Annotated in this window: 110 protein-coding genes (1 of these 110 only partly in view); 63 read left to right on the top strand and 47 right to left on the bottom strand. The window is 71.5% G+C overall.

Going from position 1 to position 111,228, the window contains the following annotated elements; translation table 11 throughout:
• The 5 genes in view from C2865_RS33395 to C2865_RS33375 are tightly spaced (at most 46 nt apart) and all read left to right on the top strand, a layout consistent with a single transcriptional unit that may run on beyond the window.
• On the top strand, positions 1 to 295 hold the end of the coding sequence (locus C2865_RS33395) for a thiolase C-terminal domain-containing protein (RefSeq protein ID WP_106402639.1). 1,379 nt of this gene lie to the left of the window's left edge; 295 of the gene's 1,674 nt are visible here — the last part of the coding sequence; its start codon lies beyond the left edge, outside the window; it ends in the stop codon at positions 293 to 295.
• 46 nt (positions 296 to 341) lie between these two features.
• Positions 342 to 1,823, top strand: coding sequence for an NAD-dependent succinate-semialdehyde dehydrogenase (locus C2865_RS33390; RefSeq protein ID WP_198653781.1), 1,482 nt, complete (start codon positions 342 to 344; stop codon positions 1,821 to 1,823).
• 28 nt (positions 1,824 to 1,851) lie between these two features.
• Positions 1,852 to 2,154 carry a hypothetical protein gene (locus tag C2865_RS33385; protein WP_106402637.1) on the top strand — a complete coding sequence of 101 codons (303 nt, stop codon included), beginning with the start codon at positions 1,852 to 1,854 and terminating at the stop codon, positions 2,152 to 2,154.
• Between the two features lie 2 nt (positions 2,155 to 2,156).
• A complete protein-coding gene (locus C2865_RS33380; RefSeq protein ID WP_106402636.1) occupies positions 2,157 to 3,359 on the top strand; it encodes an NAD(P)/FAD-dependent oxidoreductase in 1,203 nt (400 codons plus the stop codon).
• A gap of 7 nt (positions 3,360 to 3,366) precedes the next feature.
• Entirely contained in the window at positions 3,367 to 3,879 is a 513-nt protein-coding gene (locus C2865_RS33375; RefSeq protein ID WP_106402635.1) for a DoxX family protein, read from the top strand.
• Between the two features lie 87 nt (positions 3,880 to 3,966).
• Here the strand turns inward: C2865_RS33375 and C2865_RS33370 are convergent, their stop codons facing one another.
• The 4 genes from C2865_RS33370 to C2865_RS33355 are packed head-to-tail and all read right to left on the bottom strand — an operon-like array spanning position 3,967 to position 9,384.
• A complete protein-coding gene (locus tag C2865_RS33370) occupies positions 3,967 to 6,318 on the bottom strand; it encodes a beta-xylosidase/alpha-l-arabinosidase (protein WP_106402634.1) in 2,352 nt (783 codons plus the stop codon).
• A gap of 8 nt (positions 6,319 to 6,326) precedes the next feature.
• The gene (locus tag C2865_RS33365) at positions 6,327 to 7,145 is read right to left on the bottom strand and encodes a carbohydrate ABC transporter permease (protein ID WP_198653780.1); all 819 of its coding nucleotides are present in this window, start codon (positions 7,143 to 7,145) and stop codon (positions 6,327 to 6,329) included.
• Positions 7,145 to 8,074, bottom strand: coding sequence for a carbohydrate ABC transporter permease (locus C2865_RS33360; protein WP_106402632.1), 930 nt, complete (start codon positions 8,072 to 8,074; stop codon positions 7,145 to 7,147). The genes C2865_RS33365 and C2865_RS33360 overlap by 1 nt, the downstream gene beginning before the upstream one ends.
• Positions 8,075 to 8,085: 11 nt before the next feature.
• Positions 8,086 to 9,384 (bottom strand): extracellular solute-binding protein, encoded by a 1,299-nt coding sequence (locus C2865_RS33355; RefSeq protein WP_106402631.1) that lies wholly within the window; start codon positions 9,382 to 9,384, stop codon positions 8,086 to 8,088.
• Positions 9,385 to 9,527: 143 nt separating this feature from the next.
• Between C2865_RS33355 and C2865_RS33350 the strand changes: the two genes are divergently transcribed.
• On the top strand, positions 9,528 to 10,550 hold the full coding sequence (locus tag C2865_RS33350; RefSeq protein WP_198653779.1) for a LacI family DNA-binding transcriptional regulator: 1,023 nt from the start codon (positions 9,528 to 9,530) through the stop codon (positions 10,548 to 10,550).
• Between the two features lie 60 nt (positions 10,551 to 10,610).
• On the opposite strand, the gene C2865_RS33345 is transcribed toward C2865_RS33350, so the two are convergent.
• From C2865_RS33345 to C2865_RS33325, 5 genes are read right to left on the bottom strand one after another with little or no spacing between them, the layout of a single operon-like run.
• Positions 10,611 to 12,299 (bottom strand): carbon-nitrogen hydrolase family protein, encoded by a 1,689-nt coding sequence (locus C2865_RS33345; protein WP_106402629.1) that lies wholly within the window; start codon positions 12,297 to 12,299, stop codon positions 10,611 to 10,613.
• Positions 12,300 to 12,312: 13 nt separating this feature from the next.
• Complete coding sequence (locus C2865_RS33340) at positions 12,313 to 13,056, bottom strand: maleate cis-trans isomerase family protein (RefSeq protein WP_106402628.1); 744 nt, start codon at positions 13,054 to 13,056, stop codon at positions 12,313 to 12,315.
• Positions 13,053 to 13,940 carry an isocitrate lyase/PEP mutase family protein gene (locus tag C2865_RS33335; RefSeq protein ID WP_157964008.1) on the bottom strand — a complete coding sequence of 296 codons (888 nt, stop codon included), beginning with the start codon at positions 13,938 to 13,940 and terminating at the stop codon, positions 13,053 to 13,055. Before C2865_RS33335 ends, C2865_RS33340 begins: the two co-directional genes overlap by 4 nt.
• Entirely contained in the window at positions 13,937 to 14,593 is a 657-nt protein-coding gene (locus C2865_RS33330) for an isochorismatase family protein (protein ID WP_106402626.1), read from the bottom strand. The genes C2865_RS33335 and C2865_RS33330 overlap by 4 nt, the downstream gene beginning before the upstream one ends.
• The gene (locus C2865_RS33325; protein WP_106402625.1) at positions 14,586 to 14,879 is read right to left on the bottom strand and encodes a Dabb family protein; all 294 of its coding nucleotides are present in this window, start codon (positions 14,877 to 14,879) and stop codon (positions 14,586 to 14,588) included. Before C2865_RS33325 ends, C2865_RS33330 begins: the two co-directional genes overlap by 8 nt.
• A 137-nt stretch (positions 14,880 to 15,016) precedes the next feature.
• Between C2865_RS33325 and C2865_RS33320 the strand changes: the two genes are divergently transcribed.
• From C2865_RS33320 to C2865_RS33270, 11 genes are all read left to right on the top strand, one after another.
• Positions 15,017 to 15,829, top strand: coding sequence for an IclR family transcriptional regulator (locus C2865_RS33320; protein WP_106402624.1), 813 nt, complete (start codon positions 15,017 to 15,019; stop codon positions 15,827 to 15,829).
• 221 nt (positions 15,830 to 16,050) lie between these two features.
• Entirely contained in the window at positions 16,051 to 17,301 is a 1,251-nt protein-coding gene (locus tag C2865_RS33315) for an FAD-dependent oxidoreductase (RefSeq protein WP_106402623.1), read from the top strand.
• Positions 17,302 to 17,336: 35 nt separating this feature from the next.
• Positions 17,337 to 18,395, top strand: coding sequence for a class I SAM-dependent methyltransferase (locus tag C2865_RS33310; RefSeq protein ID WP_106402622.1), 1,059 nt, complete (start codon positions 17,337 to 17,339; stop codon positions 18,393 to 18,395).
• Positions 18,392 to 18,679: a hypothetical protein gene (locus C2865_RS33305; RefSeq protein WP_106402621.1), complete on the top strand. Its 288-nt coding sequence runs from the start codon at positions 18,392 to 18,394 to the stop codon at positions 18,677 to 18,679. The genes C2865_RS33310 and C2865_RS33305 overlap by 4 nt, the downstream gene beginning before the upstream one ends.
• A gap of 9 nt (positions 18,680 to 18,688) precedes the next feature.
• The gene (locus tag C2865_RS33300) at positions 18,689 to 20,242 is read left to right on the top strand and encodes an ABC transporter substrate-binding protein (RefSeq protein WP_106402620.1); all 1,554 of its coding nucleotides are present in this window, start codon (positions 18,689 to 18,691) and stop codon (positions 20,240 to 20,242) included.
• A gap of 3 nt (positions 20,243 to 20,245) precedes the next feature.
• Positions 20,246 to 21,349: a class I SAM-dependent methyltransferase gene (locus C2865_RS33295; RefSeq protein WP_106402619.1), complete on the top strand. Its 1,104-nt coding sequence runs from the start codon at positions 20,246 to 20,248 to the stop codon at positions 21,347 to 21,349.
• Positions 21,346 to 22,395 carry an ABC transporter ATP-binding protein gene (locus C2865_RS33290; RefSeq protein WP_106402618.1) on the top strand — a complete coding sequence of 350 codons (1,050 nt, stop codon included), beginning with the start codon at positions 21,346 to 21,348 and terminating at the stop codon, positions 22,393 to 22,395. Before C2865_RS33295 ends, C2865_RS33290 begins: the two co-directional genes overlap by 4 nt.
• Entirely contained in the window at positions 22,388 to 23,428 is a 1,041-nt protein-coding gene (locus C2865_RS33285; RefSeq protein ID WP_106402617.1) for an ABC transporter ATP-binding protein, read from the top strand. The genes C2865_RS33290 and C2865_RS33285 overlap by 8 nt, the downstream gene beginning before the upstream one ends.
• Positions 23,425 to 23,709: a hypothetical protein gene (locus C2865_RS33280; RefSeq protein WP_106402616.1), complete on the top strand. Its 285-nt coding sequence runs from the start codon at positions 23,425 to 23,427 to the stop codon at positions 23,707 to 23,709. Before C2865_RS33285 ends, C2865_RS33280 begins: the two co-directional genes overlap by 4 nt.
• On the top strand, positions 23,706 to 24,632 hold the full coding sequence (locus tag C2865_RS33275; protein ID WP_106402615.1) for an ABC transporter permease: 927 nt from the start codon (positions 23,706 to 23,708) through the stop codon (positions 24,630 to 24,632). The genes C2865_RS33280 and C2865_RS33275 overlap by 4 nt, the downstream gene beginning before the upstream one ends.
• A 25-nt stretch (positions 24,633 to 24,657) precedes the next feature.
• Positions 24,658 to 25,584 (top strand): ABC transporter permease, encoded by a 927-nt coding sequence (locus C2865_RS33270; RefSeq protein ID WP_106402614.1) that lies wholly within the window; start codon positions 24,658 to 24,660, stop codon positions 25,582 to 25,584.
• Between the two features lie 59 nt (positions 25,585 to 25,643).
• Here C2865_RS33270 and C2865_RS33265 read toward each other — a convergent pair whose 3' ends face one another.
• The 3 genes from C2865_RS33265 to C2865_RS33255 form a co-directional block, all read right to left on the bottom strand.
• Entirely contained in the window at positions 25,644 to 26,474 is an 831-nt protein-coding gene (locus C2865_RS33265) for an IclR family transcriptional regulator (RefSeq protein ID WP_198653778.1), read from the bottom strand.
• Positions 26,475 to 26,557: 83 nt separating this feature from the next.
• The gene (locus C2865_RS33260; protein ID WP_106402613.1) at positions 26,558 to 28,024 is read right to left on the bottom strand and encodes a dihydroorotase; all 1,467 of its coding nucleotides are present in this window, start codon (positions 28,022 to 28,024) and stop codon (positions 26,558 to 26,560) included.
• A 48-nt stretch (positions 28,025 to 28,072) separates the two neighbouring features.
• Positions 28,073 to 29,455 (bottom strand): FAD-dependent oxidoreductase, encoded by a 1,383-nt coding sequence (locus C2865_RS33255; protein ID WP_106402612.1) that lies wholly within the window; start codon positions 29,453 to 29,455, stop codon positions 28,073 to 28,075.
• Between the two features lie 229 nt (positions 29,456 to 29,684).
• Here C2865_RS33255 and C2865_RS33250 point away from each other — a divergent pair, with 229 nt between their 5' ends.
• The 4 genes from C2865_RS33250 to C2865_RS33235 are packed head-to-tail and all read left to right on the top strand — an operon-like array spanning position 29,685 to position 33,956.
• Positions 29,685 to 30,872 carry a CaiB/BaiF CoA transferase family protein gene (locus C2865_RS33250; protein ID WP_106402611.1) on the top strand — a complete coding sequence of 396 codons (1,188 nt, stop codon included), beginning with the start codon at positions 29,685 to 29,687 and terminating at the stop codon, positions 30,870 to 30,872.
• On the top strand, positions 30,869 to 31,717 hold the full coding sequence (locus tag C2865_RS33245; protein WP_232835937.1) for an HpcH/HpaI aldolase/citrate lyase family protein: 849 nt from the start codon (positions 30,869 to 30,871) through the stop codon (positions 31,715 to 31,717). Before C2865_RS33250 ends, C2865_RS33245 begins: the two co-directional genes overlap by 4 nt.
• Complete coding sequence (locus C2865_RS33240; protein ID WP_106402610.1) at positions 31,714 to 32,541, top strand: cyclase family protein; 828 nt, start codon at positions 31,714 to 31,716, stop codon at positions 32,539 to 32,541. The genes C2865_RS33245 and C2865_RS33240 overlap by 4 nt, the downstream gene beginning before the upstream one ends.
• Entirely contained in the window at positions 32,538 to 33,956 is a 1,419-nt protein-coding gene (locus C2865_RS33235) for an MmgE/PrpD family protein (RefSeq protein ID WP_106402609.1), read from the top strand. Before C2865_RS33240 ends, C2865_RS33235 begins: the two co-directional genes overlap by 4 nt.
• A 100-nt stretch (positions 33,957 to 34,056) precedes the next feature.
• Here the strand turns inward: C2865_RS33235 and C2865_RS33230 are convergent, their stop codons facing one another.
• A complete protein-coding gene (locus C2865_RS33230) occupies positions 34,057 to 34,887 on the bottom strand; it encodes an SAM-dependent methyltransferase (protein ID WP_106402608.1) in 831 nt (276 codons plus the stop codon).
• Between the two features lie 123 nt (positions 34,888 to 35,010).
• On the bottom strand, positions 35,011 to 36,087 hold the full coding sequence (locus C2865_RS33225; protein ID WP_106402607.1) for a Scr1 family TA system antitoxin-like transcriptional regulator: 1,077 nt from the start codon (positions 36,085 to 36,087) through the stop codon (positions 35,011 to 35,013).
• Between the two features lie 237 nt (positions 36,088 to 36,324).
• Here C2865_RS33225 and C2865_RS41630 point away from each other — a divergent pair, with 237 nt between their 5' ends.
• Positions 36,325 to 36,459 (top strand): hypothetical protein, encoded by a 135-nt coding sequence (locus C2865_RS41630; RefSeq protein ID WP_269802762.1) that lies wholly within the window; start codon positions 36,325 to 36,327, stop codon positions 36,457 to 36,459.
• A 12-nt stretch (positions 36,460 to 36,471) separates the two neighbouring features.
• Here the strand turns inward: C2865_RS41630 and C2865_RS33220 are convergent, their stop codons facing one another.
• The 10 genes from C2865_RS33220 to C2865_RS33175 form a co-directional block, all read right to left on the bottom strand.
• Positions 36,472 to 37,869: an amidohydrolase family protein gene (locus tag C2865_RS33220; protein WP_106402606.1), complete on the bottom strand. Its 1,398-nt coding sequence runs from the start codon at positions 37,867 to 37,869 to the stop codon at positions 36,472 to 36,474.
• Between the two features lie 146 nt (positions 37,870 to 38,015).
• Positions 38,016 to 39,053, bottom strand: a complete 1,038-nt coding sequence (locus tag C2865_RS33215) for an NAD(P)H-dependent amine dehydrogenase family protein (RefSeq protein ID WP_106402605.1) — start codon at positions 39,051 to 39,053, stop codon at positions 38,016 to 38,018.
• Between the two features lie 28 nt (positions 39,054 to 39,081).
• Complete coding sequence (locus C2865_RS33210) at positions 39,082 to 39,900, bottom strand: NAD(P)-dependent oxidoreductase (protein WP_106402604.1); 819 nt, start codon at positions 39,898 to 39,900, stop codon at positions 39,082 to 39,084.
• Positions 39,900 to 40,409, bottom strand: coding sequence for a DoxX family protein (locus C2865_RS33205; protein WP_106402603.1), 510 nt, complete (start codon positions 40,407 to 40,409; stop codon positions 39,900 to 39,902). The genes C2865_RS33210 and C2865_RS33205 overlap by 1 nt, the downstream gene beginning before the upstream one ends.
• Entirely contained in the window at positions 40,409 to 41,281 is an 873-nt protein-coding gene (locus C2865_RS33200) for an alpha/beta hydrolase (RefSeq protein ID WP_106402602.1), read from the bottom strand. The genes C2865_RS33205 and C2865_RS33200 overlap by 1 nt, the downstream gene beginning before the upstream one ends.
• Complete coding sequence (locus C2865_RS33195; protein ID WP_106402601.1) at positions 41,278 to 42,945, bottom strand: thiolase C-terminal domain-containing protein; 1,668 nt, start codon at positions 42,943 to 42,945, stop codon at positions 41,278 to 41,280. The genes C2865_RS33200 and C2865_RS33195 overlap by 4 nt, the downstream gene beginning before the upstream one ends.
• Positions 42,946 to 43,029: 84 nt before the next feature.
• Positions 43,030 to 44,403, bottom strand: coding sequence for a cytochrome P450 (locus tag C2865_RS33190; protein ID WP_106402600.1), 1,374 nt, complete (start codon positions 44,401 to 44,403; stop codon positions 43,030 to 43,032).
• A complete protein-coding gene (locus tag C2865_RS33185) occupies positions 44,400 to 44,600 on the bottom strand; it encodes a ferredoxin (protein ID WP_106402599.1) in 201 nt (66 codons plus the stop codon). Before C2865_RS33185 ends, C2865_RS33190 begins: the two co-directional genes overlap by 4 nt.
• 33 nt (positions 44,601 to 44,633) lie before the next feature.
• The gene (locus C2865_RS33180) at positions 44,634 to 45,494 is read right to left on the bottom strand and encodes a mycofactocin-coupled SDR family oxidoreductase (RefSeq protein WP_106402598.1); all 861 of its coding nucleotides are present in this window, start codon (positions 45,492 to 45,494) and stop codon (positions 44,634 to 44,636) included.
• Between the two features lie 41 nt (positions 45,495 to 45,535).
• The gene (locus tag C2865_RS33175) at positions 45,536 to 46,240 is read right to left on the bottom strand and encodes an SDR family NAD(P)-dependent oxidoreductase (protein WP_106402597.1); all 705 of its coding nucleotides are present in this window, start codon (positions 46,238 to 46,240) and stop codon (positions 45,536 to 45,538) included.
• Positions 46,241 to 46,440: 200 nt separating this feature from the next.
• On the opposite strand from C2865_RS33175, the gene C2865_RS33170 reads away from it, so the two are divergent.
• Both C2865_RS33170 and C2865_RS33165 read left to right on the top strand, forming a co-directional pair.
• Entirely contained in the window at positions 46,441 to 47,907 is a 1,467-nt protein-coding gene (locus tag C2865_RS33170; RefSeq protein ID WP_106402596.1) for an aldehyde dehydrogenase family protein, read from the top strand.
• On the top strand, positions 47,904 to 49,109 hold the full coding sequence (locus C2865_RS33165) for a CaiB/BaiF CoA transferase family protein (protein WP_106402595.1): 1,206 nt from the start codon (positions 47,904 to 47,906) through the stop codon (positions 49,107 to 49,109). The genes C2865_RS33170 and C2865_RS33165 overlap by 4 nt, the downstream gene beginning before the upstream one ends.
• A 217-nt stretch (positions 49,110 to 49,326) precedes the next feature.
• Here C2865_RS33165 and C2865_RS33160 read toward each other — a convergent pair whose 3' ends face one another.
• The gene (locus C2865_RS33160) at positions 49,327 to 50,511 is read right to left on the bottom strand and encodes an oxygenase MpaB family protein (RefSeq protein WP_232835936.1); all 1,185 of its coding nucleotides are present in this window, start codon (positions 50,509 to 50,511) and stop codon (positions 49,327 to 49,329) included.
• Between the two features lie 291 nt (positions 50,512 to 50,802).
• The gene (locus tag C2865_RS33155; protein ID WP_106402593.1) at positions 50,803 to 51,486 is read right to left on the bottom strand and encodes a TetR/AcrR family transcriptional regulator; all 684 of its coding nucleotides are present in this window, start codon (positions 51,484 to 51,486) and stop codon (positions 50,803 to 50,805) included.
• Positions 51,487 to 51,690: 204 nt separating this feature from the next.
• Here C2865_RS33155 and C2865_RS33150 point away from each other — a divergent pair, with 204 nt between their 5' ends.
• The 3 genes from C2865_RS33150 to C2865_RS33140 all read left to right on the top strand — a co-directional run bounded on the left by C2865_RS33150 (position 51,691) and on the right by C2865_RS33140 (position 55,231).
• Entirely contained in the window at positions 51,691 to 53,652 is a 1,962-nt protein-coding gene (locus C2865_RS33150; protein WP_106402592.1) for a GMC family oxidoreductase N-terminal domain-containing protein, read from the top strand.
• Positions 53,653 to 53,747: 95 nt separating this feature from the next.
• On the top strand, positions 53,748 to 54,908 hold the full coding sequence (locus tag C2865_RS41625; protein ID WP_106402591.1) for a TetR/AcrR family transcriptional regulator: 1,161 nt from the start codon (positions 53,748 to 53,750) through the stop codon (positions 54,906 to 54,908).
• Between the two features lie 74 nt (positions 54,909 to 54,982).
• The gene (locus C2865_RS33140) at positions 54,983 to 55,231 is read left to right on the top strand and encodes a hypothetical protein (protein WP_106402590.1); all 249 of its coding nucleotides are present in this window, start codon (positions 54,983 to 54,985) and stop codon (positions 55,229 to 55,231) included.
• Between the two features lie 65 nt (positions 55,232 to 55,296).
• Here the strand turns inward: C2865_RS33140 and C2865_RS41620 are convergent, their stop codons facing one another.
• Complete coding sequence (locus tag C2865_RS41620; protein ID WP_269802761.1) at positions 55,297 to 55,428, bottom strand: hypothetical protein; 132 nt, start codon at positions 55,426 to 55,428, stop codon at positions 55,297 to 55,299.
• Between the two features lie 270 nt (positions 55,429 to 55,698).
• Positions 55,699 to 56,661 carry an alpha/beta hydrolase gene (locus C2865_RS33135; RefSeq protein WP_198653777.1) on the bottom strand — a complete coding sequence of 321 codons (963 nt, stop codon included), beginning with the start codon at positions 56,659 to 56,661 and terminating at the stop codon, positions 55,699 to 55,701.
• A 253-nt stretch (positions 56,662 to 56,914) separates the two neighbouring features.
• On the opposite strand from C2865_RS33135, the gene C2865_RS33130 reads away from it, so the two are divergent.
• Entirely contained in the window at positions 56,915 to 57,859 is a 945-nt protein-coding gene (locus C2865_RS33130) for a hypothetical protein (RefSeq protein ID WP_157964007.1), read from the top strand.
• Positions 57,860 to 57,924: 65 nt separating this feature from the next.
• On the opposite strand, the gene C2865_RS33125 is transcribed toward C2865_RS33130, so the two are convergent.
• Positions 57,925 to 58,122, bottom strand: a complete 198-nt coding sequence (locus tag C2865_RS33125) for a DUF397 domain-containing protein (protein ID WP_106402588.1) — start codon at positions 58,120 to 58,122, stop codon at positions 57,925 to 57,927.
• On the bottom strand, positions 58,119 to 58,922 hold the full coding sequence (locus C2865_RS33120; protein ID WP_106402587.1) for a helix-turn-helix domain-containing protein: 804 nt from the start codon (positions 58,920 to 58,922) through the stop codon (positions 58,119 to 58,121). The genes C2865_RS33125 and C2865_RS33120 overlap by 4 nt, the downstream gene beginning before the upstream one ends.
• A gap of 248 nt (positions 58,923 to 59,170) precedes the next feature.
• Between C2865_RS33120 and C2865_RS39700 the strand changes: the two genes are divergently transcribed.
• Positions 59,171 to 59,452 (top strand): hypothetical protein, encoded by a 282-nt coding sequence (locus C2865_RS39700; protein ID WP_157964006.1) that lies wholly within the window; start codon positions 59,171 to 59,173, stop codon positions 59,450 to 59,452.
• Complete coding sequence (locus tag C2865_RS39695; protein WP_157964005.1) at positions 59,449 to 59,835, top strand: ATP-binding protein; 387 nt, start codon at positions 59,449 to 59,451, stop codon at positions 59,833 to 59,835. The genes C2865_RS39700 and C2865_RS39695 overlap by 4 nt, the downstream gene beginning before the upstream one ends.
• Here the strand turns inward: C2865_RS39695 and C2865_RS33110 are convergent.
• On the bottom strand, positions 59,829 to 60,530 hold the full coding sequence (locus C2865_RS33110; protein ID WP_106402585.1) for a RibD family protein: 702 nt from the start codon (positions 60,528 to 60,530) through the stop codon (positions 59,829 to 59,831). The two genes, C2865_RS39695 and C2865_RS33110, sit on opposite strands and share 7 nt — an antisense overlap.
• On the bottom strand, positions 60,523 to 61,416 hold the full coding sequence (locus C2865_RS33105) for a helix-turn-helix domain-containing protein (protein WP_157964004.1): 894 nt from the start codon (positions 61,414 to 61,416) through the stop codon (positions 60,523 to 60,525). The genes C2865_RS33110 and C2865_RS33105 overlap by 8 nt, the downstream gene beginning before the upstream one ends.
• A gap of 206 nt (positions 61,417 to 61,622) precedes the next feature.
• On the opposite strand from C2865_RS33105, the gene C2865_RS41615 reads away from it, so the two are divergent.
• The 4 genes from C2865_RS41615 to C2865_RS33090 are packed head-to-tail and all read left to right on the top strand — an operon-like array spanning position 61,623 to position 64,739.
• Positions 61,623 to 61,745 carry a hypothetical protein gene (locus C2865_RS41615; protein WP_269802760.1) on the top strand — a complete coding sequence of 41 codons (123 nt, stop codon included), beginning with the start codon at positions 61,623 to 61,625 and terminating at the stop codon, positions 61,743 to 61,745.
• A 9-nt stretch (positions 61,746 to 61,754) separates the two neighbouring features.
• On the top strand, positions 61,755 to 62,942 hold the full coding sequence (locus tag C2865_RS33100; protein ID WP_106402583.1) for a cupin domain-containing protein: 1,188 nt from the start codon (positions 61,755 to 61,757) through the stop codon (positions 62,940 to 62,942).
• Entirely contained in the window at positions 62,939 to 63,844 is a 906-nt protein-coding gene (locus tag C2865_RS33095; protein ID WP_106402582.1) for an aldo/keto reductase, read from the top strand. The genes C2865_RS33100 and C2865_RS33095 overlap by 4 nt, the downstream gene beginning before the upstream one ends.
• Entirely contained in the window at positions 63,828 to 64,739 is a 912-nt protein-coding gene (locus tag C2865_RS33090; protein ID WP_198653776.1) for a phosphotransferase, read from the top strand. The genes C2865_RS33095 and C2865_RS33090 overlap by 17 nt, the downstream gene beginning before the upstream one ends.
• A 115-nt stretch (positions 64,740 to 64,854) precedes the next feature.
• On the opposite strand, the gene C2865_RS33085 is transcribed toward C2865_RS33090, so the two are convergent.
• The 4 genes from C2865_RS33085 to C2865_RS33070 all read right to left on the bottom strand — a co-directional run bounded on the left by C2865_RS33085 (position 64,855) and on the right by C2865_RS33070 (position 69,408).
• The gene (locus C2865_RS33085) at positions 64,855 to 66,249 is read right to left on the bottom strand and encodes a pentapeptide repeat-containing protein (protein ID WP_157964003.1); all 1,395 of its coding nucleotides are present in this window, start codon (positions 66,247 to 66,249) and stop codon (positions 64,855 to 64,857) included.
• Between the two features lie 704 nt (positions 66,250 to 66,953).
• A complete protein-coding gene (locus C2865_RS33080; protein WP_198653775.1) occupies positions 66,954 to 67,682 on the bottom strand; it encodes an alpha/beta hydrolase fold domain-containing protein in 729 nt (242 codons plus the stop codon).
• A complete protein-coding gene (locus C2865_RS33075; RefSeq protein ID WP_106402580.1) occupies positions 67,672 to 68,394 on the bottom strand; it encodes an enoyl-CoA hydratase/isomerase family protein in 723 nt (240 codons plus the stop codon). Before C2865_RS33075 ends, C2865_RS33080 begins: the two co-directional genes overlap by 11 nt.
• Before the next feature lie 27 nt (positions 68,395 to 68,421).
• Positions 68,422 to 69,408: a ferredoxin--NADP reductase gene (locus C2865_RS33070; protein ID WP_106402579.1), complete on the bottom strand. Its 987-nt coding sequence runs from the start codon at positions 69,406 to 69,408 to the stop codon at positions 68,422 to 68,424.
• A 65-nt stretch (positions 69,409 to 69,473) separates the two neighbouring features.
• Here C2865_RS33070 and C2865_RS33065 point away from each other — a divergent pair, with 65 nt between their 5' ends.
• The 17 genes from C2865_RS33065 to C2865_RS32985 all read left to right on the top strand — a co-directional run bounded on the left by C2865_RS33065 (position 69,474) and on the right by C2865_RS32985 (position 88,479).
• Complete coding sequence (locus tag C2865_RS33065; protein WP_106402578.1) at positions 69,474 to 71,021, top strand: AMP-binding protein; 1,548 nt, start codon at positions 69,474 to 69,476, stop codon at positions 71,019 to 71,021.
• A gap of 36 nt (positions 71,022 to 71,057) precedes the next feature.
• Positions 71,058 to 72,236 (top strand): amidohydrolase family protein, encoded by a 1,179-nt coding sequence (locus C2865_RS33060; protein WP_106402577.1) that lies wholly within the window; start codon positions 71,058 to 71,060, stop codon positions 72,234 to 72,236.
• Positions 72,233 to 73,678: a FadD3 family acyl-CoA ligase gene (locus C2865_RS33055; RefSeq protein WP_106402576.1), complete on the top strand. Its 1,446-nt coding sequence runs from the start codon at positions 72,233 to 72,235 to the stop codon at positions 73,676 to 73,678. Before C2865_RS33060 ends, C2865_RS33055 begins: the two co-directional genes overlap by 4 nt.
• Positions 73,675 to 76,098, top strand: coding sequence for a sensor histidine kinase (locus C2865_RS41610; RefSeq protein ID WP_106402575.1), 2,424 nt, complete (start codon positions 73,675 to 73,677; stop codon positions 76,096 to 76,098). Before C2865_RS33055 ends, C2865_RS41610 begins: the two co-directional genes overlap by 4 nt.
• Positions 76,095 to 76,496 carry a roadblock/LC7 domain-containing protein gene (locus C2865_RS33045; RefSeq protein WP_106402574.1) on the top strand — a complete coding sequence of 134 codons (402 nt, stop codon included), beginning with the start codon at positions 76,095 to 76,097 and terminating at the stop codon, positions 76,494 to 76,496. The genes C2865_RS41610 and C2865_RS33045 overlap by 4 nt, the downstream gene beginning before the upstream one ends.
• A gap of 30 nt (positions 76,497 to 76,526) precedes the next feature.
• Positions 76,527 to 77,369, top strand: a complete 843-nt coding sequence (locus C2865_RS33040) for an NAD(P)-dependent oxidoreductase (protein ID WP_106402573.1) — start codon at positions 76,527 to 76,529, stop codon at positions 77,367 to 77,369.
• 28 nt (positions 77,370 to 77,397) lie between these two features.
• Positions 77,398 to 78,975: a methylmalonyl-CoA mutase family protein gene (locus C2865_RS33035; protein WP_106402572.1), complete on the top strand. Its 1,578-nt coding sequence runs from the start codon at positions 77,398 to 77,400 to the stop codon at positions 78,973 to 78,975.
• Positions 78,975 to 79,376, top strand: coding sequence for a cobalamin B12-binding domain-containing protein (locus C2865_RS33030; protein ID WP_106402571.1), 402 nt, complete (start codon positions 78,975 to 78,977; stop codon positions 79,374 to 79,376). The genes C2865_RS33035 and C2865_RS33030 overlap by 1 nt, the downstream gene beginning before the upstream one ends.
• A 30-nt stretch (positions 79,377 to 79,406) precedes the next feature.
• Positions 79,407 to 80,363, top strand: a complete 957-nt coding sequence (locus C2865_RS33025) for an LLM class F420-dependent oxidoreductase (RefSeq protein WP_106402570.1) — start codon at positions 79,407 to 79,409, stop codon at positions 80,361 to 80,363.
• Complete coding sequence (locus tag C2865_RS33020) at positions 80,360 to 81,421, top strand: CaiB/BaiF CoA transferase family protein (protein ID WP_106402569.1); 1,062 nt, start codon at positions 80,360 to 80,362, stop codon at positions 81,419 to 81,421. Before C2865_RS33025 ends, C2865_RS33020 begins: the two co-directional genes overlap by 4 nt.
• Positions 81,418 to 82,830 (top strand): class I adenylate-forming enzyme family protein, encoded by a 1,413-nt coding sequence (locus tag C2865_RS33015; RefSeq protein WP_106402568.1) that lies wholly within the window; start codon positions 81,418 to 81,420, stop codon positions 82,828 to 82,830. Before C2865_RS33020 ends, C2865_RS33015 begins: the two co-directional genes overlap by 4 nt.
• Positions 82,808 to 83,713: an acyl-CoA dehydrogenase family protein gene (locus C2865_RS33010; RefSeq protein ID WP_106402567.1), complete on the top strand. Its 906-nt coding sequence runs from the start codon at positions 82,808 to 82,810 to the stop codon at positions 83,711 to 83,713. Before C2865_RS33015 ends, C2865_RS33010 begins: the two co-directional genes overlap by 23 nt.
• Positions 83,700 to 84,791, top strand: coding sequence for an acyl-CoA dehydrogenase family protein (locus C2865_RS33005; protein WP_106402566.1), 1,092 nt, complete (start codon positions 83,700 to 83,702; stop codon positions 84,789 to 84,791). Before C2865_RS33010 ends, C2865_RS33005 begins: the two co-directional genes overlap by 14 nt.
• Position 84,792: 1 nt before the next feature.
• Positions 84,793 to 85,560 (top strand): enoyl-CoA hydratase/isomerase family protein, encoded by a 768-nt coding sequence (locus tag C2865_RS33000; protein WP_106402565.1) that lies wholly within the window; start codon positions 84,793 to 84,795, stop codon positions 85,558 to 85,560.
• Between the two features lie 4 nt (positions 85,561 to 85,564).
• The gene (locus C2865_RS32995; protein WP_198653774.1) at positions 85,565 to 85,945 is read left to right on the top strand and encodes a carboxymuconolactone decarboxylase family protein; all 381 of its coding nucleotides are present in this window, start codon (positions 85,565 to 85,567) and stop codon (positions 85,943 to 85,945) included.
• Positions 85,942 to 86,799, top strand: a complete 858-nt coding sequence (locus C2865_RS32990; RefSeq protein WP_106402564.1) for an NAD(P)-dependent oxidoreductase — start codon at positions 85,942 to 85,944, stop codon at positions 86,797 to 86,799. The genes C2865_RS32995 and C2865_RS32990 overlap by 4 nt, the downstream gene beginning before the upstream one ends.
• A gap of 129 nt (positions 86,800 to 86,928) precedes the next feature.
• A complete protein-coding gene (locus C2865_RS32985; RefSeq protein WP_106402563.1) occupies positions 86,929 to 88,479 on the top strand; it encodes an ATP-binding protein in 1,551 nt (516 codons plus the stop codon).
• 7 nt (positions 88,480 to 88,486) lie between these two features.
• On the opposite strand, the gene C2865_RS32980 is transcribed toward C2865_RS32985, so the two are convergent.
• The gene (locus tag C2865_RS32980; RefSeq protein ID WP_106402562.1) at positions 88,487 to 89,899 is read right to left on the bottom strand and encodes a serine hydrolase domain-containing protein; all 1,413 of its coding nucleotides are present in this window, start codon (positions 89,897 to 89,899) and stop codon (positions 88,487 to 88,489) included.
• Between the two features lie 111 nt (positions 89,900 to 90,010).
• Here C2865_RS32980 and C2865_RS32975 point away from each other — a divergent pair, with 111 nt between their 5' ends.
• Positions 90,011 to 91,156, top strand: coding sequence for a sensor histidine kinase (locus tag C2865_RS32975; protein ID WP_232835934.1), 1,146 nt, complete (start codon positions 90,011 to 90,013; stop codon positions 91,154 to 91,156).
• Entirely contained in the window at positions 91,147 to 91,791 is a 645-nt protein-coding gene (locus C2865_RS32970) for a response regulator (RefSeq protein WP_106402560.1), read from the top strand. Before C2865_RS32975 ends, C2865_RS32970 begins: the two co-directional genes overlap by 10 nt.
• Here C2865_RS32970 and C2865_RS32965 read toward each other — a convergent pair.
• A complete protein-coding gene (locus C2865_RS32965; protein ID WP_106402559.1) occupies positions 91,776 to 92,738 on the bottom strand; it encodes a GlxA family transcriptional regulator in 963 nt (320 codons plus the stop codon). The genes C2865_RS32970 and C2865_RS32965 overlap by 16 nt on opposite strands.
• Positions 92,739 to 92,838: 100 nt before the next feature.
• Between C2865_RS32965 and C2865_RS32960 the strand changes: the two genes are divergently transcribed.
• The gene (locus C2865_RS32960; protein ID WP_198653773.1) at positions 92,839 to 93,429 is read left to right on the top strand and encodes a DJ-1/PfpI family protein; all 591 of its coding nucleotides are present in this window, start codon (positions 92,839 to 92,841) and stop codon (positions 93,427 to 93,429) included.
• 52 nt (positions 93,430 to 93,481) lie between these two features.
• Here C2865_RS32960 and C2865_RS32955 read toward each other — a convergent pair whose 3' ends face one another.
• A complete protein-coding gene (locus C2865_RS32955; RefSeq protein ID WP_106402557.1) occupies positions 93,482 to 94,246 on the bottom strand; it encodes an SDR family NAD(P)-dependent oxidoreductase in 765 nt (254 codons plus the stop codon).
• Between the two features lie 54 nt (positions 94,247 to 94,300).
• On the opposite strand from C2865_RS32955, the gene C2865_RS32950 reads away from it, so the two are divergent.
• From C2865_RS32950 to meaB, 3 genes are all read left to right on the top strand, one after another.
• Positions 94,301 to 95,737, top strand: coding sequence for a class I adenylate-forming enzyme family protein (locus C2865_RS32950; RefSeq protein WP_106402556.1), 1,437 nt, complete (start codon positions 94,301 to 94,303; stop codon positions 95,735 to 95,737).
• A complete protein-coding gene (locus C2865_RS32945; protein WP_106402555.1) occupies positions 95,730 to 96,872 on the top strand; it encodes a thiolase family protein in 1,143 nt (380 codons plus the stop codon). The genes C2865_RS32950 and C2865_RS32945 overlap by 8 nt, the downstream gene beginning before the upstream one ends.
• A 73-nt stretch (positions 96,873 to 96,945) precedes the next feature.
• A complete protein-coding gene (gene meaB, locus C2865_RS32940; protein WP_106402554.1) occupies positions 96,946 to 97,824 on the top strand; it encodes a methylmalonyl Co-A mutase-associated GTPase MeaB in 879 nt (292 codons plus the stop codon).
• 8 nt (positions 97,825 to 97,832) lie between these two features.
• Here meaB and C2865_RS32935 read toward each other — a convergent pair whose 3' ends face one another.
• The gene (locus tag C2865_RS32935) at positions 97,833 to 98,600 is read right to left on the bottom strand and encodes an ABC transporter permease (protein WP_106402553.1); all 768 of its coding nucleotides are present in this window, start codon (positions 98,598 to 98,600) and stop codon (positions 97,833 to 97,835) included.
• A complete protein-coding gene (locus tag C2865_RS32930) occupies positions 98,597 to 99,334 on the bottom strand; it encodes an ABC transporter ATP-binding protein (protein ID WP_106402552.1) in 738 nt (245 codons plus the stop codon). Before C2865_RS32930 ends, C2865_RS32935 begins: the two co-directional genes overlap by 4 nt.
• Positions 99,335 to 99,444: 110 nt before the next feature.
• On the opposite strand from C2865_RS32930, the gene C2865_RS32925 reads away from it, so the two are divergent.
• Positions 99,445 to 100,539, top strand: a complete 1,095-nt coding sequence (locus C2865_RS32925; protein ID WP_106402551.1) for a histidine kinase — start codon at positions 99,445 to 99,447, stop codon at positions 100,537 to 100,539.
• Complete coding sequence (locus tag C2865_RS32920; protein WP_106402550.1) at positions 100,536 to 101,180, top strand: response regulator; 645 nt, start codon at positions 100,536 to 100,538, stop codon at positions 101,178 to 101,180. The genes C2865_RS32925 and C2865_RS32920 overlap by 4 nt, the downstream gene beginning before the upstream one ends.
• An 82-nt stretch (positions 101,181 to 101,262) precedes the next feature.
• Here C2865_RS32920 and C2865_RS32915 read toward each other — a convergent pair whose 3' ends face one another.
• Positions 101,263 to 102,393 (bottom strand): GlxA family transcriptional regulator, encoded by a 1,131-nt coding sequence (locus C2865_RS32915; RefSeq protein ID WP_232835933.1) that lies wholly within the window; start codon positions 102,391 to 102,393, stop codon positions 101,263 to 101,265.
• Positions 102,394 to 102,428: 35 nt separating this feature from the next.
• Between C2865_RS32915 and C2865_RS32910 the strand changes: the two genes are divergently transcribed.
• Positions 102,429 to 103,253 (top strand): dienelactone hydrolase family protein, encoded by an 825-nt coding sequence (locus C2865_RS32910; RefSeq protein WP_106402791.1) that lies wholly within the window; start codon positions 102,429 to 102,431, stop codon positions 103,251 to 103,253.
• A 173-nt stretch (positions 103,254 to 103,426) separates the two neighbouring features.
• Here the strand turns inward: C2865_RS32910 and C2865_RS32905 are convergent, their stop codons facing one another.
• From C2865_RS32905 to C2865_RS32880, 5 genes are all read right to left on the bottom strand, one after another.
• Complete coding sequence (locus tag C2865_RS32905) at positions 103,427 to 104,362, bottom strand: sigma-70 family RNA polymerase sigma factor (protein ID WP_106402549.1); 936 nt, start codon at positions 104,360 to 104,362, stop codon at positions 103,427 to 103,429.
• 10 nt (positions 104,363 to 104,372) lie between these two features.
• Positions 104,373 to 105,551 carry an NAD(P)/FAD-dependent oxidoreductase gene (locus tag C2865_RS32900; protein WP_106402548.1) on the bottom strand — a complete coding sequence of 393 codons (1,179 nt, stop codon included), beginning with the start codon at positions 105,549 to 105,551 and terminating at the stop codon, positions 104,373 to 104,375.
• A 122-nt stretch (positions 105,552 to 105,673) separates the two neighbouring features.
• Positions 105,674 to 106,330, bottom strand: coding sequence for a hypothetical protein (locus C2865_RS32895; RefSeq protein ID WP_106402547.1), 657 nt, complete (start codon positions 106,328 to 106,330; stop codon positions 105,674 to 105,676).
• 682 nt (positions 106,331 to 107,012) lie between these two features.
• Entirely contained in the window at positions 107,013 to 107,831 is an 819-nt protein-coding gene (locus C2865_RS32885; RefSeq protein WP_106402546.1) for an acyl-CoA thioesterase, read from the bottom strand.
• A 56-nt stretch (positions 107,832 to 107,887) separates the two neighbouring features.
• On the bottom strand, positions 107,888 to 108,541 hold the full coding sequence (locus C2865_RS32880; protein WP_232835932.1) for a TetR/AcrR family transcriptional regulator: 654 nt from the start codon (positions 108,539 to 108,541) through the stop codon (positions 107,888 to 107,890).
• Between the two features lie 168 nt (positions 108,542 to 108,709).
• Here C2865_RS32880 and C2865_RS32875 point away from each other — a divergent pair, with 168 nt between their 5' ends.
• From C2865_RS32875 to C2865_RS32865, 3 genes are all read left to right on the top strand, one after another.
• Complete coding sequence (locus C2865_RS32875) at positions 108,710 to 109,699, top strand: acyl-CoA dehydrogenase family protein (protein ID WP_106402544.1); 990 nt, start codon at positions 108,710 to 108,712, stop codon at positions 109,697 to 109,699.
• The gene (locus tag C2865_RS32870) at positions 109,696 to 110,871 is read left to right on the top strand and encodes an acyl-CoA dehydrogenase family protein (RefSeq protein ID WP_106402543.1); all 1,176 of its coding nucleotides are present in this window, start codon (positions 109,696 to 109,698) and stop codon (positions 110,869 to 110,871) included. The genes C2865_RS32875 and C2865_RS32870 overlap by 4 nt, the downstream gene beginning before the upstream one ends.
• A 10-nt stretch (positions 110,872 to 110,881) precedes the next feature.
• The coding region (locus C2865_RS32865) for an enoyl-CoA hydratase-related protein (protein ID WP_198653772.1) at positions 110,882 to 111,228 on the top strand (347 nt) is incomplete at its 3' end.

Below are 111,228 nucleotides of genomic sequence, written 5' to 3'. Positions count from 1 at the left end.
TTTCACCTTCAACTGCCTGTCGTGGATCGAGGCCCTGGGCTTCTGCGGCATCGGTGAGGCCAAGGACTTCCTGGACGGCGGAAAGAACATCGCCCGCGACGGCGTCCTGCCGCTGAACACCCACGGCGGGCAGCTCTCCCACGGCCGCACCCACGGCATGGGCCTCCTGTACGAGGCGATCGAGCAGCTGCGCGGCGACGCGGGGGAGCGGCAGGTGGCGGGCGCGCGGGTGGCCGCGGTGAGCAGCGGCGGCCTCACGCCGAGCGGAGTGATGCTGCTGAGGACGGACTCGTGAGCGGCCGGGATTCCCTCGTCCGGAACTCTCAGGGATCATTGACGCTATGACGGATGTAGAAATGTCGATCGGAGGGCGCGTGCGGACCGGAGAGACCCTGTTCATCGACGGGAAGTGGCTGGCGGCCGACGACGGGCGGGTCTTCGAGGTCACCGACCCCGCCACCGGCCGGGTGATCGGCACCGCCGCGGACGCGGGGGCGGCCGAGACCGACCGCGCGATCGCCGCGGCGGCAGGGGCCTTCGCCTCCTGGAGCCGGGAGACCGCCTACCGGCGCGCCGAGGTGCTGTGGAAGGCCCACGCGCTGATGTCCGAGCGCGCCGAGGAACTGGCGGCGCTGATGACCCTGGAGCAGGGCAAGCCGCTGAAGGCGGCCCGCAACGAGGTCCGCTACGCCCTCGGTTTCCTGTCATGGTTCGCCGAGGAGGCCAAGCGCGTCTACGGGAGCTCGATCCCGTCCGCCAGAGCCGACCAGCGCCTCACCGTGCTGCGCCAGCCCGTCGGGGTGGTCGCCGCGATCACCCCGTGGAACTACCCGGTCTCGATGATCACGCGGAAGGTCGGCCCCGCGCTGGCCGCCGGCTGCACCGTCGTGCTGAAGCCCGCGGAGCAGACGCCGCTGTGCGCCGTCGCGGTGTTCGAGATCCTCGCCGAGGCCGGGCTGCCCGCCGGAGCCGTCAACCTGGTGACCACCGGCACTCCCGAAGCGGTCGGCGACCGGCTGCTCGACGCGCCCGAGGTGCGCAAGCTGACGTTCACCGGCTCCACTGAGGTCGGCAAGCTGCTGGCCGCGCGCGCCGCGGCGACGATGAAGCGGGTGTCGATGGAGCTCGGCGGGCACGCGCCGATGCTGGTGTTCCCCGACGCCGACCCGGTGCACGCCGCCAAGGGCGCCGCGCTGGTGAAGTTCCTCAACACCGGGCAGGCCTGCATCAGCCCGAACCGCATCTTCGTCCACCGCTCCGTTCTCGAGCCGTTCACGGCCGAGCTCGTCGCGCGGGTCGGCAGGCTCGTCGCCGGACCGGGGGACCGCCCCGGCGTGGCGGTCGGCCCGCTCGTGGACGACGCCGCGGTCGCCAAGGTGTCCGCGCAGGTCGAGGACGCCGTCGCCAAGGGCGCGCGGCTGCTCGCCGGAGGCCGCCGCCTCACCGGGGACGGCCTGGACTCCGGGCGCTTCTACGCGCCCACCGTTCTCGCCGACGTGGACGAGTCGATGCGGATCTACCGGGAGGAGACCTTCGGCCCGGTGGCGGCGGTCATCGCCTTCGACGACGAGGACGAGGCGATCCGGCGCGCCAACGACACCGGCTACGGACTGGCCTCCTACGTCTACACCAACGACCTCGGCCGGGCCCAGCGCGTCTCGGAGGCGCTGCGGTTCGGCATCGTCGGTGTCAACGACATCGACCCGACCGGAGCCGCCGCCCCGTTCGGCGGCGTGGGCGACAGCGGCCTCGGCCGCGAGGGCGGCGCCCAGGGCATCGACGAGTACCTCGACGTGAAGCTCGTCGGCACCGTCACCCGCTGAACCCCCTGTAACGAGTAAGGAGCACCTGATGAAGCTGCGCGCGGGACAAACCCTCCGGAGCACCGTGGACGCGACCGCGCTGGTCGTCGTCCGCGCCCCCCAAGACGACCTCGCCGTCACCTGCGGCGGCCTCGAGATGGCCGAGGAGCAGGTGGCCGAGAAGGTCCCGGCGCAGACCGAGGCGGGCGCGGGCGTCCTGCTGGGCAAGCGCTACACCGTCGAAGGCGTCGACGTGGAGCTGCTGTGCGTGCAGGGCGGCGAGTACGCCGTCGCCGTCGACGGCACCGATGTCGAGCAGAAGTCCGCCAAGCCGCTACCGGCCTCGGACTGACGATGACGGAGAAGTTCGAGCCCGGACACGTGGTCGTCGTCGGGGCGGGCCTGGGCGGTGTCAGGACGATCGAGCGGCTGCGCGCGGAGGGGTACTCCGGGCGGATCACGCTGGTCGGAGCCGAGCCGCACCCGCCCTACGACCGGCCGCCCCTGTCCAAGCAGATCCTCAAGGGCCAGTGGGAGCCCGAGCGCGCCGTGTTGCGCGACGGCCCGGCACTGGCCGAACTGGACGTCGCGGTGCGGCTGGGCGCGCGGGCCGTCGCGCTGCGCGGCACGACCGTCGAGCTGGCCGGCGGCGGCTCCGTCAGCGGGGACGCCGTGGTCATCGCGACCGGCGTCGTCGCGCGGAAACTGCCCGGCCAGCCCGACGGCGTGTACACGCTGCGGACCCTCGACGACGCGCTCGCGCTGCGCGGCGTGCTCGACTCGGCGCGTTCGCTCCTCGTCGTCGGAGCCGGGTTCATCGGCGCCGAGGTCGCCTGCGCCGCCGCCGAACGCGGTGTCGCGGTGACCGCCCTGGAAGCGGGCGCGGTGCCGTGCGAACGCGCGCTCGGCGCGAAGGCGGGAGCCCTCGCGGCACGCCTGTTCACCGAGGCGGGCGTGGAGCTGGTCTGCGGTGCCGCGCTGTCGCGGTTCGCCGACGCGCGCACGGTGGAGCTGTCCGACGGGTCCCGGCGCACGGCCGACGCCGTCCTGGTGAGCGTCGGAGCCACCCCCGACCTGACCTGGCTGGAGGACGCCGGGCTGAACACCGGTGACGGCCTCGCCTGCGACGCGCGGGGCAGGGCCGTGGGCGCCGAACGGGTCTGGGCCGTGGGCGACGCGGCGGCCTGGTGGGACGCGTCCCGCGGAGCCCACCGCCGCGACGAGCACTGGACCGCCGTGATCGAGCAGGCGGCGACCGTCGCCCGCGACATCGTCGGCGCGGACACGCCCGCCGCCCCGCCCGCCTACGTGTGGTCCGACCAGTTCGGCATGAAGGTGCAGACGGTCGGCCGGACGGGAGAGGCTGACGAGGTGCTCACCCTGCACGGCGAAGGGCTCGACGGCGGCCCGGTGAAGGGCACGGTCGTCGGCTACTTCACCGGCGGCGCGCTGACCGGCGTCGCCTCCTTCGGCGCGCCCGCCCTGTTCGTCCGCTATCGCGCGCTGGTCGCCTCCGGCGCGGACCGCGCTTCGGTGCTCGCACAGGCCGGAAAGTGAGAGATCGATGATCGAGATCGACATCGCGGCCGCCGTGCTGCGGTTCTCCCTGGGCATCACGATGATCGCCCACGGCTGGAACCACGCCTTCGGCGGCGGAAAGCTTCCCGGCACCGCCCGCTGGTTCGAGTCCATCGGCATCCGGCCCGGCCGCCTCCACGCCCTGCTGGCCACGCTCACCGAACTGGGCGCGGGCGTCCTGCTCCTGGCCGGCCTGCTCAATGCCCTGGCCGCGGCGGCCGTCGTGGGGACCATGGTGGTGGCGCTCGTCGCCAACCACCTGAAGAACGGCTTCTTCATCTTCCGCCCCGGCGAGGGCTACGAGTACGTCCTCATGATCATCCTGGCCGCGTGCGCCCTCGCCGCCCTCGGTCCCGGCCGCTGGTCGGCCGACCACCCGGCGGGCATCACCCTGGACGGCCTGCCCGGCCTCGGCGTCGCCCTGCTCGGCGGCGTGGGCGGCCTTCTCCTCCTGGCCGTCTTCTGGCGGCCGAAGCGCGAGGCGAAGGAGAACGCCTGACCTCACCGGAGGACCTGTGCCCCGGCCCGGAGAACGGGCTGGGGCACAGGCGGTTCGCAAGGAGGCCGCGCCCGCCGCGGTCGCGTTTCACCCGGCGGGCGTGAACACCGGGTGCAGGCGGCGGGTGTGGTCGAGCCGCCGCACGGGGCCGGTGAGCGTCACCGCGGCGGTCAGTCGCGGGTCGGTGCAGGAGGCGCTCAACCGCAGCTCCAGCTCGCCCGGCTCGACCCGGCGCGTGCCGTCGCGGCCGGTGAAGGACGCCAGGTCGGCGGGCACCGTGACGGCGACGCGACGGGCCTGGCCCGCCGCGAGCGGCAGCCGGTGGTAGCCGATCAGCCGCTGCACCGGCTGCACCACCGACGCCACGGGGTCGTGCAGGTAGAGCTGGACGACCTCGGCCCCGTCCCGGCCGCCGGTGTTGCGGACGGTGAACTCCAGCCGGAACTCCCCGTCCGTGCCGGTCTCGCCCTGGACGACGGCCAGGTCCGACCATTCGAAGTTCGTGTAGGACAGCCCGTGCCCGAATCCGAAAGCGGGCGTCGGGTCCGTGTTCGACACGTCGGTGGCATGCCCGAGCCGCGCCGCCAGGTACGTCGACGGCTGGACGTTCGGCCGCCGCGGCACGCTCACCGGCAGTCGCCCGGACGGGTTGACGCGCCCGCTCAGCACTCCCGCGATCGCCCCGGTGCCCTCCTCGCCGGGGAAGAACGACTGGACGATCGCCGCCGACTCGCCGACCGCCCGGCCGAGCGTGTAGGGCCGCCCCGCCAGCAGGACGACCACGACAGGCGTCCCGGTGTCCAGCAGGGCGTCCAGCAGTTCCTGCTGCACCCCGGGAAGGACGAGCGACTCCGCGTCGCACCCTTCGCCGCTGGTGCCGCGCCCGAACAGCCCGGCCCGGTCGCCGAGCGCCAGGACCACCACGTCGGCGTCCCGGGCGGTGGCGAGCGCGTCGGCGAAACCCTCCATCTCGGGCCCGTCCACGGAGCAGCCGGGGGAGTGGACCAGCTCGCTCCCCGGGAACTCCGCGGCGAGCGCTTCCCGCAGGGTCGGCAGCCCGATGCCCACCGGGATCTCCGGGTGGTGGACCCCCACATGCCGGGGGAACGAGTAGCACCCCAGCACGGCCGTGGATTCGTCGGCGTTCGGCCCGATCAGGGCGATCCGCCGGGGCTTCGAGAGCGGCAGCACACCGTCGTTGCGCAGCAGCACCACGGCCCGCTCCGCGAGCTCCCGCGCGAGCGCCCGGTTCTCCGGGCCGTCGAGTTCGACCGTTCCACGCAGCGATTCCGGATCGTCCAGGTCGGCTCCGGCGAGCACCGGCGGAACGGGATCCCAGTCCGGGTCCAGCAGCCCCAGCTCGGCCTTCTGGGTGAGGACGCGCAGCGCGGCCCGGTCGATCAGCTCCTCCGGGACGCGCCCGGCGGCCACCTCCTCCAGCAGCGGCCCGCCGAAGGTCTTCACCGTGGGCAGCTCGACGTCGACGCCCGCCGCCAGCGCGGCACCCGCCGCCTCGCCCCAGCTCCCGGCGATCCCGTGCAGCGTCCTGAGGAACGCGATGCCGAAGTAGTCCGAGACGACGGTGCCGGAGAACCCCCAGGTGTCGCGCAGCAGCCCGGTGAGCAGCTCCGCGTCGGCCGCGGACGGCACCCCGTCGAGGTCGGTGTAGGAGTGCATGACCGATCGGACGCCGCTCTCGCGGACGGCCATCTCGAACGGCGGCAGGATCACGTCCGCCAGCTCGCGCGCTCCCATGCCGACGGGCGCGAGGTTGCGGCCGGCCCGCGACGCCGAATATCCCGCGAGGTGCTTCAGCGTGGCGACGACCCCGGCGTCCTCCAGTCCCCGCACGTACGCGGTGCCGACGGTCCCCACGAGGTAGGGGTCCTCGCCGACGGTCTCCTCCACCCGCCCCCAGCGCCCGTCGCGGGTGACGTCCAGGACCGGGGCGAGCCCCTGGTGGACGCCGACCGAGCGCAGGTCGCGGCCGATCCGCCCGGCCATCCGCCGCACCAGATCCGGGTCGAACGAGGCTCCCCACGACAGCGGCACCGGGTAGGCGGTGGCCCGCCAGGCCGCGAACCCGGCGAGGCACTCCTCGTGCGCCATGGCGGGGACGCCGAACCGGCCGGCCGCCGTGATCCGGCGCTGGGTGCGCAGCAGGGACAGCGCGCCGAGCGCCGGGTCGACGGGCGCGGTCCCGAACGGGCGGGTCAGCTGCCCGAGCCCGTCCGGGAGCAGCTCCGCCAGGTCGGGGGGCTCCTCCATCTCGTGCTGGTAGGGGGCCACCTCGCCGCCCTCGTCGGACGCCCCGACCCAGACGCCGAACAGCTGGGCGACCTTCTCGGGGAGGGTGAGCTCGGCGAGCAGCGCGGCGGCGCGCTCGCTCGGGGGCAGCGCGGTGTCCCGCCAGACGGGGACGGCCACTTCGGTTTCCATACGTGGGTCTACTTCCCCCCGACGCCCATGAGGCCCTGGATGAGGGCCCGCCGGGCGAACAGGTAGACGATGAGGATGGGCAGCATGGACAGCACGACCGCGGCGAGCAGGCCGGGGACGTTGACGCCGTGCTGGGTCCGGAAGTCGTAGAGGCCGAGGGTGATCAGCTTGCTCTCGGCCGACTGGGTGAGGACCAGCGGGAACAGGAACCCGTTCCACGCCTGGAGGGCGGAGAAGACCGTGATGGTCGACAGGCCGCCCTTGGACAGCGGCAGCACCAGCCGGAAGAACATGCGCCCGGCCGAGGCGCCGTCGATCGCCATCGCCTCGTACAGCTCGCCGTGGATCTCCCGCATGACGCCGGTGAGGACCAGCGTGCACACCGGCAGCGAGAACGCCGCCGTCGGCAGGATCACGCCGATGAGGTCGTCGTACAGGCCGACCTCGCTGATGACGTAGAACATCGGCACGATGACGGCCTGCGCAGGGACGGCCAGCCCCAGCAGGAAGATCCGGAAGACCGCCGTCGTGGCGCGGCCCCGGCTGCGGACGATCGCGTACGCCAGGGGCGGCACGACCAGCAGCACGATGGCGACGACGGCGACGGTGACGATGGCGGTGTTGAGGAAGTACCGGCCGAACCCGCCGCTGAACATGTCGAGGTAGTTCTGCGGCGTCAGCCGGTCCGGGATGCTGAGCGGCCCGCCGGACGCGTAGTCCGTGCGGCTCTGCAGCGACGCCGCGAGCATCACGTACAGCGGCAGCCCGACGATGGCGAGCCAGACGAGCGAGCCGAATCCGGCGAGGAGGTTGGGGCGTCCGCGCATCACAGGCCCTCCGTGCTTCCGCGCATCCGGTCGTAGCCGGACAGCCGTACGACCAGGAGGGAGATGAGCGTGGCGGTCACGACGAGCACCAGCGAGACGGCCGAGGCGGCGCCGAACTGGAAGCCCTTGAACGCCTTGTCGTACATGTAGTAGGCGGTGATCGTGGTGTCGGTGCCCGGCCCGCCCTGGGTGAGGATGAGCACGATGTCGAAGGTCGTCAGCCCGCCGACGACCATGAGGATCACCGAGGTGACGATGGCGTTGCGCAGCTGCGGCAGGGTGATGTGCAGGAACCTGCGCACCCGCCCCGCCCCGTCGATCTCCGCCGCCTGGTAGAGCACCTGCGGGATGGCGCGCGCCGCCCCCTGGTAGATCAGCGTGTGGAACGGCGTGAACTGCCAGACCCCGACGAAGACGAGGACGGCGAGCGCCCCGCTCTGCGAGCCGAAGAGGTTGCCGTCACCGAACAGCCACTCGGCCTCGGCGGGGACGCCGAAGTTCGGGTCGAGCAGCGACCGCCACAACACCGAGATGGCGGTGGCCGACAGCAGCAGCGGGATGAAGTAGATCGCCGAAAGCACGGCGCGGTTGCGCTGCTTCCCCGCGGCCCACACGCCCAGCAGGATGCTGAACGGCGTCTGGAACGCGACGCCGAGCGCGGTGAGCAGCAGGCTCAGCCACACGCTCTTGAGCATGACGGGGTCGTCCAGCAGCGCCGACCAGTTGTCCATGCCGACGAAGACCGGATCGCCCAGGCCGTTCCACTCGGTGAAGGACAGGACGGCGACGAGGACGAGCGGGACGAGGGCGAACAGGGCGAAGAAGACGGTGGCGGGCAGCGCCCAGAGGAACCCCGGGCGGGAGGAGGCGGCTCCGGGCCGCCGAGCGGCCCGGAGCCTGCCCGCGGAGGCCGCGGTGAGAGAGGTCATGGACGGTCCCGTCAGGGCTTGGGCAGGGCCTGCATGGCCTTGATGAACCCGTCGGCGTCGATGCTCCCGTTGAAGAACCCCTGGACGGCCCGGTGCAGCGGGGTCGTCGCCGCGGGCGGGTACGCCTGGTCCCAGGAGAGCTGGAAGGCGGGGGCCTTCTCCACCAGGCCGAACTGGAACTTCGCGTACTCGGGGCTGGCCGAGGTGTCGAGGAACTGCGGCGTGTTCGTGGTGGTGGGGAGGTTGCCGATGGCCAGGTGCTCCTTGACGAACTCGTCGGAGTACTGGAGCTTCAGGAACTCCGCGACGGCCTCGGGGTGCTTCGTGGCCTTCAGCACCGAGTAGAAGTTGTTGGTGTTGCCGACGATGTTGGCCGGGTCGCCCTTGCCGCCGGGGATGGCGGGGAAGGCGCTGTAGCCGAGGTCCTTCTCGGCGAACTCGGGGTCGAGGCTCTGGTGGGTGGAGTAGGCCCAGGAGCCCATCAGCTCGAAGCCGGCCTTGCTCCGCGCGAGGAGGGCGGGGGAGCCGTCGTCGGTGAACTTCACCGAGTCGAAGTTGGTGCCGAAGGCCCCGGCGTCGATCAGCTGCCGCAGCGTCTCGAGGGCCTTGCGGCTGTCGGGCTCCTCCCACGCGGCGGTGTCGCCGCCGACCGCCCGCTTGAACAGGTCGGGTCCGGCGACGCGGTCGTAGACGTACTGGAACCACATCTGGGTGGGCCACTTGTCGCCGCCGCCGAGTGCGATGGGCGTGATCCCCTTCGCCTTGAGCTTCGCGACCGCGTCGAGCAGTTCGTCCCAGGTCGTCGGCGCGGAGACGCCCGCGTCGGCGAGGACCTTCTTGTTGTGGAACAGCAGGACGGGCTGGGTGCCGCGCATCGGGACGCCGTACGGCTTGCCGTCGACGACCGCGGTGTCGAACACCGAGGGCAGGAAGCTGGACTTCAGCGCGGGGTCCTTGGCGATGAGGTCGTCGAGCGGCATGAGCAGGTCCGCCTTCACGAACGGCTGGATGCTGCCGCCGCCCCAGTTGAAGAAGACGTCGGGCGCCTGCTTGGAGCTGATCACCGTCTGGAGCTTCGCCTGGTAGTCCGCGCCCGGGATGGTGTCGAGGACCGCCTTGACGTCGGACGTCCTGTTGAACGTCTCGACGAGCTTGGTCTCGACCTTGTTGGCGGTGTCCCCGTACACCAGGATGCGGATCTCCCCACCCTCCTCGCCGCCGGAGTCGCCGCCGCAGGCGGTGAGGGCCAGGCTCAGGGCGAGGGCGGTGCCACCGGCGACGGCCCGGGTGAGCCAGGTGCGTCTCTTCATTGCAGACCTTTCGAAAAGTTTCGGAAGCTCCCCCGAAACATCCTTGTGACCCGGGACACTAGAACGCGTTCCCTCCACGGTCAACCCCGCGCCATGGCCGAAGAGAGACGCTGGACGGCGCGGGGTGGCCTATGCTGCTGCCCATGCGTGCGGAGGATGAAACGGCCCGGGTCACCCTGGCCCAGGTGGCGGACGAAGCCGGAGTCTCTGTTTCGACAGTTTCGAAAGTTCTCAACGGCCGCCAGGACGTGGCACGGCCGACACGGGCCAGGGTCGAGCGCCTCCTGGAGCTCCACGGCTACCGCAGGACACCCGGATCGGCGGGTGAGGCGCCGCTGATCGAGCTCGTCTTCCACGAGCTCGACAGCCTCTGGGCGATGGAGCTGATCCGGGGCGTGGAGGGCGTCGCCAAGGCCCACGCCGCCGGCGTGGTGCTCACCGAGAGCGGCACCCGGCACGCGCCCGGACCCGAATGGCTCGACGGGGTGCTGCGCCGCCGCCCCCTCGGTGTCGTCCTGGTCTTCTCCAGCCTCCCGCCGGAGTTCAAGCACCAGCTGCGCTCGCGGTCCATCCCGTTCGTCATCATCGACCCGGCGGGCGACCCCGAGCCGGACGTGCCGTCGGTCGGGTCGGCCAACTGGTCGGGCGGGGTCGCCGCGACCCGCCACCTCATCGAGTGCGGCCACCGGCGGATCGCGATCATCACCGGACCCGACGACATGTTGTGCTCGCTGGCCAGGCTCGACGGGTTCCGGTCCGCGATGGGCATGGCGGGCCTGGCGGTGGACCCTGGCCTGGTGGCCTACGGGGACTTCCACGTCGAGGGCGGCTACCGGCACGCGCTGGAGATGCTCGGCCGCCCCGACCGCCCGACGGCGATCTTCGCGGGCAGCGACCTGCAGGCCCTCGGCGTCCTGGAGGCGGCGCGCGTGCACGGCCTGCGCGTTCCGCACGACCTGTCGGTCGTCGGCTACGACGACGTGGCGGTGGCGCCCTGGGCCAGCCCCGCCCTCACCACCGTCCACCAGCCGCTGCGCGAGATGGCCGAGGCCGCCGCCCAGATGCTGCTGAGCCTGCGCGACGGCGAGAGGCCGCCCACCCGGCTGGAGCTGTCCACCAGCCTCGTCGTCCGCAAGAGCACGGCCCCGCCGCCCGAAGGGGTGTGATGACGTGTTCGCCCCGCCCCGAAAGAGGGAGCGGGGCGAACACGTTGTCGGGCCTCGCGGTCAGGTCGCGGTGAAGGAGCCGTAGAGCCGCGGCGCCCGGGTGGCCAGGGGGTCGAGGTGGTACCCCATCATCTTGTCGTTGGACTCGCGCAGGTCGAGGTCGAGCAGGAGCTGCTCCTCGAAGCCGGGACGGGTCCAGTAGCCGGTGGGGTAGCGCATCACGGCGATGGGCTGGCCGGGCTGGAAGTCGTCGGCGCGGACGATCTGGCTGCCCAGGCCGGCGGGGCAGTCCAGGCGGGTCACCGAGACCAGGTGGACGCGGTTCTCCTCGGTGCGCTCGGTGGCCGCGACGTGCATGGCCTCGGGCGTCGTCCAGGACGTCGGGTGGACGATCAGCTCGGCGCCCTCGACGGCCAGGACCCGCGCGACCTCCGGCACCCAGACCTCCTCGCCGACCATGAAGCCGATGCGGCCGATCGGGGTGTCGGCGACCGACAGGTCCGAGCCGGGCGTCGCCCAGGCGCGGTCCTCGTCGGTCAGGTGGGTCTTGCGGTAGCGGTGCACGACGGTGCCGGTGTCGTCCAGCAGGTAGACGGTCGAGTAGTACTTCCCGTCCTCGGCCTCCACCAGGTTGGCGGCCAGCCACAACTTCGCCTCCGCGCAGGAGGCGGAGAGCCGCTGCAGGACGTCGCGCGACAGGCCCGCAGCACGTTCGGGGTCCTGCGCGGCCTCGCCCGGCCGCAGGCAGAACAGCTCGGGCAGCACGCCGAGCCGCGCCCCGCGCCTGCCCGCGAACGTGACCTGGCCGATCGCGCGCAGCACCGTCCACTCGGTGTTGCGGGACCAGCTGACCTGCAGCAGCGCGACGGGCAGCGGGCGCGGCGGCATGTCCGCGGGGGCGGGCCCGTACATGGCCGCGGCCGGGACCTCCTCGAGCGGGCGGGTGAGCACGCCGTACAGGTCGGGACGCCGCCAGGCGAACACGTCGCCCACACCCGCCATGTGCTTGTCGTCCGCCAGCTCCGGCTCGATGTCGGCGATCGCCAGGCCCGGCTCCTCCTCACCGGCGTCGGCGAGGCGGGTGCCGTCGGGGGCGACGATCTGGCTGCCGCCCATCCACGGCCACTCGTGCTCGGGGCCGCCGACGGTGTTGGCCGCGACGTGCCACACGCGGTTCTCCATCGAGCGCAGCGGCACGTGCACGCGGTACTCGTCGGGGCCGCGGGAGTTGAGGGAGTTGCACAGGATCTGCGCGCCGAGCAGGCCGAGCGCGCGCGGGGTGTCGGGGACGATCCCGTCGGCGCACAGCAGCAGCCCGATCCGGCCGAGCTCGGTGTCGTACACCCGGTAGGGCTCGTCGCCGGGCGTGAAGAGCGTGTACTCGTAGTCCCACAGGACGTGCTTGTGGTGGACGCCGACGACACGGCCGTCGGGCCCGAGCAGGACGGACCCGATGTACACGGTCGGCGAGCTCTCGCCGCGCAGGTCGACGCCCGCCGCGATGTACACGCCGAGCTCCGCGGCGAGCCCGGCGAGGCCCGTCACGAACGGGCCGTCGAGGTCCTCGGAGTGCTCCCAGCACTCCTCGCGGGAGGAGAAGTCGCGCACCCGGTTGGCGTTCTCGGGCAGGACGACCAGCCTGGCCCCCTGCGCCGCCGCGTCGCGGACGTATCCGGCGGCCAGCTCCAGGTTGGCCAGCGGGTCCGGCCCGGAGAAGAACTGGGCCGCTGCGACCCGTACCTTCGCCATCTCTTCTTCCTTTCTAGAGCGTCGCGAGCAGCCGGCCGGCGCCCGGGATGCGGTCCTTGATGCCGTGGGTCCGGTAGGCGTGCCAGAGGGACGCGGCGTTGATCGGGACGACCGGCTTGCCGATCTCCTCCTCCACCGCGGCGGCCACGCCGATGACCGGCAGGTTGGTGCCCGCCTGGACGAGCGCCTCCACACCGGGCCCGTCGACCTTCGCGAACGCGGCGCGGATCTCCTCCGGCGGCACCTCGGCGATCGAGGTCGCCGAGCCGCACTTCAGGCCGTGCACGGCGTGCACCTCGTAGCCGAGCTCGGTGAAGTAGGCGCGCACCTGCTCGTCGGCGACGGGCTGGTAGGGGGTGATCACGCCGATCCTGCGCACGCCGAACCGCTGCAGCGCCGCGTGGGTCGCGGACGCGCCGGTGACGACGTCCAGGCCGGACATCTCGCCGATCCAGCGTTCGAACTCGGCGTTGCCCTCGGCGCCGCCCCAGAACGTCTCGGCGCTCATCCCCATGATGAGGGAGTCGGGCCTGCAGGTCAGGACGGACTCCACCGCGGCGCCGATCTCGCCGCGCAGGTCCTCCAGGAAGTTCTCCATGTCCTCGTCGGAGTCGAGGACGGCGTTGCGGATGAGGATGCGTCCGGCGTGGAAGGACACGCCGGGTGCGCGGAACCGGTAGTACTCGTCCTCCACCGCGGTGTTGGTGGAGGGAATGATCACGCCGAAGGCGTGGCGGTCGGCCAGGACGGTGGTCACGGGGTCTCCCCGGGGTCGGCGGCGGGACGCCAGCGCTCCTCTTGCTCGGCGAGGGCGGGCAGTCCCAGGACGGTGGTGAAGTCCCCCCAGCTGAGCGGGGGCTCGGGGGCGCGGCGGACGGTGAGGATCTCGCGGTAGGCCGCGCTCATCGCGGCGGCCCCGGCGAGCGCGGCGGCCACCGGGAAGAGCGCGATGCGGGCTCCGGCCGCGGCCAGGTCGTCGATCGGCTCGGGCGAGTGCCCGGCCGCGGAGAAGTTCACGACGACCGGCAGCCCGCCGGAGGCCTCGTGCGCCCGGCGGACGGTGGCGGCGTCCCGGGCGCCCTCGACGAAGACCGCGTCGGCGCCGGCCGCGGCGAACGCCTCGACCCGGCGCAGCGCCTCGTCCTCGCCCTCGGCGTTCAGGGCGTCCGTGCGGGCGATGAGCACCAGCCGCTCCCGCGCGTCGGCCGCGGCGCGCAGCCGGGCCACGGTCTCGGCCAGGCCCGCCAGCCGCACGCCCGCCATGTGGCCGCAGCGCTTGGGCATGACCTGGTCCTCCAGGTGGAGGGCCGCGGCCCCGCCCCGCTCGTAGCGGCGGACGGTCTCGGCCACCTGGAGCGGGTCGCCGTAGCCGGTGTCGGCGTCGGCGATGACCGGCAGGTCGGTGCCCGCGGAGACCCGGCGCAGCGCGTCGACCATGTCGCTCGCGCCGACGTAGCCCAGGTCGGGCAGGCCGAAGGTGACGGCGCTGACCAGCGCGCCCGACAGGTGGATCGCCTCGAATCCGGCCTGCGTGGCGAGCCGGGCGGAGAGCGCGTCGTGGCAGCCGGCGGCCAGGAGCGGGGTTCCGGCGGCGAGCCGGGCGCGCAGCCGGTCGGCGGGGTGGACGTTCAGAGGGGTCATGTCGTTTCCTTCCATGACTCCAGTACCTTGGCAGCCTCCTGGACGTCGGCGTACTTGGCGGCCAGGTCGAACAGCGCCGCCTCGTGCGGCCGGGGGTCGCGGTCGGCGACGGCGTCGGACACCACGACCGGCCGGAACCCGTGGCACAGCGCGTCGAGCGCGGTGGCGCGGACGCAGCCGCTGGTGCTCGTCCCGGTGACGACCACCGAGTCGACGCCCAGCGCGGTCAGCGTGGAGGCCAGGCCGGTGCCGAAGAACGCCGACGGGTACTTCTTGACGACCACCAGGTCGCCGGGGCCGGGCACCAGCTCCTCGGGCGGCTCCCCCCAGGGCGATCCGCGCTCGAACAGCCGGAGCGCGGGCACCTTGCGGTAGAAGAGGCCGCCGTCGGCGCCGCCGGGCGCGTACTCCACATAGGTGAAGACGACCGGGTGCCCGAGCGCGCGGGCGTGGCGGACCAGCAGCGCGGACTGCTCCACGGCCCGCTCGGCCCCGGCGTACAGCGGCGACTCCGGATCGACGTAGGCGCGGACGAGGTCGACGACGACCAGCGCGGGCCGCCTGCCCGGATCGAGGCTTCCGCCGAATCCCGCCCGCCGGTAGTCGTCGGCGAGCTCGTCGAGGGCGGGGGCCTGTCCGGCCCGGTCAGGCATCGAACTGGATGACGGAGCGGCCGGCGAGGATCGGCTTCAGGTGGTCGGCGACCAGCGCCTTGTGCGCCTCGTGCTCCTGGTAGGCGCGCCAGCCTTCGACGTCCGCGAAGGTGAGCACGGCGGCGAAGTCGTGCGCGCCGCCGGTGAGCCCGAGGTCGGCCCCGCAAAAAATGTCCAGGATCTCAGGAATCCTGGCTGCCAAGTTGTGGAAAGCTGTCTCCGCCTCTCGCTTCTGCTGATCGGTGGCCGTCTCGGTCCACTGCAACAGGACGATGTGCCGCATCATGGCGGTTCCTCCGGGACTCGGGTCGCAATAAGGTGCCCAGTTCCCGCAGTGTGAGAGAGTGTTTATTGTTATGTGAGACAAGCTAGATCCCGACCCCGGCCAAGGTCAAGCGGGGTCGCCGGACCGAAGGAGGCGGTGTGTCCGAGGAAGCCGTCGCGGACGCATCCCCCGCAGTGCCGGGGCAGGGCCGCTCCTCCCGGCGCAGCGGCGCGGAGAGCTCGCGCAAGGTGCTGCACCTGCTGCTGGCCTTCAGCCCGCAGCGGCACACCCGCTCCGCCGCCGAGCTGGCCGCCGAGCTGGACATGCCGATCAGCTCGGTCTACCGCTACCTGTCGGTCCTGCGCGAGGAGGGCCTGGTCGAGGAGGCCAGGCCGGGGGAGTACCGGCTGAGCTGGCGGTTCGTCAGCCTGGCCGGCGCCGCGCGGGAGGCCGGCGACTCCCTGGAGGTATTGGCCCAGCCGGTGCTGCGCGCGGTGGCCGAGGCCGGCGGTGAGACCACCCTCCTGATCAAGCGGGTGGGCTGGAGCGCCATCTGCGTGGACCGCGTCGAGTCCTCGCACCCGGTGCGGCTGCAGTTCGACAAGGGCCAGCCGATGATCCTGCACCAGGGCTCGGCCTCCCGGGTGCTGCTGGCCTCCATGAAGGCGGCCGAGCGCGAGCGCTACCTGGCGGCGATGACCCAGATCGCCCAGCCTGAGCGCGAGCAGATCAGGGCCGACGTGGACACCGTGGCCAGGCTGGGCTGGCTGGAGAGCTTCGGCGAGGTGGACGAGGGCATCTGGGGCGCCTCGGCCGTGATCAGGGACGGCGCCGAGGTGGTCGGCGCGCTCGGGGTGGCCGGCCCCCTCTTCCGGCTGCAGCACGCCGACCGCGCCCGGATCATCGACCTGGTGGTCTCCGGCGCGGCGGACATCTCCAAGCTCCTCGTGGACCGCGCGCACCGCGGCTGAGCCGCTTCCCCCGCGCGTTTCCGCGCGGCGGAACCTCCGTTTCCCCGCACCGGCGCCGTGTTGCGCCGGTGTTTCGGCTGCTCTCCGCCGACCTCCTTGTGTTATCGGCAGGTTAATCCTTGTCCGGAAAGCATTGACTTGCCGTCTTCTGCTAGCTAGCGTTCCCGCATCTCGAGTGCATGGTTACCGCAGTGTGAGAGCTGTCAGTAGATGGAGGTTCCGTGCTTCTCGGTTTCCACGTTTCCCGGCCGCCGGAGGACTGCGACGTCGTCGTCGTGGGTCTCGGTCCCGTGGGCGCCACCGCGGCGCTCAAGCTCGCCCTCGGCGGGCTCCGGGTCGCCGTCTTCGAGGCGGGCCTGGCCGGGGACGGCGTCCTGGGCGAGTCGCGGGCCTCGACGTTCCACCCGCCGACCCTGGAGATCCTGGACGGTCTGGGCGTCTCCGCCCCGCTGCACGAGGTCGGCCTGGTGTCGGACACCTACCAGTACCGGGACCGCGCCGAGGGGCTGATCGCCCACTTCGACCTGGCCGAGATCGCCGGCGACACCCCCTTCCCGTACCGGTTGCAGAGCGAGCAGCAGAACCTGGTCCGCATCATCCGCGACCGGCTCGCCGAAATGCCGAACGTCCTGCTGTTCGAGAACGCCCACGTCCGCTCGGCCGAGACCGACGGCGAGGAGGCCGTCGTCCGGGTCGCCGGGTCGGCCGACCCCGACGCCCCGGCGGTCGGGTACCGGGCCCGCTGGGTGATCGCCGCCGACGGCGCGCACAGCCCGATCCGGCACGCGCTGGACATCGGCTTCCCCGGCATCACCTACCCCGAGCAGTTCCTCGTGGTCTCCACCAACGTCGACTTCGCCGAGCTCATCCCCGGTCTCGCCTCGGTCAACTACATCTCCGACCCGCGCGAGTGGCTGGTGCTGCTGCGCACCCCGCTGCACTGGCGGGCGCTCTTCCCGATCCCGCCGGGCGAGCAGGACGCCGCCGACGCGCTCGATGTCGGAACGATCCAACAGCGCCTCCAGGCCATCGCCCCCTGCCCCGAGGGCTACGACGTGGTGCACTCCCGCATCTACCGGGTGCACCAGCGGGTCGCCGAGCGGTTCCGCGTGGGCAGGGTGCTGCTGGCGGGCGACGCCGCCCACCTCAACAACCCGCTCGGCGGCATGGGCATGAACAGCGGGATCCACGACGCCGCCATGGCGGCCGAGGCGATCCTGGTCGCGGAGGCCGGGGACACCGCGCCGCTCGACGCCTACGAAGAGGCGCGCAGGTCCGTCGCGCACGACTACGTGCGGGTCGTCACCCACGAGAACCGGGACATGCTCCGCGAGGAGGACCCCGCCGAGCGGCGGCGCCGGAACGAGCACATGCGCCGTACGGCGGCGGACCCGGAACTGGCGCGGGCGCACCTGCTGCGCTCCTCGATGCTCGCCTCCCGTGTCTCCCGGGACACCCACATTCCTGCTTGATTCCTTTATTTCCACATTGTGAGAAGGAGGTTCCCTTGGACGTCCCCGTGAAGCAGAGGTCCCGTGCGGGACTCGATTTCCTCGGCGCGCTCCAGGGCTACGCCGGGGGAGTGCTCCAGGCCGCCGCCGCCGAGCGGTACGCGCAGCTGGAGACCGAGCCCCCCGCGGAACTGGCCGACCGGCGCCGCTCGGTGAACGAGAGGCTGGGCGACCACGGCCCCTGGCTCTTCGACCGCCTCTTCACCCGCTACGTGGCCGAGGAGATCTACGTCCGCGCCATCCCGGCGGCCGAGGAGTCCCGCGCGGCGATCGAGGAGTGGCTGGACGTCCCCGAGGACGCCCCCGGCTCGCTGACCTTGAATCCCGCCGCCGACGTGCCCGCCTACTTCCACGCCGGGTTCCACCTGACGACCGGCGGCTGGGACGGCCACGACCTGATGGGCGTGGTCATCCACGACCTGGGCTACCGCTACGTGCTCATGCCCGGCGGCGTCGGCGCGGTCCGCACCGGCGAGAACCTCATGGACCAGCGCACCCAGGTGGCGATGGAGGCGCCGCGCCGTGACTACCGCACCGTCCTGGAGGTCGGCTGCGGCAACGGGCGCATGCTGACCGCGCTGTCCGCGGTGTTCCCCGGCAGCGAGACCATCGGGATCGAACTGTCGGAGACCCAGCTGCGCTACGCCCGCGCCCGCGCGGTGCACGAAGGGTACGACTGGACGCTCCTGCAGGCGCCGGCCGAGCGGACCGGCCTGCCGGACGCCTCGGTCGGCCTGGTGTCGATCTTCACTCTCTTCCACGAGACTCCGCCGACGGCGACGAAGGAGATCCTCCGGGAGATGTTCCGGGTGCTGGAGCCCGGGGGCGACCTGGTGATGGGCGACATCGCGCCCTTCGAGCGCAACGGCGCCTTCCGGTCGGTGGTCCTGGACTGGGAGACCGAGCACCGGGGCGAGCCGTTCATGCGCTCCTACCTGCAGCTCGACCTGCCGTCCCTGATGGAGGAGGCGGGCTTCACCGACGTCAAGGCCTACGGCCTGAACAGGGGCGACTACCCGTGGATCGTCCGCGGACGCAAGGAGGGGAACCTGTGAGCGACCAGACCTACCTCGGTTCGGCCCGGCTGGACGACCTGGCCCGCATGGTCGCCGAGCTGACCTCCGAGCTGTGGATCCTCAAGGACCGCACGCTGGTGCTGGAGCACCTGCTGGCCGAACGGGGCTGCCTCGACCCCGCCGCCGTGGACGAACTGCGGCCGTCCGAAGAACTGCTGGCCCGACTGCGCCGGGAGCGCGAGGCCCTCGTGGGCCGCGTGTTCGGGGCGGTCCTCGACTCCGACACCCGGGTGAAGGCCGCAGTCGCGGCCCTCGACGCATAAGGAACGAACGTGAGCAAGAGTTTCCTCTCCGGCCAGGGCCGGGCGATCGACCGCCGGAACTTCCTGCGCGGCGGCCTGGCGCTGGGCGGCCTGATCGCGGCCGGCGGCGCGCTGAGCGCGTGCGGCGGTCCGGGCGCCTCCAGCGAGGGCGGCTCCAAGGCCTCCCTGCTGACCATCGGCACGGTCATCGTGGACGACACGCTGAACCCGATGAACGAGCAGTACACCACCTTCCAGTTCAACGCCTTCGACACGCTGGTGCGCCGGCTGCGCGGCGCCTCCGAGGCCGCGCCGCGCCTGGCCGAGGAGTGGACGCGCACCAGCGACACCGTCTGGACGTTCAAGCTGCGCCAGGGCGTCACGTTCCACGACGGCTCGCCGGTCACCATCGACGACGTCGTCTTCAGCCTCACCGAGGTCACGGCCAAGCAGTACGCCGGCACCATGTTCCTCACCAGCGTGAAGGACGTGCGCAAGGTCGACGCCACCACGCTGCGGATCGAGACCAACGCGCCCGACCCGCTGCTGCTGGCCCGGCTCGGCCAGGTCTTCGTGGTGCCCGAGGCGCACTGGAAGAAGGTCGGCGAGGACGGCTTCAACGCCGCCCCCATCGGCTCCGGCCAGTTCAAGATCAACAGCTTCGGGGTGGACCGGGGCATCGAGTTCGCCGCGTTCGACGGCTTCTACGGTGGCAAGCCGAAGACGTCCGAGATCTTCCTGCGGTACTTCACCGACCCCGGCGCGCTCGCCTCGGCGCTGGAGGCGGGGGAGATCGACGCCGCGCAGAACCTCAGCGCCGAGAGCCTGAAGACGCTGGAGGGCGTGGGCGGCCTCACGGTCGCCGCCGACTTCAGCGGCAACCAGAACATGTTCCAGCTGAACACCACCAAGGCCCCCTTCGACGACGTGCGGGTGCGCCGGGCCGCGGTCAAGGCGATCGACGCCCCGGCCCTGATGCAGGCGCTGACCTACGGCGCCGGCCTGCTGGAGGACGGCCAGGTCGCGGTGGAGGGCGTCTTCGGGTACACCCCGTCGATCACCCGCCCGGCCTACGACCTCGAGGGCGCCAAGAGCCTCCTCAAGGAGGCGGGGGCCGAGGGCGCCGAGATCGAGATCTTCGGCATGAACCTCTACAAGAAGCTGTTCGAGGCGGTCGGGGCGCAGCTCCAGGAGGCCGGCTTCAAGCCGAAGATCACCTCGGTGGAGGTCCCGGTCTGGGTGCAGTCGTTCCGCAACGGCTCCGACGCCCACGTCTTCTACCGGGGCGGCTCCTACACCGGCATCTTCGACGCGGACCGCATGTACGGGCACGTCTCCTCGTCCAAGAAGCCGTTCGTCGAGGACGCGAAGTGGGACGCGCTGCTGAAGGCCGAGCGCACCGAGATGGACCCCGCGAAGCGCGAGAAGAAGCTCATCGAGTGCGCCCGGTACCTCAACGACCAGGCCTACGTCCTCTACACCTACGGCGGCCCCACCGTCGGCGGCTACCGGGACGGCGTGACCGGGTTCGACAACAGCAACGGCCTGATGCTCCTGCTCGACTCCGTGGCCAAGGAGGTCTGACCCTTGACCCGGGACGAGATCGCCGCGCGGGTCCCCGACGGCATGAACCCCGACGTCCGGCTGCACCAGCGCGGCCGTGCCGAACTGGAGTTCCTGGCCGCGCAGCGGGCCGCGCTGGACCCGCTGCGGGCCCGGGTCAAGGCCCGGATCGAGGCCTCCCCCGAGGCCGCCGCGTGGGCGGACGCGCCGGAGCCGCGGATCGACGACCTGCGCGCGGCGGCGGAGCGCGCCCTGGCGGGCTCCGCCGACCAGGCCGTGATCGGCGCCGCGCTGCGCTGGGGCCGCCGCTCCCTGACCCCGCGCGCCGCCGCGGCCTTCCAGGCCCAGCGCGCTGAGCTGGCGGAGTTCGCGGAGGCGCCGGATCCCGCGGCGATCCTCGACCGGGGAGAAGAGGTGGTGCCGCGGTACTGGAGGTATGAGTTCCACGGCACCACCGGCGGCTGGGACGGCCACGAGCACATGGGGTTCGTGCACCATGAGCTGGTCTACCGGTACCTGCTGGTGCCGGCGTACGGCGACATCTTCCGCCAGCGGGCGGAGGTCGCGGCCGCGGCGCCGCGGACGGACTACACCGCCGTCTGCGACCTCGGCTGCGGCACCGGCCAGTACACGCTCAAACTGGCCGAGCGGTTTCCCGGCGCCCGCGTCACCGGGGTGGACCTGTCCCTCACCGCCCTGCGCTACGCCCAGCGCCGTGCCGCCGACCGCGGTCTGGCCTGGGACCTGGTGCGGGCCCCGGCCGAGGACACCGGTCTGCCGACCGGGAGCCAGGACCTGGTGACCTCGTTCATCCTGCTGCACGAGGTCCCCCCGCACGCGATACGCGGGATCTTCGCCGAGGCGTTCCGGCTGCTGAGGCCGGGCGGGGACCTGGTGTTCTCCGACGTCGCGCCCTACCGCGAACGGGCCCCCTACCAGGCCTGGCTGGACGACTGGGACGCGGAGAACGGCAACGAGCCGTGGTGGCGGAGCACCGCCACGGCCGAGCTGGTGGAGACGGCGAAGGAGGCGGGGTTCACCGAGGTGCGGCAGCAGGCACTCGGCCCCGGGGGCTACCCGTGGGTGACCTTCGCCCGCCGCCCGGTGGAGAAGGAGGAGTCGACGTGAGCGAGGGACTGCTGGAGACCGCGGCGGCGCCGTCCCCGGAGGGCTTCCGCCAGGACGCCCTGGTGATGAAGGACGTCCGGGTGACGCTGCCGACCGGCAAGGGGCTGCTGCGGATCATCCGCGACGCCACCTTCCACGTCGCCAAGGGCGAGATCGTGGCGCTCGCGGGGGAGTCGGGGTCGGGCAAGTCGACATCGATCATGGCGGCGCTGCGGCTGCTGCCCCCCGGCGCGCGGGTGGACGGGACGATCATCCTGGACGGCCAGGACGTGCTGGCCATGCCCAGGCGCGAGCTGCGCGGGCTGCGGGCCAAGCGGGCACGGCTGGTGTTCCAGGACCCGTGGCGGTCGCTGCACCCGATGAAGCGCATCGGCGCGCAGCTGGTCGAGTCGGCGCGCACCGCCGACCCGTCGTTGTCGCGCGAAGCCGCCCGCGAGCTGGCCGAGCGGATGCTGGCCCGGGTCGGCATCCCCGAACCGGCCTCCCGGATGGACTCCTACCCGCACGAGGTCTCCGGCGGCCAGTCCCAGCGCATCGTCATCGCGATGGCGCTGGTGGCCGGGCCGTCCGTGCTGTTCTGCGACGAGCCGACCACGGCGCTGGACGTGACGACCCAGGCGCAGATCCTGGAGCTGCTCAGGGAGCTCAACCGCGAGCTCGGCCTGTCGATCGTGATCGCCACCCACGACCTGGACGTGATCTCCGACCTGGCCGACCGGCTGGTGGTGATGTACGCGGGCGAGGTCGTGGAGGCCGGGCCGACCGCCGAGGTCCTGTCCCGCCCGCGCCATCCCTACACCTGGTCGCTGCTGCGCTCGGCCCCCGGCTCCCACGAGCCGGGCGAGCGGCTGCACACCATCGAGGGGCGCCCGCCCGGTCCCGCCGAGAGCCCGGCCGGCTGCGCGTTCGCGGCCCGCTGCCCGAGCGTGCACGAGGTGTGCCTGTCCACCCGTCCCGAGCCGCGCCCGGTCGCGCCGGGACGGTCCGCCGCGTGCCTGCTGACCGAGGGGTACGGCCCGATCACCGCAGGAGCCCGTGATGAGTGAGCAGCACGTCGCCCGCGCCGACGGCCTGGTCAAGGAGTTCCGCCTCGGCGGCGGCCGCACGCTGCGCGCCGTCGACGGCGTCTCCTTCGAGGTGCGCCGCGGCGAGACCCTGGGCCTGGTGGGGGAGTCGGGCAGCGGCAAGACCACCGTGGCCCGGATGCTGATCCGCCTGGAGAAGCCCACGGCGGGGCGCATCGACTTCGAGGGCCGCGACATCACCGCGCTGCGCGGCTCGGCGCTGCGCACCGCGGTCCGCCGCCGCATGGCGATGGTCTTCCAGAACCCGTCCACCTCGCTCAACCCCTACCAGCGGGTGGGCGACGTGCTCGCCGAACCGCTGCGGGTGCACAAGGCGGGCGACGCGGCCGAGCGCCGCCGCAGGGTGCTGGAGATGATGGAGCAGGTGGGCCTCGACCCGGCGTTCGCCGGCCGGTACCCCCAGGAGCTCTCCGGCGGCCAGCGCCAGCGCGTCGGCATCGCCCGCGCCCTCATGCTCGACCCGTCGCTGATCGTGGCGGACGAGCCGACCGCGTCCCTGGACGTCTCGGTCCAGGCCCAGGTGGTGAACCTGCTGCAGGACCTGCAGCGGCGGCGCGGCCTGGCCTACCTGTTCATCACCCACGACCTGGCGCTGGTGCGCCACCTCAGCCACCGGATCGCGGTCATGTACCTCGGCCGGCTGGTGGAGATCGGCCCCGCCGCCGAGCTGTTCGCCGACCCCGCCCACCCCTACACCGCGGTGCTGGCCTCGATGCAGCGGGACACAGAGCACCGCATCCTGCCGACCGGCGACATCCCCTCCCCGGTCGACCGGCCCGCGGGCTGCGGGTTCAGCTCGCGCTGCCCGCTGGCCACCGCCAGATGCGTCGAGCAGGCCCCGCCGCTGGTCCCCGTCTCCGACGGGCGCCGGGTGGCCTGCCACTTCCCCGGCGAGCTGCGGCTCGGCGGCGAGCCCGGCCACCGGGCCGTGCCCGCGCCGCCCCCGCTCGCCCTGCCCGTCACCGGACTGCCGACCCTCAAGAAAGGCGGATGACCATGCCGGGATTCGCCGCCGACGACCCCGTCTACCTGGACCGTTCCGAGCATCTGGACGGGGTGTTCAACGCGCTCATGGAGGTCGCCTCCGAACTCTGGGTGCTGCGCGACCGCTTCACCGTCCTGGAGGAACTGCTGGCCGAGCGCGGCTCGGTCACCCGGCAGGACCTCGACCTCTTCCAGCCGGGACCCGAGCTGAGCGCGCGGCTGGCCGCCGACCGCAGGGCCTTCCTCGAGCGGATCATGGAAGCGGCCGCCGCCGCGGGAGGGCCGCGATGATCGGATACGCCGTCCGCCGGCTGCTGCTGGTGGCCGTGGTCGCCTGGGGCGTGACCACCTTCCTGTTCACGCTGGCCCGGCTGTCGGGCGACCCGGCCGAGCTGATGTCCCCGCCGGAGGCGAGCGAGGCGGTGATCGAGGCGACGCGGGAGCGGCTCGGTCTCAACGAGCCCTTCTTCGTCCAGTACGGCGACGCGCTGCTGAGCTCGTTCACCTTCGACTTCGGCGACTCGTTCTCCTTCAGCCAGCCCGCCATGGCGATGGTGCTGGAGCGGCTCGGCCCCAGCCTGTGGCTGGTGATCCCGTCCCTCGTCCTGTGCGTGGTGCTGTCGTTCGGCATCGGCACCTTCGCCGCGCTCCGGCCCAGCCGCCTCTCCGGCCGGCTGCTCATGGTCGGCGCGTTCGTCACCGGCAGCGTGCCCTACTTCTGGATGGCGCTGCTGCTGGTGCTGCTGCTGGCGGTGAACCTGCAGTGGCTGCCGGCCACCGGCAGCGAGGGCATGGCCAGCCTGGTGATCCCGGTGGTCGCGCTGACGCTCGCCGCGGTCTCCACGACCACCCGGCTGGTGCGCGGCCAGCTGCTGGACTCCTTCAACGAGGGGCACGTGCTGACCGCCCGCTCCAAGGGCGTGCCGCCCTGGAAGGTACTGTTCGGCCACGCCCTGCCCGGCGCGATGCCGCCGCTGCTGGCCTGGCTGGGCATCGAGTTCTCGTTCCTGTTCAGCGCGCTGCTCGTGCTGGAGCCGCTGCTGGGCTACAACGGCCTGGGCGCGCTGCTCATCCGCAGCGTCGGCAACCAGGACTTCCCGCTGGTGCAGGCCAGCGTGTTCTGCATGGCCATGCTCATCACCCTGGTCAACATCGCCATGGACCTCATCGTCCGGCTGATCGACCCACGGCTGCGCGCCAAGGCGGCGGCGTGACCCCCACGACCCCAGGGAGGCTCCCATGACCACGGCCACCGCCCCGGTCGCCAAGTCCAGGCACGTCGAGCGCAGCCGCTCCCGTTCGGCCGAGATCCTCGGCCGGGTGTGGGGCGACACCTCGGGCCGCATCGCGGTGCCGATGCTGGGGGCGCTGGTGCTGATCGCCCTGTTCGCCCCGTGGATCGTGCCGCACGACCCCACCCACCAGAACCTCGCCGCGGCGGGCCAGGCGCCGTTCTGGCTGGGCGGCGAGGGCGGCCACCTGCTGGGCACCGACACCCTGGGCCGCGACGTGTTCAGCCGGCTGCTGTACGGGCTGCGGCTCAGCCTGGTCGTCGGCGTGGTGACCGCCACCGGCGCCGCGCTGTTCGGCCTGGTGCTCGGCCTGGTCGCCGGGTACTTCGAGAACGGCGTCGGCATGGTGCTCATGCGGCTGGCCGACATCCAGTTCGCGATCCCGTTCGTCGCGGTCGGCGTCGCGCTCGCCGCGGTCGTGGGCCCCGGCATCGTCAAGCTCATGATCATCCTGGCGGTGTGGGGCTGGGCGAACTACGCGCGGACGATCGTCAACTCGGTGTCGCAGGTCAAGCGCATGGACTTCGTCACCGCCGCGCACACCGTCGGCGCCCGCACCCCGGCGATCCTCTTCCGGCACATCGCGCCCAACGTGCTCGGCCCGGTCGTCATCCTGTGGTCGACCAGCGCCGGCGTGATGATCCTGGTGGAGAGCGCCCTCAGCCTCCTGGGCCTGGGCGTGCAGCCGCCGGACTTCTCACTGGGCAGCATGCTGTCGGACTCGCGCACCACCCTGCGCCTGACCTGGTGGGCCACCGTCTTCCCCGGCCTGGCGATCATGCTGGTCGTGGTGGCCTTCAACCTCCTGGGCGACGCGATCCGCGACGCCCTCAACCCGTCGGCCCGCACCAGAAGCGACCCCGAACTCTGGTGACGGCCCGCGGCGGGCCCCGGACGCGGAGCACCGCGCCGGGGCCCTCGCGCGTCCGGCGGTCACAGGCGTTCGGCGGGGGTGCCGCGGAGCCAGGCCCAGCTGCGGCTGATCTCCTCGGCGGCGGCCAGGACGAGGGTGCGGTGGCGTTCGACCTGCTCGAGGTCGAAGCGGTGGCGGGGGCCGCAGACGCTGATCGAACCGTGCGGCTCGCCGTCGGGGCCGAACAGGGGCGCGGCCACGGAGCCCGCGTCGGACTGGCGTTCGCCGACCGAGACGGCCACGCCGGTGCGGACGATCTCGGCGAGCTCGGCGCGGAGCGCGTCGCCGTCGGTGACGGTGCGGTCGGTGAGCGGGGCCAGCGGGCGCGCGAGCAGCGCCTCGCGCCGGTCCTGCGGCAGGAACGCCAGGATGGCCTTGCCCGAGGAGCCCGCGTGCAGCGGGAAACGGAGCCCCAGCTCGACGGTCATCTTGACCTCGCGGGGGCTCTCGAACTGCGTCAGGTAGACGCGCTCGTCGCCGACCAGCCCCGACAGGGTCGTCGTCTCGCCCGTTTCGTCGCGCAGCCTGCGCAGCACGGGCAGCGCCGCCGTCCGCGCCTCGAACCTGGTCAGCGCGCTGGCGCCGAGCGCCACCGCGGCCGGGCCCAGCCGGTAGCCCGGGACGTCCGGGTCGGTCTGCAGTATCTCCCGCGACACCAGCGACCGCAGGATGCGGTGCACCACCGCCTTGGACAGGCCGAGTTCCCGGCTGATCGCGCTGACCCCCAGGTACTGGGGCCCTCCCACGAACATCAGGAGCACGTCGGCGACCCGGGCGGCGGTCTCGGTGCCCAAGGTGTCCGCCGGGCGCGCGGCGGCCCGTCCGGGAACGCTCTTGTCGGTCTCGGTCACGTCTGAATCCTAGGTCTCGGTCGGTGGGAGCGGATCCGAAAAGGCCCCGCGGACGACCGGTCCGCGGGGCCTCGCCGTGGGCGTCAGCGACCGCGCGGCTGGTAGCGGCCCACGGGGTCGCCGACGACCTCGCCGTCGGCCAGGACCCGGTTGCCGCGCACGAACGTGTCGGTGACCTTCGCCGTCATGGCGAAGCCCTCGAACGGCGTGTACTCCTGGGTGGACTCGGAGTCCTCGGCGCGGACCGTCCAGGCGGCGTCCGGGTCGACCAGCGCGATGTCGGCGTCGAAGCCCTCGGCGATGTCGCCCTTGCGCAGCAGGCCGTAGCGCCTGGCGGGGTTGGCGGAGGACAGGCGGGCGATGGCCTGCAGGGACAGGCCGCGCCGGACGCCCTCGCCGACCAGGCCGGGCAGCAGGTACTCGGCGCCGCCGAAACCGGACTTGGCCAGGAAGACGTCGCCGCGGTCGGCGCCGAACTTCAGCTCGTCGCGGCAGCAGGCGTGGTCGCTGACGACCCAGTCGATCTCGCCGGCGAGCATGTGCCGCCACAGGGCGTCGACGTCCGAGCGCTCGCGCAGCGGCGGGTTGACCTTGCCCCCGATGCCGCTGGCGGTGTCGACGTCGGCGAGCAGGTGGCCGATGGTCACCTCGCGGCGGAAGTTCACGTGCGGGAACGCGCCGGCCATGGTCAGCGCGGCCGACAGGGCCTTCTCACCGGACAGGTGCAGCAGGTTGACGTTCGGCAGGCCGGTCTCGTGCGCCAGGTAGGAGGCGATCGTGACGGCCAGGCCCTCGGAGTGCGGCGGCCGGGAGGCGCTGTAGGCGCGCAGCCCGGTGAGGCTGCCCTCCTGCTCGACCATCTTGGTGTACGCCGTCATGATCTCGGCGGTCTCGCAGTGCAGCGACAGCGACAGGTGGTCGGCGTAGTCGGTGAGGATCTCCCGGGCGTTCTGCACGCCGCGCATGACGAACTCGAAGTGCGCCAGGTCGTAGCGCTCGTCCTCGGGGATCATCAGGAACTCGCTCTGGCCGGTCGACCTGCCGTGCAGGCCGTAGCTGCCGTAGAACATGAAGATCTTGAACGAGGTGACGCCGTGCTCCTCGACGAGGTAGGGAATCTCGCCGATGTGCTGGGCGCTCATGGGCGCCAGGTGGAAGGCGTAGTCGGTGTATGCCTTACCGTCGGACAGCGAGAGGACCTCGGGGAAGAACTCCTTGTAGCTGCCGCCCTTGTTGAGGTAGTACTGGCCGGTCCGCATGTAGGTCAGCGCGGTCGTGACGCCGCCCTGCACGCTGGCGCGGCTCTCGGTGCGGGTGTCGGTGGCCAGGTCGTTGTAGATGCCCCAGTGCTGGTGGGCGTCGACCACGCCGGGGAAGGCCAGCAGGCCGCGGCCGTCGACGACGGTGGCCGCGTCGTCCTCGGGCAGGCCGGGGCCCACCCGCACGACGGTGCCGTCGTTGACGGCGATGTCCACCGGCGGGGGCGTCCCGTCGGCGTCTCCGGGGCGGACGACCCGGACGTTCTTGATCAGCAGCTCGATGGACGCCATGGGCGGTCTCCTCCGCTTGCGCGTGTAGTGGGGGAAAGGGGGAAGTCGTCAGCCCGCGAGGGTGCGGGCGAGGTCGTCTGCGGCCAGGTAGGCGAGTCCGAAGGCGGGCAGCAGGCCGTTTCCGGCGAGGTATCCGGCGGCGCCGTGGCCGGAGACGCCCGCGGCGGCGCCGCCCGAGGCGTACAGGCCCCTGATCGGCCGGTCCCGCGTGTCCACGACGGCGGCGTGCTCGTCGACGATCAGGCCGCCCTGGGTGTGGAAGAGGGCGGGCAGGACGCGGACGGCGACGTACCCGGGGCCCAGCGGGCGCTCCCATCGGGTGCGGCCGTGCGGGTCGTCGCTCTCGCCGCGGGCGGCGGACGCGGAGGCGGCCAGCTCGGCGGCGAGCGCCTCGGCGGGCAGCCCGGTCGCCTCGGCGAGGGCGGCCGCGCCGTCGGCCCGGACCAGCACGCCGGACTCGACGACGTCCAGGTAGTCCTGGAACGCCAGGCACCGCTCGTGGATGGCCTCGTCGATGACGATCCAGCCCGTCGAGCCCGGCCGGGCGGCCAGCTCGGCGGCGTACTCGGAGTAGCCGCGGGTCTCGTCGCCGAAGCGGCGGCCGGTCAGGTCGACCAGGACGCCGCCCAGGACGATCGTGGCCCAGCTGACCAGGGTGCTCGCCCCGGCGGCGACCCCGGCGTGGCCCTGGTAGGCGTCCAGGTAGCCGGTGGCCGCGCCCAGCCTCTCGCCGATCCGCAGCGCGTCGCCCCTGGAGAACTCGCCGCCCTGGTAGAGGGCCCTGCCGATCTCCGGCAGGTGCTTCGCGACGAGGTCGCGGTCGGCGCCGTAGCCGTTGGTGGCCAGCAGGACGCCGCGGGTCGGGATCTCCTCCGCGGAGCCGTCGGGCATGCTCACCACGGCCGCGCGCACCGCGCCGTCCGGTCCGGTCAGCACGTCGGTGAGCCGGGCGGGGACGAGCATGTCGATGTTCGGGTGCTCGCGCACCCGGCGCGCCAGATGGTCGATGACGGTGTTGCCGTGCCGGCCCGGCACGGTGTGGCAGCGCGTGACCGAGTGGCCGGGGTAGTTGAAGTCGGTGACCAGCGACATCGGCAGCCCGACGCCGTCGTCGAGCCACTCCACCAGCGGGGCGCTGACCTCGGCGAGCGTACGGGCGAGCCGGGCGTCGACCTGGCCGCGCGTCTTGGCGGCCATGTCGGCGGCGAACCGCTCGGGGGAGTCCTCGACCCCGGCCTCGGCCTGCCAGCGGGAGCCCGCTCCGGGGAACATCGCCGTGGACATCGAGGTGTTGTTGCCGCGGCGGTAGTGCTCGCTGGCCTCCACCACCAGGACGCTCAGCCCGTGCTCCGCGGCCCGCAGGGCTCCGGCGAGACCGCCTCCTGCGCCCGCCACGACGAGATCGGGTCCGTCGAATTCCGTTGCGCTCACTGCGTTCCTTCCTGACCCGCGGCGCCCAGCCGTTCCGCTGGGAGAAACATTAGCCTGAGGGTGGGTTCAGCGTCGCACCCGGCACGGTTGCGGGTCAATATCCTGTGCGAACTTGACTATAGCCAGTCACCAGTGCCAATTTGAAAAAGCCACGACCGGGGAGCTCTCCGGGGAGGCGATCTGAGAGCGTTCCGTCAAGCGGAACGACGAGAGAGGAAGGTGCGCGTCCATGGCGGGAGCTCTGGAAGGCGTCCGGGTCATCGACACGGCCACCCTGTTCGCCGGACCGCTCGCGGCGACCCTGCTCGCCGACTTCGGCGCCGAGGTCGTCAAGGTCGAGCACCCCAAGGGCGACCCGGTGCGCGACCACGGCGCGCAGCGCGACGGCGTCGGCCTCTGGTGGAAGATGATCGGCCGCAACAAGAAGGCCATGACGCTCTACCTGGGCTCGCCCGAGGGCCAGGAGATCTTCCGCAGGATGGTCGCCGACGCCGACGTCGTCATCGAGAACTTCCGGCCCGGCACGCTGGAGCGCTGGGGGCTGGGCTACGAGGAGCTCAGCGCGATCAACCCCCGCCTCGTGCTGGTCCGCGTCACCGGCTTCGGCCAGATCGGCCCCTACGCCAAGCGCCCCGGGTTCGGCACACTGGCCGAGGCGATGAGCGGCTTCGCCGCCATCACCGGCCAGCCTGACGGGCCGCCCACCTTGCCGCCGTTCGGGCTCGCCGACGGCATCACCGCGCTGACCACCGCGTTCGCGGTGATGACCGCGCTGCGCGCCCGCGAGGCCACCGGCCGCGGCCAGGTCGTCGACATGGCCATCATCGAGCCGATCCTCACCCTGCTCGGCCCGCAGATCATCAACTACGACCAGCTCGGCATCCTGCAGCAGCGCAGCGGCAACCGCTCCAGCAACAACGCGCCGCGCAACACCTACGAGACCCGCGACGGCAAGTGGGTGGCCATCTCCACCAGCGCGCAGTCGATCGCCGAACGCGTGATGCACCTGGTCGGCCGCCCCGAGTACATCGACGAGCCGTGGTTCACCTCCGGCGCCGAGCGCGCGAAGCACGCCGACGAACTCGACGCGGCCGTCGGCGGCTGGATCGCCGAACGCGACCGCGACGAGGTCATCAAGGCGTTCGAGGAGGCCCAGGCAGCCGTCGCCCCCATCTACGACGCCGCCGACGTGATGGCCGACCCCCAGTTCGAGGCGCTCGGCACCATCGCCACCGTCCAGGACGACGAACTCGGCCCCATCAAGATGCAGAACATCCTGTTCCGCCTCTCCGAGACGCCCGGCGCCATCAGGTCCGCCGGCGCGCCAGTCGGCGCGCACACCGAGGAGGTCCTCGCCCGTTACGGCGTCACCGGCGACGAGCTCGCGGAACTGCGGGCCAAGGGCGTCATCAGGTGATCCGAAGCTGGCTGTACGTGCCGGGGGACCGCCCCGACCGGATGGGCAAGGCGCTGTCCGGACCCGCCGACGCCGTCGTCCTCGACCTGGAGGACGCGGTCGCCGCGGCGGCCAAGGACGAGGCGCGGCGCAACGTCCTGGCCGTGCTGGACTCGGGCCGGACCGCGTACGTGCGGATCAACGACCCGGCCGCCCCGGCCGGGCGGGCCGACCTGTTGGCGCTGGCCGCCGCGCCGGGCTCGCTCGCCGGGGTCCGGGTGCCCAAGTGCGAGGACCCCGGCGAGCTGCGCCGCGTCGCCGACCTGCTCGGCGTGCCGGTGTTCCCGCTGGTGGAGTCGGCGCTCGGGGTGGAGAACGCCCTGGCTCTGGCCACCGCCCACCCGCTCGTCGGGGGGATCTCGCTGGGCGAAGCGGATCTCCTCGCCGATCTGCGGGCCGCCCGCCAGGCCCTGGCCTGGCCGCGGTCGCGCATCGTCGTCGCGGCGCGCGCCGCCGGGCTGCCCAGCCCGGCGCAGAGCGTCTGGACGGCGGTGCGCGACCTGGACGGGCTGCGCGCCGACACCGGGGCGGGCCGCGCGGCCGGGTTCTTCGGCCGCTCGGTGATCCACCCCGCGCAGATCCCCGTCGTCCACGAGGCCTGCGCGCCCGACCCGGAGGAGACCGCGTGGGCGCGCGAGCTGCTCGGCCGGTTCACCGGCGCCGGCGGGACGGGCGGGGAGGCCGCCTGGATCGACGCCTCCGGGCGGTTCGTCGACAAGGCCGTCGTGGAGCGCGCCCGCTGGCTGCTCTGCCTCGCCGAGCCCGCCGACCGTGACACTCGCGACAAGGAAAGTGACATCCGATGACCCAGACCACGACCCGTGACCCGCTGCTGGCGGCCGTCGCCGGCGGTGTACGGCTGATCGAGCTCGGCCACCCGTTCTTCACCGGCATGCCGTGCTCGCCCAACCACCCCGGCTTCCGGATGACCCTGATCCGCCGCCACGGCGACATGGAGCGCCCCGACGGCGGCTCGGCGGCCAACGAGATCATCGTCACCGGCGGGCACGTCGGCACCCACATCGACGCGCTCTCGCACGTCAGCCACTGCGGCAGGCTGCACGGCGACGTCGACGCGGCCGAGGCCCAGCGCGGCGGCGTGTTCAGCGAGCACGGCGCCGAGAAGCTGCCCGGCATGCTGCGCCGCGGCGTGCTGCTCGACGTCGCGGCCGTGCACGGCGTGCCGACGCTGCCGCCCGGCTACGGGGTGACCGCCGCCGACCTGGCGGCCGCCGCGGAGCGCGCCGGCACCGAGCCGGGCGAGGGCGACGTCGCGCTCGTCCGCACCGGCTGGGCCCGCAACTTCGGCGATGCCGAGGCCTACATGAGCAAGGCCGCGGGCGTCCCCGGCGCGACCGTCGAAGCCGCCGAGTGGCTGGCCGCCCGCGGCGTCTTCGCGACCGGCGCCGACACCACCGCCTACGAGCAGATCCCGGCGGGCGCGGGCCACGCGGTCCTGCCCGTCCACCGGGTGCTGCTGGTGGAGAACGGCATCTACATCATGGAGCACCTCCACCTCGAGGACATAGCCGAGGCGGGCGTCCACGAGTTCGTCTTCGTACTGGCCCCGCTGCGCATCAAGGGCGGCACGGGCTCCCCGGTCCGCCCGCTCGCGGCGGTGAGCGCGTGAGCACGCCGATCGTCCAGACCCTCGGGGAGTTCGCCGAGGAGGCCCGGAGCAAGGGGCTGCCCGCCGAGCTGCGCGCCGACGCGGCGCGCCGCGTCCTCGACGTGCTCGGCAACAGCCTGGCCGCCACCGGCGAGCCGCCCGCCAAGGCCGTCGGCGCGCTGGTCGCCGAGTGGGGCGGCAGCGGCCGCGCCACCGCGATCGGCCACGCCGAGCCGCTGCCCGAGCCGAGCGCGGCGCTGCTGAACGGCACCCTCGCGCACTCCCTCGACTTCGACGACACCCACCTGCCGTCGGTGCTGCACCCGTCCGCGTCGGTCGTGCCCGCCGCGCTCGCCGTCGCCGAGTCGCGGGGCGCCACCGGGGCGCAGCTGCTGGACGCCATCGGCGTCGGCGTCGAGATCGCTGTCCGCGTCGGCATGGCCGGGTACGACGAGGAGCTCGGCAACTCGGTGTTCTTCGAGCGCGGCCTGCACGCCACCGCGATCTGCGGCGCGCTCGGCGGCGCCGCGGCCGGCGCCATGCTGTCGGGCCTGGGCGCCGACGGCGTCGCCCACGCGCTGGGCATCGCCGCGAGCATGGGCTCGGGCCTGCTGGAGGCCAACCGCACCGGCGGCACCGTCAAGCGCGTGCACTGCGGCTGGGCCGCGCACGCCGCCGTCACCGCCGCGGGCCTGGCCCGGACCGGGCTGACCGGCCCGCCGACCGTGCTGGAGGGCCGCTTCGGCCTGCTCCAGGCGTTCTGCGGCGACCAGTACCACCTGGAGCCGCTGCTGGACGGTCTGGGCGAACGGTGGGAGCTGCCGGGCATCTTCTTCAAGCCCTACCCGTGCAACCACTTCACCCACGCCGGCGTCGACGCGGCGCTGCGGCTGCGCGGGCGCGGGCTGGAGGTCTCGCAGATCGAGCACATCGAGCTGGGCGCGCCCACCCCCGTCCTGCGCACCATCGGCGAGCCCCGCGAGGACAAGATCCATCCCAGGTCCGGCTACCACGCCGCGTTCTCGGGCCCTTACACGGTCGCGGCCGCGCTGCTCGGCGGCGGCGGACTCGGCCTGTTCCACGAGGACTTCACCGACGAGGCCGCGGCCGACCCCGCGCGGCTCGCCCTGGCCGCGAAGGTGCACTGCGTCCCCGACGCCGAGTGCGACCGGATCTTCCCCCACCAGTTCCCGGCCGTGCTGCGCGTCCGGCTCGCCTCGGGCGAGGTGCTGGAGGAGCGCGTCAGCGTCAACCGCGGGGGGCCCGGCAACCCGCTGAGCTCCGAGGAGCTGGCCGCCAAGTTCCGGCTGAACGCCACCCGCCTGCTCGCCCCCGGGCAGGCCGACCGGGTCACCGAGCTGGTCTACGGCCTGCCCTCCGCCCCGGACCTCACCGCCCTGGCCGAGGCGCTGCGAGCGGCCCCGGCCTCCCGGTAGGGGCCGCCGGCCCCCGGACCGGTGCCGGCTCCACGGCCGAGCGGCACCGGTCCGGGCACTGTCCCGGGCATCGTCCCGGGGGTCCGGGCGGCCGGCGCGGTCAGGGCTTGCGGCCGACGCCCCCGTAGGCGTGGGCCGGGGGGCCGGGGTCGAAGGGGCTGGGCTCGGGACGCCACAGGTGGATGGGGACGACGCCCGGGTCGAGGACCTCCAGGCCGTCGAAGCAGTCGATGACCTGCTCCGGCCTGCGCAGGCGGTAGGGGACGGCGCCCGTCTCGTCGTAGCCCTCCTGCGCCTCGGCGAAGTCCTCGTCGGTCGCGGTGCCGTCGTAGAGGGTGAGGAAGCTGCCGGAGGGCAGGGGGTCGAGGAGGGCGGCGACGATCTTCTTGATCTCGGCGTCGTCGGCGATGTGGCCCAGGATGCCCATGAGCATCAGGCCCACCGGGCGGCCGGTGAGGTCCAGGGTCCGGGACGCCTTCTCCAGGATGGCCGGGGGGTCGTGCAGGTCCGCGTCGACGTAGGCGGTCACCCCCTGGGGGGTGCTGGTCAGCAGGGCCCGCGCGTGCAGGAGGACGAGGGGGTCGTTGTCGACGTAGACGATGCGCGCGTCGGGGGCGACGCGCTGGGCGACCTCGTGGGTGTTGTCGTGGGTGGGGAGCCCGGTGCCGATGTCCAGGAACTGGCGGACGCCCTCCTCCGCGGCCAGGTACCGCACCGCGCGGGTCAGGAAGGCGCGCGAGTGGCGGGCCAGCCCGGTGATGCCGGGGAAGACCCGGATGTACTCGTCGCCGGCCTGCTGGTCGACGGGGAAGTTGTCCTTGCCGCCTAGCCAGTAGTTCCAGATCCGGGCGGAGTGCGGTACTGACGTATCAATCCCGGAATAGAGGTCTTTTTCCGCTTCGTGCCAAGCAAAACTCTCTTCACCGGTCATGTCGGCCTCCGGGGGGCACCAGGCGAGGGCGCTGGGATTCTCTGTGGACGGGTCCCCATGACAACAGACGGCGGCGGTTGTTGGCTAGGTATAGGAGATATATCCCTATTGGTGCTATTGGCACTATTGGTGCCGCTTGAGGAGATCGCTAAGGATTTGTACGGAGGTTTCGGGCGTCTCCGCGGCGAAGAATTGCCCTTTCAGGAGGGCGGTGTAGTGGTGGACGACCTGGGATTCGGGCGGGTAGAGCGCGGTCCGGTCCTGCCGGAGACAGATGACGTCGGGGAACTCCTTCTCGTGGAAGCGCAGCAGCCGGACCGCGTCGCCGATCAGGCCCCTGTCGGGACCCGCCCGGCGGAGCTGGAGGCTGACGTGCGGCAGCGACGCGAGGTCGAGCAGGTGCTCGGTCTGCGCCCGCCACAGGGCGCGGTCGCCGAAGGGCGCGACCGCCGCCTCGTCCAGGAGCACCCACAGGCGGGCGGGCTCGCTCCGCCGGAGCATGCGGCGGCGGCTCAGCTGGAGCGCGACCTTCCTGTCGATCACGTCCTCCGGCGCGCCGGGGTGCTCGCACAGGGCCGCGCGCCGGGCGCGCTCGGCGGTCCACAGCAGGTCGGGGACGGCGCCCGGCTCGTAGATCTGCAGCCGGTGGCTCGACTGCTCCAGTGACAGGTAGGCCGTGGCCCAGGCGGGGACGACGTCCCGGTACGGGTGCCACCACTTCGGCTCCCCGCTCCCGGCCGTCTTCAGCAGGGTGGCGCGCTGGGCGTCCTCGATCGCCAGGCGCTCGCGCGCCAGCTCCTCGGGGTCGGGGTCGCCGGAGGCCACGCCCACCCGGCCTCCGCGCCTTCGGCTCCGGATCGTGTCCATGGCCGTGAGCGAGGCCTCGTGCCGGGCCTTCCACGCCGCGAGGGTGCCGACGCGGTCGGGGTCCTCACCGCGGTCCGCGAGGATCTCCCGGAGCACGGTCAGCAGCGAGGCCGTCATCTCCCAGCGGGGGAGCCGCCGCCGCGGTTTGGTGAGCAGGTCGTTCACGGTGGCCGCGGGCAGGGGGACGATCCGCCGCCCGTGCTGGACCGGCCGCTTCCTGAGCTCCTCGGCCAGCCGCTCCACCGCGGCATAGGTGGGAGAGGCCATCGCCCAGGCCGCCTTGAGCTCGGCGATGAAGGCGGCCACCACCTCTTCGGTGGACCCATGGGACATCCGTACTCCGCGGGGTCGTCGCACTCCGGTTCGGTGCCGAGCATCCTGCCAGCGGGCCGGTTTCGCAACCAGTGCACACGTCACTTTTCATTATTCAGTGTGAAGTAAAGTTACTTCAGTAAGAGGAGTTGAATATCTAGATCATCCGGGTTTGTCTGGGTAATGAGGTTTTTTTCAAGAAGGCGGCGTCCTCGGGCGGATCGTAGATCTGTGCCTGACACGCCCCTCCCTGCTCCGATGCCCTCCGAAGAGGATCCCATCGCCCTGTGCCTCTACACCATCTGGTCGCTCCAGACCGGCCGCCCGATGCCCGAGCGCCCCTACGAGGCGCTCACCCGCGAGCAGCTCGAGGAGTTCTGGAGCGACTGCTGAAGGCCGCGGACCTCAGGCGGAGAAAGGCGTCCCGGCGAAGAACGTCATGACGACCGCGTCCGACGAGGGAGCCGCCAACACGTCGCCGAGCGGCGCGGCCAGCAGGACGAGGTCGGCAGGGGCGCCCGGACGGACGCTCCTCGGCCTTTTGCCGGGGGCGTCGGGCGCGGTGAGGAAGAGCTCCAGGGCGCGGTGCGGGGAGAGCCGCTCCCGCGCGCCGAGGATCCGCCCGCCCGCCGTGCGGCGGTCGGCCGCGGCCTTGACGGCGATCCAGGGGTCGGGGGAGCCGTAGGGGGCGTCGGTGCTTCCGGCGACGGGCACCCCCGCGTCGAGCAGGGAGGCGCAGCGGTAGAGGTCCGCGTGCTCCCGCGGGGGGACGTCGAGCAGGTAGCGGTCGCCGCGCTCGGCGACGAAGCCCGGTTGCGTCACCACGGTCAGGCCCCGGGCGGCCAGGACCGGGACGAGTTCCGGCGACACCACCGAGGCGTGCTCGATCCGGTCGCCGGACCGGACCCCGGCCTGCTCCCAGGCGGCGAGGGCCAGGACGAGGGCGACGAGGCTGACGCAGTGGACGGCCACCGGCCGGTCCGCGAGATGCGCGGCCCCGATCGCCCCGGCCAGCGCGTCGAGCGAGGGGAGCTCGTGGTCGGCGACCACCAGCTTGACCGGCCCGCGCGCCACGTTCTCGGGGAAGTCCGCAGCGGCCAGCGCGGGACCGCCGGTGAGCGTCAGCCGCTGCGGCAACCCCGCGTCGGCCAGCACCCGCAGGTCCGCCGGCCGTTCGACGGGCGTCGCGTCGGTGACGCCGGTGACACCCGCGCGGGCCAGCCGCCGCCCCAGCGCGGACAGGTCGGGCGGATCCCCCGCGGGCAGCCTGTCCCGCAACCAGGCGTCGGCGCGCAGCAACCGGCCGGTCGGCCGGCCGGACGCGTCCGTCTCGGCCCCCTCGGGGCGCTGCCCTTCGTCCAGGCCGACGGCACGGCAGGCCGCGCTGTTCAGGCTCCACTGCGCTCCCGAGCGGTGCTGCACCCGCACCGGCCGGTGGGGGAGGAGCGCGTCCAGCGCCTCCCGGTCCAGGTCGCCGGCGACGGATTCGTGGTATCCCACGGCACGCAGCCAGGCGCCGGGGGGCAGAGCCGCGTCGGCCCGCCGCAGCACGTCGGCGAGCTCCCCGGGAGAGGACACCTCGGGAGGCCCCACCCGCACCGAACGTTCGGCCGCGGCGGTCGCCATGAGGTGGATGTGGTGGTCGTGCAGCCCGGGGATGAGCGCGCCGCCGCGTCCGTCCAGCACTTCGTCCCCGGGACGCGCCGCCAGGTCCGAGCCGAGCTCGGCGACGACCCCTCCGGCGAGGCGCACGTCGGCAGGGCGCCCGGCGACCTCCACGCCGCGCAGCAGCAGGGTGCTCACGGGAGCGCCCCGCGGGCGGGGACGGCACCGCCCGGCCCGGGAGCACCGCCCGGCGCGGCGGTGTCCCGGGCCGGCGGCGGCTCGGAGGGCGGTCCCGGGAAGGGGACCGCGGTCGTCATCGGCATCCTGCCGATGATGATCTCAGATCAGCCGAGATCGGCGATCACCTGGGGGAGGTCCGTGCTCGTGCGGATACCGGGGGGAGCGGCGCAGACGGCGGGCACGGCGTTGACGGCGCGGTTGGCCGTGTAGCCGGGCGACACCGAGGCCATCTCGTCGAGGGACACCGGGAAGCGCAGGTCGACGTCGAGCGGGGCGTCGCCGTCGACACGGACGCTCCAGCCGGTGGGCCGGACGTCCCAGACGGGGTCGAGGTCGGTGGTGCAGTACCAGGTGGCGCGGAAGTTCAGCACCGCCCGGCCGTCCCGCATGCCCGACACCGTGATGCGCTGGGCGGCGACCGTACCGGCCTTCAGGGTGCCCGCCGCGATCTCGACGGCGCGGCTCGCGACCGCGACCTCCCCGCCGGCCTCCAGGCAGTCGAGCGGTATCCCGAGGGCGTCGGCGACGAGCATCAGCGAGGGGCCGAAACTGACCCTGCCGTGGGCCAGCCGCCCTTCGGGGAGCGCCGCGGGCGGCTGCCCGAAGCCCATGACGCCGAACAGCAGCCCGGGAGAGTCGCGCCGGGACAGGTCGGCGAACTCGTTGATGGTCAGGGAGTCGAGCCGCCGCTGGATCGAGGTCAGCACCAGCGGGACGGCCTCGGTGATGAACCCGGGGCTGCTGCCGGTGCTGTGGACCGAGGTGCCGCCGCGCTCGCACGCGGCCTCGACCCGTTTGCGGACCCCGGCGTCCATGCCGTCGGGGCGGTGGAACTCGCCCCGGGTGGTGACGACGTTCGCACCGGACTCCAGCAGCCGGCAGACCTCGTCGAAATCGCAGGCGGCCGGCATGTACAGGACGCAGTCCGCGCCCAGCGCCGTGATCTCGTCGGGGTCGCGGGTCGCCCGGACACCGGTCGGCCCCAGCCCGCACAACTCCCCGGCGTCGACGCCGGCCTTGCTCTCGGAGTGCACGTAGAGCCCGGCCAGTTCCAGGCGCGGATGCTCGATGACGCCTTTCAGCGACCGGGTCCCGATGTTCCCGGTGGCCCACTGGACGACTCGGAGGGGCGTTTTCACCATGTGATCACCTTCGGGGGGAGCGGGGGAGTCATCGCTGGTGGTCCATGAGGTCCAGTGCGTCGTCGGCGGCGGTGAGGACGGTGCCGGGGGTGGCGTGGTGGGTGCGGGCGAGTTCGGTGATGAGGCGGGCGTCTTTTTGGAGGAGTGGTCCGGCGACGGGTGCCATGCGGTCGAGGGTGCCTCCGGCGGCGGTGACGCGGGTGAGGGCGAAGCTGGTGCCGGTGCCGTGGGTGATGGCTTGGGCGAGTGCGGTGGTGTTGATGCCGAGTTGTCTGCCGAGTGCGAGGGTGCTGGCGGCGGTGGCGAGGTGGGCGGTGAACAGGAGGTTGTTGAGGAGTTTGGTGAGTTGTGCGCTGCCCAGTGCTCCGGTGTGGATGATGGGTGAGGCGTAGGTGGCGAAGACGGGGCGGCAGAGTTCGACGGCTTCGTCCTCGCCCCCGACGATCACCAGCAGGCGTCCTTCGGCGGCGGCGCCACCCCCGCCGCTGACCGGGGCGTCCACGAGGCGGATGCCCCGTTCTCCTGCGAGTTCGGCGAGCCTGCGGCAGGTGTCGGGGTGGACGGTGCTGTGGATGGCGATGACGCCGCCGGACCGCAGACCGGCCAGCACACCCGCGTCTCCGGTGAGGACCTCTTCCACGTCTGCGTCGTTGACGACGCAGACGCAGACGATGTCGCACTCGGCGGCCAGTTCGGCCGGTGAGCCGGCCGTCTTGGCGGAAGTGTCGGCGAAGGACTCCAGGGTGGCGGCCCGTCGTGCCCACAGGGTGGTGTCGTAGCCGGCGTCGATGATCCGGCGGGCCATGGGAGCGCCTTGGCTGCCCAGGCCGATGAACCCGACGTGCATCAGCCGACCTCTTCCTGCTGCGGCTGGGGGCGCCAGAAAGTGGCGAGGAGCCCCGCGGTGGCGATGAGGGCGATGCCGAGGGCGATGGCTCCGCCGGCCCAGCCGGTGACGGCGATGTCGGCGGCTTCGTCCACCGACCAGTCGCCGGGGCCGGTCATGGCGAGGGCGAGGCAGGCGACGGCGAGGACGAGGACGTATTCGTAGCCGTCCTTGAAGACGAAGAACCCGTTCTTGCGGTGGGCCAGGAGTCCGGCGACGAGCATGACGGAGATGACGGCGGCGCAGGCCAGGGGGGTGAGCAGGCCGATGATGAGCAGGACGCCCGCGCCGATTTCGGTGAGGACGCTCATCCAGGCCTGGAGGGTGCCCTGGCGGAGGCCGAGGCCGGTGAACCAGCGGGCGGTGCCCTGGATGCCGCCGCCGCCCCTCCAGTGGTTGTAGCCGTGGGCGATCATGGTGATGCCCACGACCACCCGTACGAGCAACGGCGCGACGACGTCGGCGTCCATCAGCCCACCCTTTCGCGGTCCACGGCCTCACGGGCCAGGACGCATTCCTCGACGAACGACAGGATCTCCAGGTGGTAGGCCAGGGCGCAGCGGCCGAGGCTGAGGTTGTGACCGCCACCCACCTGCTCGTGGACGGCCACCCGGGGGGAGGCGGTGAACAGGGACGCGACGTCCGCCAGCGCCCCGGCCCCCGCACGCCACCACATCTCGTGCTCGCCGAGGCTGTAGTGCACCGGGACCCGCACGCGGGACGCGAGCTCCGCCAGGCCCTCCGGCCAGCCCTCCGCCTCCGTCCCCTCGTAGGAGGGGGCGGGGGCGGCGATCCGGGCTCCGCCGACGAGGTCGTCCGGGTAGATGCGGGGCGGTCCCCACAGGATCTCGCGCAGGGCGGGACCCGCGGGGCGCTCGCGGTCCCACTCCCGCCACAGCCGCATGGCGCGCTCGTGGCGGTGCCGCCCGGTGCCCGCGATCTCCAGGCCCAGCAGGTCCGCGCCCCGCTCGTCACCGGCCATGCGGATCGCCAGCTCGCACCCGCTGGAATGCGCCATCAGGAACACGCCCGCGCCGGAGGAACCCGGCAGCCGCTCCAGCGCTCCGAAGGCCAGGTCGACGCGCCGCGCGGCCGAGGTCAGCTCCTGCCTGTACGGGGCAGAGGCGCCGTATCCCGGACGGTCCAGCGCGATGACGGTGAAGCCGAGCGCGGCGCCGGCCCGCAGCAGCGACAGCCGCGGATGGTCCGGCGCGTCGTAGTACACGCTGCTGGTCGCCCCGCCGTGCAGGGCGAGGACGACGGCCCGGGGCCGCTCCGCCTCCTGGACCAGCGCCGACATCGGGATGCCGTCGACCTCGACGATCCGGAACCTGGACGTCATGAATCGGTCCTGAGCAGGATCGCCCCGCTGGGGGTGAGGCCGCCGCTGCTGACCACGGCGACCTTCGCGTCCGGCACCTGGCGCTCCCCGCCCTCGCCGCGCAGCTGGACGACGGCCTCGTGCATCAGCCCCATGCCGTGGGTGCGGCCGTGGGAGAGCTGCCCGCCGTGGGTGTTCAGCGGCAGGACGCCGTCGCGGGCGATGTTCTTGCCGCCGTCCAGGAAGTCCTTGGCCTCCCCGATGCCGCAGAAGCCCAGGGCCTCGATCCAGGACAGGCAGTTGATGGTGAAGCCGTCGTAGAGCTGGGCGACGTCGACGTCCGAGGGCCGCAGGTCGGTGCGCGTCCACAGGTGGGCGGCCTGCCCGAGCACCTGCGGTTCGTGGGTGAGCGTGCTCTGGTCCCACTCGATCCGCTCGATGATCTGGGTGCCGACGGCCTCCACCCGGATGACCGGCCGGTCCAGGTCGCGGGCGGCGTCCACGGCCGACACGATCACCGCGACGGCGCCGTCGCAGGGCACGTCGCAGTCGTAGAGGCCGAACGGCGTGGTGATCGGGCGGGCGCCCAGGTAGTCGTCCATCGTCATCGGGTCGCGGTAGATCGCGGTGGGGTTGAGCGCGGCGTTGGCACGCTGGTTCAGCGCGATCCAGCCCAGGGTCTCGCGGGTGGTGCCGTAGCGCTGGAAGTGCCGCTGGGCGTTCTGCGCCAGGGTGTGCGCCGCCGACACCGAGCCGAAGGGCATCCGCCAGGCCGAGGAGCCGCCCGCCCTACCGCCGGGCGGGGTGATCTTGCCCTGCCGCATGAGCTCGTTGTGGGTGGCCTCCCACAGGGTGCGGAAGCACAACACATGGCGGGCCATCCCGCCGGCGACCGCCATCATCGCGGCGATGACCGACCCGCCGGGCCCGAACGTCTCGCCGCCGCCGTTGTGCCAGGTGGGGCGGATGCCCAGCGCGGCCTCCAGCGCGGTGACACCGCCTTCGCCGAACCCGCCGAACGGGCCCGCGCCCGGGTAGGTGGCCAGCCCGTCGATGTCGTCCAGGCTCAGCCCGGCGTCGGCGACCGCCCGCTCGCACGCCTGCACGGTCAGGGAGAGCGGGTCGACCATGAGGCGGCGGCCCAGTTCGGAGGCGCCGACGCCGGTGATGGCGACCTTGTCCTCGAACTTCTCGGGCGTGAGCATCGGGCGCACATGGCGCCACATCTGGTCGGGCTCGATCTCGTCGCGCACCGGCGGGGCCGGCTCGCCCTGGTCGGCGGCGGGCCGGAAGAGCGGCAGCCACACGTCCTCGACCTGCTCGAAGGCGACCTCCATCCGCATGCCCAGGGAGAGCTCCGCGGGGTCGCATCCGACGATGTTGGTGGTGAGGCGGACCCGGGGGTCCTCCTCGATCGCGACCTGCGCCACGACGTAGGGCGCCGGCAGCCCGGGGAGGCCGAACCGCTCGTTGACGGTGAAGCCGATGAGGGTCGCGAACCCGGAGACGGCCCGCACCCCGATCTCGCGTTTCCGGCAGTACCGGCAGACCGGCTGGGGCGGGTGGATCAGGGCCGAGCAGGACTCGCACTCCTGGAAGCGCAACCGGCCATCCGCCCCGGATGTCCAGAAGAACGCGGTCTCTTCGGTGAGCAGGGGCAGGGGGCGTCCCGAGGGCCCGTCCACATCGTCTCCTCAACTGTCGCGGTGGTGGGGCCGGGCTCGGGCGCGCCCCGCCGAAGGGGCGCGCCCGAGCCCGGCCCCCGTCGGTCAGGCGGAGAGCTCCGCCCGCTTCTTGCGGATGGTGACGGGTTCGGCGAGGCGCTGCTCGTCGCAGGCCTTCTGGAGCTTGTCGAGGGTCTCCTCGAGGCCGGGGCCGAGCCGGGAGCCCGGGGTGAAGGTGGCGGGCAGGTAGCGCATGCCGTTGATGACGGAGATCGTGTCGTAGTGCACGGTTCCTTCGGGGTCGCACACGTAGTCGGGCATGCGGTCGAGGACCTGGAGGATCATCCGTTTGAAGACCGTGCGTGCCACGTTGGAGCCGATGCAGCGGTGGATGCCGAGGCCGAAGCTGGCGTGCCGGTTGCCCTCGCGGTCCATCTTGACCTGGTCGGGTTCTTCGAAGACCGCCGGGTCGCGGTTGGCCATGGCCCAGGAAAGCCAGAGGCGGTCGCCTTCTTTGAACCGCACTCCGGCGATTTCGCAGTCGGCGGAGATGGTGCGTCCGTCGCCGACGGCGGGGGTGTAGAAGCGCAGGAACTCCTCGGTGGCCGAGTCCAGGAGGGTGTCGCGCTCACGGCTGAGCCGTTCGCGTTCGGCCGGGTTCTGGGAGAGCCATTCGATGGCATGGGAGCTGAGTGCGGTGGTGGTGTCGAACCCGCCGCCGATGAGCAGTCCGAGCACGCCGAGGATTTCCATGTCGGGTGCTTTTTGGCCGTTGATGTCGGCGTTGATGAGCGCGTTGATCAGGCCGGGTCGGGGGTTCTCCTTGATGTCGGCGAACTGCTTGAACAGTTCCATGCCCATCTGCATGTGGAGCTGGCCGACCCGTTCGATGTCGGGGGAGTCCAGGGGGGTGTAGATGGCGGCGTGCGCCGGTTCGCAGTAGACGGTCCAGTCCTTGATGGGGATGCCCATCATGCCGAGGGTGAAGACGGCGGGGACGATGTTGACGAGGTCTTCGACGAAGTCGATGCGTCCGGACTCGATCCTGTCGTCGATGCAGGCGCGTACCAGTTCGTCGATCCACGGGATCCACCGGCTGGTGGCCGCGGGCGACAGATAGGGATTGAGGGTCTGGCGGTAGTAGCGCTGCTCGGGTGGGTCCATTTCCAGGAATCCGCCGCGGCGGCCTTTTCCGCGTGCGGGTGCGGGGATGGAGATGCCCTGGTAGCCGCGTCGTTCGTTGTTGACGTCGTGGTCGTTGGAGAGGTATTCGGCGGAGCGGGCGGCGAGTTCGAAGACTTCGCGGTTGCCGGCGGCGACCCAGTGTCCGCCGTGGGTGTCGGTCCAGGCGATGGGGCACTTGGCGTGCATTTCGTGGGTGATGTCTTCGAAGCGTTCGCGGTAGTCGGGCGCGTGCCGGTCGAAGTGGTACTTGATCTTCTTGCGCTCTTCGTCGCCGATCGCGTCTTGCGTGCTCACGCTGTGCCCTCCACGGAGATCGCCCGCTCGGGGCAGGACCTGACCGCCCCCATGACCTTCTGCTCCAGCCCGGCCGGAACGTTCTCGTCGATGACCGACGAGTGGCCGTCGACGTCGTCGAGTTCGAACACCTCGGGAGCCTTCATCGCGCAGAGCGTGTGGCCCTGGCAGCGCTCGGAGTCGACCTGTACCTTCATCGTTTTCCTCCTTGTCGCGGTGGGTCCGTGGGCTCAGACGTGGAAGTCGTGCCACTTGAGGTAGCCGCCCGCGTCGACCCGCAGCTGCATGCCGGTGACGAAGCGGGACTCGTCGGAGGCGAGGAACAGGACGGCGTTGCTGATCTCCTCCGGCTCGACGTAGGGCACCGGCATGGCCTGCTGCACGTAGAAGGCGGGCTCGGCGTCCTCGCGGGTCGGGTTCTCCAGGTCCGGGCGGAAGGACCTGTACATCGGCTCGCTCTGCAGCATGGGGGTGTTGCAGTTCGTCGGGTGCACCACGTTGGCCCGGATGTTGCGCGGCGCCAGGTTCAGGGCGAGGCTGTGCACGTACTGCGACAGGGCGCGCTTGGCGAAGACGTAGGCGTGGCCGCCGGGGTCCTTCCCGGGCTCCTGCACGATGCCGTGCGCCATCAGCGCGGCGGCCGAGGCGGTCGCGATGATGGAGGCGCCCGCCTCGAGGTGCGGCAGCGCGGCCTGGATCGCGTTGATCGACCCGACGAGGTTGGTGTCCACGACGTCCGACCAGGCCTGCATCGGCGGGCTGCCCTTCATTCCCGCGATGCCGGCCTGCGCCACGACGATGTCGACCCTGCCGAGCTCGGCGATGCCCCGAGCCAGCGCGTCGCGCACCTGCCCGGCGTCGCGGACGTCGGCCTGCACCGCGGTGATGCGGCGGCCCTTCTCCTCGACCAGGCGGACCGTCTCCTTCAGGTCCTCCGGGGTGGCCAACGGGTAGTTGACCGTCTCGAGGTCCCGGCAGAGGTCGATCGCGATGATGTCGGCGCCCTCCTCGGCCAGCCGCACCGCGTGGCTGCGGCCCTGCCCGCGCGCCGCTCCGGTGATGAACGCGACCTTGCCCTCAACACGTCCCATGGTCGGTGGTGCCTTTCTCTTTCTCATTGAATGCGGCGGAATCAGGTGTTGCGTCCGCCGTTGACGCCCACGATCTGGCCGGTGATGTATCCGGCCTCCTCCGAGATCAGGAAGGAGCAGGTCGCGGCGAGGTCCTGCGGCGTGCCGACCCGGCGGACGGGCGTGCGCTGGATGTGGTCCTCGATCGTCCCGCCGAGCAGCCCGCGCTCCTCGGCCTTGCGCAGCATGGGGGTGTCGATGAAGCCCGGGGGCACCGCGTTGACGGTGACGCCGGCGGGGCCGAGCTCCAGGGCCAGCGCCTTGGTCAGCCCGTTGACCGCCGACTTCGCCGACACGTAGTGCGCCATGTACTGCTGCCCGGAGTGGGCGCTGGAGGAGGAGATGTTGACGATCCGGCCCCAGCCGGTCTCGACCATGTCGGGCAGCACCGCCTGGACGCAGTGGAAGACGCCGTTCAGGTTGACGTCGATCACCCGCTGCCAGGACGCGAAGGACAGGTCGGCGAAGCGCTTGAACCCGTCGAGGCCCGCGGCGTTGACCAGGACGGTGACCGGGCCCAGGCTCGCCCTGATCCGGGTGAGCGCCTCGTCGATCTGCTCCCGGCTCGTCACGTCCGCCTTGTAGGAGTGCTCGGTGGCCGGGGGGTTGAGGTCGAGCGTGGCGACCCGGAGCCCGTCGGCCTTCAACCGTTCGGCGATGGCCTTGCCGATGCCCGAGCCGCCGCCGGTCACTACCGCGGTCCTCATGCGCAGGCCCCTTCTTCGAAGATGGTGGTGCGGTGCGTCGGTACGGTCGTCCGAATCACGAGAATCTCCCTTCCAGATGCGAGAACACTACTCTCATCGCTGACCCTTCCGGAAGTCCTCGCTAACGGGCATTCTCTATAGTGGATGCTTGATTCGCAAGAAGTGAGAATGTAGTTTCCACCCATCGACGAGGAGGCAGCATGGGAACTGACGACAGGGCGCGAGGCGTGACGAAGCGCCTGCTCATCGACGGGAAACTTGTCGAGACCGAGCGGACGTACGCTTCGCTCGACCCGGCGACGGGGGAGGTGTTCGGCCACGCGCCGGACGCCGCGGTCGCCGACGCCGAGGCCGGTGTCGCGGCGGCCCGCCGTGCCTTCGACACCACGGACTGGGCGACCGACAGGCAGTTGCGCATCCGCTGCCTCGACCAGCTCCACCAGGCGCTGAACGAGCACAAGGAGGAGCTGCGCGAGCTGACGATCACCGAGGTGGGCGCGAGCCGCATGCTCACCCACGGCAACCAGCTCGACATCCCCATCAAGATCGTCAGCTACTACGCGGACCTGCTGCGGACCTACCCCCTGAGCGAGGAGCTCGGGGAGATCGAGGACCGGGGCCAGCGCCACCGCCGCTGGATCGAGAAGGAGGCGGGCGGAGTCGTCGCGGCGATCCTGCCGTACAACTACCCCAACCAGCTCGCGCTGGCGAAGCTGGCGCCCGCGCTCGCCGCCGGCTGCACGGTCGTGCTCAAGGCCGCGCCGGACACGCCGCTGGTCACGCTGGCCCTGGGCGAGCTGATCGCCGAGCACACCGACATCCCGCCCGGCGTGGTCAACGTGATCTCCTCCTCCGAGGTGGCGGTGGGCGAGGTGCTCACCACCCACCCCGACGTGGACATCGTCAGCTTCACCGGCTCCACCCAGGTCGGCCGCCAGATCATGTCCGCCGCGAGCGGCACCCTGAAGCGGGTGTTCCTGGAGCTCGGCGGCAAGTCCGCGATGATCGTCCTGGACGACGCGGACTTCGACGCCGCGGCCATGTTCGCCGGTTTCACCATCTGCTCGCATGCCGGACAGGGCTGCGCGCTCACCACCCGGCTGCTCGTGCCCCGGGAGAGCCACGACGAGATCGTGGCGAAGGTCGCGGCGTCCATGGGCCGGATCAGGTACGGCGACCCCGCCGACCCGCAGACCTACATGGGCCCGCTCATCAGCGCCAAGCAGCGCGACAAGGTGCACGCCATGGTCGGGCGCGCCGTCGAGGAGGGCGCGACGCTGGTGACCGGCGGGCAGAAGGTCGACCCGGGCTTCTTCTACCAGCCGACCCTGCTGGCGAACGTCGACCCCGACAGCGAGATCGCGCAGAACGAGGTGTTCGGCCCCGTCCTCGCCGTCATCCCCTACACCGACGACGAGGACGCGGTGCGCATCGCCAACAACTCGATCTTCGGCCTGTCCGGCGCGGTGCACAGCCGCGACGAGGAGCGGGCGCTGCGGGTGGCGCGCCGGATCCGCACCGGCACGTTCAGCATCAACGGCGGCAACTACTTCGCCGCCGACGCGCCCTTCGGCGGCTACAAGCAGTCGGGCCTCGGCCGGGAGATGGGCGTGCAGGGCCTGGAGGAGTTCCTGCAGATCAAGACCCTCGCGACGGTGGTCGCATGAGGCCCCTCGAAGGAGTACGCGTCCTCGAGGTGGCGATGTACGGCTTCGTCCCGTCCGCGGGCGCGGTCCTCGCCGACTGGGGCGCCGAGGTCATCAAGGTCGAGCACGCCGTCAACGGCGACCCGCAGCGCGGCCTCCGCCAGACCGGCACCTTCAAGGTCGAAGGCGACCCCAACCCCAACATCGAGCACGCCAACCGCGGCAAGCGCAGCATCGGCCTCGACATGTCGAAGCCCGAGGGCAGGGAGGTGCTGCTGGACCTGGCCCGCCGGGCCGACGTGTTCCTGACCAGCTTCCTGCCCGGCCACCGCGCGAAGTTCGGCATCGACGTCGACGACATCCGCGCGGTGAACCCGAAGGCCGTCTACGCGCGGGGCAGCGCCCTCGGCCCCCGCGGCGCGGAAGCCGAACGGGGCGGCTACGACATGACGGCCTTCTGGGCCCGCGCCGCGACCGCGGCCAGCATCACCCCGTCCGGCTCGGCGGGCCTGATCAACCCGCCCGCCCCCGCCTACGGCGACACCATCTCCGGCACGAACCTGGCGGGAGGCATCGCGGCGGCCCTGTTCCGCCGCGAACGCACCGGCGAACCCTCGGTCGTCGACGTCTCCCTGCTCGGCAGCGGCCTGTGGGCCATGGGCCACGGAATCGCCCTGTCCCAGCACCTGGGCGAAGCCTGGGAGACACCCCCGCTGGGCACGCACGGCTCGACGGCCAACCCCCTCTCGGGCCTGTACCGCACGGCCGACGACCGCCACATCTCCTTCGTCATGCTGCAGCCCGCCAAGTTCTGGGCCGACGTCTGCCGCCACATCGACCGTGCGGACCTGATCGACGATCCGCGCTTCGCCACCGGCGAGCTGATCGCCGCCAACACCGCCGAGGCCGTCGAGATCCTCCGAAAGGTGATCGCCTCCCGCACCCTCCCGGAGTGGACCGAGCGCTTCGCCACCCTGGCCGGCCCCTGGGCCCCCGTCCAGGACTCCCTCCAGGTGGGCGAAGACCCCCAGATCCGAGCGAACGAATACCTGCGCAAGGCCGGAGAACTCGAGCTGGTCGCCAACCCCGTCCAGTTCGACGTCACCGCCCCCGACCTCGCCCCGGCCCCGGAGTTCGCCGCCCAGACCGAGGAGATCCTCCTGGAACTCGGCCTCGACTGGGAGCGCATCATCGAGCTCAAGACGGCAGGCGCCGTCACCTGACCGCAAGCCCGGTCGGCGCGCGACGCTCACGCCCATGGCGGCGGCGAGGTCCTTCCGGAGGGGTCCGGCATGCTCGTGTGCTTCGGCGGGCGACCGACGGGTTCCGGCTTGGAGCTCGGCAAGGGGAGGCATCGGCGCGTCGCCGAGGTGGATCCGGGTGCGGAGCGCCCCGCGGCTCGAGAACTCGAGCGGCGGGGCGCGGGCGGGGTCCGGCGGTTCAGGAGCCGGGGCGGTTCGCCGAGGGGAGGGTGATGGGAGTGTGCGTCGTCGACGAGCCGTTGTTGAGGTACAGCATGGAGATGCCGCGGACGAATCCGTCGAACAGGTTGAAGCTGCTGGGGGCGACGAGTGACAGGCCCTCGCGGAAGGCGACGTAGAGCGGCCAGTTGACCTTGATCAGGGCGCGTGCGGCGAGGTCCGCCGGCAGCTCGAGCCAGCGCCAGTAGGTGTCGCCGATGAGGTAGCGGACCATCTCGCTGACGAAGCCCGTGCTCAGTTCCGTGCCGAGCCCCGCCACGGCGTCGAGCAGCATCTCGGCCAGGGCGTTGCCCTCGACCGTGGGGGCCACCCTGGGCCACAACATCTGCTCCGCCTGCTCCTCGGCGTCCTTCCAGGTCTGCGGGATGAACTGGTCCTGGACTCCGAGCAGGGAGAGGGCGACCTGCCAGGCGTGCAGGTCCGCGGCCTGGTCGGCCGACCAGTACCGCACGCCCCACTTCCTCATGTTCTTCCACGCCACGGTGCCCACGGAGTGGAAGGTGACCAGGATGTCGCCGTTGCTGATCGGCGACGGCTGATCGGTGGTCGCCTGGAACCGGGGCGAGAGCGGGAGCAGGTTGCGCACCATGGCGTGCACCAGGCGCGTCTTGTTGGCGGAGGTGATGAAGGCGCCCTCCGGGTCGAAGGCGTCCTCGTGGTGCAGGTCGTACCCGAAGGTGAAGGTCTTGGCCGCGCGGTCCTGCATGTCGGCGCCGCCCGCGGACCAGTAGACCGAGCGGGCCTCCCGCGGGATCACGGTGCTCAGGAACCCGCTGCCGAGGCTCTCGGAGATGAACAGGTAGCCGCTCAGGCGCTTGTAGAGCGTCTGGGCCCGGGAGAGTTTGCTGCGGTCGGCCCACGCGGGGAGCTTGTTGACCTGCTGGAGGTAGGAGACCAGGTAGTCCGGCATGCCGGACGGCAGCGGGTCCTTGTTGAGGCGCCACGAGTCCCAGGCGGCGTTGACCGCCGGGATCGAGCCGTCGGCGAGCAGCCGGGCCGCGACCTGGTCCGCCGCGGGGTCCCACACCTGGAACGGGTCGGTGACCTCGTCGGCCTTGGCGATCGAACCCAGGGACGACCACGACCACAGCGTGGGCGCTTCGAGGGTCAGGCCGGTGAGCCCCAGGGCGGCACCGAGCGACATGACACGCCTTCTGCTGAGATTCTCCATTTACTTACCTACTTCCGCGTAAAGCCAAGACGGCAGCTCAGCGCGCCTGTGGCTTGGGGGGTGGGAGCGGACCGAACAGCTGAAAGAAGGAAACCTGAGGTGAATCTCAATTAACATAGCCAGGCGGATCGGGGTCGGCAAGAGCCTGTTTCGGGGGATTTTTTCGGCTGCGCAAGGGCATGCGGCTGACCGAAACGGGGTACTTGTCCAGGGCCGCGTCGGAACGACCGGGCCGAGCGCCTCGCCCGGAAGGCGGGTCGCGTCCTACTCGGCGACGGGCCGCGCGGCGGTACCGGGGCGCGGCCCGGCGTCGCCCGCCAGTCCCAGCGAACGGATCCAGATCTTGTTGATGGTGGCGATCAGGGTCTCCGCGTCGTACTCGACGCCTTCGTAGGACCAGGCCATGACCACGCGCTCGACCATCAGCGTCAGGGCGTGCGCGGTGTGGCGCGGGTCCAGATCCCGGTACGCCATACCGGCCTCCTGCCACGCGGCTATCGCGCGCGTGGCCCTGCTCTGGAAGTGGTCGGCGACCTCGTCCCACTGGGCCCTGAGCCGCTCGTCCTCGTCGCGCGCCTGGTAGACCGCCTGCAGCACGTGGGCGTTGCGCCGGAACGCCTCGAGGTAGACCCGGTTGACCTCCTCGATGCGGCGGGCGGGGTCCTGCTGGGCACCGGTGCGATCGGGCGCGATCCCGGTCAGATCGGCGGAGACGTCCTTCATCAGCTCGAACAGCAGATCGTGCTTGGACCGGAAGTAGTTGTAGAGCGTCCCCGCCCCGACCTTCGCCTCGGCGCTGATGTCGGAGAGCCGGGCGTTGTGGAAGCCGTCCCGCTCGAAGACGACGCGCGCCGCGTCACGAAGACGCCGCGGCGTGGTCTCACGGCGCCGGTCGACACGGGTGCGCCTGCTGCTCGCCCCGTCGGTCCCGGCGGCGTGTTCGGGCACGGTCGCACCTCGTCTCGACGTCTCGGCGGTCCTTGAAGGCAGCGACGTTACCAGCGACGCACGCGGGGCCGCCTCCCGTGGCTCGCTGACCGGAAAGGTAGAGATTGACGTCAATCTCAGTCTTGGATACTTTCATGCCCCGCGTGACGCGGCTCACACCCGGCCCGGCCGACGGGCCCTCCTCCGCAGACAAGGGACGCTCTCATGACCTTCGACGCTCGACAGCGGGCGGCGCTCACCGCCATCTGCGACACCTTCACTCCCGGCGACGGCGCGGCGATCCCGTCCGCCGGCGCGCTGGGAGCCGTGGACATCGCCGAGGCGCTCGCAGGCGGCCAGCCCCGAGCCAAGGACCGCAAGCAGCTGGAGCTGCTGCTGTCCCTGTGGGATTCGCGCGCGATGGGGCTGGTCCTGGGCACGGGCGGGCGCCGGTTCTCGCGGCTGGCCGCCGCGGACCGGGAACGGGTGCTGCTGGGGCTGGGCGACTCGTCCTCGGAGACCAAACGGGTGCTGTTCCAGTCCCTGCGCGGCCTGGCGACCTCCGCCTACATGCTCGCCCCGGGCCCGACCGGGACCTCGCCGGTCTGGGACGCCATCGGATACCCCGGCCCCCTGGGGACGCTGGCATCAGCCCCGCGCCCGAAGCTCTCTCCTCTGTCGCCGACCGCCGACACCACGCTCGACTGCGACGTCGTGGTCGTCGGATCCGGTGCCGGAGGCGGCACCGCGGCCGGGGTCCTCGCCGCCGCGGGCCTCGGCGTGGTCGTCCTGGAGCGCGGCGGCTACTACGACGACGCCGACTTCGACGGACAGGAGCTCGCCGGCCTGAGCCGGTTGTACGCGGCAGGTCCGGCCTCCACCGCCGAGGGCCAGGTCGCGCTCGTCGCGGGCTCGTGCCTGGGCGGCGGCACCGTCGTCAACTGGACGACCTCCTTCCCCACACCCGCCGAAGTGCGCGCCGAGTGGGCGGCCCTCGGCGCCGGTCAGTTCGCGGACGAGGAGTACACCCGCGCCACCGACGCGGTGATGAGCCGGCTCTCGGTGAACACCGACCACAGCACTCCCTCGGCCCGTGACGAGGTCCTGGAGCGCGGCCTGCGCGCACTCGGCTGGCACGTCGACGCGATGCCCCGCAACGTGGTGGGCTGCGACATGGGGACCGACTGCGGACGGTGCGGATACGGCTGCCGGCTCGGGGCCAAGCAGTCGGTCACCAAGACCTGGCTCGCCGACGCCGAGGCCGCCGGGGCGCGGCTGGTCATCGACACCGACGTCCGGGCCATCGAGACGAAGCACGGCCGTGCCGTCGGCGTGCGCGGCGTCACCGGCCGGGGCCACGCGGTGACCGTGCGCGCCCGCGCCGTCGTGGTGGCCGCGGGAGCCATCCAGACCCCGGCGCTGCTGCGCCGCTCCGGATTCACCGACCCGGCCATCGGCCGCCACCTGCGGCTGCACCCCGCCACGGCCGTGTGGGGCCTCTTCGACGAGGAGATCCGCCCGTGGGAGGGCGGGATGCAGACCCGGTACTCCAGCCAGGACAGCGACCTCGACGGCAACGGGTACGGCGTCATCTACGAGACGGGTCCGGGCAACCCCGCATCGCTGCAGGGCTTCATGAACTGGCGCGGCGGCGCCGCCCACCTGGCCGCGATGAAGGACCTGGCCCACACGGCCGGGGTCGGGATCATCACCCGGGACCGCGACTCCGGCGAGGTCAAGGTGGCCCGTGACGGCGAGCCCGTGCCGCACTACCGGCTGTCGGATCACGACGCGGCGCACCTGCGCAGGGGGATCGAGGGCGCGACCCGGATCCTGGAGGCCGCCGGAGCCCGCCGGATCTCCTCGGCGCACCAGGCCGGGCCGTCCTACGAGCCGGGACGGCGGGGCACCTACGAGGAGTTCATCGCGGCCTGCCACTCCGCCGGCCTCCGGCCGGGCCGCTGCGCGATCGCCGCACTGCACATCATGGGCACCGCGCGCATGGGCGGCGACCGGAAGACGAGCGCGACCGACCCCGACGGAGCGACCTGGGAAGTGCCCAACGTCGTGGTGGCGGACGCCTCCTGCTTCCCGACCTCATCCGGTGTGAATCCCATGGTCTCCATCGAGGCCATCGCCTACATGAACGCCACCCGGCTGGCGGACCGCCTCCGCACCGGGGGTTGAGCCACCCATCGTGATCAACGCTGCGCGCATGGCCACCACCTTGTGATTGACTGCGGTATGGCCATGTTCGTCTGCAAGTCTCAGCGAGTGTCGCCGTGACGTCGGCGACGGGCGTGGCGACCCGGCCGCGCAACCGCAAACAGCAGATCATCGAAGCCGCCGGCCCGGTGTTCAGCGAGCGGGGCTACCACGCGGCCTCCATGGAGGAGATCGCCGGCGGAGTGGGCATCACCGCGGCCGCCCTGTACCGGCACTTTCCGAACAAGTACGCGCTGTTCGCCGAGTGCGCGGACTCGATGGTGACGGGGCTCGCCGGGACGCTCGACGAGGTGCCGGCCGAGGCCTCGCTGGCGGAGGTGCTCGGCGCGGTCGTCCGGGTGACGGTGGAGCGCCGGGCGTCGGGCGGCGTGTACCGATGGCTGTCCCGGTACCTGGAGGACGAGGACCGTCGGCGGGTCAGGGCCAAGTTCGCGCAGGTCGTCGAGAAGGTGACGGTGGCGGTGCGCCGCGAGCACCCGCTGCCGCTGGAGGGGCTGCGCACCGTCGCGGCGCTCGGCGCGATCGGGTCCGTCACGACGCACCACACCTCCATCGCGCAGCGCCGCCTCGAAGAGGTGCTCCTTTCGGCCGCGCTCCGGGTGGCGGCGGCCGACGCGGTTCCGGGCGGACGCGTACGCTCGGTCGACCTGCCCGCCCGGCCCGTGCCGCGCACACGGCGGGCGGAGATCCTGGCGGCGGCCATCCCGCTGTTCGCCCGGGACGGGTTCGCCAATGTCACGAGCGGGCAGATCGCGAAGGCGGTCGGGGTGGCCCCTTCCGCGCTCTACCGGCACTACTCCAGCAAGGTCGACATCCTGGCCGCGGCCTGCCTGCAGGCCGCCGGAATCCTGGGCCAGGCCGTCGAGCAGAACCTGCACGGAGTGACGGACCCCCACGAGTCGGTGCACACCCTGGCGGCGACCTATGTGGCCTACAGCTTCGAGTACACCGCGATGACCAGCGTCGCCAGAGCCGAGATGCCCGGCCTCCCCCCGGAGGTCCGCCGCCCGCTCGCCCTCGCCCAACGCGACCACATCGCCGTCTGGGAACAGCAGCTCCGCCTCGCCCGCCCCGACCTGGACCCCCGCCGGACCCGGGTCCTGGTCCACGCGGCCCTGGGCGTGGTGGTCGAGACCGGCCGCGCCCTCCACTGGGAGAACACCCCCGCCCACCGCGACACCGTCACCACCCTGGTCACAGCGGCCCTGGGCCTGTAACAGCCTCCAGCCGGACGACCGGGACAGCCCCGCCCCGTGCAGCGGTCAAGACGTTCGTCACCGCGGCCGTCGGCATGGCCGCGGTGGTCCACGGCTTCCTGCGGGCCTCCTCGCACGGCTGGTCACTGGGCGGCACGATCGGCCTGGCCGTGTTCGCGGCCGTCCTCGAACTGGCGGCCCCCGGTGCGACCGGAGGCGAGCCGCTCGCCCGCGGCATCGCCCGGGCGTTCCTCGCCGCCGCGGTCTCGGCGGGCTTCGGACTGCTCCTGGCGGTGGGCCTCCTGGCCGGACGCGCAGGGAAGGCCGATGCAGGCGGTCGATGAGGGAACGTCGGAAGGAGGACGCCATCTGGCTCAGGGGAGGGCGGATCCGGCGTCGCGCAGCCGGATCAGCAGGGCGGCGGCGAGCCGTTCGGCTCCGCCCCGGGATCGCCGAACACGGTGAGCACCATCTCGGCGAGGATGCGCGGGGCGCCCTCAGGCACCATCTCGGTGTCACCGACCCACCAGCGGATCGACATGGCAGGGGAGTGGTCGCCGCAGTCGTCGCGGCGCTCTTCCAGAGCGGTTCCGGCTGTCGGGCGGGAGCAGCGGCATCAGACGGACGAGACGTTCGGCGGGGGCATCTCCTGCACGCGCGTTCCTCCATGCGTGAGGGAGCGGACGTCTCTGGGAGAACACGGAAACCGGTCGGAGTCCGTTCTGGACTTCCCGGGGCCCAGACCACTGGCGCGAACCTGGCGTGAACCGCTGAGTCGTGGTGCCTGGTCGGTTCCTGCGGGGAGCGGTGGTCAGGCGGCGTGTTCTGCGGAGGTGGGGAGGTCTCGGATGAAGGCGCCCATTTCGTCGAGGGAGCGGAGGCCTTCGCGGCAGAAGTCGGCGAAGATCTGGAAGACGTGGGGTTGGCGGTCCCAGATGACGAGGGTGACGGGGACGCCTGCGGCGGCGAGGCGTTCGGTCATGAGCTGGGCGTCGGGCAGGAGGATCTCGATGGATCCGCAGTGGATCAGAGTGGGCGGGAAGGCGGCGAGGGCGCCGTTGACGGGGGAGTGGAGCGGTTCGAGGGGCAGTCCGCCCAGCAGCATCTTGGCGAGGCCGGGGAAGCAGCTGCCGGGGATGTAGGGGTCGAGTCGTGCGTTGGCGTGGTCGAGTTTGGCGGAGTGGTCGAGGTCGGTGAACGGTGACATCGCGACGAGGCCGCCCGGGGCGGGCAGTCCCTCGCGGATGGCCTGGAGAGCGGTCGCGAAGGTGAGGAACCCGCCGGCGGAGTCCCCCGCGAAGACGATCTCGCCGGGGGAGAATCCCTCGTCGAGCAGGTACCGGTAGGCGGTCACGCAGTCGGCGACCGTGCCGGGCAGCGTCGTGTGGGGAAGCTGCCGGTAGGCCACCGACAGCGCGGGCACCCCGGCCGCGGCGGACAATCGGGCGATCATCCGCCGATGGGAGCGCAGCCCCCCGGCGACGAACCCGCCGCCATGGAAGTACAGGATGACCCGGCCGCGGTCCTGGGACGGGGTGACGCCGGGCCCGCGTACCCACTCGGCCGCGAACCCCTCGAACCTCATGGGGACGGTCCTGGTGCCCCGGGGCGCGGCCATCACACCGCACAAGGGGTCGAATGTGCTTCCCATCCACATTCCCAGCCGCGTGAACAGCACATACCGCATGAAGGGCCGCAGCCAGAAGCGCAGCAGGAAGGTGAACACCCGCGTGGACGCGCCTGCACCGTGCCGGGTCTGGATGGTCTCGTCCATATGAGCCTCCTGTCGGCGTTCGGTCCGACGCTACCGAACCCGCCTACTCGGGCCGGAGCAGCGGTGCCGGAACGCCGTGCCCGCCTCTCGCACCCTTTTCGGCGAATCCCACTCCCGAAACGGCAGGTCAAGGCGACTTGTACAGGTCTCTATAAGTTGAGCAGTAAGTCGGAGATGTCTGTTCAGCGTCTTCACAGGTCTGCGTTGCCGACGGACGATGCGTCCTCTGCCGTTCGTACTTCGTGGAGGGCGAATGCCGACGACTGAACGTACCGGCCACAGTAAGAGCTGCGAACGAGCGGAGAAATCGCCGTGCGCCTGCTCGTGCGGGAGCGCGGAGCACGGCTGGCAGCACGCGCTCGCCATCGCCGCCGCCACATCGGACAACGCTCTACGAGAGCTCGATCAGAAGGCCGACGAAGCCTGGGCCACCGTCGTGGGGCGGCCCGGGGACTCCGCCTCCGTCCGGGGCAAGCCCAAACCGCAGACCGCGGACGGGCAGCGTGCAGCGATCAAGACGTTCGTCGCCGCGGTCATTCGGTGGCTCCGGCGTGACCGGAACCTGTACGAGACGACCAAGCGGCTCGGTGAACCGTTCCGGATCTCCCGCGACCGGGATCCGGACGACCCGCGCCGACGCCCCACGGCCGAAGAGCACGACCGGTTCGTCGAGGACCACGTGATCCCGCGGCTGCGTCGGGAGTTCGGTGACCAGCGCATCAACGCCCTTCAGCAACAGGCTCCCCAGGTACATTTCTGGTGCGAACTGCTGGCGCAGACCGCCCACGCCCTGGACGAGTGCGGAGGGCGGTACGACCAGGTGAAACAGGCGGTCGTCCTGGTGCTCACCAGCAAGGACGAGCAGCATCCGGACGGTTGGGCCGCGCTTCTGCCGGAACAGGAGATCATGGAACGGGCGGTGGAACTCGTCTGCGAGCACCTGCAGAGAATCGCCACAGGCGGCGTCGCCGCCGAGGACGTTTTCCGCCTGGCCTGGCCGATCCGCGTTCTCGCCGCGCTGATGTGCCGGGAACCTCGCCGCCATCCGGCCGTCCGCGAGTACTGCGTCAAGCCGATCGTCGGGTATGGAGCGGCGGAGATACGGGAACAGGCCAAGGACCGCCTCCGGCAGGCGTTCCCGTTCGAATGGACGACACCATCCGCAGCAGACGAAGGCATGCCGGGCAACCTGGTTTAACGGTCACGTCGGCCCTGTGCGCTTGCCGCGCTTCGGAGAGCCGGCGTCTGCGGGCTTCGGCGGGCTCAGAGCCCGCTCTTGAGCCGTGTGGAGAACGCAGCCCACGCGCTCCGGGAGAATGCCAGGGGCGCTCTGCCGGGGTTCTTGGAGTCGCGCACGGCGATCACCGGGGCCAGATCGGCCACCTCGACGCAGTCCTGTCCGCCCTGCCCGCTGTAGCTACTCTTGCGCCAGTTCGCGGCAGAGGGAGTGGGTTCGATCATGTGTACTCCTTCAGATATTGCGCGAGCAGATCGAGGGAAGCGGACCGGGGAAGCGCTTCACCCATGATGATGCCGAACCTCACGGCGAATCTCGCGATCAATTTCGGATCTTCGATCACCTGGGACGCCTCGGGTCCTTCAAGGTAGGCGGTCTCTGTTCCGTCCTCGAAGCCGAGGACGGTGAACAGGCCGTCCAGTGCCGCGTAGGTGACCGAAGAGAACGGCAGGATCCGTATCTGGATGTTCGGCAGGCAGGTGATGTCGATGAGTCGCTGGAGTTGCTCCCGCATCACGTCGCCACCGCCCACCGGCGTGCGCAGCGCCGCTTCGTTGATCACGAACTGGAACTGGGTGAACGGAGCCCGGCGCAGGATGGACTGACGTTCCATACGTGCGGCCACGATCTCCTCCAGCGCTTCAAGGGCTTGGCCCGCGCTCATCACGGCTGTGGCGTACTCCTTGGTCTGCAGGAGCCCGGGGACGACCTGCACGACGTAGGCCCTGATGGAGGTCGCCTCGTTCTCCAGCTCGATGAACTGCGGAAAGCCGCGCGGGAGGTACGCCAGGCGTCCGGCCCGCCGGATCGCGTCGTGGACCTCGACGAACTCGGGGTCTTCGAAGTAGGTCGCGACGTCCTCGGCGAACTTCGCGGGGACGGCCTTGTCGGTGGTCTCCATCTTGTGGATCCACTGGGGCGTGTAACCGAGCTCGGTCGAGAGCCGTTCGAGGGAGAACCCGAGGGCTTCGCGGCGGCGTCGGAGCTTCGCACCGAAATAGCTGCGAAGGGAATCCGCCTTCATCTCCTTACGTCGAGGCATGGGGGCCTTTCATTTCCACCACGGCACGTGGGTGAAAACCTCTGCCTCGCGGTTGACGGCCGTTCGAAGGCGGAGCGACGCAGGGGTGTCACCGGTTCATGGCTCACCGTAGTTCCCGACTGCGAGCCTGGTCAGGCAGATCAGCAGCTTGGCCGAACGAATCATGCGGCAGATCGGAAACTCCGCGACTTCTCGGACCGGCCGCACCGACGACGTTTTCTGGAACGGTGATGACGCGACCACGAATTCTTCCCTCGGACACGGTCCGCTCGTACCTCCTCGCCGAGCTGGGCAGCCGACTCGGCGAGTACGGCTGCAGCACCGCGCTGGTCGACCAGCTGTCCGGCGGCGCGGTCCTGTGGGTGGACCGAACGTCTCCCCCGCAGGGCGGCCTCTGCGTCAGAGCGGTGCGACACCCAGACGGATGGATCTACGCCTGGGGAAGAGAACGCGTCGAGGCCCGCCACCCGGACGAGGCCGCCGCGCGCATCGCCCGGACGGTGACGGGATGAGCCGGGTGTCCGCCGTCTTCCCCGGCACCCCGGACCAGGTGTCCGAGGCGAGGCGCTGGCTGGCCGCCTGGCTGGGAGAGGACCACCCCGCCACCGACACCACCGTGCTCCTGTTGTCCGAGACCTTCACCAATTCCTGCACCCACAGCCGCTCCCGGGAGGAAGGCGGAACGGTCGAAATCACGGCTGAGCTCTCGGAGCGGTCCGTTCACGTGCGAGTCGTCGACGCCGGAGGCGGCCCCGCATCGCTGGTGGCGCTCGCGCGCCCCGACGACGCGGAAGACGGCCGAGGACTGTGGCTGCTCGACCTGCTCGCCAAGGAATGGGACTGGCAGCGCCTCCCCGACGGAAGGCTCGGCGTCACCTTCAACGTGGCCTACTGATCGGTCCCCGCTTCGTCCGGCCGCCGGAGAAGGTAGCGGGCGAGGATGACGTCGCCGATCTGACGCACTTCGGCGACGGTCATCCGGTTGCCGGAGTGGTGCGGGAAGCTACCCGGGCCGACGAAGCGGGGGGCGTCGGCATCGCCGACGAAGAAGGGTGCGATCACAAGCTGGAGCTCGTCGGCGAGGCCCTCGGTGAGGAACTGGGTGTGGACGGTGCCGCCACCCTCCACCATCAACCGGCGAATGCCCCGGGAAGCGAGATCCGCCAGCACGGTTTCCAAGCCGACCGCCTCGCCGACGCCCACCACGGTGGCGACGCCGCCGAGACGGTCTCGGCACTTGTCGAGGGCCGCGTCGGGGCAGTACACGATTTTCTCGACATCTCCGGCGGTGAAGAACTTGGCTTCAGGGTCGAGATCGCCACTGCTGGTGAAAGTGACCTTGATCGGGCTCTCCGGCAGGCCGCGCGTCACACGGTTCTGGCGGCGATCCTGCGCGCGGACGAGCAGACGGGGGTTGTCGCGGCGGATGGTGTTGGCGCCGACGAGGATCGCGTCGCAGGTCGCCCGGACCTCGTCGACGCGGTCGAAGTCCTCGTCGTTGGACAGCAGGAGCCGTTCCTCGGTGTTGTCGTCGATGTGGCCGTCGATCGAGGACGCGCAGGACAGCAGGACGTAGGGGCGTTCAGTCACTTGGTACTCCGGGGTCGTTGTCGATCAGATGCTCGATGATCCGGGCGAAGTCTTCTCCGGGATCGTGGCATGTGTGGAGGGCGGCGAAGTGTTCGTCGGCCATCCATGAGCGGGCACGCCGGTCTTCGGCCGCCTGGCGGTAGAAGCGGCGGGCTGCTCCTCCGCTCCCCGGCAGCGGGATGATCTTCTTGTTCATGGACAGGGCGAGGTCGATCTCGGTCTGGGTGCCGACCGCACCGCCGACGACGATGACGAACTCCGAGTCCTGGACGACGGCGCGGTGACCGAAGAGCCCGAGCGCCAAGGTGAAGCCCGGTGGACGGTAGCGGTCGGCGATGTAGGTCATGACCTCGATGCCCACGCCGACCGGTCCGTGGCTGACCTTGTACTCCCTGCTCATGACGAGCCGCGCGAGGCAGCGGACGGCGACGTCGATCACACCGGCCTCGGTGTCCGGCGCCCGGCTGCCGCAGATGGCGACATGCGCCGACCCATGAGCCCGCACGGTGGCGGAGCGGCCCGTACCGTGGCCGACCTCCGGATGCCGAGGGCCGGTGGAGACGAGCTCTGGTCCGTCAGCACCGACCGGGGCGAGGCCGAACAGGGCTCTGGCCTGGTCGGGCATGTGAAGCCCGTCAGCTATGCGGATCAGCACCTCGATGTCGGACACGCGGCCTTGGCGTATGCCGCGTACCCAGTTGGAGATGTCCGAACGGTCATGCTGGGTGAGCAGAGCGAGCTGGGTCTGGGTGCATTCGGAGAACTCGTCCAGGAACAGGCGGAACAACTGCGCTACATCGCGGTGCGCGAGGGATGCTTGGACGTCGTCACGCTGCCAGAACCGTATCGGGACTGCTCCCGGATCGAAGATTCTGCGCCTGGTCACGTCGTTCGCCTTCGGCTCGCCTATGGCCTCGACCAAGAGCGTAGCGGTCTCCGGACGGAGCGCAACGGTGATCGAGGAGATGGCTCCGTGGGCCGAGTCCACGGAACCGGGGCACGGTCCCGGCCACTGTTCGGGCCGTGCTGCACACCGCAGAGTGTGGGCATGCCGAGCCCGCCACAGGGGCGGTGCGGTGGAAAGGAGCAGCGATGAACAGCGAGGCGAACGGCGGCCTGGTGGTGGCCGTGGAGAGGATCGTGGCGGCGCGCGGCCGGGCCACGCAGCCGTCCGACGGCGGGTCCACCGGCAAGTCCGACCTCAACGACAACTGATCAGCGACAATGTCCGATCTGATCGTCAAGGTCCTGGGCGGGGACGAGTTCCTCGCCCAGGACCTGGGCCGCGCCCACCGTGTCTTCTCCGCGCCCGCCGGGGAGCAGAACCGATTCGCCGACCTGCTGACCTGGCCGGCACTGAACGAGATCCTCAACACCCATCGGCTGGAACCGCCCCGGCTGCGTCTCGCCCTCGGCGGAGAGACCATCCGGGTAGAGGAGTACTGCGAGCAGCGGACGTACCGGCGCATGCAGCCCTGGCATGCCCCGCAGCCCCACCTCCTGTCCGCCCAACTTCGGAAGGGTGCGACCCTGGTGCTGGACGCCATCGAGGAGATGCACCCGCCGATCCGCGACCTGGTGAGCGCTCTGGAACGGCAGTTGCGCACCGGTGTCCAGGTCAACGCCTACGCCTCCTGGACCGCGAAGGAAGGCTTCGGCGTTCATTGGGACGACCACGACGTCATCGTCATCCAGATCTCGGGAGCGAAACGGTGGCGGGTCTACGGCCCGACCCGACCGGCTCCGCTGTACCGGGACGTCGACTTCGACGACGCCCCTCCCACGACGCCGATCGACGAGTTCACTCTCCGCGCCGGTGACGTCCTGCATGTGCCACGGGGCTGGTGGCACGCCGCCGCAGCCTCCACCGGGCAGCCGTCACTTCACCTGACCTGTGGACTGACCACCCACACCGGAGTCGACCTGCTGGCCTGGCTGATCGACGAACTACGCGCCCACGAGATCATTCGCACCGACATTCCCCGCACGGCCGACCACGCGGACGCCATGTGGCGGAACGACATCGCCGAGCTGCTGGCCGAGAGACTCGGAGACCCGTCTCTGATCGAGAAGTACCTGACTGCAAGAGACTCCGCTTATGGAGTCCATGGCGGCTTCAGCCTGCCTCACGCCGTTCACGAGACGCTCCCAGCCGATCCCGATCTGCGGGTCGCGCTGACGGCTCCGCGTGCGGTCATGAGACGCTCGGGAGAGAACCTGGTGCTGGAAGCTGCTGGACAGCGCTGGTCGCTCGCATGCCGAGCGGAGCCCCTGCTGGAGATCCTTGTCTCCGGCCGTTCAGAGGTTCTCGGCGTTCTCGCTCAGGCTTCGGACATCACCACCGCACAGGCCGCTGACCTTCTCAGTCAATTCCTGCATGCCGGGATCTTGTCCGTGGGAGAGCGACGGTGACCGCCCTCGGCTTGGGGACGTATCGCTGTCGCGACGTGGCCGTTGCCGCCCGTGTGGCCATCGCGGCCGGTGTCACGGCCATCGACACGGCTCCCGTCTACGCTCACGGAACCGCACATGAGCAACTGGCTCGGATTCTGCCCCACCATCCTGAGGTACGGGTCTTCACCAAGGTTGGGCACATGACCCGTACGCAGGCTCAGACCGCGCGGCGTATGGGCACCATCACCGATCAGGAAGCGGCTCGATGCCACTCCATATCCCCGGCCTACATCGACCATCGGATCGCCGCCAATATCGCTGAGCTGCGCAGAAAACGACTCGACCTCCTCTACCTGCATAACCCCGAACACGATGCCCATCATGATCGGGCTCGGCTCCTCACCCAGATGGCTCGGGCATTCGAGGTCTGCGAGCAGTCCGTCCACGCTGGCCAGATCACCGGTTACGGAATCGCCACCTGGAGCGGCTTCACCGACGGCGCATTCACCGTACGAGAGCTGATCTCTGCAGCACGAGACGCTGCTGGAAGTTCTGACTTTCACTTGAAGGCGATCCAGCTCCCCGTGAGTCTCGTGCACATCCGCCCGGTCGCCGAAGCTCTCCGAAGCGCCGGTCCTGTCACGCAGGCGGCCGAGGCCGGGCTCGAGGTATGGGCTTCTGCGCCGCTGAGTGGCGGCGAACTCACCGACATGGTCACCGAAGATCTGGCCGCTCGGATCAGCCCCGGCTCGTCCCCCGTGGTGGCGGCCCTGTCCGTGGTGGCCTCCACACCGGGTGTCACCGGTGCCCTGCTTTCAGCTTCGACTACGGCACACTGGCAGGACGCTCTCACAGCGTTCCGCCGCCCACCGATCACACCACCCCACCTCCGGGAGGTCTGCCGTGTTCTCCGAGCCTGATGATTCGGCTGTACGAGACCGGATGCATGCCGCCTTCACCGACGCGGCGACACGACTCACCTGCGCTCCGGTCTTCGGGACGCCCGAGGCTTGGGGCCATGGCGGCAGAACGCTCGGGATGCCGGTTGAAGACGCTCACGGGCGCGCATGGCTTCGTGTGATGGAAGCCCCGGCGGGCAAAGCCGGCGGCAAACTCTGGGTCGGCACGAAAACGGCCGCCGCGGTGCTCTCGGATGAGATCCCAAGGCCCCGACTGCTTCGTTCCGCCGAGTGGAAAGGCCATGAGTACGCCTACCGCGCCGAACTCAGCTCGTATGTGCCAGAGCCTCCCTGCTCGCCTTCTCCCGATCTCACCGAGCGCATAGCGTTGCCTGACACCTGGTGGTTCCAGTTGCGGCGTGCCTGCGACGTGGTCGCCGCAACGCCGGTCCCCGACGGCCGTCAGCCCGTCGTCACACAGGACTACATTCATCGGACCATCCCGCGCTACCTCGGTGAGACAGGCCTCGACACCACTGTCCAGAGATGGGGGTTGGCCCATGGAGATCTCCATTGGGCCAACCTCACCGGCCCTGAACTCACCATCCTGGACTGGGAAGGGTTCGGCCCCGCCCCACACGGCTTCGATGCTGCGCATCTCCACGCCTACACCCTGCCCGTCCCGGAAACGGCCGCACAAGTCCGGAAGACCTTTTTGAATGTCCTGGACACGCCAGACGGTCGGCTTGCCGAGATCACCGTGGCGGCGATCCTTCTGCAAGCAGCCGACCGAGACCCCGTCCATGCCCGTCTCGCTCCTCACGTGAGAGCGCATGTCCGGCATCTGCTGAGCACTTCCCATCACCATGGGCTCGGTTCGCCTCAAGGGAGTGCCGGGCTCAGGCCTGAGGGATGAAGATGACCTCCGCCTCACTGGCAACCGGTTGCTACGTAACCAATAGCCACCCTCGGTAAGGGCTACCTGATCCTCCCACTTTAGGGAGTGGGAAAGAGGAGTGTTCTTTGTGCTGCTAGGAGTTATGCCATTCTGTTGGCAGTAGTATACCCAGATCTTGCCTGGTAAATGATGGCGGCCGCTGACATTTCGCATTGGTGAAGTCGACGGTGCCGCCGGTGAGTTCAGAATTTTTGAAGAAAATGGTGTCGCCAGTGAGTGTCGTATTATCGAAGCTGACGGTACCGTCGGCGAATTCTGTATCCTCGAAGAAGATGGATCCATCAGAAAACCGACTGTCTCTGAAGTCGATGGTGTTGCCGTTAAGGGTCGCGCCCAAGAAATGGAGGATGCCACCTGTGAGGTTGATGTACGAGAAGTTCATGTGGCCTCCGCTGAACTCTGTATCCCAGAATTGAACCTCTCCATCGGAGAACTCTGCGTACTCGAAATTGAGAATGCCATCGAAGAACTTCGCAAACTCGAAGCTGATGTCACTGCCGGCGAATTTCGCCTCCGTGAAGTCGAGGGTGCCGCCGGTGAACTGCGCGCCCTTGAAGCTGACGTACCCGTCAATGAACTCCGCTTCTTCGAAGTTGACGGTACCGCTGGCGAACTGCGCGCCCTTGAAGTCGATGGTGCCTCCGGAAAAGACGGACTTGTGGAGATCGCCGCCGTCGAAGATGACATCGGTGAAGTCGAAGTCGCTGCCTTGCCAGGAGTGAGGGTTGTTTGAGGACAGGCGGAGGCGGTTGCCAATAAGGCGGATGACGGTGTGGCGGACTTCGCGAAAGGCTCGGTAGGCCTTGCGGGCTGAGGGATCACCGTTGGCACCAGGGTCTGGGTCATAGGGCAGGCGGAGGTAGGAGCATAGAACGTCGATGCAGGTCTGGCGCATGTCGGGTGCGTCGTCGGCGATGCCGGCCAAGGCGTGAACACCGCCGAGTTGGACGGCTGGTTTGTCGGAGCCGAGCTGGTCGATGGCGGCGGTGTAGCGGCCGGTGACCAGGCCACGTTCAGTGGCAGCAGCGGTGCGGACGGCAGCGCGGGCAGTTTCTTGGGAGGCTTCGGCGCTGTGGAAGGCGGCCTGGGTGGTGCGTTCAGAGGCTTCGGAGCTGCGAACTGCGGCCTCGGCTGTGCGGCGGGCTGAGGCCGCGTTTGCCGCGGTGTAGAAGATTGCCGCTGCTGCGAGCAACCCGGCTGCGATCCCGGCGAGTCGGCCGCGGGCGTTGTCGAGCACGTCTTGGCGGTCCTTGCCGGTGACCGCGTCCTTGCCATCAAGCGGGACCTTGTCGACGTGCTCGACCCACCAGGCTGCGCCCGGCCCCAGCACCGCGAATAGTGCAGCGAGCATTGCGATCGCGCCGAGTACGCCGACTACGGTCCCTATCCACCGGCGCTTCGGCGGGGTGCCTTCATCGGTTACGGAAGGAATACCGGGGATTGGCTGAGGGCGGTAGGAGTCGTCCACGTCCAGTCAGACGCTGCCTTTGGGCAAGAGGATCCCGTGTGTCAGCGATCGGTGGACCGGCTGGTAATGATCAGCGAGTGTGAGCAGCTGTCGGACAGGCGACGACTCGCACCGCCAGGAAATGGCAGATGCCGCATGAGGAGTCGACGCGCGGAGCGGCGTCGGTGCGGTACTTGTGCTGGTGTTCCGCATCAGCAGGATCACAGCGAGCGGGAGTTTCCTGACGCTGCAGAGCACCATGGGATCGCTGGCAGCCTGGTCTTGCAGGCCGGGACGGATTTGAAGGTCATCCAGGACCAGCTCAGTCACGCGAGCTTCGTGCTCACCGCCGACCTACGTCGCAGTCGTGCCCCGAGTTGCTCATGACTCCGCCGAGGCGGTGCCCCAGCTCATCCTCGATGCCGGACCGGCGTTCCCAGAGCCAAGCGTCCTCGACGCAAGCAGACACCGAGGCGCTCTGCCAGACTGGCGTGTCACACATTGCACGGTGATGTTGCAGTGGCATAGACGTCGGTGGTCGGCATGCCCCGCCAGCAAGCCGACGCTGGTCTCCCATCGGCTTCACCAACAGGGCTGGTTGCTCTCTCAACAGGGGGATCACCCAGATCAGGGGGCGCCGTCAGGGGCTCGACCCCCGGATCCGCTGATGAAGAGTCGGCAGAACGGAAAGGGCTGGAAGAGCGACATCTTCCGGCCCTTTCCGTTCAGGTGGAGGTGCGGGTGACGGCGGCAGGGGTCTGGGTCCTGATGAAAGCGGCCATGGAGGGGATGGTCTCGGCGTGCAGGCCCGTGGCGTCCGGGTGGACGTGCAGGTCGACCGAGACGCTGGAGTGGGCGGCGCGGGCGGCGAAGGCCAGGGCGTCGTCCAGCAGGGGGTCGGTGCCCGAGGTGAGGAGCTGGACGGGCGGGAGGCCGTGGAGGTTGCCGTGCAGCGGGCTCACGAAAGGATCCGTGAGGTCTCGGTCGGCGGCGTACCGCCCGACTCGGGCGCGGAGCTCGGCGAGGTCGAACTCGGGGTTGGCGCTCGCGTTGAACAGCAAGCTCGGGGCCTGGAGGCTCAGGTCGAGCAGCGGAGAGACGAGCGTCGCGCAGGAGGGGAGCGTGGATCCGGCGTCGCGCAGCCGGATCAGCAGGGCGGCGGCGAGTCCGGCGCCTGCGCCCTCGCCCGCCACGGCGACCGGGCCCATGGCCTGGCTGTAGTGGTAGGCGGTCTGGACGTCCACGAGCGCGGAGGGGAAGACGGGGCGGTAGCGGGCGCATACGACGGTGGCGCCCGTCCGCAGGCTGAGGTGCTCGGCGGCCTCGAGCGCCTGCTCCGGCTCGCCCGAGAAGGACGAGTCGCCGTGCAGGTAGAGGACGGCCATCTCGGCCGGATCCGGCGGGCGTACGACCAGGCCGGTGCGGCTCGTCTCGACCTGCACTTCATTTGCCACGGTTCATCACCCTTTCAGCTGCTTCCCAGTGGGCGTCCGCCACCCACAGGCGGGCGAAGGCGCGTGCGGCCTCGTCCGGAGCGACACCTGTCATGACCTGCTTGATCGACCGTACGGAGCCGTTGGCCAGGGACTCCGCCAGGGAGCGCCAGCCCTTCTCGAAGGACGCGCGGGGCACGACCCGGTCCACCAGGCCGAGGCGCTCGGCCTCGGCGGCGCCGAGGATCTCGCCGGAGCCCGCCAGCATCAGCGCCCGGCCGCGGCCGACGAGGGAGGCGAGCCGTTCGGCGCCGCCCCAGGCCGGCATGATCGCCAGGGCCACCTGGTTGAAGCCGATCCGGATGTCGTCGGCCGCGATCCGGATGTCGGCGGCCACCGCGACCTCGGCTCCGCCGCCCAGGGCGTGGCCGTTCAGCGCGGCGATCACCGGGCCGGGGAAGGCGGCGATCCGGTCGCAGACGCCCCGCATGCGCAGTGCCATGTCCATGGCCTGCTCCTCGGTGCGCAGTTTCGCCAGCTCCTTCAGGTCGCCGCCCGAGACGAAGGCGCGGTCGCCCGCCCCGGTGATGACCAGCGCCTGCGCGTCGGCGGCCTCGGTGAGCGCCTTCTCCAGCTCGTCCATGGTGGACGGGGCGATGGCGTTGCGCGCGTGCGGCCGGTTGATGGTGATGACCGCGAGGCCGCCGTCGAAGTCGAGTTCTACCTCTGCCACGTGTGTCTCCAGGCTCGTTGGGGGCCGTCAGTCCTCGTAGACGACGGTGATGTCGGGGGTCGTCGGCTCGCCCTGGCAGGTGAGCACCCAGCCGTCGGCGATCTCGTCGTCCTCGAGCGCGTTGTTGATCTGCATCCGCGCCGCGCCCTCGGTGACCTGGGCGATGCAGGTGGCGCAGTTGCCCGCCTCGCAGGAGAAGGGCGGTGAGAGGCCCGCCCGGCGCGCGCTCTGCAGCAGGGTCTCGCCGGAGTGCTGCGGGACGGTGTGCTTCTTGCCGCCCAGGACGATGGTGATGGTGCCCTCGGCCTCCGCGGGCTGCTCGGCGGGTTCGGCGGCGGGGAGCCCGAACCGCTCGATGAGGATCTGCGACGGGTCGGTCCCCCCGTCCAGCAGGACCCGTTCCACCAGGTCCATGAACGGGTCCGGGCCGCAGACGTAGAAGTCGGTGCCGGGAGCGTTCCCGGCGAACTCCCGGATCTGCGGCTCCGTGAGGAAGCCGCCGTCGGTGTCCAGGTGGCGGCGCAGCTCGAACCGGCCGGGGTACCGCTCGGCCAGTCCGTCCAGCACCGGCCCGAAGATGACCGCGTCCGCGTCACGGTCGGCCGTCAGCAGTCTCACCCGCCGGTCCGTCGTGGCCAGCGCGGTCTTGACCAGGGACAGGACCGGGGTGACGCCGCTGCCGCCGCAGAACGCCACGAGCGGAGCGCCGTTCTCCCGCAGGCAGAAGACGCCGGCGGGGAGGGTGGCCTCGACGAGGTCGCCGGGGGAGAGGTGGTCGTGCATCCAGTTCGAGACCAGGCCGCCGGGAACCCGCTTGACGGTCGTCATCACCTCGGTGTCGGTAGTCGGCGAGCTGGACATCGAGTAGCTGCGGAGCGTGCCGCACACCTTGAACGTCATGAACTGACCGGCTTCGTAGTCGAAAGCCGTGTCCAGTACGTAGGTTCGGGTGTCGGCCGTCTCCTGGATGACCCGCTTGACGCGGATCGGGTGGAAGCCGTGGTCTCGTGCCATGTATGGAATTTATCTTCTCCGCTAGTGAGATTACAATTCTCCTGTCTACGAACGGAGCGCTCATCATGCGAACGATCCCCCCTGAGCTGGTCAGGCGCTACGAGGAGGCGGGCTGGTGGACCCGGGAGACCATCGGTGACCTGCTCGCACGCGGCCTGCGGGAGGCGCCCGACACCCTGTTCCGGGTGCACTCGGCCGTACGGCCCTGGTCCGGCACCTTCCGCGACGTCGAACGGGTGGCCCGCAGGCTCGCCGCGGGCCTGCGGGACCGGGGCGTCGGCCCCGGCGACACGGTCGTCTTCCAGCTCCCCAACTGGATGGAGGCGGCCGCGGTCTTCTGGGCGTCGTCGTTCCTCGGCGCGACCGTGGTGCCCGTCGTGCACTTCTACGGGCGCAAGGAGGTCGGCTACATCCTGGAGACGGTCAAGCCCCGCGTCTTCATCGGCCCCGAGAGCTTCGGCAGGCTGGAGCACCAGGCCGACCTCTTCGCCGACGTGCCCGTCGTCGGCGTGGTGGGACGCGACTTCGACGACCTGCTGGCCGACGAGCCCATGGAGGGCGTCCTGGCGGCGGACCCGTCGGCACCCTGCCTGATCGCGTTCACCTCCGGCACGACCAGCGACCCCAAGGGCGTCGTGCACAGCCACCGGACGCTCGGCCACGAGACGCGCCAGCTCGCCGGGCTCTACCCGCCGGACCGGGGCAAGCAGCTCACCGCGGCCCCGGTGGGCCACTTCATCGGCATGGTGAACGCCTTCCTCATCCCGGTGCTGGACGGAACCCCGGTGAACCTCGCCGACGTCTGGGACCCGGGGCAGGCGCTGGCGCTGATGAAGAGCGACGGGCTCACCGTCGGGGGCGGCGCGACGTACTACGTGACGAGCCTGCTCGACCACCCCGACTTCACACCCGGGCACCTGCCGTACATGAAGTACGCCGGCCTCGGCGGCTCCTCGGTCCCGTCGGCGGTCACCACCCGCCTGGAGGACCTGGGCATCACGGTGTTCCGCTCCTACGGCAGCACCGAGCACCCGTCGATCACGGGTTCGCGGTACACCGCGCCCGTGGACAAGCGGCTGCACACCGACGGCGACGTCCTGCCCGGCGTGGAGCTGCGGCTGGCCGAGGACGGCGAGATCCTCAGCCGCGGCCCGGAGCTGTGCCTGGGTTACACCGACCCGGCGCTGACCGAGGCCGCCTTCGACGAGGACGGCTGGTACCGCACCGGCGACATCGGGGTGGTCGACGAGGACGGCTACCTGACGATCACCGACCGCAAGTCCGACGTCATCATCCGCGGCGGCGAGAACATCAGCGCGCTGGAGGTCGAGGAGGCGCTCCTCGGCATGCCCGCGGTCGCGGAGGCCGCGGTGGTGGCCGCCCCCGACGCGCGGCTCGGCGAGCACGCCGCCGCCGTGGTGCGGCTGCGTCCCGGCCACGCGATGTTCTCCCTGGAGGAGATGCGCGCCCACCTGGAGGGCGTGGGGCTGGCCCGGCAGAAGTGGCCGGAGGAGCTGCGCGAGGTCGCCGACTTCCCGCGCACCGCCAGCGGCAAGGTCCAGAAGTTCGTCCTGAGGCGGAGCCTTCAGGACATTGCAGTACGCTCCACTTGAGAATAGGATTCTCGCATTCCGCAAAGGAGGATCTCAATGCCGTCACGTGTGCTTCCGTATCCGGTCTTCGACGCGGACAACCACCTGTACGAGCCCGAGGACGCGTTCACCCGGTACCTGCCGAAGGAGTACCAGAGCGCGATCCAGTACGTGCAGGTCAGGGGCCGGACGAAGATCGCGATCAAGGGCCAGATCAGCGAGTACATCCCGAACCCGACGTTCGAGAAGGTGGCACGTCCGGGCGCGCAGGAGGACTACTTCAAGCACGGCAACCCGGAGGGCAAGTCCTACCGGGAGATCGTCGGCGCCCCGATGGAGTCGATCCCGGCGTTCCGGGAGCCCGGCCCGCGGCTGGAGCTGATGGACGAGCAGGGCGTCCAGCGCACCCTGATGTTCCCGACGCTGGCGAGCCTGCTGGAAGAGCGCATGCGCGACGACCCGGAACTGACACACGTGGTCGTCCACGCGCTCAACCAGTGGCTGGACGAGGTCTGGTCGTTCAACTACAAGGACCGCATCTTCACCACCCCGGTGATCACGCTGCCGATCGTGGAGAAGGCGATCGAGGAGCTGGAGTGGGCGCTGGAGCGCGGAGCGCGCGCCATCCTGATCCGCCCCGCCCCGGCCTACGGGTTCCGCGGCCCCCGGTCGTTCGCGCTGCCGGAGTTCGACCCGTTCTGGAAGCTGGTGCAGGAGTCCGGCACGCTGGTGGCCTTCCACTCCTCAGACAGCGGTTACGCGCGCTACGTCAACGACTGGGAGGGCGCCGGGCAGGAGTACCTGCCGTTCAAGCCCCAGCCCTTCCGCCACCTCGGGCAGTGGCGGCCGATCGAGGACGCGGTGGGGTCGCTGATCGCCCACGGCTGCCTGTCCCGCTTCCCCGACCTGAAGATCGCGACCGTGGAGACCGGGTCGTCCTGGGTGGCCCCGCTGATGGCGAGCCTGAAGGACGCCTACAAGAAGATGCCGCACGGCTTCGAGGAGCACCCGGTGGAGCAGATGCGCCGCCTGATCCACGTCAGCCCGTTCATCGAGGACGACATGGCCGCGCTGGGCGACCTGTTGGGGATCGACCGTGTGCTGTTCGGCTCGGACTACCCCCACCCCGAGGGCAAGGCCGACCCGATCACCCACGTCGACGAGCTCACGGCCTTCACCGACGAGGAGAAGGCCAAGATCATGGGCGGCAACCTCGCCAGGCTGATCGCGAAATGACCTGGGACACCATCCCCGAGATGGTGCTCGGCTCGTCCGACCGCTTCGGCGACGCCGAAGCGGTCGTGGACGGGCCGCTCCGGCTCACCTTCACCGAGCTGGCCGAGCGCGTCCGCACGGCGGCGGGCGCCTTCGCCTCGGCCGGGATCGGGAAGGGGGACCGGGCGGCGGTCTGGGCGCCCAACTCGGCAGAGTGGATCATCGCGGCGTTCGGCCTGGTGACCGCGGGCGGCGTGCTGGTGCCGGTCAACACCCGGTTCAAGGCCGAGGAGGCCGGCGACGTCATCCGCCGCAGCGGCTCCAAGCTGCTCCTGGTCCAGCAGGGCTTCCTCGGCCAGGAGTACACCGCGCCGGACGGCGTGCCGCTGATCGACCTGAAGTCGGACTTCTTGTCCAGCGGCTCGCCGTTCGAGCGGAAGGTGAGCGGCGACGACGTCGCCGACGTCATCTTCACGTCCGGGACGACCGGGCGCCCCAAGGGCGTCATGATGAACCACCGCCAGACCCTCCGGCTGTACTCCGAGTGGTGCGACCTGGCCGGGACGCGCGAAGGCGACCGCTACCTGATCGTCAACCCGTTCTTCCACACCTTCGGCTACAAGGCGGGCTGCGTCGCGTCCCTGATCAGGGGCATGACGATCCTCCCGGTGCCGGTCTTCGACGTCGGCCACGTCCTGGAGCTGGTGGAACGCGAGAAGGTGACGGTGCTGCCCGGCGCGCCCACCGTCTACCACTCGCTGCTGGCGGCTCCGGGCGACCGGCGGACCCGGGCGGGGCGCGACATCTCCTCGTTGCGGGTGGCCGTGACCGGCGCCGCCGACATCCCGGTCGAGCTCATCCGCCGGGTCAGCACCGAGCTGCCCTTCACCTCGATCATGACCGGCTACGGCCTGACCGAGGCGGGGACGGCCACCGCCTCCCGGCCGGGCGACTCGTTCGAGGACATCGCGACGACGGTCGGCACCCCGTGCGACGGCGTCGAGGTGCGCATCGCCGACGACGGCGAGGTCCTCGTGCGCGGCTACAGCGTGATGCGGGGCTACCTCGACGACCCGGAGGCCACCGCCGAGGCGGTCGACGCCGACGGCTGGCTGCACACCGGCGACCTCGGGTCGCTGGACGAGAACGGCAGGCTGAAGATCATCGGCCGCAAGAAGGACATGTTCATCGTGGGCGGCTTCAACGCCTACCCCGCCGAGATCGAGGACTTCCTGCTGGAGCACCCGGCCGTCGCCCAGGCCGCCGTCATCGGCGTCCCCGACGAGCGGCTCGGCCAGGTGGGCAAGGCCTTCGTCGTGCCCCGCGCCCCCGTCACCGAGCAGGCGCTGATCGCCTGGAGCAGGGAGCGCATGGCCGGCTACAAGGTGCCGCGCTCCGTGGTCCTCCTGGAGGAACTCCCCCTCAACGCCACCGGCAAGGTGATGAAGGACCGCCTGCAATGAGACGAAGAGCCGAGAGCGGGGCCCCACCGCGGGAATCGGGACCGCCGGAACCCGGGGGCCGCTCCCGCGAACGGCTGCGCACCCTCCCGATCCGGCGCAGGATCGGGATCCTGCTGGTGATCCCGCTGGTCTCGCTGGCGGGGTTGTGGATCTTCTCCACCGCCGCGACGCTGTCCGACGCGCTGGAGCGCGGCGACTTCTCCACCGTCTACGACGAGATCGGCGTGCCCACCGGCGCCCTCATCCAGGCCGTCCAGCAGGAGAGGGCCGCCGCGGCGCTCCTGCTGGCCGCTCCCGGGGAGAAGAACGCCCAGGCGTTCCGGGAGAAGACGGCCGCGACGGCCACCCAGCTGGAGATCTTCCGCGAGTCCTCCCTCTCCCCGAAGGTGCAGGAGGCGGTCACGGGCGCGGTGGCGCAGCGGCTGGAGGCGCTCAACGGCTCCTACGACGAACTCGGGACGCTGCGTTCCCAGGTCGAGGCGGAGCAGATCAACCCGCTGCGGTCCATCGACGGGTACAGCGCGCTGATCGACGGCTCGGTCCGGCTGATGACGACCCTGGCGAGCGTCGACGACGTCGGCGTCTACCAGCACAGCAACTCGCTGCTCTATCTCTTCTGGGCGCACGACTTCGTCCTGCGCCAGGACGTGCTGCTGTCGACCGCCAGGACCGGCACGGTGAGCCCCGCCCACCGCGCGGCGTTCGCCCGCTGGGCCGGCAGCCAGGAGGAGTTCTTCGAGCTGGCGCGCGCCGGGGTGGAGGGGGAGATCTCCCTGATCCTGCGGCGGTTCGCGGAGTCACCGGCCTACACCTCCTACCGGTCGCTGGAGGACGGCCTCGTGCAGCGCGGCGCCGCGCCCCGGCAGACCGAGTGGAAGGCCGCGCTCGCGCAGCTGACGCCGGCCTGGCTGGGCACCAACGACCAGGCGAGCAAGGTGCTGGAGAAGCAGCAGCTCCAGCCGATCCGCGACGAGATCATGTTGCGGTTCTACCTGACGGGCGGCGTCGGCCTGCTGGCCGTGGCCGTCTCGGTCGCGATCTCGCTGTTGTTCGCCGGCCGGCTGGCCCGCGAGCTGCGCGGGCTGCAGCACATGGCGCAGGAACTCGCCCACGAGCGGCTGCCCCGGGTGGTGGCGCGCCTGCGCCGCGGCGAGAAGGTGGACGTGGAGGCCGAGGCGCCCCGGCCCCCGGCGGGCCGGACGCGGGAGGTCGCCCTGGTCGCCGACGCGTTCGCCACGGTCCAGCGGACCGCGGTCGGCACCGCGGTCGGCGAGGCGGAGCTGCGCTCGAGCATCAACCGCGTCTTCGTCAACCTCTCCTGGCGCAGCCAGTCGCTGCTGCACCGCCAGCTGCGGCTGCTGGACGAGATGGAGCGCAGGGCCTCCAGCCCCGAGGAACTGGAGGCCCTGTTCCGGCTCGACCACCTCACCACCCGCATGCGCCGCCACGCCGAGGGCCTGGTCATCCTGTCGGGCGCGCAGACGACGCGCGCCTGGGACCGGCCGGTCTCGGCCGAGGACCTGATCCGCGCGTCCATCGCCGAGGTGGAGGACTACACCCGGGTGGAGGTGGAGACCACGCCGTCGGCCGACGCGTCCTCGGTGGACGGCGACGTCGTCACCGACGTGATCCACCTGCTGGCCGAACTGATCGAGAACGCCGCCTCCTTCTCCCCGCCGACCACCGAGGTGACCGTCAAGGCGGACCTGGTGGCCAACGGGCTGGTGATCGAGGTGATCGACCGCGGGCTGGGCCTGGACGCCGAGCAGCTGGCCGAGCTGAACCAGCGCCTGGCCGAGCCGGTGGAGTTCGACCTGGCCGACACCGACCGGCTCGGGCTCTTCGTCGTGGCGCGGCTGGCGGCGCTGCACGAGATCAGGGTGCGGCTCCAGGCCTCCGCGTACGGCGGCACCACCGCGATCGTGCTGGTCCCGCGGTCCCTGGTGGCCAACGGCGACCAGGCGCGCGGGCAGGAGGGCCACGGGGGCAAGCCCCATCCGGCGCTGTCCGGACCCGCCCGGCGCTCCGACGCCCCGGCGAGGTACGCGGCTCCGCAGGACCCGCCGGTGCGGAATGCGACGCCCCCGGCGAGGCATGCCGCGGTGCCGCCGCCCGTTCCCCCGCCCACCCCGCCGCCCTCGCCCGCCGGGCCCGCGGCGGCCCAGGAGGAGGACCGGCGGGAGCCGGGCACGAGGCGGCTCCCGCGGCGGAGGCGGCAGGAGAACCTGGCGCCGCAGTTGCGCGACCACTCCTCGGCCTCCTGGGACGTGGTGGCGGGCCGGGACGAGGAGGCGTTCGACGACCCGGACCCGGAGCTGCGCCGCAACCTGATGACCTCGCTGCAGTCCGGCTGGCTGCAGGCCCGTGCGGATGACGACGACATGGACGACGGTCCGGACGAGACGAGGAGGCGGCCATGAGCGGAAGCCGGAACGCGCACGAGTTCGACTGGCTGCTCGACGACCTGGTCACCCGGGTCGACGAGGTGCGCCAAGCGGTCCTGCTGTCCCGGGACGGGCTGGTGATGGGCGCGTCGGGGAACGTCACGCCGCAGGGCGCGGAATTCCTCGCGGCGCTGGCGTCGGGCTTCCACAGCCTGGCCAACGGCGCGCGTGATCACTTCGGTGGAGAGCGGGTGCGCCAGGCCTTCGTGGAGCTGGACGCCCTGCTGTTCTTCGTGCTGCCCGCGGGACAGGGGAGCTGCCTGGCCGTGCTGGCCGACGCCGGAGGGAACCCGGGACTCGTCGCCTACGAGACCAACCGCCTGATCAAGCAGGTGCGGCGGCGGGTGTCGGCAGCGCCGCGATCCACCCCCTGACCAGGGCACCGCTGAAGGGAAGGAGTGAGGATGCGCCTCGGATTCGTCGGCGCCGGGCGGATGGGCCGCCCGATGGTGGACCGGCTCACCGCCGCGGGCCACGACGTGAAGGTGCTGGCCCGTTCGGCCGGCACCCGCCGCGCCCTGGAAGGGCGGGGGCCGCGCGTCGCGGACGACCTCGCGGAGGTCGCCGCGGACGCGGAGGCCGTCATGGTGTGCGTCTTCACCGACGAGCAGGTCCGGGAGGTGTGCCTGGGCGGTGCGCTGTTCGACGCGATGCCGTCCGGGTCCGTGCTCGTCGTGCACACCACCGGGAGCCCGGCCACGGCCGAGGCCGTCGCCGCCGAGGCCGCGGCACGCGGGATCGAGGCGCTCGACGTGCCGGTCAGCGGCGGGCCGCACGACATCGCCGCCGGACGGCTGACCCTCTTCGCGGGCGGCCCTGCGGGGGCGGTGGAGCGGGTGCGGCCCGCGCTGGAGGCCTACGGCGAGCCGCTCCTGCACGTCGGCCCGCCGGGTTCGGGCCAGCGGGTGAAGCTCCTCAACAACGCGCTGTTCGCCGCCCAGCTCGGGCTGCTGGCCGACACGGTCGCGCTGGCGGCCCGGTGGGGCCTGGCGGAGGAGGACCTCCTGCGGGCGCTCCCGCACGGCAGCTCCACGAGCCGCGCGATGGCGGGCGTCGCCTCCCGCGGCTCGGTCGCGCGGTTCACCGCGGACACCGCCGAATTCCTGGGCAAGGACGTGGACCACGTCAAGAAGACCTCCGCGGAGCTCGGCGGCGATCTCGGCGCGCTGGAGGCCGCGCTGGCCTCCCTCGCCGCCGCGCTGAGGCCCGCGCCCGAAGAAACAGACGGCCTCGCCGACAAGGAGTGAACGCCATGGAACGAGGAGTGACACCCCCATGAACGACCCCGGCCGGACCTCGTCCGGCATCCCCCTGAAGCCGGTCTACGGACCCGAGGACCGGCGCGCCGATCCGCCCGGCCCCGGCTCCTTCCCGTTCACCCGCGGCAACTTCGCCGCGGGTTACCGCAAGAAGATGTGGACGTTCCGCCAGTACTCCGGCTTCGGCACCGCCGAGGAGTCCAACGAGCGCTACCGCTACCTGCTGGAGCAGGGCGGCACCGGCCTGTCGGTGGCGCTCGACCTGCCGACCCAGTGCGGCTACGACTCCGACGACCCCGAGGTGAGCGAGGAGGTCGGCCGGGTCGGCGTCGCCATCGACACCCTCGCCGACGCCGAGGTGCTGTTCGACGGCATCCCCCTGGACAGGATCAGCACCAGCTTCACCATCAACGGCACCGCCGCGATCCTGCTGGCGTTCTACGTGGCCGCCGCGGAGAAGAAGGGCGTGCCGCGGGCGAAGCTCACCGGCACGATCCAGAACGACATCCTCAAGGAGTACGCCTCGCGCGGCACCTGGATCTGGCCGCCCGAGCCGTCCCTGCGGCTGATCGCCGACACCATCGAGTTCTGCGCCGCCGAGGTGCCGCGGTTCAACGCGATCTCCGTGGCGGGCGCGCACTTCCGCGACGCGGGCGCCAACGCCGTCCAGGAGATGGCCTTCACCCTCGCCGACGGCGTCACCTACTGCGACACCGTCATCGAGCGCGGCCGGATGACGATCGAGCAGTTCGCGCCGCAGATCTCGTTCTTCTTCTACACGCACGGCGAGTTCTTCGAGGAGATCGCCAAGTACCGCGCGGGCCGCCGCCGCTGGGCGACGATCGTCCGGGAGCGCTACGGGGCGACGTCTGACAAGGCGTCGATGTTCCGCTTCGGTTGTGTTTCTGGCGGTGCCTCCCTGTACGCACCGCAGGCGCAGAACAACATCGTCCGGGTCGCCTACGAGGCGATGGCCTCGGTGCTGGGCGGCGTCCAGTCGATGTTCACCGCCGCCTGGGACGAGCCGTTCGCGCTGCCCAGCGAGGAGTCGGCGACGCTCGCGCTGCGCACCCAGCAGATCCTCGCCCACGAGACGGGCGTCGCCAAGGTCGTGGACCCGCTCGGCGGCTCCTACTTCGTCGAGGCGCTCACCGACGCGACCGAGGAGAAGATCGTCGAGATCATGGCGGACCTCGAGCGGCACGGCGGCATGGTCCGCGCCATCGAGGACGGCTACCTGCAGGGCCTCATCGCCGACGAGGCGTACAAGATCCACCGGGAGATCGAGGAGGGCGAACGCCCGGTCGTGGGCGTCAACCGCTTCGTCTCCGAGGAGCCGGCGCCCGACCTGGCCACCTACGAACTCGACGCCGAGGGCCGCGAGCGCCAGCTCAAGCGCCTGGCCAAGGTCAAGGCCGAACGCGATCCCGCGGCGGCCCGCGCCGCCCTCGCCGCGCTCTCCCGCGCCGCGGAGGGCACCGAGAACCTGATGGGTCCCCTGATCGACTGCGCCAACGCCTACTGCACGGTCGGCGAGATGGTCGCCGCCCTCAAGGACGTGTGGGGCGAATTCCAGCAACCGGTGGTGTTCTGATGCCGACAAGAGTCCTCGTGGCCAAGCCGGGCCTGGACGGCCACGACCGCGGAGCCAAGATCGTCGCCCGCACGCTGCGCGACGCCGGTTTCGAGGTCGTCTTCACCGGGATCCGGCAGAAGGTCGACGACATCGTGGCGATCGCCCTGCAGGAGGACGTGGCCGTCGTGGGCCTCAGCATCCTGTCCGGCGCGCACATAGCCCTGACCGCCCGGACCGTCGAGGCGCTGCGCGCGGCCGGTGCCGGGGACATCGCGGTCATCGTCGGCGGAACCATCCCCCTGGGCGACGTGCCGAAGCTGCGGGAGGCCGGTGCCGCCGCCGTCTTCCCCACCGGCACCCCCCTGGACGCCCTGGTCGCGGAGGTGCGCGCGCTGACCGCCACCCCCGCCGCGTCCTGAGCCCGCGGTTTTTCGGAAGAAGGAGGAGACGTGCGGATCGGTGTGATGATCGGTGCGGAGCGGGGGGACGGCGCCCGCAAGGTCGAGAAACTGCTCGCCGACATAGAGTGGGCCGAGTCCGCGGGGATGGACAGCGCGTGGATCCCGCAGGTCCCTACGGACTTCGACGCGCTGACCGCGGTGGCCCTGATGGGCACGCGGACCTCCCGCATCGAACTGGGCACGGCGGTCGTGCCGCTGCAGGCCCAGCATCCGATCGCGCTGGCCCGGCAGGCGCTGTCCGCGAACGCCGCGGCCGGGGGGCGGCTGGCGCTGGGCGTCGGCCCGTCCCACCACTGGATCATCCGGGACATGCTCGGCCTGCCCTATGAGAAGCCCGCGGCGTACACCCGCGACTACCTGGAGGTGCTGCGCGCCGCGCTGAACGGCCCCGGCCCGGTGGACGTGGCGAACGGCACGTTCGAGGTGCACAACCCGCTGGACCTCGGCCCGGCGGCCCCGATGCCGGTGCTGGTCGCCGCGCTCGGCCCGGTCATGCTGAAGCTGGCCGGCGAGCACGCCGACGGGACCGTGTTGTGGATGGCCGACGAACGGGCGGTCGCCGAACACGTCGTGCCGCGCATCACCAAGGCGGCCGAGGAGGCCGGGCGCCAGGCCCCGCGCATCATCGCGGGAGTCCCGGTCTGCCTGTGCGAACCCTCCCGGGTCGACGAGGCGCGCGAACGCGCCAACCGGATCCTGGGCGAGGCGGAGATCTCGCCGAACTACCAGAAGCTGCTGGAGTACGGCGACGCCAGGGACGTGGGCGACCTGTGCGCGGCAGGTGACGAGAAGGCGATCGCGGCGCGCTTCCAGCGGTTCGCCGACGCCGGCGTCACCGACCTGTCGGTGCGCCTGCTGCCGATCGGCGACGACCGTGACGAACTCGTCGCCTCCAAGTACCGGACCCGGGAGATGATCTCCGAGCTCGCGAAGGAGTTCCGGTGAGCCCCGGCCCGCTGGCGGGCATCAGGATCCTGGAGGTCGGCCACATGCTGGCCGGCCCCTACGCGACGATGATGCTCGCCGACCTCGGCGCCGAGGTCACCAAGATCGAGCCGCCCGGCGGGGACATCTCCCGCCAGGTGAGCGACGCCTACTTCGCCAGCCTCAACCGCGGCAAGCGCAGCGTGCGCCTCGACCTGAACTCCGCGGACGGCCGGGAGCGGCTGGGCGCCCTGGTGGCGCAGTCCCATGCGCTGCTGGTCAACCTGAAGCCGTCGGCGATCCGCAGGCTGGGGCTCACCTACGAGGACCTGAAGCGGTGGAACGAGCGCATCGTGTGCGTCGCGCTCACCGGCTTCGGCATGGACGCGGGCGACGACCCGGCCTTCGACTACGTCGTCCAGGCCTCCACCGGCGTCGCCTCGCTCACCGGCGACCCGGACGGCCCGCCGACGCTGCCCGGCTACTCCTCGGCCGACAACTCCTCGGGGCTGACCGCCGCGATCGGGCTGCTCGCCCAGATCGTCTCCGGGCGCGGCGGCCAGGTGGAGGTGTCGCTGCGGGACGTGATGCTCTCCCAGCTCAACTACCGCGCGTCGGCCTACCTCAACGAGGGGACCGAGCCCCGGCGCCTGCCCAACGGCGCGCACTCCTACTACGTGCCGGCCCAGCTGTTCCCGACGGCCGAAGGCCACCTGGCGTTGTTCGTCACCCATGACGGCTTCTGGAAGTCGTTCGCGGCCGAGGCCGGAATCGAGGGCTTCCCGACGATGGCCGAACGCGCCGAACGCCGCGAAGAGGTCCTGGCCGTGGTGACGAGGGCGCTGGCCGCCGACACCGCGGTCTCCTGGGAGGCGAGGCTCCGCCCGTCGGGCGTCCCCGCGGCCGCCGTCCGCACGCTGCCCGAGGCGCTGGAGGCCACCCCGGAGATGGTCGTGACGGCCGGCGGCTTCCGCCTGGTCGGCGGCTCCATCAAGGTGGCCGGCCACGAACCCGACTACCGCCCCCCGCCCCGCCTGGGCGAACACGGCGGCCTGACGGACGGTGAGGAAGAGACATGAGCGAGCGGACGGCACTCGCCTTCGAAGGGCGGGAGTACACCCTCTCCCGGCTGGGTTCGATGGCCGACGCGATGGCGGGGGCGCTGGCGCGGCGCGGGGTGCGCCCGGGAGACCGGGTCGCGCTCATGTCGTCCAACCGGCCCGAGTTCGTGGTGGCGGTGCAGGCGGTCTGGCGGCTGGGCGCGGCGGTCGTGCTGTTCAGCCCGGCGTGGAAGCGTGCCGAGGCCGAGCACGCCATGGCGATCACCCGGCCGTCGCACGCGGTGGGCGACCACCCGGTGCTGGCCGAGCTGATGCCGATGCTCCATCTGGACGAGCCGGTCGAGCCGACCGGGTCCGGGCACGGCCCGTTCCCCGAGCCCGACCCCCGGGCCGACGCGCTGCTGGTGTTCAGCTCCGGCACGACCGGCATGCCCAAGGCCGTCCGGCACACCCGCGCCTCGTTCGGCGCGGCCGTCGGGCACTGGCGCCGGGTGCTGGGGCTGACGGAGGACGACCGGATCCAGGTCACCACGCCGCCCTCGCACATCCTGGGCATCCTCAACATCGTCACCGCGCTGGAGTCCGGCGCCTGGTTGCGGCTGCACCGCCGGTTCGACCTGGAGCGGGTGCTGCAGTGCATCGAGACCGACCGGATCACCGTGGAGATGGCGGTCGCGCCGATCGCGCTGGCCCTGGCGTCCCATCCGAAGCTGGAGTCCTACGACCTGTCGTCGCTGCGCTACATCATGTGGGGCGCGACACCGGTGACCCCGAGCGTCGCCGAGGCCGTCACCGCGCGGACCGGCGTCGGCTGGATGCCCGCCTACGGGGCCAGCGAGCTGCCCGTCATCTCCGCCAACCCGGTCGAAGGCGCGCGGCTCGACAGCGCCGGCCGCGCCGTGCCGGGGGTGGAGCTGCGCGTGGTGTCGCTGGAGACCGGCGAGCCGGTCGCCCCCGGCGAGACGGGGGAGATCCAGGCCCGCGCGGAGTCGCTGATGGCCGGATACCTGCCCGAGGAGGCCACGGCGGGCGCGTTCGACGGCGGCTGGTACCGCACCGGCGACGTCGGCAGCGTGGACGCGGACGGCTGGGTGCGGCTCACCGACCGCTCCAAAGAAATGATCAAGGTGCGCGGCTTCCAGGTGGCCCCCGCCGAGGTCGAGGCCGTCCTGCACGGCCACCCGGCCGTCGCCGACTGCGCGGTGTACGGCGTCCCCGACGCCGCGAACGGGGAGGCGATCGTCGCGGCCGTCGCGCCGGAGGGCCCGGTCGAGCCCGCCGAGCTCATCGCGCTGGTCGGCGAACGGCTCGCCTCCTACAAACGGCCGAGCGAGGTGGTGCTCGTGGCCGAGATCCCGCGCCTGCCCTCCGGCAAGGTGCTGCGCCGAGTCCTGAAGGAGCGTCATGGACGCACGTCTGACCACTGAGCAGCGGGAGCTGCGCGACGCGGCCGCCCGGCTGGCCGCCGACCTGGGGCCCGGCTCCGTCCTCGAACTGGACGACGCCGAACGGGCCGCCCGGCTGGAGAAGGCGGTCGCCGCCACCGGCTGGCGGACCCTGCGCTCCGACGGCGCCTCCGGTGTCGAGGTGGCGCTCGTCGCCGAGGAGTTCGGCCGCGGTCTGGTCGACGCGCCGTTCCTGGGCCCCGTGCTCGCCGACGACCTGCGCAGGCGCACCGGCGCCCCCGGCGGGTCCTGGACGGTCGCGGTCGGCGCCGACGCCCTGGACGCCCGGGGGATCGAGCGGGTGCTCGCCCTGGAGGGCGCCCGGGTGCTGGCCGGACGGACCGGCACGCTCACGCCCGGAGCCGACCTGACCCGCCGGACCGCCGAGGTCGTCGGCCCGCTCGAGGCGGTCGGCGAGCTGGCCGACGACGAGGCCGACCGCTGGCGGGCGCTGGCGCTGGTCGTCACCGCCGCCGACCTCGTGGGCACGTCCCGCGGCGCGCACACGCTGGCCTGCGACTACGCCAAGGTGCGGGAGCAGTACGGGAAGACGATCGGCTCCTACCAGGCCGTGGCGCACCTGCTGGCCGAGTCCCTCGCGCTGATCGAGGGCTCGGTGAGCGTCCTGCGGCACGCCGCCTGGGCCGTCGACGAGCTGGAACCGGCCGCGGCGCTGCGGGCCGCCCGGATCGCCAAGGTCTACTGCGCCCGCGCCGCGCGGACCGTCTGCGAGACGTCCGTGCAGGTGCACGGCGGCATCGGCAACACCTGGGAGTGCCTCGCCCACGTCCACCTGCGGCGGGCGCTGACCTCCACCCACCTGTTCCCCGTGAGCCTGAAGGAGATCGACCTTGGACTTTCGTGACTCGCCCGAGGAGGCCGCCTTCCGGGAGCGGCTGAGGTCCTGGCTCGCCGAGACGGCCGGGACGTTCCCCACCTCGGGAGACGACTACTGGCGCAGGCAGGGCGAATGGCACCAGGCGCTGTACTCCGCCGGGTTCTTCGGCCTCTCCTGGCCGAAGGAGTACGGCGGCAAGGAGCTGCCGCCGGTCTACGACGTCATCCTCGACGAGGAGCTGGCCCGCGCCGGCGCCCCGTCCCGGCCCAGCCTCGGCTACCTCATGCAGGGCCTGGGCAGGCACGGGAGCCGGGAGCTGCAGCGCCGCTTCCTGCCCGGGATGATCAACGGGACGGAGCGCTGGTGCCAGGGTTTCAGCGAGCCCGGCGCGGGCTCGGACCTGGCCTCGCTGACGACCACCGCCACCCGTGAGGGCGACGAGTACGTCATCCACGGCCACAAGATCTGGACGAGCTACTCCGACGTGGCCGACTGGTGCCTCCTGCTGGCCCGCACCGACCCGGACGTGCCCCGCCACAAGGGCCTGTCGGGGTTCATCGTCTCGATGCACCAGCCGGGCATCGAGCAGCGCCCGCTGCGGATGATCAACGGGGTGACCACCGAGTTCGGCCAGGTCGCCTTCGACGGCGCCCGCGTCCCCGCGAGCCAGATGGTCGGCGCGCCCGGCGAGGGCTGGAAGCTGGCGATGACCATCGTCGGGCACGAACGCGAACCCGCCGAGCTGGGCTACTCCGCCCGCTACGGCAAGACCGTCCGCCAGCTGCTGGAACGGGTGGGCGACGGCGAGGTCCCCGAGGAGCTCGCCTGGGCCGCGGTCGAGACCGAGATGCTCCGCCTGCACGTGCAGCGGCGGCTGTCCGACCGGCTCGACGGCGTCGAGCACGGCCCCGACGGCTCCCTGGACAAGCTGCTCATGACCTGGACCGAGCAGTCCGTCGGGCACGCGGCCCTGGCCGTCGCCGGAACCCGCGACCCGGAGCTGCTCGGCACCTACCTCTACAGCCGCGCGCAGAGCGTCATGGGCGGCACCGCGCAGATCCAGAAGAACATCATCGCCTCGCGCATCCTCGGATTGGGAGCCTGACATGTACGACGTGCCCAAGGAGATCGAAGTCCGCGAGGAAGGCCCGCTGCGGTTCATCACCCTGAACCGCCCCGAGGCGCTCAACGCCGTCAACGACTCCCTGCACACCGGCCTCGCCAAGCTGTGGCCGCAGCTCAGCGAGGACCGGAACGCCCGCGCGGCCGTCCTCACCGGCGCCGGGAAGGCGTTCTCGGCCGGGGGGGACTTCACCTACCTCAAGGAGCTGCGGGACGACCCCGAGCTGCGCGCCTCCACCATCGCGCACGGCCGCGACCTGGTGCTCGGCATGGCCCGCTGCCGCATCCCGGTGGTCGCCGCCGTCAACGGCCCGGCCGTCGGCCTCGGCTGCAGCCTCGTCGCGCTCAGCGACGTCGTCTACATGGCCGAGAACGCCTACCTCGCCGACCCGCACGTGCAGGTCGGCCTGGTCGCCGCCGACGGCGGCCCCCTCACCTGGCCGCTGCACACCAGCCTGCTGCTGGCCAAGGAGTACGCCCTCACCGGCGCCCGCATCCCCGCCGAACGCGCCGTCCAGATGGGCCTGGCCAACCACGTCGCGGCCGACCCCCTGGCCGAGGCGACGGAGTGCGCGGCGAAGATCGCGAAGCTGCCCCGCCAGGCCGTTGAGAGCACCAAGCGCCTGCTCAACCTCCAGCTGGAGCGCGCCGTCCTGGCCACCCTCGACTTCGCGATGACCGCCGAGCACCAGTCGTTCCAGACCGACGACTTCGCCGCCATCATCGAGAAGCTCACCAAGGGCAAGGGCTGACCCGGTGGCCGAGGACCCCCTGGCCGCGGCCCGCGCCATGCGCCGCGCCGTGCTCGGCGACGCCTACGTCGACGGCGTCACGGCCGACCCGGACGAGGCGGGCCGCGAGTTCCAGGACTACATCACGTCGATGGCCTGGGGCGTCTGGGCCAGGGAGGGAGCCCTCACCTCCCGTGACCGCAGCCTGCTCGTCCTGGCGATGACCGCGGCCCTGGGCCGCGTGGAGGAGTTCCGCCTCCACGCGGCCAGTGCCCACCGCGCCGGCGTCACCGACGAGGAGCTCGACGAGCTGCCCTTCCAGCTCGCCGCCTACTGCGGAGCCCCCGCCGGAGTCACCGCGAAACGCATCCTCCGCGAGCTGCGGGCAGCCCGGGAGGAGGCGTGACGACGACGGTCGGTTTCGTGGGACTGGGGAACATGGGCGGCGCGCTGGCGGCGAACGTGGTGCGGCATGGCCTCCCCCTGGTCGCCTACGACGCCGCCGGGCCCGAACGCGTCCCCGAGGGCGCGGTCGCGGCCGGAAGCGTCGCCGAGGTCGCGAGAGAAACCGGCGTGGTGGTGCTGAGCCTGCCCGACGGCAGGACCTCCGGCCAGGTGATACGGGAGATCGCCGCGGTCGAGGGCCTCGCGGTCACCCATGTCATCGACACCTCCACGATCGGCGTGGCCGCCGCCGAGGTGAACGCGGCACTCCTCGCCGCACACGGCGTCTCCTACGTCGACGCCCCGGTGTCCGGCGGCCCCGCCGGGGCCAGAGCCCGCACGCTCGCCGTCATGTACTCGGGGACGGACGAGGCCTGCGCCGGTGCCGAGCCGGTGCTGGCCGCCCTCACCGACCGGCTCCACCGGGTGGGCGACCGCGCGGGCCCCGCCCAGGCCCTGAAGCTGGCCAACAACTTCCTCGCCGCCACCGCGCTCGCCGCGACCAGCGAGGCCGTCGCCTTCGGCGTCGCCGCGGGCCTGGACATGGGCACGATGCTCGAGGTCCTGAACGCCTCCAGCGGCCGCAACTCGGCCACCGGCGACAAGTTCCCGAACCACGTGCTCACCGGCACGTACGCCGCGGGCTTCGGCAACACCCTCATGGCCAAGGACGTGCGCCTCTACCTCGACGCCGTCGCCGAACGCGGCGGAGCGACGGAGATGGGCGAGGCCGTCACGTCCCTCTGGGAAAGATTCGCGAAATCGGAGCCTGGCACCGACTTCACCCGGATCTACCCCTTCATCGACCGTTCGTAGCGGTTCCCGCCCTTCCTCACCCTTCAGGGAACCGGGACGAACGGTACGGCCGGCCCGGGAGCACCGCTCCTGGGCCGGTCTTGACACATTCGGGTACACCACGGATTGTCGACCTGTAGTGTGCGGAGCGTGAAGTACTTCAACACGACCGGTCCCTGCCGGGAGGACGAGCACTACATGCTCCCGCCGGAGCCCCGGCTGCCCGAGGCGCGGGAGTACATCGAGCGGGGAAACTACTTCGTTCTCCACGCTCCCCGTCAGTCGGGGAAGACCACCGTGCTGGAGACGTTGGCTCGAACGCTCAACGCCGAGGGGGAGTACGTCGCCGTCTCGTTCTCTTGCGAGACGGCGCAAACGGCGAAGACGTTCGAGGACGCGGAGGCCCGGCTTCTCGGAAGCATTGCGGAGGCCGCCGAGGACATGGAGCTCGCGCCGGAGCTCCGCCCGCCCGATCCGTGGCCGGACGCGGTACCGGGCAACCGGCTGCGCAGGGCGTTGCGGGACTGGGCGGTCCGCTGCCCTTTCCCGCTGGTCCTGTTCTTCGACGAGATCGACACCTTGACCGGCGACAACCTGGTCAGCGTCCTGAGCCAGTTGCGTGACGGTCATCGGAACCGTCCCCACAGATTCCCCCATTCCGTGGTGCTGTGCGGTCTACGGGACGTCCGAGACTACAAGGCCGCCCCGGGTGGCGATCCTGAGCGGTTGGGGAGCTCGAGCCCGTTCAATATCAAGGTCGACTCCCTTCGCCTCGCGGACTTCACCTATGTGCAGGTGACGGAGCTGTACGAGCAGCACACGGAGGCCACCGGCCAGAAGTTCACCCCCGAGGCGGTCCAGCGTGCTTTCGAGGCGAGCCAGGGACAGCCGTGGCTGGTGAACGCGCTGGCCCGCGAAGTCATCGACAAGATGCGCGTGCCGGTGACCGAGCCGGTCACCGACAAGCACATGGAGACGGCCGTGGAACGCCTGATCGTCGCGCGTGCGACGCATCTGGACTCGCTGGTGGCCCGGCTGAACGAGCCGCCGGTCAAGCGCATCATCGAGCCGATGATCGCCGGTACCGTGCCCTCCGTCGACCTGGCCTACAACGACGACGCCTCCTACGCCCGCGATCTCGGCCTGATCAAGCTGAGCCGATCCCTGCAGATGGCCAATCCGATCTACCAGGAGGTCGTCGTCCGGGTCCTGACCGAGCAGATCGAGAACGCCATCCAGATCGATTCGCGGTCGTTCGTCACCTCGGAAGGACGTCTGGACTTCGAGCTCCTCCTGGAGGAGTTCACGGGATTCTGGAGCCTGCACGGTGAGATCATCTCCCGTGAGCACAACTATGCGGAGGCGGCCTGCCAGCTGGTGTTCATGGCCTGGCTGCACCGCGTCGTCAACGGCGGCGGCCTCATCGACCGCGAGTACGCCGTGGGCCGGGGCCGCATCGACATCCTCGTCCGCTGGCCGCTCCCCGACGGCACCGAGCAGTGGGAGGCCGTCGAGCTGAAGGTCCACCACAGGGGCCGCGCCGACCCGGAGACCCGAGGACTCGTCCAGCTGGACGGCTACCTGAGGCGCATGGGCCTGCCCTGCGGAACGCTCATCGTCTTCGACCAGCGCTCTCCCATGCCGACCATCACCGGCAGCAACGGCCCGTCCGGCCGCCCCGTCACCCTGGTCCGCCTCTGAACCCGGTTCACCGGGGCCGGGTCTTTCCCCACAGGCGTGCTGCCACCACCGCCAGGCCCGCGACCGACGCCGTCAGCAGCCAGATCGTGAAGGTCGGGTAGAGGTAGGCCAGCTGGATCCACATGGCGTCGCGGCCTCGGGCCAGCACGCGGTGGATCGGGACGAGCGTCAGGCACAACGCGAGCGGGGCGAAGTACGGCACCAGCCGCCACAGCTGCCATCCCGTGCGGTTCGTGGACCAGCGGCGGGCGCGGATCGTGCCCCGCACCGCGAGGCCGATGGTCACCAGGGTCAGCAGCACGAAGAACAGGTCGGTGAGGAGACGGGACAGCTGGGAGGGGGGAGACGGCGGAGTGCGGCCCTCGACGAGGGCGGTCAGGCCGGTCATGAGGTTCTGCGCGTCGGAGAAGAACATGCCGGTGCTGGCCATGACGGCGATGCCGTAACCCGAATCGGGCATCAGCAGCTGGTAGGCGGTGGAGGTGAACAGGTCGCCGCCGTGTTCGAGCACGGGGGTGCCGCTTTCGGTCTCCTCCAGAAACCAGCCGAGGGCGTATTCCTCGTTCTGCGCGGAGGGAGTGCGCATCTCCTTGACGCTCTGCGGGGACAGGATGCCGGAGTGCTGCGCGATCAGCCACCGGGCCATGTCGTCGGCGGTGGTGATGACCCCGCCGGAGCCGTTGCCGAAGCCGGTGGGCTCCGGCAGCGCGACGGCCCGGCCGAGGACGTACAGGTGGCCGCGGGCGCTGGCGGGCAGGTCGCGGTCGGTGTCGATCGTCGTGCTGTCGTGCATGCCGAGGGGCTCGAACACGTGCGCGTCCAGGTAGGCGGCGAACGGCTGACCGCTGACGACTTCGACGAGCCGTGCGGCGACCTGGTAGTTGGTGTTGTGGTAGCTGAAGACGGTCCCGGGGTCCGCGGCGAGCTTCGCCGTCCGGAGCCTGGCCACCGAGCCCTTGAGCGTTCCCGGCTGGGGTTCGCTCTTCTCGTGGAAGGCCGAGTCGGCCATGCCCGAGGTCTGGTGGAGCAGCTGCCGTACGGTGATCTTCGCGGCCCTGGGGTCGGCCATCGTGAACTCGGGCAGGTAGCGGCGCACCGGCTGGTCGAGGGCGACCTTCCCCTTCTCGACCAGCTGCATGACGGCCAGGGCGGTGACGGACTTGCTGACCGACGCCACCGCCATGGGGGTGCCCGCCGTCACGGGCTTTCCGGTGGCGGTACTGCCGTATCCGGCGGTGTGGACGACCTCGTTCCCCTTCGTGATCGCGACGGCGACGCCCGGCAACCCCGTGGCCTCGCGGTACTGCTCGACGTAGGCGTCTATCGACGCGGGGGTCGGCGCGGGAGCGGATGCGGAGACGGGTGGAGCGGCGCCGAAGAGCAGGGCGAGGGAGAACGAGGCGAGGGCGGTTCGGAGCATGAGCCGAAGCTAATGATCCGTCCCTACCCGGCACCATTGCGGGAATCCTGCCGGTTCATTACGGGAAACCGCTATGAACCCGCAGGTGGTGTGGTGCCTAGACTGCTGGACGTGTCAGGTCGACGTGGTGTGCGCACCCTGGTGGGAGTGCTGGCGGGCGCGGTCCTCGGCGTCGTCGAGCTGGTGTTCCTCTGCGCGGCCTGGCCCGCCCGCCTGGTCCCGGCGGCGCGGCCCGCCTGCGACCGGGGCGCGGAGCGGCTGCTGGCGCTCGAACGCGCCAGGCTCGCCGCCTGGCTGGGGCACCGGACGGCCGAGGGTGGCGGATACGGCTTCCTCGCCGTGCGCGCCACCGCGGGCCTGATGGCGGGGTACGCCGTGGCCGCCGGGCTCTTCCTCGGCTGCCTGCTCCTGTTCGGCGGGTCGCGGGACCTCCTCGTCGGCGGGAGCGAGTCCGTGCCGTTCGTCCTCCCGGGCGTGAAGGTGATCAGCAACGTCGGAGTCGTGGCGGTGCTGATGGGCGGGTTCCTGCTCGCCCTGGCCCTGGCCGGAGCCGTCGCCGTCGGCGCCGCGGAGCGTTCGCTGGCCGACCGCCTCCTGGGGCCGGGCAGCCCGGAGCGGATGCGCCGGCGCATCGCCGAGCTGACCGAGACCCGCTCGGACATCGTCCGCGCCGTGGACGACGAGCGGCGCAGGATCGAACGCGACCTGCACGACGGCGTCCAGCAGCGGGGCGTGGCACTGGCGATGCTGCTGGGCCGCGCCGAGCACAGCGCCGACCCGGCCAGGACCCGCGAACTGGTCGTCCAGGCCTGCGCCGAGTCGCGCCTGCTCCTGGACGAGCTGCGCAGCGTGGCCTGGCGGATCTACCCGACCGCGCTCGACGAGCTGGGGCTGCCCGCCGCGCTCGCGGGCATCGCCGAGCAGTCCGGCGTGCCGGTGACCGTGCGCTACGGGCTGGCCGGGCGGCCGGCTTCCTCGATCGAGACCGCCCTGTACTTCATCGTCCGCGAGGCGATCACCAACGCGGTCAAGCACGCGGACGCGCGTGCCGTCCTGGTCGTGGTGGACGAGGACGAGCAGACGGTGAGCGTGGCGGTCTCCGACGACGGGGCGGGCGGCGCCGACCCCTCCGGCGGCGGCCTGTCCGGGCTCGCCCGGCGCGTCCGGGCGCTGGACGGGACGTTCACCGTCGACAGCCCTCCGGGCGGCCCCACCCGGATCACCGCCGAACTGCCCAAGGAGGTCCCGTGCGGCTGATCCTGGCCGACGACTCGGTCCTGCTCCGCGAGGGCCTGACCCGGCTGCTCGCCGACGCCGGGCACGAGGTCACGGCCGCCGTCGGCGACGGGCGGGCGCTGCTCGAGGCGGTCGACGAGCGGCCGCCGGACGTGGCGGTGGTCGACGTGCGCATGCCGCCGACGCACACGGACGAGGGGCTGCGCGCGGCACTGGAGATCCGCGAGCGCCACCCGGGCGTCGGCGTGCTCGTCCTGTCGCAGTACGTGGAGAAGACCTACGCCGCCAGGCTCCTCGCGGGCGACGCCGAAGGCCTCGGCTACCTGCTGAAGGACCGCGTCTCGCAGGTGGCCGACTTCCTCGACGCGCTGGAGCGGATCCACGCGGGCGGCACGGCCTTCGACCCCGAGGTGGTCCGCCAGCTGATCCTGCGCACCACCCGCGCCGACCCGCTGAGCAGGCTGAGCCCGCGCGAGACGGAGGTGCTGCGGCACCTCGCCCAGGGCTGCGTCAACGCGGCGATCGCCGAACGCCTGCACGTGTCGCTGAGCACCGTCGAAAAACACATCAACGCGCTGATGGAAAAGCTCGAACTGCCGCGTGACCCCGGCTACAGCCGCCGGGTGCTGGCCATCCTGCGCTACCTCGACGCCTGACCCGCCGGACGGGGAGCCTCGCTCCGGAAGGCCGCCCGGTAGGAGCCGGGGGTGGTGCCGACGTGCCGGGCGAAGTGGTGCCGCAGGGTCTCCACCGAACCGAAGCCCGTCATCCGGGCGATCCGCTCCACCGGGAGGCCGGTCGTCTCGAGCAGTTCCCTCGCCCGCTGCAGCCGCCGGTCGAGGAGCCAGCGCGACGGCGTCGTGCCCGTCTGCGCGCGGAACCGCCGGGCCAGGCTGCGTGTGCTCATGTTCGCCGCGGCCGCGATGTCGGCGACGGTCATCGGCGTTCCGAGGTTGTCCTGCATCCATTGCAGGACCGGGCCGAGGCCCGAGGCGTCGCCGACGGGCTCGCGGTGTTCGATGAACTGGGCCTGGCCTCCGGCGCGCTGCGGCGGCATCACGATCATCCGCGCGGTCTCGGCGGCCACCGCCGCGCCGTGGTCGTCGCGCACCATGTGCAGGCACAGGTCGAGTCCCGCCGCGACTCCCGCCGAGGTCAGGATCCGACCGCCGTCGACGAACAGGACGGACGGGTCCACCTCGACCTCCGGACGCGCCTCGGCGAGCCGGCCGGCGAGCATCCAGTGGGTCGTGGCCCGGCGGCCGTCCAGCAGCCCCGCCGCCGCCAGCGTGAACGCGCCGGTGCAGATCGACGCGATGCGCGCGCCACCTGCCGCCGCCTCGCGCAGCAGCCTCAGGACCCTCGGCCGCGGCGGCCGGTCCGGATCGGCGCCCGGCACGATCACGGTGTCCGCGTCACGCGCGTCGGCCAGGCCGAAGCGCGAGGAGATCCGGAAGAGCTCACGCCCGGCGGCGGTCGCCGTCGTGTTCCGTTCGGCGCAGACCCGCAGCTCGTAGCCGGGTGCGATGGAGAAGACCTGGCAGGGGATCGTCAGGTCGAAACCGACGGTGCCGTCAAGGGCGAGTACCGCGACAACATGCATGTGGCCGGATCTTACGCATGATGGGCATTCCTGCCACTGTCCGCCCTGGTCGTGCCCTCGACATACTCGGCTCCGTTCGTCACTTTTCGAAAGGACCGACATGTCTCTTCACGTGTACACGGTGCTCTACGACGGTGTGGAGGAGCAGGATTTCGTCGGAACGATCGCCGCGCTGGGCGTCATGGACGGGGTGCGGTACACGTTTGCTGCGGTCGACGGCCCGGGTACGGTGACCGCCTCCTCCGGCCTCGAGATCGCGGTGCGCGAGCCGTGGGCGCCGCGGTCCGCGGACGTGGTCCTGGTGCCCGGCGGCGGCTACGGCGAGGGGTCCGCCCTGGACGAGCAGATCCGCCGCGGCGTCCTGCCGAAGGCGCTGGCCGAGGCCCGGCGTCCCGGCCTGATCATGGCGGCGGTGTGCACCGGCGCCATGCTGCTGTCCGCCGCCGGGCTGACCGAGGGGCGGCCCTGCACGACGCACCGCGTGGCCAAGGACGACCTGAGGGCCCAGGGCGGAACGGTCGTCGACGCGCGTGTCGTCGACGACGGCGACCTGGTCACGTCGGGAGGCGTCACCTCCGGCATCGACCTCGGCCTCTGGCTCATCGAGCGCCTCTACGGCGTCGACGCGGCCCTGCTCGCCGGAGCGGTCCTCGAACACGAGCGCCGCGGAACCGTCTGGCACCGTTCTTGACGCGGCGGCCGGGGTCCGCCGAGCGCGTCGGCGCGGTCCCGGCCGCCCGCTGTCACTTCGGGGGGAAGCGGAGGGCGCCGTCGAGGCGGATGACCTCTCCGTTGAGGTAGGTGTTCTCGACGATGTGGCAGGCGAGGGCGGCGTACTCCGCGGAGCGGCCCATGCGGCGGGGGTGGGGGACCTGGGGGCCCCAGTAGGCCTCGAGACGGTCGGCGTGCTGGCCGTAGGCGGGGGTGTTGAAGGTGCCGGGGGCGATCGTGACGACGCGGATGGCCAGGGGGGACAGGTCGCGGGCGGCGACAAGGGTCATGCCGACGACGCCGCCCTTGGCCGCGGAGTAGGGGAGCTGGCCGATCTGGCCCTCGTAGGCGGCGATGGAGGCGGTGTTGACGATGACGCCGCGCTCGCCGTCCTCGGAGACCTCCTGGCGGCCCATCGCGGCGGCGGTCAGGCGCATGACGTTGAAGACGCTGACGAGGTAGGACTCGAGGGTCGTGCGGAAGGCGTCCAGCGGCATGGGCTCGCCGTCCTTGCCGACGAGGCGGCCGCCTCCGGCCGGGCCGCCGTGGGTGTCCACCGAGACGCGGAAGGGGCCCTCGGCCTCCGCCGCGGCGATGGCCGCGCGGACGTCGTCCTCGCTGCCGGCGTCGGTGTGCAGGTAGCGGACGCCGAGCTCCTGCTCCAGCGCCTTGCCCTTCTCGTCGTTGACGTCGGCGACGACCACCTTGGCGCCCGCGGCGTGCAGCCGCCGGACGGTGGCCTCGCCCAGGCCGCCCGTGCCGCCGGCCACCAGTGCCGAACATCCCCTGATCTGCATTGGCGTTTCCCTCCCTTGCAACCGAAGCTCTTGGTTTGCGAGAATAGCATTCTCATGAATATCACCCTGATCCTTGACATGGCGGCATCGGCCGGCGACCGGCCGGTGGTGACGGCCGACGGCCGCACGGTGACCGCCTCCGAGCTCCTGAGCCTCGCGCGCTCCGCCGCCGACCGGTTCCGGGATCACCCGGCCGTTCTCTACCTGGGCACCAACCACCTGGCCTACCCCGTCGCGCTCTTCGGCGCGGCCATCGCGGGCGTGCCCTTCGTGCCCCTGAACTACCGGCTCGGCGACCACCAGCTGAACGGCCTGCAGGCCCGCCACCCCGGCGCCCTCGTCCTGCGCCAGGAGGACCTCGACGGACTGCTCGCACCCGCGGGCGCCCCGTCGCAGGCCGAGGCGCCCACGGACCCGGACGCCGTGGCGGTCCTGCTCTACACCAGCGGCACGACGTCCGAGCCGAAGGCGGCGGTGCTGCGCCACAGGCACCTGCTCGCCTACGTGATGAACACCCTGGAATTCGCGTCGGCCGACGCGGACGCCGCCGCCCTCGTGGCGGTCCCGCCGTACCACATCGCAGGTCTGGCGAACCTCCTGACCAACGTCTACACCGGACGCCGTGTCGTCTACCTGGCGGCGTTCCAGCCCGACGAATGGCTGGAGACCGTCCGGCGGGAACGCGTCACGCACTCCCTGGTGGTGCCGACGATGCTGGCGCGCATCGTCGACGCGGTGGAAGGCGACGACGCCGCGACGCCGACCCTGGCCAGCCTCGCGTACGGGGGCTCGCGCACCCCGCTGCCCGTCCTGGAACGGGCGCTGAAGGTCTTCCCGAACACGGGATTCGTCAACGCCTACGGCCTGACCGAGACGGCCTCCTCGATCGCAGTCCTCGGACCCGGCGACCACCGCAAGGCCATGACGTCGGACGACCCGGCCGTGCGGGAGCGCCTCGGCTCGGTGGGACGCCCCGTGCCCGGCGTGGAGTTCCAGATCCGCTCCGAGGACGGCGAGGTGCTCGGCGCGGGCGAGACCGGCCTGGTGTACGTGCGCGGCGAGCAGATCTCCGGCGAGTACAGCGGCCGGAGCGTCCTGGACGCCGAGGGCTGGTTCTCCACCCGCGACCGCGGCCGCCTCGACGCCGACGGCTACGTGTTCATCGAGGGCCGTGCCGACGACACCATCATCCGGGGCGGCGAGAACATAGCCCCCGCCGAGATCGAGGACGTGCTCCTGACCCACCCGGGCGTCGGCGAGGCCGTGGTGATCGGGGTGCCCGACACCGAGTGGGGCCAGCGGATCGTCGCCTTCGTCGTGAGCGGCACCGATCCCGCGACCGAGGAGGAGCTCAAGCGGTGGGTCAGGGACCGGCTGCGCTCGTCCAAGACCCCCGACACCATCGTGTTCCGCGACGACCTGCCCAAGACCGACACCGGGAAGCTGCTGCGCCGCACCCTGCTGGCCGAGATGGAGAAGACCCATGCCTGAGGCAGTCATCGTTTCCGCACTGCGCACCCCCGTCGGCACCGCCTTCAAGGGGACGCTGCGCGACACCACCGCCTACGACCTGGCCCACCACGTCCTCACCGCCGCCGCCTCCGGGCTCGACCCGGCGCTGATCGACGACGTGATCCTGGGCGAGGGCCTGTACGGCGGCGGCGTCGTGGCCCGGCACGCCGCGATCACCGCCGGGCTCACCTCGGCGGCGGGCCAGGCGCAGAACCGGCACTGCGCCGCGAGCCTGACCGCCGTGCAGAGCGCCGCCGCGAGCATCCGCGCGGGCATGGACGAGCTGATCATCGCCGGGGGGGTGAACTCCTCCTCCACCTCGCCGAAGTTCCGGTTCCGCTCGGGCGAGGACTGGATCGACCCGTGGCACCCGCCCACCCACCCGAACCGCCCCGACGCCCCCAACCTCGACATGTCGATCACCGTGGGCTGGAACGCCGCGGTCAAGGCGGGCGTGACCCGCGAGGAGATGGACGCCTGGGCGCTGCGCTCGCACCGCAACGCCGTCCGCGCCATCGACGAGGGCCGGTTCAAGGAGGAGATCCTCCCGATCGAGACCCCGTACGGCCTCTTCTCCGTCGACGAGCACCCGCGCCGCGAGACCAGCCTGGAGAAGCTCGCCTCCCTCCGGCCGCTCCACCCGGAGATCGAGGGCTTCAGCATCACCGCGGGCAACGCCGCCGGGGCCAACGACGCCGCCTCGGCCCTGGTCGTGGCGAGCGACCGCCTGGGCCTGCCCGCCCTGGCCACCGTCCGCTCCTGGGCGTCCGTCGGCGTGGACCCCGCCGAGACCGGCCTCGCCCCCGTGAAGGCGATCCCCAAGGCCCTGTCCCGCGCCGGCCTGCAGCTGTCCGACGTGGACCTCTTCGAGATCAACGAGGCGTTCGCCGCCATGTGCGTCGCCACCATCGGCATGCTCGGCATCGACCCGGAGAAGGTGAACGTCAACGGCAGCGGCTGCTCCCTCGGCCACCCCGTCGCCGCCACCGGCGCCCGCATGCTCACCACCCTCGTGCACGAACTGCGCCGCCGCGGCGGCGGCGTCGGCGTCGCCGCGATGTGCGCGGGCGGCGGCATGGGCTCCGCCGCGGTCATCGAGGTCCACGCCCCGTGACCCCGCTGCTCCCGCCGGGCCGGACCGGGGCCTTCGCACCCCGGCACCCGGCCCGGCCGTTCGATGAGGCGCCGTGAACATCCCCGAACTCCTCGCCGCCGCCCGCGGCGGATCCCTCCGCGCCACCGGGCGGCTGCTGAGCCTCGTCGAGGACACCCGCCGGGAGGAGGTGCTGACGGCCCTGGACCCGGCCGTGATCCGGGTCGTGGGCCTGACGGGCCCGCCCGGCGCGGGAAAGTCGACGACCGTGGCCGCCCTCGTCGGCGCCTACCGGGAGAAGGGCCTGCGGGTGGCGGTCCTGGCCGTGGACCCGTCCTCCCCCTACAGCGGCGGCGCGCTGCTGGGCGACCGCATCCGCATGGCCGCCCACACCACCGACCCCGACGTGCTCATCCGCTCCCTGGCCACCCGAGGCCACCTGGGCGGCCTGGCCGCCGCCGTCCCCGCCGCCGTCCGGGTGCTGGCCCACCTCTCCTACGACCTGGTCCTGGTGGAGACGGTCGGCGTAGGCCAGTCGGAGATCGAGATCGCAGCCGTCGCCGATCCAGTGGTCGTCGTCCTCACTCCCGGTGCTGGCGACGCCGTCCAAGCCGCCAAAGCAGGCCTCCTGGAGGTCGCCGACCTCCTGGTGGTCAACAAGGCCGACCGCGAAGGCGCCCGGCAGACCGTCCGCGATCTCCACATGGAGACCGACGCCCCCATCCTCACGCTGACGGCCGCCAAGGGCGAAGGCGTGCCCGAACTCGTGGACGCGATCGAGGCCCACCACCGCGCCGACACCCCGGCCCGCCGCAAGGCCCGAGCCCACGCCCAGATCCTCTCCCTGGCCCAGACCCGCCTCCGCACCCATCCGGAACTCGACCGCCTGGCCACCGCCGTGGCCGAAGGCCACCACGACGCCTACACCGCCGCCGAACTCCTCCTCCGCACCTCCTCCGGCAGGCCGGACTGAACGACGCTTCACTCCCAGCGGAAGAAGGCCACCGCTGTGACGGTGCCGACCAGGATCGCCGCTGCGAGACCGATCAGAGGGGGCGCGTCCACCGCGGTTCCCGCCCAGGCCGCGCCGAGGGCGTCCACGGTCGCGCCGACGGGCAACCAGCCGCCCACCTCGGCGAGCGCGGGAGGCAGTGCTTCGCGGCCGCCGAACATGCCGCCGATCGCCCCGATGCCGAGGAAGCCCACCAGGCCGATCGCGACCGCCGAGTTGGGGGTGGGGGCGAGGGCCGCGACGATCATGCCGGTGCCGTACATCGCGGCCATGGCCAGGGCCAGCACACCGAGTGCCGCGCCCACGTCGACGGGCGGACGCGCGTCGAAGAAGACGACGGCCACGAAGAGGGCCAGCGCGATCCCGACGGCGGCCTGCACGAGGCTCACGACGGCCTGGGCGAAGAGCACCATGAGGGGGGAGGCCGGAGTCACCCCGAGCCGCCGCAGGATTCCGGAGCGGCGGTAGTAGGCGAGGAAGCTCGGCATGTTGATGATCCCGATGGCGCCCATGACCATGGCGAGCAGGAGCGGGAGCACGTACAGGTCCAGCGCGGTCCGGCCGTTGACGATGACGTCGTCCCCCGCTCCGGAGGCACTGGTCAGCAGGATCAGCAGGGGCAGGCCGATCGGAACGACCAGCCCGGCGGTGTCCCGCACGACCATCTTCGCCTCGCAGCCGACAAGGGTCAGCATCGACCGGGCACCCGGCCGGCCGCCGTCGATCGCGGTGGTCATCCGATGTCCTCCGGCTCTCGTCCCGTGAGGGCGACGAACGCGTCGTCCAGGGTCTCTTCGCCTGCGCCGGCGACGATCCCGCGCGGAGTGCCGAGTGCGATCACGCGGCCGCCGTCGATCAGCGCGACGCGGTCGCACAGGCGCTCGACCTCCTCCATGGCGTGACTGACCAGCAGGATCGACACCCCCTCCTGCTGGAGCCGCTCCACCATCGCCCACATGCGGCGGCGCGCCTTCGGGTCCAGGCCGGTCGTGAGCTCGTCGAGGATCACGACCCGAGGGCGTCCGGCCAGGGCGAGCGCGATCGAGAGGCGCTGCTGCTGGCCTCCGGAGAGCTTTTCGAACACGATGCCCGCCTGTTCTCGGAGATCGACCATCTCCAGGAGCTCCGCCGTGGACCGCGGACTCCGGTAGAAGCTGCGGTACAGGCCGATGAGCTCCTTCACACGCAGCGCGTTGTGCAGATGCGCGTGCTGCAACTGGACACCGAGCACCTGGCGTACCCGGCGACGGTCACCGCGCGGGTCGAGCCCGAGGATGCGCACCGTGCCGTGATCGGGCTTCCGCAGCCCCGCCAGCATCTCCACCGTGGTGGTCTTCCCCGCCCCGTTCGTCCCCAGGATGCCGAAGGTCTCCCCCCGCTCGACACGGAGGCTCACGTCCGCGACGGCGACCTTTCCCCGGTAGCTCTTGGCGAGCCCCTCTGCGAAGATCGCCGGTTCGTCTTCAGTCATGGTCCGAGGCTAGAAATCCACGACCGGCCGCACATCTGCCAGAAGTCACCGCAGGAGGGCATGACTTCTGGCAGGGGCGGTCGCCGTGCGGCCCGCCCTACCATGAGGGCATGCGCCGACTGGGAACGGAGGGATGGGCCGGCCTCGCGATGCTCGCCGTCACGGTCTGCGTCGCGTCCCCCGCGTTGTTCGGCGTCGCCGAGACGAGCATCCCCCGTCCGGCATGGGCGGGCGTCTTCGTTCTGTTCGGCGCAGGGCTCCTCTGCGGTGCCGTGGCCGCCTCGAGGCTTCGGTTCGCGGGTTACGCCATCGGCGTCGCCGCGGCATGGGCCCTGGTGGTCACCGCCGAGATGGGGCTCGTCCTCATTCTGCTGATCGTCACCGCGGCGTTCAGCGTGTACGTCGTGCCGCTGTGGTGCGGGCTGCTCGTCGTCGCCCTGAACACCGGCGCGGTCGCGATCACCTACGTCCACCAGGATCAGGCGCCGTTCGAGCTGGGCATGACGGTCGGCTTCTACCTCCTGATCCAGCTCGCCACCCTGTTCAGCACGACGACCCTCGTCGGAGAACAGCGGCTGCGCGCGCAGCTGGCCGCCGCCCACGTCGAGCTGCAGGCGGCGAGCGTCCTCCTGTCGGAGTCGGCCCGCACCGCCGAACGCCTGCGCATCTCCCGTGAACTCCACGACCTCATCGGCCACCAGCTCACCGCCCTCACCCTCCAGCTCGAAACCGCACGGCATGTGGACGGCACGACCGCGCGTCAGCACATCGACAACGCCGACACCGTCGCACGCGAACTGCTCCGCGACGTGCGCACCACGGTCGACCGGCTGCGCACTCCGGCACCGGACCTGGAGGAGGCGCTGAACCGGATCGGCGACGGCATCCCCGGGCTCATCGTCACCGTCGACGTCGCCGACGGCGTCCGAGTCAGCGAACATGTGAGCATGGCTCTCGTGCGCGCGACGCAAGAGGTGGTCACCAACACCGTTCGCCACGCCGACGCGAAAGAGATCTGGGTCGAGATCGCATCCGACGACCGCTTCACAACGTTCCATGCGAGGGACGACGGACTCGGAGCAGCGGACCCGACGCCCGGCAACGGACTCCGAGGCCTCACGGAACGGTTCGAGGAACTCGGCGGCACCCTTGAGGTCGACGGGTCCTGCGGTTTCCGCGTCACGGCACGGGTGCCGCACCCATGACACGGGTCGTGGTCGTCGACGACCAGACGATCGTGCGGCAGGGCATCCGGAGCCTGCTCACGCTCGCCGGGATCACCGTCGTCGGCGAAGCCGAAGACGGACGCGCCGCCGTCGACCTCATCCTCTCCACCCGACCCGACGTGGTGCTGATGGACGCGCGCATGCCACGGTTCGACGGCATCTGGGCGCTCTGCCGCCTGCGCGACCTGGAGACCGCGGTCCCCGTTCTCGTGCTCACCACGTTCGACGACGACGACCTCGTCCTCGACGCGCTCCAGGCGGGGGCCCGCGGATACCTCCTGAAGGACGTCACGCTCGACCAGCTCACCCACGCGGTCAAAACACTTGCCGCGGGCGACACGCTCATCTCGCCGGCGATCACCGAACGCGTGCTCCGCGCCGTCCGCTCAGGCGCCCTCCCACCGGAGCAGGAGACGCCGCCTCCCCAGGAACTCACCCGACGGGAGACCGAGGTCCTCCGCCTGGTCGCCCAGGGGTACGGAAACCGGCAGATCGCCGAAGCCCTGTTCCTCGCCGAAGGCACCGTCAAGAACCACCTGTCCTCGATCCTGTCCAAGCTCGGCACCCGCGACCGCACCAACGCCGTGCTCAAAGCGATCCGCGACGGCATCCTCGGCTGATCCCGGCACCCGCCTCACCGCGCCGATCACCGGGACTCGACGAGCGGCGCGTCGTGCCTGTGGCGTGCCCATCCGACTCGTCCTACCGGATCGACCTGCTGTCGGCGCTCGCGCTCCTCGGCGTCGGCCTGGGCCCGTGCCCGCCTTCGATTTCCAGAACGCCGCCACGCTCCGGGGGCTCCGTCGCGTCCGCATCGCGCCGGAAGGCCGCGCGGTAGTCCCTCGGACGCCGTCCGGTGTGTTCGGAGAAGAGCGCGGCGAAGGTTCCGGAGTCCTTGTAGCCGACCGCGGCGGAGATGGCGGCGATGGTCAGATCCGTGGTCTCGAGGAGGTGGCGTGCGCGGCGGACGCGCGACGACTGCAGGTAACGGAGGGGGCTTTGGCCGGTCTCGTCCGCGAAGCGGCGCAGCAGCGTCCGGGTGCTGACATTGAACGCCTTCGACAGCGCGGCGAGGTCGTACCGGGCGGCGAGGTTCTGGTCGAGCCGCCGCATGACCCTGTGGGAGAACTCGTTTCCGGGCCGCGGAAGAAGCCGGGCGTCGACATAGGGGGCCTGGGACGATCGGGCATCGTCGAGGAGGGTCACCCGCGCGGTCGCCCGTGCCACGTCGGAGCCGCTGTGCCGGCGGATCAGTTCCAGCGCGAAGTCGTACATGGCGCTGAAGGCCGCGGTCGTCGTCACGCCCTTGTCGGTGACGACCAGGCGTTCGGGCCGGATGTCGGCGTCCGGACAGCGACGCGCCAATTCGTCCGCGAAGAACCATGCCGTCGTGGCACGGCGCCGGTGGAGAAGCCCCGCCTCGGCGAGCAGGAACGCGCCGACGCAGATCGAGACGACGGCGCCGCCCGCCGTCGCGTGCGCGCGGATCGCCGTGATCTCGGGGGCGAGGGGCGCGAGCTTCGCGTCCACGTCGAGGCCCGGCCGGAGTTCGAACCCCGGTACGACGAGGACGTCCGCCTCGCGCAGCGGAGAGACGGCTAGCGCCGCACCGCCCGACGCGGCGACGCGGAGGCGGGGCGAGACGACCGACACCTCGTATCCGGCACGGTCCGGACCGGCGACGTGCGCGGCCATCGTGAGGAGGTCGGGTATGCCGAACACCTCGGACGCGAAGCAGCCCGGATAGGCCAGGACGGCGATCCGCAGCGCGTTCACCCTCGTCTCCTCCCACACTTTGGCGAGATCACCCCGGTACATGGCGATCCGGCCCATCGTCCCATCGTGCGCACCGGTCCATGCTCGTCGCCATGAGTGCTGCCGACGGGCGTCTCGACGACGCGATCACGGATTTCTCCCACCGGCTCGTGGAAGTGGAGGGGGTGGCGAAGACGGTGTACGTCGCGGGTTCCGGACCGGCCGTCGTGCTGATGCCGGAGATGCCCGGCATCAGTCCTGACGTCCTTCGGCTGGCACGGTGGGTGCGGGACGCGGGCTTCACCGTCCACGTCCCCTCGCTCTTCGGGATCGACGGAGCCCATCCCACGGCCGAGGGCGGCGCGGAGGTCATCCGCCGCGCGTGCGTCAGCGCCGAGTTCCGCGCGTTCGCCGGAGGCGGCACCAGCCCCGTCACGGCGTGGCTCCGCAGGCTCGCACGCCAGGCCCACGCCGAATGCGGAGGCCCGGGAGTCGGCGCGATCGGGTTGTGCTTCACCGGCAACTTCGCCCTCACCATGGCGCTCGAACCGGCCGTCATCGCGCCGGTGGTCAACCACCCGTCACTGCCGTTGGACGACCCCGCCGGACTCGAGATCAGCCCCGAGGACGCACGCGCTGTCCGAGACCGCATCGCGCGCGACGGGCTGAAGGTCCTCGCCTACCGCTTCGACGACGACCGCTGGTGCACCGGCCGGCGCTTCGCCGCCTACCGGGCGCTCCTCGGCGACGCCTTCGACGGCCGTGTCCTTCCCGGCGGCTCCGCCAACACCGACCCGCCCCCGTTCTTCCGCGACGTCGTCGGCACCCCCCACAGCGTCGTCACCGCCCACCTCGTCGATGAGGACGGGCACCCCACGCTGCGGGCCAGGGACGAGATCCTCGCCTTCCTGACCGACCGCCTGAACCGGACGCGGTAGACGGCCCGCGGTCTTCGAGGCGAAGACATGCCGGAAACGTGCAGCCCGCACCTCGGCTTCGGGGAAGAAGGCCGGGTGACCGGTCCCCGCCCCCGGGCCGGGGGCCGCCGTTCACCGGGCCCGCTGTCCGGACGGCGAACGCGGAACCCGGCACGGCTCCCGTCCGGCATCGGTCACCAGGACTCGATGAGGGGCGCGGGGCGTTCCCGCTTCGTCCACGCCGAGGTGAGGCGGCCGAGACGATGCGGGGAGGCCAGGCCGTGGGCGGAGGCGATCTTGCCGTCGCGCGTCCCGAACACGACGAGGCCCACCACCCGGTCGTCGAGCACGGCGATCAGGGCGGGGGAGCCGTTGACCACGGCGGCGTGCAGGTCGGGGGAGCCGCCGGCCAGCCGCCGTTTGCTCTCGCTCGGTTTGAGCGCGCCCCGTATGGTGGCGGCCACGCGCTCCGGGGTGGGGAAGTGCAGCAACTTCCTGGTGAGTCCGGCGCCGTCCGAGACCGCGGTCGCGTCCTCGGTGAGCAGCGCGATCAGCCGTTCGGTCCGGCCCGAGGCGGCGGCGTCGAGGAAGGCCTTGACGATCCGGCGCGCGTCGGAGCCGTCGGGGGTGTCGTCGCGGCGCGGAGCGGCGACGCGCCGCCGGGCGCGGTGGAGGTGCTGCTGGCTGGCGGACTCGGTGATGCCGAGGATGTCGGCGATCTCGGCGTGGCTGTGGGAGAACGCCTCGCGCAGCACGTAGACGGCGCGCTCGTGGGGGGAGAGGCGCTCCATGAGGATCAGCACGGCCAGGGACACCGATTCGCGCTGCTCGAAGGTGTCGGCCGGGCCGAGCATCGGGTCGCCGGCGAGGAGCGGTTCGGGCAGCCACACCCCGGTCGTGCGCTCGTGTCTCGCCTGCGCGGAGCGGAGCCGGTCGAGGCACAGGTTGGTGACGACCTTGGTCAGCCATGCCTCCGGCACCTCGATCCGGTCGCGGTCGGCCGCCTCCCAGCGCAGGAACGCGTCCTGCACGGCGTCCTCGGCGTCGGCGGCCGAGCCGAGCAGGCGGTACGCGAGTGAGGCCAGCCGGGACCGGCCGGCCTCGAACCGCTCGACGGCGAGGGTGTCCATGCGGCCGACCTTAGGCGACCGCCGCCGCGGTGGAACGTTCGGGAGCGGCGGCCAGGCGGTGCTTCCTGGTCGGCATGCCGAAGGTCGGGTGGTTCGTGCTCCAGATGGAGCCCTTGAGGATGCCGCTCTTGAAGTGCGCGGCGGCGCGGCCCCGCAGGAACCAGGACTTGGCACGGGCCTCGCCGTCGACCATCTGGAAGATCGCGTCGCGCCGTCCGAGGCTGATGTGGTTGCCGACGTACTTCAGCGCCGTGGACGGGACCTTGCGGCCGGTCAGGCGGCCGATGATCGCGCCGGTCGCCTGCATGCTCGTGAAACCGGCCGAGGCGCACGACATCGGCAGCGGCCTGCCGTTCTCGCCGATGACGTGGACGCTGTCACCGGCGGCGTAGACGTCGGGGTGCGAGACCGAGCGCATGGTGTCGTCGACGACGATCTGGCCGGTGGCGGTGGCTTCGAGGCCGCTGTCCGCCGCGATGGGGTGGACGGCGAACCCGCCGCACCACACGGTCGCCTCGGCCGCGAAGACGGTGCCGTCGGCGCCGATCGCCCCCGTCGTCTCGACGCGGGAGACGGACGTGTGCCCGTGGACGGTGATGCCGAAGCGGTCGAAGGCCTGGCGCAGGTGGCGGCGGGCGCCGGGGGAGAGCCAGTCGCCCGGTTCGCCGCGGGCGGCCAGCGCCACCTTCAGCCCGGGCCGCGACTCGGCGATCTCGGTGGCGGTCTCGATGCCGGTCAGGCCGTCGCCCACGACCAGCACGCGCCCGCCCTCGCCCAGGCCGTCCAGGCGTTCGCGCAGCCGCAGCGCCGCGGCCCGGTCGGTGACGTGGAAGGCGTGCTCGGCGACACCGGGGACGCCGTGGTCGGCGACGGTGCTGCCGAGCGTGTAGAGGAGGGTGTCGTAGGAGAGCTCGCCGTCGTCCAGAACGACGGACTTGCGTGCGACGTCGACCGCTTCGACGCGCGCCAGGCGCAGCCGCACCCCGGTACCGGCGAAGATGTCGGCCAGCCGGTGCTTCTTGAGGTCCTGGCCGGCCGCGAGCTGGTGGAGGCGCAGCCGCTCGACGAAGTCCGGCACGGCGTTGACGACGGTGATCTCGGTGTCGGCGGGGTCGAGGCGGCGGGCCAGGACCCCGGCCGAGTAGGCCCCGGCGTAACCGGCGCCGAGGACGACGATGCGGTGCCTCATGCTCTTGCTCCTGTCTGTTCGCTTGCCCCTTGAGCGAGACAGCGGCCCGATCCATGACAGGACCCCGCTATGAAGCGGGTCACACCCCTTCCCCGAGAACGCGCCGTGCGGTTCCGGCCGGATCACCTGTCGCCGGGCCAGGGCCCGGGGACGTCGGGGAAGCAGGCGCGGACGGCCTCCCCCCTCCTGGCGAGGCCGCCGCGCAGCCGGATCCAGGAGGAGTCGGCGAAGCCGAGGGCGAAGTCCCCCTCGTCGTAGCGGCGGCAGGCCGGAACCTGGTCGTGCCGGACCCACCACGGAACGAGGGAGGGCCCGAGCCTCCGGCCGACTCCGCTGCGGATGCGGACCAGCATCAGCCGCGTGTCCGTCACGGCCAGGACGTGCTCGCATCCGCTGGTCTCCGGGTCGTACTGGACGCGGAGCCGCCCCGCCAGGCTGTCCATCCCGCCGTGCAGCGCCGTCGAGAACAGGGCGCGGCTGTCGGGCTCCCACTCCCCGGCGGCGAACGCCGCGATCGACACCGCGGCCCCGGCCATCTTCCTGGCCGACGACCTGCCTCCGAAACCGTCCTGCACCCGCGACCTGCGCGGCACCTTCGGACAGTCGGGATGCGGCCGGAGATCGGCGAAGACCTCCAGCCGCTCGCCGGGCTCGAGCACCCCGGAGACGAACGCCCCGATCTCCTCGTCGCTCAGCGAGAGGAACACCCCGCGCTGCCGCGCCTGCTGCGCGACGGCCTTGGCCGCCTTCCCCGCGAGGTCGCGGAACTCCTGGGCCATCAGCCGCCCTTCCCGTCAAAAACGAAGATCGCCTACCCGATCGGGTCGATCATGATAAACCCACCTGTACCGCCCTGGCGGTAAGAACGCCGATTCCTCATCGGGTCGGCACGCGTCATCGAACGCAACGGTGGCGTCCTGGAGGACGCTCGCACCACCGACGCGGGCATCAAGCACCGCTACTGGACCGCCCTGTAGACAGCGGTGCAGCCGCGTTGGTCCGCAGACACCGTCATCGTCACCTTGATACCGCGTCTGCGCAGGTAGGCCCGGTTCTTGTGAGACTTGGCGGCCGGGTGGACAGGGCCGCTGCGCACGACCGGTTCTGCTCCTCAACGGAGCGGAGGAAGTATCGGCCTGGCCTGAGCTGGAGGAGAGCGCGACCGGGTTTCTGCGCGGTGCGGAGCACGTCGATGCCGCTTCGCTCGTGGAGTTGGCGGAGGCTCTGGTCGGTCTGGCCGCGGGTGCGCTCCCTCCCGCTCCGGCCGGGCGTCATTGGTACTACGGAACTCCGCAGGGCCGGGTCGTGCAAGGCGGATAGCGCCCGCTGCCGTGGTGCTGGTCGCGTGACAGCGGACGGGAGGCGGGGCGAAGCCCCTCGCTCGGGGTTTGGGGGAGGGCTGCGGAGAGCGCGGTCCCGCATGCGGCGAGGGGCCGCGCGGTGAAGGGGCGGCGGAGGGCTTCAGCCCTTGAAGCGGAGCAGGGCCTCCTGGGCGTAGGAGGCGACGAGGGAGCCGTCTTCGGTGAGGACGTCGCCGCGGCCGAAGCTGCGGCCGTGGGCGAGGAGGGGGCTGTGCTGGCGGAGCAGGAGCCAGGCGTCGGTGCGGAAGGGGCGGTGGAACCACAGGGTGTGGGAGGTCACCGCCGAGATGAAGGCGGTGCCGGCGTCGCGTTGGGAGACGCCGTCGACGGGGCGCAGGGCGGTGCCGATGAGGGTGAGGTCGGTGGCGTAGGCGGTGAGGGCGGGTGCCAGGGCCTCGGCGTCGTGTTCGAGGGGCCGGGAGCGCAGCCACAACTCCAGTTCGGGGGCCTCGGGCTTGGGGGAGTCCAGGTCGGCGGTGGTCCTCGTCTCCCAGGGGAGGAGGTCGAGGTCGACCCGGTGTTCTTCGCCCGGTACGGCGGGGACGGCGGCGGTCGTCTGGTGGTCGCGTCCGTCCTCGGCCGTGTGCAGGGAGACCGAGGCGGTGGCGATGACGCCGCGGCTCTGGCGGGCGGTGACGGCCAGTGTGGCGAAGGTGCCTCCCTCGTGGTGGCGTTCGACCTCGTAGCGGACGGGCTCGTCGGCGGAGCCCGCGCGGGGGAACAGCACGTGCAGGGACTTGACGCCCTTGTCGGGGCAGGTGAGGGAGGCGGCGCGGACGCACTGGGCGAGGAGCTGGCCGCCGAACAGGCGGTGGTAGGTCAGCCGCTGGTTGCGGCCCTCGTAGCCGCTGGTGCCGTCCGCCTGCGAAGGGGAGAGGTCGAGGCAGGCGAGGAGGTCGTTCCACAGATCGATGGACATTCCCCTATGATAGGGACGCTATCGAAAAATGAGAACGGCCTTCTCGCCCATTCGGGCTACTTCCCGGCGAATCCATGGGAGCAGAACTCCCAGACCTCGTCGGAGGTGAGGGAGCCGGCGCTCTCGGCGTCCGCCGGACCGCTGGACTGGGCGTTGAACATCACCGTCTGCATGGTCAGCGCGGCGAGGCGGCGGGGCTTGAGGGAGGAGTTCAACTCGCCCGCGGCCTCGGCGCCGGTGATCAGCTCGGTGAAGAGCGTGAGCATCGGCGAGTGCGCGTCCTTCACCTCGGCCGGGTGGGAGAGCAGCAGCTGGGGGGCGAAGTCGGTGAACAGGGGGCGCTGGGCCGCGGGGTCGGGCCGGGACAGCTCGAACAGCAGGTGGACGGCGACCTTGAGCTGCTCCAGCGGGTCGCTCTGGCCGGCCGCGGCGGCGCGGATCTGGTCGGCGGACCGCCGCAGCGCGTCCTCGAAGAGGGCGAGCAGCAGTTCGTGCTTGCCGTCGAAGTGCTGGTAGAAACTGCGCAGCGACTGGCGGGAGCGGTCGACGACCTCCTGCACGGTGAAGTCGGTGGTGCCCTTCTCCGTGATGATCGCCTGGGCGGCGTCGAGGAAGCGCTCCACCCGCTGCTCGGCGCGGAGCTTGGCGGCCTTGGTGGAGCGCTCGATCGCGCGCTGCTTCCAGGCCGGCTCTTCGCTCACGGTACTCACGGGCGGATCCGTCTTCTGCGCCATAGGTAAACCTTACTGCACGGTACGAGCAGGAGGACTGTGTCCCTGGTCATGTCTTGGCCGTCCCTGGGGAGACTCTTACTTTCATTTCACGAGAATGATATTCTCCCGAAGCCGCATGCCGAAACCTGAAAGAAGGAGGCCGGGATGCTCTTCGAATTCGACGCCGATCAACGGCTGTGGCAGGACACCGTCCGCGAGGTCCTGGCCAAGGAGTGCCCGCCCGCGCTGGTCCGCGGGGTCGTGGACGAGGGCGTCGACCCCGGGCCGCTCTGGAGGGCCTACGTCCGGCACGGCTGGACGGAGCTGACCGGTTCCGGTGAGGCGGTGGAGCTGGCGATCGTGCTGGAGGAGCTGGGCCGGGCGACCGATCCCACCCCCTACCTGGCGACGATGACGCAGTTCGCCCCGTTCTTCCCGGAGGTCGCGGAGAAGGGCGTGTCCGGGACCGCCGTGTTCGAGGGCGTGAGCGCGCACCGGGACGACGGCGGCTGGGTGCTGGACGGCACCGCGCGGTACGTCCTGGACGGCGACCGCGCCGACCGGCTGGCCGTCGTCACCGGCGAGGGCGTCTTCACCGTCCCCGCCGACGAGGCGCACGTCACCCGCACCCCCGTCTTCGACCCGCTCCTGCACGTCGCGGAGGTCTCGTTCTGGAACGTGCGGGTCGCCGACCAGGACCGTGCCGAGAACGCCGACCCGCAGAGGACACGGCACCTGGCGCTCACCGGTCTGGCCCTGACCACGGTCGGCGCCTGCCAGCGCATCCTGGACCTGACACTGGAGCACGTGCGCACCCGGCACCAGTTCGGCGTGCCCATCGGCTCGTTCCAAGCGGTCAAGCACAAGGCCGCCGACATGCATGTGGCGATCGAGCGGGCGCGGGCGCTGGCGTATTACGCGGCGCTGACGATCGCCGCCGACGACCCGCGCCGCCGTCTGGCCGCCTCGATGGCCAAGGCCGCCGCGGGCGAGTGCCAGTCCCTGGTGTTCCGCCACGGCCTCCAACTCTTCGGAGGCATGGGTTACACGTGGGAGAACGACCTTCAGTTCGCGCTCAAGCGGGCCAAGGCGGGTGAGCTGCTGCTCGGCGGCGCCGCGGAGCACCGGGCGCTGATCGCCGAGGAGTACGCATGAAGCTGACGTTCGACGCCGACGTCGAGGCCTTCCGCGCCGAATTCTCGGCGTTCCTCGACGCGCACCTGCCCAAGGAGGCGGAAGAACTCGAGCGCCCCCGCTCCACCGCCCACATCCCCGAGTGGGCGAGGCGCTGGCAGCGGCTGCTGTTCGAGGAGGGCTGGCTGCTACCGGCCAACCCGCCGGAGTTCGGCGGCCGGAACGCGAGCCTGCTCCAGCAGTACGTACACCTGGAGGAACTCGCCCGCCGCCGGATCTACCACAGCTTCAACCCGCAGGGCCTGGGCATCATCGCCGCCTCACTGCTTTCGTTCGGCACCGAGGAGCAGAAGCACCGCTGGGCCGTCCCCGTCCTGCGCGCGGAGAAGACCGCCGCGCTGGGCATGAGCGAACCGGACGCCGGTTCGGACCTGGCCTCCCTGCGCACCCGCGCCGACCTTCAGGGCGACCACTTCGTGGTGAACGGGCAGAAGGTCTGGACGTCCGGCGCCCACGACGCCGACTTCATCCTCGCCTTCGTGCGCACCGACCCCGACGCGCCCAAGCACAAGGGCATCAGCGTGCTGATCGTCCCCACGGACCTGCCCGGGGTGAACCGCCGCCCGTTCGGTTCCCTGGTCGGCCCCGACGACCTGGACTTCAACGAGGTCTTCTTCGAGAACGTCAAGGTGCCCGCCGAGAACCTCGTCGGCGCGCTGAACGACGGATGGCGGGTCGCCAACGGCTCCCTCGGCCACGAGCGCACCATGCTGTGGCTGAGCTTCGCCGAACGGCTGGAGGACCTGACCCAGGACTTCCGCCCCGAGGACGTCCTGGCCCGCGACCGCTACGCCACGCTCGTCATGGACCTGCAGGCGCTGCGCCTGATGGGTTCGGCCGCCCTGGCGCGGGCGGCACGGGGCGAGCAGGACGTGGCGTCCGTGTCCGTGCTGAAGGTCTTCGGCTCCGAAGCCGTCCAGAACGCCACCGAGCAGGCCCTGGAAGCGGCGGGATCCCAGGCGCTCGTGCATCCCGCGCGGACCGCGCCGTTCAACCCCATGACCCTGGAGGACTTCTACGCCGGCTGGTTCGAGCGGTACGCCCGGAGCTTCTCGGGCACCATCGCCGGAGGCACCTCCGAGATCCAGCGCACCATCATCGCCGAGCGGGTGCTCGGCCTGCCCCGAAGCTGAGGAGCCCGACTTGTACATCGACTACGAGGTCGCCGACGGGATCGCGACCATCACCCTCAACCGCCCCGAGGCCGCCAACGCCCAGAACATGCAGCTCCTCGACGAGCTGGACGCCGCCTGGACGAAGGCCGCGCAGGACGAGGACGCCAAGGTCATCGTCCTGCGGGCCGAGGGAAGGCACTTCTCCGCCGGGCACGACCTGAACGACGGCGGCTGGCCCGCCCCCGAGCAGATCACCCTGGAATGGATCTACAACGCCGAGACGCGGCGCTACCTGGACTACTCGCTGCGCTGGCGCAACGTGCCCAAGCCGTCGATCGCCGCGGTCCAGGGCCGCTGCATCGCGGGCGGCCTGCT

It is taken from the genome of Actinocorallia populi (genome assembly GCF_002995495.1).
Classification (GTDB): domain Bacteria; phylum Actinomycetota; class Actinomycetes; order Streptosporangiales; family Streptosporangiaceae; genus Actinocorallia; species Actinocorallia populi.
The sequence above is the reverse complement of the archived record's forward strand: the minus strand, read 5'-3'. Positions and strand labels throughout refer to the sequence as shown.

What these genes read in the sequence shown, in the direction of transcription:
- C2865_RS32905 (WP_106402549.1), bottom strand. Translation starts at nt 104,362, where the DNA reads ATGGACACCCTCGCCGTCGAGCGGTTCGAGGCCGGCCGGTCCCGGCTG.
- C2865_RS33120 (WP_106402587.1), bottom strand. Translation starts at nt 58,922, where the DNA reads ATGAAGGCGGATTCCCTTCGCAGCTATTTCGGTGCGAAGCTCCGACGC.
- C2865_RS33040 (WP_106402573.1), top strand. Translation starts at nt 76,527, where the DNA reads ATGCGCCTCGGATTCGTCGGCGCCGGGCGGATGGGCCGCCCGATGGTG.
- C2865_RS33065 (WP_106402578.1), top strand. Translation starts at nt 69,474, where the DNA reads ATGCGAACGATCCCCCCTGAGCTGGTCAGGCGCTACGAGGAGGCGGGC.
- C2865_RS39700 (WP_157964006.1), top strand. Translation starts at nt 59,171, where the DNA reads ATGACGCGACCACGAATTCTTCCCTCGGACACGGTCCGCTCGTACCTC.
- C2865_RS33210 (WP_106402604.1), bottom strand. Translation starts at nt 39,900, where the DNA reads ATGCACGTCGGGTTCATCGGCCTGGGCAGCCAAGGCGCTCCCATGGCC.
- C2865_RS33055 (WP_106402576.1), top strand. Translation starts at nt 72,233, where the DNA reads ATGACCTGGGACACCATCCCCGAGATGGTGCTCGGCTCGTCCGACCGC.
- C2865_RS33125 (WP_106402588.1), bottom strand. Translation starts at nt 58,122, where the DNA reads ATGATCGAACCCACTCCCTCTGCCGCGAACTGGCGCAAGAGTAGCTAC.
- C2865_RS33130 (WP_157964007.1), top strand. Translation starts at nt 56,915, where the DNA reads ATGCCGACGACTGAACGTACCGGCCACAGTAAGAGCTGCGAACGAGCG.
- C2865_RS33180 (WP_106402598.1), bottom strand. Translation starts at nt 45,494, where the DNA reads ATGGGACGTGTTGAGGGCAAGGTCGCGTTCATCACCGGAGCGGCGCGC.
- C2865_RS33070 (WP_106402579.1), bottom strand. Translation starts at nt 69,408, where the DNA reads ATGGCACGAGACCACGGCTTCCACCCGATCCGCGTCAAGCGGGTCATC.
- C2865_RS33285 (WP_106402617.1), top strand. Translation starts at nt 22,388, where the DNA reads ATGAGTGAGCAGCACGTCGCCCGCGCCGACGGCCTGGTCAAGGAGTTC.
- C2865_RS33375 (WP_106402635.1), top strand. Translation starts at nt 3,367, where the DNA reads ATGATCGAGATCGACATCGCGGCCGCCGTGCTGCGGTTCTCCCTGGGC.
- C2865_RS32980 (WP_106402562.1), bottom strand. Translation starts at nt 89,899, where the DNA reads ATGCTCCGAACCGCCCTCGCCTCGTTCTCCCTCGCCCTGCTCTTCGGC.
- C2865_RS32920 (WP_106402550.1), top strand. Translation starts at nt 100,536, where the DNA reads ATGACACGGGTCGTGGTCGTCGACGACCAGACGATCGTGCGGCAGGGC.
- C2865_RS33225 (WP_106402607.1), bottom strand. Translation starts at nt 36,087, where the DNA reads ATGTCCCATGGGTCCACCGAAGAGGTGGTGGCCGCCTTCATCGCCGAG.
- C2865_RS39695 (WP_157964005.1), top strand. Translation starts at nt 59,449, where the DNA reads ATGAGCCGGGTGTCCGCCGTCTTCCCCGGCACCCCGGACCAGGTGTCC.
- C2865_RS33135 (WP_198653777.1), bottom strand. Translation starts at nt 56,661, where the DNA reads ATGGACGAGACCATCCAGACCCGGCACGGTGCAGGCGCGTCCACGCGG.
- C2865_RS32870 (WP_106402543.1), top strand. Translation starts at nt 109,696, where the DNA reads ATGAAGCTGACGTTCGACGCCGACGTCGAGGCCTTCCGCGCCGAATTC.
- C2865_RS33060 (WP_106402577.1), top strand. Translation starts at nt 71,058, where the DNA reads ATGCCGTCACGTGTGCTTCCGTATCCGGTCTTCGACGCGGACAACCAC.
- C2865_RS33335 (WP_157964008.1), bottom strand. Translation starts at nt 13,940, where the DNA reads ATGACCCCTCTGAACGTCCACCCCGCCGACCGGCTGCGCGCCCGGCTC.
- C2865_RS33035 (WP_106402572.1), top strand. Translation starts at nt 77,398, where the DNA reads ATGAACGACCCCGGCCGGACCTCGTCCGGCATCCCCCTGAAGCCGGTC.
- C2865_RS33175 (WP_106402597.1), bottom strand. Translation starts at nt 46,240, where the DNA reads ATGAGGACCGCGGTAGTGACCGGCGGCGGCTCGGGCATCGGCAAGGCC.
- C2865_RS33390 (WP_198653781.1), top strand. Translation starts at nt 342, where the DNA reads ATGACGGATGTAGAAATGTCGATCGGAGGGCGCGTGCGGACCGGAGAG.
- C2865_RS33275 (WP_106402615.1), top strand. Translation starts at nt 23,706, where the DNA reads ATGATCGGATACGCCGTCCGCCGGCTGCTGCTGGTGGCCGTGGTCGCC.
- C2865_RS41630 (WP_269802762.1), top strand. Translation starts at nt 36,325, where the DNA reads ATGCCCTCCGAAGAGGATCCCATCGCCCTGTGCCTCTACACCATCTGG.
- C2865_RS32945 (WP_106402555.1), top strand. Translation starts at nt 95,730, where the DNA reads ATGCCTGAGGCAGTCATCGTTTCCGCACTGCGCACCCCCGTCGGCACC.
- C2865_RS33365 (WP_198653780.1), bottom strand. Translation starts at nt 7,145, where the DNA reads ATGCGCGGACGCCCCAACCTCCTCGCCGGATTCGGCTCGCTCGTCTGG.
- C2865_RS33325 (WP_106402625.1), bottom strand. Translation starts at nt 14,879, where the DNA reads ATGATGCGGCACATCGTCCTGTTGCAGTGGACCGAGACGGCCACCGAT.
- C2865_RS33185 (WP_106402599.1), bottom strand. Translation starts at nt 44,600, where the DNA reads ATGAAGGTACAGGTCGACTCCGAGCGCTGCCAGGGCCACACGCTCTGC.
- C2865_RS33385 (WP_106402637.1), top strand. Translation starts at nt 1,852, where the DNA reads ATGAAGCTGCGCGCGGGACAAACCCTCCGGAGCACCGTGGACGCGACC.
- C2865_RS33160 (WP_232835936.1), bottom strand. Translation starts at nt 50,511, where the DNA reads ATGTCGCTCGGTGCCGCCCTGGGGCTCACCGGCCTGACCCTCGAAGCG.
- C2865_RS33030 (WP_106402571.1), top strand. Translation starts at nt 78,975, where the DNA reads ATGCCGACAAGAGTCCTCGTGGCCAAGCCGGGCCTGGACGGCCACGAC.
- C2865_RS32935 (WP_106402553.1), bottom strand. Translation starts at nt 98,600, where the DNA reads ATGACCACCGCGATCGACGGCGGCCGGCCGGGTGCCCGGTCGATGCTG.
- C2865_RS33205 (WP_106402603.1), bottom strand. Translation starts at nt 40,409, where the DNA reads ATGGACGCCGACGTCGTCGCGCCGTTGCTCGTACGGGTGGTCGTGGGC.
- C2865_RS33270 (WP_106402614.1), top strand. Translation starts at nt 24,658, where the DNA reads ATGACCACGGCCACCGCCCCGGTCGCCAAGTCCAGGCACGTCGAGCGC.
- C2865_RS33150 (WP_106402592.1), top strand. Translation starts at nt 51,691, where the DNA reads ATGACCTTCGACGCTCGACAGCGGGCGGCGCTCACCGCCATCTGCGAC.
- C2865_RS33330 (WP_106402626.1), bottom strand. Translation starts at nt 14,593, where the DNA reads ATGCCTGACCGGGCCGGACAGGCCCCCGCCCTCGACGAGCTCGCCGAC.
- C2865_RS32885 (WP_106402546.1), bottom strand. Translation starts at nt 107,831, where the DNA reads ATGTCCATCGATCTGTGGAACGACCTCCTCGCCTGCCTCGACCTCTCC.
- C2865_RS32910 (WP_106402791.1), top strand. Translation starts at nt 102,429, where the DNA reads ATGAGTGCTGCCGACGGGCGTCTCGACGACGCGATCACGGATTTCTCC.
- C2865_RS32915 (WP_232835933.1), bottom strand. Translation starts at nt 102,393, where the DNA reads ATGGGCCGGATCGCCATGTACCGGGGTGATCTCGCCAAAGTGTGGGAG.
- C2865_RS33200 (WP_106402602.1), bottom strand. Translation starts at nt 41,281, where the DNA reads ATGACGTCCAGGTTCCGGATCGTCGAGGTCGACGGCATCCCGATGTCG.
- C2865_RS41615 (WP_269802760.1), top strand. Translation starts at nt 61,623, where the DNA reads ATGAACAGCGAGGCGAACGGCGGCCTGGTGGTGGCCGTGGAGAGGATC.
- C2865_RS33360 (WP_106402632.1), bottom strand. Translation starts at nt 8,074, where the DNA reads ATGACCTCTCTCACCGCGGCCTCCGCGGGCAGGCTCCGGGCCGCTCGG.
- C2865_RS33215 (WP_106402605.1), bottom strand. Translation starts at nt 39,053, where the DNA reads ATGGTGAAAACGCCCCTCCGAGTCGTCCAGTGGGCCACCGGGAACATC.
- C2865_RS32955 (WP_106402557.1), bottom strand. Translation starts at nt 94,246, where the DNA reads ATGCAGATCAGGGGATGTTCGGCACTGGTGGCCGGCGGCACGGGCGGC.
- C2865_RS33260 (WP_106402613.1), bottom strand. Translation starts at nt 28,024, where the DNA reads ATGGCGTCCATCGAGCTGCTGATCAAGAACGTCCGGGTCGTCCGCCCC.
- C2865_RS33140 (WP_106402590.1), top strand. Translation starts at nt 54,983, where the DNA reads ATGGCCGCGGTGGTCCACGGCTTCCTGCGGGCCTCCTCGCACGGCTGG.
- C2865_RS32965 (WP_106402559.1), bottom strand. Translation starts at nt 92,738, where the DNA reads ATGCATGTTGTCGCGGTACTCGCCCTTGACGGCACCGTCGGTTTCGAC.
- C2865_RS33230 (WP_106402608.1), bottom strand. Translation starts at nt 34,887, where the DNA reads ATGACCGGTGAAGAGAGTTTTGCTTGGCACGAAGCGGAAAAAGACCTC.
- C2865_RS41610 (WP_106402575.1), top strand. Translation starts at nt 73,675, where the DNA reads ATGAGACGAAGAGCCGAGAGCGGGGCCCCACCGCGGGAATCGGGACCG.
- C2865_RS32925 (WP_106402551.1), top strand. Translation starts at nt 99,445, where the DNA reads ATGCGCCGACTGGGAACGGAGGGATGGGCCGGCCTCGCGATGCTCGCC.
- C2865_RS33380 (WP_106402636.1), top strand. Translation starts at nt 2,157, where the DNA reads ATGACGGAGAAGTTCGAGCCCGGACACGTGGTCGTCGTCGGGGCGGGC.
- C2865_RS33240 (WP_106402610.1), top strand. Translation starts at nt 31,714, where the DNA reads ATGACCCAGACCACGACCCGTGACCCGCTGCTGGCGGCCGTCGCCGGC.
- C2865_RS33345 (WP_106402629.1), bottom strand. Translation starts at nt 12,299, where the DNA reads ATGGCGAAGGTACGGGTCGCAGCGGCCCAGTTCTTCTCCGGGCCGGAC.
- C2865_RS33010 (WP_106402567.1), top strand. Translation starts at nt 82,808, where the DNA reads ATGGACGCACGTCTGACCACTGAGCAGCGGGAGCTGCGCGACGCGGCC.
- C2865_RS33355 (WP_106402631.1), bottom strand. Translation starts at nt 9,384, where the DNA reads ATGAAGAGACGCACCTGGCTCACCCGGGCCGTCGCCGGTGGCACCGCC.
- C2865_RS41620 (WP_269802761.1), bottom strand. Translation starts at nt 55,428, where the DNA reads ATGTCGATCCGCTGGTGGGTCGGTGACACCGAGATGGTGCCTGAGGGC.
- C2865_RS33370 (WP_106402634.1), bottom strand. Translation starts at nt 6,318, where the DNA reads ATGGAAACCGAAGTGGCCGTCCCCGTCTGGCGGGACACCGCGCTGCCC.
- C2865_RS33250 (WP_106402611.1), top strand. Translation starts at nt 29,685, where the DNA reads ATGGCGGGAGCTCTGGAAGGCGTCCGGGTCATCGACACGGCCACCCTG.
- C2865_RS33350 (WP_198653779.1), top strand. Translation starts at nt 9,528, where the DNA reads ATGCGTGCGGAGGATGAAACGGCCCGGGTCACCCTGGCCCAGGTGGCG.
- C2865_RS33015 (WP_106402568.1), top strand. Translation starts at nt 81,418, where the DNA reads ATGAGCGAGCGGACGGCACTCGCCTTCGAAGGGCGGGAGTACACCCTC.
- C2865_RS33280 (WP_106402616.1), top strand. Translation starts at nt 23,425, where the DNA reads ATGACCATGCCGGGATTCGCCGCCGACGACCCCGTCTACCTGGACCGT.
- C2865_RS32900 (WP_106402548.1), bottom strand. Translation starts at nt 105,551, where the DNA reads ATGAGGCACCGCATCGTCGTCCTCGGCGCCGGTTACGCCGGGGCCTAC.
- C2865_RS33000 (WP_106402565.1), top strand. Translation starts at nt 84,793, where the DNA reads ATGTACGACGTGCCCAAGGAGATCGAAGTCCGCGAGGAAGGCCCGCTG.
- C2865_RS33045 (WP_106402574.1), top strand. Translation starts at nt 76,095, where the DNA reads ATGAGCGGAAGCCGGAACGCGCACGAGTTCGACTGGCTGCTCGACGAC.
- C2865_RS32930 (WP_106402552.1), bottom strand. Translation starts at nt 99,334, where the DNA reads ATGACTGAAGACGAACCGGCGATCTTCGCAGAGGGGCTCGCCAAGAGC.
- C2865_RS32875 (WP_106402544.1), top strand. Translation starts at nt 108,710, where the DNA reads ATGCTCTTCGAATTCGACGCCGATCAACGGCTGTGGCAGGACACCGTC.
- C2865_RS33170 (WP_106402596.1), top strand. Translation starts at nt 46,441, where the DNA reads ATGGGAACTGACGACAGGGCGCGAGGCGTGACGAAGCGCCTGCTCATC.
- C2865_RS33165 (WP_106402595.1), top strand. Translation starts at nt 47,904, where the DNA reads ATGAGGCCCCTCGAAGGAGTACGCGTCCTCGAGGTGGCGATGTACGGC.
- C2865_RS32960 (WP_198653773.1), top strand. Translation starts at nt 92,839, where the DNA reads ATGTCTCTTCACGTGTACACGGTGCTCTACGACGGTGTGGAGGAGCAG.
- C2865_RS33100 (WP_106402583.1), top strand. Translation starts at nt 61,755, where the DNA reads ATGTCCGATCTGATCGTCAAGGTCCTGGGCGGGGACGAGTTCCTCGCC.
- C2865_RS32950 (WP_106402556.1), top strand. Translation starts at nt 94,301, where the DNA reads ATGAATATCACCCTGATCCTTGACATGGCGGCATCGGCCGGCGACCGG.
- C2865_RS32895 (WP_106402547.1), bottom strand. Translation starts at nt 106,330, where the DNA reads ATGGCCCAGGAGTTCCGCGACCTCGCGGGGAAGGCGGCCAAGGCCGTC.